94 protein-coding genes and 1 pseudogene (2 of these 95 running past the window's edge) are annotated in these 115,343 nt (G+C 70.5%); 21 read left to right on the top strand and 74 right to left on the bottom strand.

Features of this window, described 5'->3' with window-relative positions; translation table 11 throughout:
• From CRP39_RS02465 to CRP39_RS02455, 3 genes are all read left to right on the top strand, one after another.
• Nucleotides 1-466, top strand: partial view of an alpha/beta fold hydrolase gene (locus CRP39_RS02465; RefSeq protein ID WP_097204039.1) — the 3' portion only. It extends 338 nt beyond the left edge of the window; 466 of the gene's 804 nt are visible here — the last part of the coding sequence; its start codon lies beyond the left edge, outside the window; the stop codon is at nt 464-466.
• 95 nt (nt 467-561) lie between these two features.
• Complete coding sequence (locus tag CRP39_RS02460; protein WP_097204038.1) at nt 562-2,058, top strand: MFS transporter; 1,497 nt, start codon at nt 562-564, stop codon at nt 2,056-2,058.
• A 49-nt stretch (nt 2,059-2,107) separates the two neighbouring features.
• The gene (locus CRP39_RS02455) at nt 2,108-3,679 is read left to right on the top strand and encodes an AMP-binding protein (protein ID WP_245853512.1); all 1,572 of its coding nucleotides are present in this window, start codon (nt 2,108-2,110) and stop codon (nt 3,677-3,679) included.
• A gap of 60 nt (nt 3,680-3,739) precedes the next feature.
• Here CRP39_RS02455 and CRP39_RS02450 read toward each other — a convergent pair whose 3' ends face one another.
• Both CRP39_RS02450 and CRP39_RS02445 read right to left on the bottom strand, forming a co-directional pair.
• Nucleotides 3,740-5,659 carry a helix-turn-helix domain-containing protein gene (locus CRP39_RS02450; RefSeq protein WP_097204036.1) on the bottom strand — a complete coding sequence of 640 codons (1,920 nt, stop codon included), beginning with the start codon at nt 5,657-5,659 and terminating at the stop codon, nt 3,740-3,742.
• Nucleotides 5,656-7,704, bottom strand: a complete 2,049-nt coding sequence (locus CRP39_RS02445; protein ID WP_143426531.1) for a helix-turn-helix domain-containing protein — start codon at nt 7,702-7,704, stop codon at nt 5,656-5,658. The genes CRP39_RS02450 and CRP39_RS02445 overlap by 4 nt, the downstream gene beginning before the upstream one ends.
• 354 nt (nt 7,705-8,058) lie before the next feature.
• Between CRP39_RS02445 and CRP39_RS02440 the strand changes: the two genes are divergently transcribed.
• The 3 genes from CRP39_RS02440 to CRP39_RS02430 are packed head-to-tail and all read left to right on the top strand — an operon-like array spanning nt 8,059 to nt 11,049.
• Nucleotides 8,059-9,309, top strand: coding sequence for an LLM class flavin-dependent oxidoreductase (locus CRP39_RS02440; protein WP_097204033.1), 1,251 nt, complete (start codon nt 8,059-8,061; stop codon nt 9,307-9,309).
• Nucleotide 9,310: 1 nt separating this feature from the next.
• Entirely contained in the window at nt 9,311-9,964 is a 654-nt protein-coding gene (locus tag CRP39_RS02435) for an NADPH-dependent FMN reductase (protein WP_216359581.1), read from the top strand.
• Nucleotides 9,961-11,049: a 3,4-dihydroxy-2-butanone-4-phosphate synthase gene (locus CRP39_RS02430; RefSeq protein ID WP_143426530.1), complete on the top strand. Its 1,089-nt coding sequence runs from the start codon at nt 9,961-9,963 to the stop codon at nt 11,047-11,049. The genes CRP39_RS02435 and CRP39_RS02430 overlap by 4 nt, the downstream gene beginning before the upstream one ends.
• Here CRP39_RS02430 and CRP39_RS02425 read toward each other — a convergent pair.
• Complete coding sequence (locus CRP39_RS02425) at nt 11,036-11,905, bottom strand: ABC transporter substrate-binding protein (protein ID WP_097204029.1); 870 nt, start codon at nt 11,903-11,905, stop codon at nt 11,036-11,038. The two genes, CRP39_RS02430 and CRP39_RS02425, sit on opposite strands and share 14 nt — an antisense overlap.
• Before the next feature lie 81 nt (nt 11,906-11,986).
• Here CRP39_RS02425 and CRP39_RS02420 point away from each other — a divergent pair, with 81 nt between their 5' ends.
• Nucleotides 11,987-13,336: an amidase family protein gene (locus CRP39_RS02420; RefSeq protein ID WP_097204028.1), complete on the top strand. Its 1,350-nt coding sequence runs from the start codon at nt 11,987-11,989 to the stop codon at nt 13,334-13,336.
• On the opposite strand, the gene CRP39_RS02415 is transcribed toward CRP39_RS02420, so the two are convergent.
• The 4 genes from CRP39_RS02415 to CRP39_RS02400 form a co-directional block, all read right to left on the bottom strand.
• On the bottom strand, nt 13,256-14,479 hold the full coding sequence (locus CRP39_RS02415) for an MFS transporter (RefSeq protein WP_097204020.1): 1,224 nt from the start codon (nt 14,477-14,479) through the stop codon (nt 13,256-13,258). The genes CRP39_RS02420 and CRP39_RS02415 overlap by 81 nt on opposite strands.
• Nucleotides 14,476-15,126 (bottom strand): GntR family transcriptional regulator, encoded by a 651-nt coding sequence (locus CRP39_RS02410; protein WP_097204018.1) that lies wholly within the window; start codon nt 15,124-15,126, stop codon nt 14,476-14,478. Before CRP39_RS02410 ends, CRP39_RS02415 begins: the two co-directional genes overlap by 4 nt.
• A gap of 36 nt (nt 15,127-15,162) precedes the next feature.
• Complete coding sequence (locus CRP39_RS02405; protein WP_097204016.1) at nt 15,163-15,348, bottom strand: RGCVC family protein; 186 nt, start codon at nt 15,346-15,348, stop codon at nt 15,163-15,165.
• Between the two features lie 78 nt (nt 15,349-15,426).
• The gene (locus CRP39_RS02400) at nt 15,427-15,606 is read right to left on the bottom strand and encodes a hypothetical protein (protein WP_097204015.1); all 180 of its coding nucleotides are present in this window, start codon (nt 15,604-15,606) and stop codon (nt 15,427-15,429) included.
• 357 nt (nt 15,607-15,963) lie between these two features.
• On the opposite strand from CRP39_RS02400, the gene CRP39_RS02395 reads away from it, so the two are divergent.
• The gene (locus CRP39_RS02395; protein WP_097204013.1) at nt 15,964-16,461 is read left to right on the top strand and encodes a MarR family winged helix-turn-helix transcriptional regulator; all 498 of its coding nucleotides are present in this window, start codon (nt 15,964-15,966) and stop codon (nt 16,459-16,461) included.
• On the opposite strand, the gene CRP39_RS02390 is transcribed toward CRP39_RS02395, so the two are convergent.
• Together CRP39_RS02390 and CRP39_RS02385 are read right to left on the bottom strand one after the other, a co-directional pair.
• On the bottom strand, nt 16,418-17,359 hold the full coding sequence (locus CRP39_RS02390) for a universal stress protein (RefSeq protein WP_097204011.1): 942 nt from the start codon (nt 17,357-17,359) through the stop codon (nt 16,418-16,420). The genes CRP39_RS02395 and CRP39_RS02390 overlap by 44 nt on opposite strands.
• Nucleotides 17,356-18,222: a slipin family protein gene (locus CRP39_RS02385; RefSeq protein ID WP_097204010.1), complete on the bottom strand. Its 867-nt coding sequence runs from the start codon at nt 18,220-18,222 to the stop codon at nt 17,356-17,358. Before CRP39_RS02385 ends, CRP39_RS02390 begins: the two co-directional genes overlap by 4 nt.
• A gap of 262 nt (nt 18,223-18,484) precedes the next feature.
• Here CRP39_RS02385 and CRP39_RS02380 point away from each other — a divergent pair, with 262 nt between their 5' ends.
• On the top strand, nt 18,485-19,126 hold the full coding sequence (locus CRP39_RS02380) for a trimeric intracellular cation channel family protein (protein WP_097204008.1): 642 nt from the start codon (nt 18,485-18,487) through the stop codon (nt 19,124-19,126).
• A 22-nt stretch (nt 19,127-19,148) separates the two neighbouring features.
• Here the strand turns inward: CRP39_RS02380 and CRP39_RS02375 are convergent, their stop codons facing one another.
• Genes CRP39_RS02375 through CRP39_RS02365 form a run of 3 tightly spaced genes read right to left on the bottom strand, consistent with a single transcriptional unit; the run spans nt 19,149 to nt 21,060 of the window.
• A complete protein-coding gene (locus CRP39_RS02375) occupies nt 19,149-19,451 on the bottom strand; it encodes a zinc-binding metallopeptidase family protein (RefSeq protein WP_216359580.1) in 303 nt (100 codons plus the stop codon).
• A gap of 37 nt (nt 19,452-19,488) precedes the next feature.
• Complete coding sequence (locus CRP39_RS02370) at nt 19,489-20,646, bottom strand: RNA polymerase sigma factor (protein ID WP_245853510.1); 1,158 nt, start codon at nt 20,644-20,646, stop codon at nt 19,489-19,491.
• A gap of 6 nt (nt 20,647-20,652) precedes the next feature.
• A complete protein-coding gene (locus CRP39_RS02365; RefSeq protein WP_097204006.1) occupies nt 20,653-21,060 on the bottom strand; it encodes a YciI family protein in 408 nt (135 codons plus the stop codon).
• Between the two features lie 231 nt (nt 21,061-21,291).
• Between CRP39_RS02365 and CRP39_RS02360 the strand changes: the two genes are divergently transcribed.
• Nucleotides 21,292-23,049: a DEAD/DEAH box helicase gene (locus CRP39_RS02360; RefSeq protein ID WP_097204004.1), complete on the top strand. Its 1,758-nt coding sequence runs from the start codon at nt 21,292-21,294 to the stop codon at nt 23,047-23,049.
• A gap of 296 nt (nt 23,050-23,345) precedes the next feature.
• Entirely contained in the window at nt 23,346-23,531 is a 186-nt protein-coding gene (locus CRP39_RS26610) for a hypothetical protein (RefSeq protein ID WP_097204002.1), read from the top strand.
• Between the two features lie 64 nt (nt 23,532-23,595).
• Here the strand turns inward: CRP39_RS26610 and CRP39_RS02350 are convergent, their stop codons facing one another.
• The 3 genes from CRP39_RS02350 to CRP39_RS02340 all read right to left on the bottom strand — a co-directional run bounded on the left by CRP39_RS02350 (nt 23,596) and on the right by CRP39_RS02340 (nt 26,284).
• On the bottom strand, nt 23,596-24,516 hold the full coding sequence (locus tag CRP39_RS02350) for a class I SAM-dependent methyltransferase (protein WP_097204000.1): 921 nt from the start codon (nt 24,514-24,516) through the stop codon (nt 23,596-23,598).
• 198 nt (nt 24,517-24,714) lie between these two features.
• On the bottom strand, nt 24,715-24,948 hold the full coding sequence (locus CRP39_RS02345) for a ketohydroxyglutarate aldolase (RefSeq protein ID WP_097203998.1): 234 nt from the start codon (nt 24,946-24,948) through the stop codon (nt 24,715-24,717).
• Nucleotides 24,949-24,970: 22 nt separating this feature from the next.
• Nucleotides 24,971-26,284, bottom strand: coding sequence for a S8 family serine peptidase (locus CRP39_RS02340; RefSeq protein ID WP_245853508.1), 1,314 nt, complete (start codon nt 26,282-26,284; stop codon nt 24,971-24,973).
• Between the two features lie 322 nt (nt 26,285-26,606).
• Here CRP39_RS02340 and CRP39_RS02335 point away from each other — a divergent pair.
• Nucleotides 26,607-27,304: pseudogene (locus tag CRP39_RS02335) on the top strand (IS5 family transposase); the annotation flags it as partial.
• 247 nt (nt 27,305-27,551) lie between these two features.
• On the opposite strand, the gene CRP39_RS02330 reads toward CRP39_RS02335, so the two are convergent.
• On the bottom strand, nt 27,552-28,499 hold the full coding sequence (locus CRP39_RS02330) for a hypothetical protein (RefSeq protein WP_097203997.1): 948 nt from the start codon (nt 28,497-28,499) through the stop codon (nt 27,552-27,554).
• 309 nt (nt 28,500-28,808) lie between these two features.
• Here CRP39_RS02330 and CRP39_RS26605 point away from each other — a divergent pair, with 309 nt between their 5' ends.
• Nucleotides 28,809-29,084: a hypothetical protein gene (locus tag CRP39_RS26605; RefSeq protein WP_172442260.1), complete on the top strand. Its 276-nt coding sequence runs from the start codon at nt 28,809-28,811 to the stop codon at nt 29,082-29,084.
• Nucleotides 29,085-29,360: 276 nt separating this feature from the next.
• Here CRP39_RS26605 and CRP39_RS02320 read toward each other — a convergent pair whose 3' ends face one another.
• The 13 genes from CRP39_RS02320 to CRP39_RS02250 all read right to left on the bottom strand — a co-directional run bounded on the left by CRP39_RS02320 (nt 29,361) and on the right by CRP39_RS02250 (nt 45,122).
• The gene (locus CRP39_RS02320; RefSeq protein WP_097203994.1) at nt 29,361-29,606 is read right to left on the bottom strand and encodes a hypothetical protein; all 246 of its coding nucleotides are present in this window, start codon (nt 29,604-29,606) and stop codon (nt 29,361-29,363) included.
• 20 nt (nt 29,607-29,626) lie between these two features.
• Entirely contained in the window at nt 29,627-30,577 is a 951-nt protein-coding gene (locus tag CRP39_RS02315) for a trypsin-like serine peptidase (protein WP_216359579.1), read from the bottom strand.
• A gap of 892 nt (nt 30,578-31,469) precedes the next feature.
• Nucleotides 31,470-32,888: a Re/Si-specific NAD(P)(+) transhydrogenase subunit beta gene (pntB, locus tag CRP39_RS02305; protein WP_097203992.1), complete on the bottom strand. Its 1,419-nt coding sequence runs from the start codon at nt 32,886-32,888 to the stop codon at nt 31,470-31,472.
• An 11-nt stretch (nt 32,889-32,899) separates the two neighbouring features.
• Nucleotides 32,900-34,435, bottom strand: a complete 1,536-nt coding sequence (locus CRP39_RS02300; RefSeq protein ID WP_097203990.1) for a Re/Si-specific NAD(P)(+) transhydrogenase subunit alpha — start codon at nt 34,433-34,435, stop codon at nt 32,900-32,902.
• Nucleotides 34,436-34,519: 84 nt separating this feature from the next.
• Nucleotides 34,520-35,311: an NAD(P)-dependent oxidoreductase gene (locus CRP39_RS26600; protein WP_172442259.1), complete on the bottom strand. Its 792-nt coding sequence runs from the start codon at nt 35,309-35,311 to the stop codon at nt 34,520-34,522.
• 80 nt (nt 35,312-35,391) lie between these two features.
• Nucleotides 35,392-35,817 carry a carboxymuconolactone decarboxylase family protein gene (locus tag CRP39_RS02285; RefSeq protein ID WP_097203986.1) on the bottom strand — a complete coding sequence of 142 codons (426 nt, stop codon included), beginning with the start codon at nt 35,815-35,817 and terminating at the stop codon, nt 35,392-35,394.
• 79 nt (nt 35,818-35,896) lie between these two features.
• Complete coding sequence (locus tag CRP39_RS02280; RefSeq protein ID WP_097203984.1) at nt 35,897-37,279, bottom strand: NAD-dependent succinate-semialdehyde dehydrogenase; 1,383 nt, start codon at nt 37,277-37,279, stop codon at nt 35,897-35,899.
• A gap of 71 nt (nt 37,280-37,350) precedes the next feature.
• Nucleotides 37,351-39,003: a flavin-containing monooxygenase gene (locus CRP39_RS02275; RefSeq protein WP_097203983.1), complete on the bottom strand. Its 1,653-nt coding sequence runs from the start codon at nt 39,001-39,003 to the stop codon at nt 37,351-37,353.
• Nucleotides 39,004-39,090: 87 nt separating this feature from the next.
• Entirely contained in the window at nt 39,091-40,032 is a 942-nt protein-coding gene (locus CRP39_RS02270; protein WP_097203981.1) for an alpha/beta hydrolase, read from the bottom strand.
• 279 nt (nt 40,033-40,311) lie between these two features.
• Nucleotides 40,312-40,749 (bottom strand): universal stress protein, encoded by a 438-nt coding sequence (locus tag CRP39_RS02265; RefSeq protein WP_097203979.1) that lies wholly within the window; start codon nt 40,747-40,749, stop codon nt 40,312-40,314.
• A 59-nt stretch (nt 40,750-40,808) separates the two neighbouring features.
• Entirely contained in the window at nt 40,809-42,170 is a 1,362-nt protein-coding gene (locus CRP39_RS02260) for an MFS transporter (protein ID WP_097203977.1), read from the bottom strand.
• A 161-nt stretch (nt 42,171-42,331) separates the two neighbouring features.
• A complete protein-coding gene (locus tag CRP39_RS02255; RefSeq protein WP_097203975.1) occupies nt 42,332-43,393 on the bottom strand; it encodes an alcohol dehydrogenase in 1,062 nt (353 codons plus the stop codon).
• Nucleotides 43,394-43,469: 76 nt separating this feature from the next.
• Nucleotides 43,470-45,122, bottom strand: a complete 1,653-nt coding sequence (locus CRP39_RS02250; RefSeq protein WP_097203973.1) for a flavin-containing monooxygenase — start codon at nt 45,120-45,122, stop codon at nt 43,470-43,472.
• Nucleotides 45,123-45,444: 322 nt separating this feature from the next.
• Here CRP39_RS02250 and CRP39_RS27935 point away from each other — a divergent pair, with 322 nt between their 5' ends.
• Complete coding sequence (locus tag CRP39_RS27935; protein ID WP_097203971.1) at nt 45,445-47,307, top strand: sigma-54-dependent Fis family transcriptional regulator; 1,863 nt, start codon at nt 45,445-45,447, stop codon at nt 47,305-47,307.
• Between the two features lie 57 nt (nt 47,308-47,364).
• Here CRP39_RS27935 and CRP39_RS02240 read toward each other — a convergent pair whose 3' ends face one another.
• From CRP39_RS02240 to CRP39_RS02225, 4 genes are all read right to left on the bottom strand, one after another.
• Entirely contained in the window at nt 47,365-48,624 is a 1,260-nt protein-coding gene (locus tag CRP39_RS02240; RefSeq protein WP_097203969.1) for an acyl-CoA dehydrogenase family protein, read from the bottom strand.
• Between the two features lie 112 nt (nt 48,625-48,736).
• Nucleotides 48,737-49,465: a 3-oxoacyl-ACP reductase FabG gene (gene fabG / locus CRP39_RS02235; RefSeq protein ID WP_097203967.1), complete on the bottom strand. Its 729-nt coding sequence runs from the start codon at nt 49,463-49,465 to the stop codon at nt 48,737-48,739.
• A 27-nt stretch (nt 49,466-49,492) separates the two neighbouring features.
• Nucleotides 49,493-50,707: a CaiB/BaiF CoA transferase family protein gene (locus tag CRP39_RS02230; protein WP_097203965.1), complete on the bottom strand. Its 1,215-nt coding sequence runs from the start codon at nt 50,705-50,707 to the stop codon at nt 49,493-49,495.
• A complete protein-coding gene (locus CRP39_RS02225) occupies nt 50,704-51,882 on the bottom strand; it encodes an acyl-CoA dehydrogenase family protein (protein WP_097203963.1) in 1,179 nt (392 codons plus the stop codon). Before CRP39_RS02225 ends, CRP39_RS02230 begins: the two co-directional genes overlap by 4 nt.
• A 95-nt stretch (nt 51,883-51,977) precedes the next feature.
• Between CRP39_RS02225 and CRP39_RS02220 the strand changes: the two genes are divergently transcribed.
• A complete protein-coding gene (locus CRP39_RS02220) occupies nt 51,978-52,919 on the top strand; it encodes a LysR substrate-binding domain-containing protein (RefSeq protein ID WP_097203961.1) in 942 nt (313 codons plus the stop codon).
• Between the two features lie 288 nt (nt 52,920-53,207).
• Here the strand turns inward: CRP39_RS02220 and CRP39_RS02215 are convergent, their stop codons facing one another.
• Complete coding sequence (locus CRP39_RS02215) at nt 53,208-54,128, bottom strand: alpha/beta fold hydrolase (RefSeq protein ID WP_172442258.1); 921 nt, start codon at nt 54,126-54,128, stop codon at nt 53,208-53,210.
• Between the two features lie 597 nt (nt 54,129-54,725).
• On the opposite strand from CRP39_RS02215, the gene CRP39_RS02210 reads away from it, so the two are divergent.
• Entirely contained in the window at nt 54,726-57,230 is a 2,505-nt protein-coding gene (locus CRP39_RS02210; RefSeq protein WP_172442257.1) for a 3-keto-alpha-glucoside-1,2-lyase-like domain-containing protein, read from the top strand.
• Nucleotides 57,231-57,625: 395 nt separating this feature from the next.
• Here the strand turns inward: CRP39_RS02210 and CRP39_RS02205 are convergent, their stop codons facing one another.
• The 4 genes from CRP39_RS02205 to CRP39_RS02190 form a co-directional block, all read right to left on the bottom strand.
• A complete protein-coding gene (locus tag CRP39_RS02205; RefSeq protein ID WP_097203955.1) occupies nt 57,626-58,999 on the bottom strand; it encodes an MFS transporter in 1,374 nt (457 codons plus the stop codon).
• Nucleotides 58,992-59,597 (bottom strand): PEP/pyruvate-binding domain-containing protein, encoded by a 606-nt coding sequence (locus tag CRP39_RS02200; RefSeq protein WP_483866708.1) that lies wholly within the window; start codon nt 59,595-59,597, stop codon nt 58,992-58,994. The genes CRP39_RS02205 and CRP39_RS02200 overlap by 8 nt, the downstream gene beginning before the upstream one ends.
• 221 nt (nt 59,598-59,818) lie before the next feature.
• Nucleotides 59,819-61,513 carry a PEP-utilizing enzyme gene (locus CRP39_RS02195; protein ID WP_143426524.1) on the bottom strand — a complete coding sequence of 565 codons (1,695 nt, stop codon included), beginning with the start codon at nt 61,511-61,513 and terminating at the stop codon, nt 59,819-59,821.
• A gap of 568 nt (nt 61,514-62,081) precedes the next feature.
• Nucleotides 62,082-63,017 carry a patatin-like phospholipase family protein gene (locus CRP39_RS02190; protein WP_097203949.1) on the bottom strand — a complete coding sequence of 312 codons (936 nt, stop codon included), beginning with the start codon at nt 63,015-63,017 and terminating at the stop codon, nt 62,082-62,084.
• Nucleotides 63,018-63,747: 730 nt separating this feature from the next.
• Here CRP39_RS02190 and thrS point away from each other — a divergent pair.
• Both thrS and CRP39_RS02180 read left to right on the top strand, forming a co-directional pair.
• Nucleotides 63,748-65,049, top strand: a complete 1,302-nt coding sequence (gene thrS / locus CRP39_RS02185; protein ID WP_097203944.1) for a threonine--tRNA ligase — start codon at nt 63,748-63,750, stop codon at nt 65,047-65,049.
• A gap of 698 nt (nt 65,050-65,747) precedes the next feature.
• Nucleotides 65,748-66,149, top strand: coding sequence for a tyrosine-type recombinase/integrase (locus tag CRP39_RS02180; RefSeq protein ID WP_172442255.1), 402 nt, complete (start codon nt 65,748-65,750; stop codon nt 66,147-66,149).
• A gap of 158 nt (nt 66,150-66,307) precedes the next feature.
• On the opposite strand, the gene CRP39_RS02175 is transcribed toward CRP39_RS02180, so the two are convergent.
• From CRP39_RS02175 to CRP39_RS02100, 16 genes are all read right to left on the bottom strand, one after another.
• Nucleotides 66,308-67,099, bottom strand: coding sequence for an NADPH-dependent F420 reductase (locus tag CRP39_RS02175; protein WP_097203941.1), 792 nt, complete (start codon nt 67,097-67,099; stop codon nt 66,308-66,310).
• A 302-nt stretch (nt 67,100-67,401) separates the two neighbouring features.
• Complete coding sequence (locus tag CRP39_RS02170) at nt 67,402-68,337, bottom strand: SDR family NAD(P)-dependent oxidoreductase (RefSeq protein ID WP_097203940.1); 936 nt, start codon at nt 68,335-68,337, stop codon at nt 67,402-67,404.
• A 446-nt stretch (nt 68,338-68,783) separates the two neighbouring features.
• A complete protein-coding gene (locus tag CRP39_RS02165) occupies nt 68,784-69,617 on the bottom strand; it encodes a mycofactocin-coupled SDR family oxidoreductase (RefSeq protein ID WP_097203938.1) in 834 nt (277 codons plus the stop codon).
• A gap of 343 nt (nt 69,618-69,960) precedes the next feature.
• Nucleotides 69,961-71,409: a Re/Si-specific NAD(P)(+) transhydrogenase subunit beta gene (pntB, locus tag CRP39_RS02160; protein ID WP_097203936.1), complete on the bottom strand. Its 1,449-nt coding sequence runs from the start codon at nt 71,407-71,409 to the stop codon at nt 69,961-69,963.
• Entirely contained in the window at nt 71,406-72,944 is a 1,539-nt protein-coding gene (locus CRP39_RS02155; RefSeq protein ID WP_245853601.1) for a Re/Si-specific NAD(P)(+) transhydrogenase subunit alpha, read from the bottom strand. Before CRP39_RS02155 ends, pntB (CRP39_RS02160) begins: the two co-directional genes overlap by 4 nt.
• Before the next feature lie 151 nt (nt 72,945-73,095).
• Nucleotides 73,096-74,115, bottom strand: a complete 1,020-nt coding sequence (locus CRP39_RS02150) for a phosphotransferase family protein (protein WP_097203932.1) — start codon at nt 74,113-74,115, stop codon at nt 73,096-73,098.
• A complete protein-coding gene (locus CRP39_RS02145; protein ID WP_216359577.1) occupies nt 74,112-75,332 on the bottom strand; it encodes an acyl-CoA dehydrogenase family protein in 1,221 nt (406 codons plus the stop codon). The genes CRP39_RS02150 and CRP39_RS02145 overlap by 4 nt, the downstream gene beginning before the upstream one ends.
• Nucleotides 75,333-75,613: 281 nt before the next feature.
• Nucleotides 75,614-76,411 carry an enoyl-CoA hydratase-related protein gene (locus tag CRP39_RS02140; RefSeq protein WP_097203930.1) on the bottom strand — a complete coding sequence of 266 codons (798 nt, stop codon included), beginning with the start codon at nt 76,409-76,411 and terminating at the stop codon, nt 75,614-75,616.
• Nucleotides 76,408-77,169 (bottom strand): SDR family NAD(P)-dependent oxidoreductase, encoded by a 762-nt coding sequence (locus CRP39_RS02135; protein WP_097203929.1) that lies wholly within the window; start codon nt 77,167-77,169, stop codon nt 76,408-76,410. The genes CRP39_RS02140 and CRP39_RS02135 overlap by 4 nt, the downstream gene beginning before the upstream one ends.
• A gap of 39 nt (nt 77,170-77,208) precedes the next feature.
• Nucleotides 77,209-78,384, bottom strand: a complete 1,176-nt coding sequence (locus tag CRP39_RS02130; protein ID WP_097203927.1) for a thiolase family protein — start codon at nt 78,382-78,384, stop codon at nt 77,209-77,211.
• A gap of 153 nt (nt 78,385-78,537) precedes the next feature.
• Nucleotides 78,538-79,902, bottom strand: a complete 1,365-nt coding sequence (locus CRP39_RS02125; protein WP_097203925.1) for an MFS transporter — start codon at nt 79,900-79,902, stop codon at nt 78,538-78,540.
• Between the two features lie 858 nt (nt 79,903-80,760).
• Entirely contained in the window at nt 80,761-81,207 is a 447-nt protein-coding gene (locus tag CRP39_RS02120) for a Zn-ribbon domain-containing OB-fold protein (RefSeq protein ID WP_216359576.1), read from the bottom strand.
• A gap of 35 nt (nt 81,208-81,242) precedes the next feature.
• A complete protein-coding gene (locus CRP39_RS02115) occupies nt 81,243-82,364 on the bottom strand; it encodes a thiolase family protein (protein ID WP_216359575.1) in 1,122 nt (373 codons plus the stop codon).
• A 47-nt stretch (nt 82,365-82,411) separates the two neighbouring features.
• Nucleotides 82,412-83,227, bottom strand: a complete 816-nt coding sequence (locus CRP39_RS02110; protein ID WP_097203919.1) for a crotonase/enoyl-CoA hydratase family protein — start codon at nt 83,225-83,227, stop codon at nt 82,412-82,414.
• Between the two features lie 319 nt (nt 83,228-83,546).
• Entirely contained in the window at nt 83,547-84,416 is an 870-nt protein-coding gene (locus CRP39_RS02105; protein ID WP_143426521.1) for an enoyl-CoA hydratase-related protein, read from the bottom strand.
• Between the two features lie 179 nt (nt 84,417-84,595).
• Nucleotides 84,596-85,396: an enoyl-CoA hydratase/isomerase family protein gene (locus tag CRP39_RS02100; protein WP_097203917.1), complete on the bottom strand. Its 801-nt coding sequence runs from the start codon at nt 85,394-85,396 to the stop codon at nt 84,596-84,598.
• Between the two features lie 175 nt (nt 85,397-85,571).
• Here CRP39_RS02100 and CRP39_RS26290 point away from each other — a divergent pair, with 175 nt between their 5' ends.
• Nucleotides 85,572-86,300 carry a TetR/AcrR family transcriptional regulator gene (locus CRP39_RS26290; protein ID WP_172442254.1) on the top strand — a complete coding sequence of 243 codons (729 nt, stop codon included), beginning with the start codon at nt 85,572-85,574 and terminating at the stop codon, nt 86,298-86,300.
• Nucleotides 86,301-86,651: 351 nt separating this feature from the next.
• Here CRP39_RS26290 and CRP39_RS02085 read toward each other — a convergent pair whose 3' ends face one another.
• From CRP39_RS02085 to CRP39_RS02060, 6 genes are all read right to left on the bottom strand, one after another.
• Nucleotides 86,652-87,404 carry an SDR family NAD(P)-dependent oxidoreductase gene (locus CRP39_RS02085; protein WP_097203915.1) on the bottom strand — a complete coding sequence of 251 codons (753 nt, stop codon included), beginning with the start codon at nt 87,402-87,404 and terminating at the stop codon, nt 86,652-86,654.
• Between the two features lie 683 nt (nt 87,405-88,087).
• Complete coding sequence (locus tag CRP39_RS02080; RefSeq protein WP_097205070.1) at nt 88,088-89,434, bottom strand: bifunctional 3,4-dihydroxy-2-butanone-4-phosphate synthase/GTP cyclohydrolase II; 1,347 nt, start codon at nt 89,432-89,434, stop codon at nt 88,088-88,090.
• A 257-nt stretch (nt 89,435-89,691) separates the two neighbouring features.
• Complete coding sequence (locus tag CRP39_RS02075) at nt 89,692-90,216, bottom strand: flavin reductase family protein (RefSeq protein ID WP_216359574.1); 525 nt, start codon at nt 90,214-90,216, stop codon at nt 89,692-89,694.
• A gap of 156 nt (nt 90,217-90,372) precedes the next feature.
• On the bottom strand, nt 90,373-91,323 hold the full coding sequence (locus CRP39_RS02070) for an isocitrate lyase/PEP mutase family protein (RefSeq protein WP_245853600.1): 951 nt from the start codon (nt 91,321-91,323) through the stop codon (nt 90,373-90,375).
• Nucleotides 91,324-91,418: 95 nt separating this feature from the next.
• Nucleotides 91,419-91,940, bottom strand: coding sequence for a cupin domain-containing protein (locus CRP39_RS02065; RefSeq protein WP_097203911.1), 522 nt, complete (start codon nt 91,938-91,940; stop codon nt 91,419-91,421).
• Between the two features lie 104 nt (nt 91,941-92,044).
• On the bottom strand, nt 92,045-93,253 hold the full coding sequence (locus CRP39_RS02060) for an LLM class flavin-dependent oxidoreductase (protein ID WP_172442253.1): 1,209 nt from the start codon (nt 93,251-93,253) through the stop codon (nt 92,045-92,047).
• A gap of 642 nt (nt 93,254-93,895) precedes the next feature.
• Between CRP39_RS02060 and CRP39_RS02055 the strand changes: the two genes are divergently transcribed.
• Both CRP39_RS02055 and CRP39_RS02050 read left to right on the top strand, forming a co-directional pair.
• Nucleotides 93,896-94,951, top strand: a complete 1,056-nt coding sequence (locus CRP39_RS02055) for an AraC family transcriptional regulator (protein WP_097203908.1) — start codon at nt 93,896-93,898, stop codon at nt 94,949-94,951.
• Between the two features lie 381 nt (nt 94,952-95,332).
• Nucleotides 95,333-96,166, top strand: a complete 834-nt coding sequence (locus CRP39_RS02050; protein ID WP_097203906.1) for a mycofactocin-coupled SDR family oxidoreductase — start codon at nt 95,333-95,335, stop codon at nt 96,164-96,166.
• A gap of 960 nt (nt 96,167-97,126) precedes the next feature.
• Here CRP39_RS02050 and CRP39_RS02040 read toward each other — a convergent pair.
• From CRP39_RS02040 to CRP39_RS01980, 14 genes are all read right to left on the bottom strand, one after another.
• Nucleotides 97,127-97,915 carry an SDR family NAD(P)-dependent oxidoreductase gene (locus CRP39_RS02040; protein ID WP_097203902.1) on the bottom strand — a complete coding sequence of 263 codons (789 nt, stop codon included), beginning with the start codon at nt 97,913-97,915 and terminating at the stop codon, nt 97,127-97,129.
• 320 nt (nt 97,916-98,235) lie between these two features.
• A complete protein-coding gene (locus CRP39_RS02035; protein ID WP_172442252.1) occupies nt 98,236-99,021 on the bottom strand; it encodes an enoyl-CoA hydratase/isomerase family protein in 786 nt (261 codons plus the stop codon).
• A gap of 138 nt (nt 99,022-99,159) precedes the next feature.
• A complete protein-coding gene (locus tag CRP39_RS02030; protein WP_097205067.1) occupies nt 99,160-100,761 on the bottom strand; it encodes a long-chain fatty acid--CoA ligase in 1,602 nt (533 codons plus the stop codon).
• Between the two features lie 32 nt (nt 100,762-100,793).
• On the bottom strand, nt 100,794-101,663 hold the full coding sequence (locus CRP39_RS02025; RefSeq protein ID WP_143426521.1) for an enoyl-CoA hydratase-related protein: 870 nt from the start codon (nt 101,661-101,663) through the stop codon (nt 100,794-100,796).
• Between the two features lie 725 nt (nt 101,664-102,388).
• Nucleotides 102,389-102,535 carry a hypothetical protein gene (locus tag CRP39_RS26595; RefSeq protein WP_172442251.1) on the bottom strand — a complete coding sequence of 49 codons (147 nt, stop codon included), beginning with the start codon at nt 102,533-102,535 and terminating at the stop codon, nt 102,389-102,391.
• A gap of 32 nt (nt 102,536-102,567) precedes the next feature.
• Complete coding sequence (locus CRP39_RS02020) at nt 102,568-103,443, bottom strand: TIGR03619 family F420-dependent LLM class oxidoreductase (protein ID WP_143426519.1); 876 nt, start codon at nt 103,441-103,443, stop codon at nt 102,568-102,570.
• Between the two features lie 446 nt (nt 103,444-103,889).
• Nucleotides 103,890-104,897, bottom strand: a complete 1,008-nt coding sequence (locus CRP39_RS02015) for an ABC transporter permease (RefSeq protein ID WP_097203889.1) — start codon at nt 104,895-104,897, stop codon at nt 103,890-103,892.
• The gene (locus CRP39_RS02010) at nt 104,875-106,446 is read right to left on the bottom strand and encodes a sugar ABC transporter ATP-binding protein (RefSeq protein ID WP_097203887.1); all 1,572 of its coding nucleotides are present in this window, start codon (nt 106,444-106,446) and stop codon (nt 104,875-104,877) included. Before CRP39_RS02010 ends, CRP39_RS02015 begins: the two co-directional genes overlap by 23 nt.
• 4 nt (nt 106,447-106,450) lie before the next feature.
• Nucleotides 106,451-107,545 carry a sugar ABC transporter substrate-binding protein gene (locus CRP39_RS02005; RefSeq protein WP_172442250.1) on the bottom strand — a complete coding sequence of 365 codons (1,095 nt, stop codon included), beginning with the start codon at nt 107,543-107,545 and terminating at the stop codon, nt 106,451-106,453.
• A 916-nt stretch (nt 107,546-108,461) separates the two neighbouring features.
• Nucleotides 108,462-110,090 carry an AMP-binding protein gene (locus CRP39_RS02000; protein WP_097203883.1) on the bottom strand — a complete coding sequence of 543 codons (1,629 nt, stop codon included), beginning with the start codon at nt 110,088-110,090 and terminating at the stop codon, nt 108,462-108,464.
• Nucleotides 110,091-110,300: 210 nt separating this feature from the next.
• Nucleotides 110,301-111,893: a flavin-containing monooxygenase gene (locus tag CRP39_RS01995; RefSeq protein ID WP_172442249.1), complete on the bottom strand. Its 1,593-nt coding sequence runs from the start codon at nt 111,891-111,893 to the stop codon at nt 110,301-110,303.
• Between the two features lie 247 nt (nt 111,894-112,140).
• Nucleotides 112,141-113,871 (bottom strand): CocE/NonD family hydrolase, encoded by a 1,731-nt coding sequence (locus tag CRP39_RS01990; protein ID WP_216359573.1) that lies wholly within the window; start codon nt 113,869-113,871, stop codon nt 112,141-112,143.
• A gap of 276 nt (nt 113,872-114,147) precedes the next feature.
• Nucleotides 114,148-115,059 carry an NADPH-dependent F420 reductase gene (locus tag CRP39_RS01985; protein ID WP_097203878.1) on the bottom strand — a complete coding sequence of 304 codons (912 nt, stop codon included), beginning with the start codon at nt 115,057-115,059 and terminating at the stop codon, nt 114,148-114,150.
• 200 nt (nt 115,060-115,259) lie between these two features.
• Nucleotides 115,260-115,343, bottom strand: partial view of an NADPH-dependent F420 reductase gene (locus CRP39_RS01980; protein WP_097203876.1) — the 3' end only. It continues 663 nt past the right edge of the window; only the last 84 of its 747 coding nucleotides appear in the window; its start codon lies off the right edge, out of view — the gene reads right to left on this strand; the stop codon is at nt 115,260-115,262.

Below are 115,343 nucleotides of genomic sequence, written 5' to 3'. Positions count from 1 at the left end.
AGTGCTGCTCAACGCGTTCCCGTCCTACACCGCCGTCCAGCACGCCTGGCTCGACACGGGGCTGGTGCTGCGGCGCAGCGGCGTGGACCCGGTGTCGATCGGCATCACCGGCATGCCGTGGGTCTTCACACCGCGGCTGCTCAGCGACCACGCCACGGCGACCGCGCAGGCCGAGCTGTCCCGGCTGGACCCGCACCCGACGACCCTCGAGGGCTTCGAGGCCCAGGCGGCCGGGCTGCGCGTCTACGACTCCCGGGCCCAGTTGCCCACGGTGTCGACCCCCACGCTGGTGCTCGCCGGCGCCGAGGACGTGCTGACGCCGGTGTCGCAGTCGGTCGAGATGGCCGAGCTCATCCCCACCGCGATTCTGCAGGTGCTGCCCCGCGGCGGCCACGCGATGCTGCTGGAGTACCCCGACGACACCCTCGCCGCGATCACCGCGTACCTGTCCGGGAAGACCGCGTGACCCCGGTCCGGGGCTCCGCTCCCCGGACCGGGCCGACCGCGCGCACCACGGTGAGCGCCTCGCCGCCGGCCGCCGCGCCCCGGGAGGCGTGAGTCGTGGCGCGGCCGGTGACCGTGGCGGCCGAGCAGTCCACACCGGCCGTGCCGGAGGTCAGGCACCGGGGCGCGTTCCTCGCCCTGATGTGCAGCGTCCAGTTCATCCTGCTGGTCGGTGGCACGGTCGTGGTCGTCTCGCTCCCGGCGATCCGGGCGGACCTGGACCTGGCGCCGGCCCAGCTCCAGTGGGTGCTGACGGCGTTCAGCCTGACCTTCGGCTGCCTGCTCCTCCTCGGAGGCCGTAGCGCCGACGTCTTCGGCCGGCGGCGGCTGTTCCTCGCGGGCCTGTTCGTCTTCACCCTCGGCTCGCTCCTGTGCGCCGTCGCCTCCGACGCCGGCCTGCTGATCGCCGCCCGGGCCTTCGCCGGCATCGGCGCGGCCATGGCGTCGCCGGCGGCGATGTCCCTGCTCACCACCGTCTTCGTCACCCCGCGCGAGCGCAGCTCCGCGCTGGGCGCGTGGGCGGCGATCGGGGCGTTCGGCGCCACGCTGGGCAACGTGATCGGGGGCGTCCTCACCGACATGGGTGGGTGGCGCTGGATCTTCCTGGTCAACGTGCCGGTGTGCCTGGTGGCGTTCGTCGTCGCGTTCTCCGTCGTCCCGGCGATCCGGCCGGAGCACCGGCAGCGCCTGGACGCGCGCGGCGGGCTGCTCATCACCCTGGGCGTGGCGGCGCTCATCGTCGGGCTGGCGGAGCTGCAGGTGCACGGGCCCGCACCGCGGACCTGGGCCAGCCTGGCGGCCGCCGCGGTGCTGGTCGGCCTGTTCGTCGTCGCCCAGGCCCGGGGCGCCGACCCGCTGCTCCCCCTGGGCATCTTCCGGCACCGCACCTCGTTCGGGTTCCTGTTCGTCCTGCTGACCGCGGGCGTCGGGATCGGCGCGTACTTCACCGCCTCGCTGTTCATGCAGGAGACGCTCGGCTGGTCGGCGCTGCGTGCGGGCTTCGCCTTCGTGCCGTGGGCGGCCACGGTGGCGATCACCGCGCGGGTCGTCTCCCGCACCACGCACCGGGTCGGCCCACGCCTGGTCGTCCCGCTCGGCCTGGTCCTGTGCGCCACGGGTGCCGCCCTGCTGGCGCTCGGGCTCGACAGCTCCACCGGCTACGCCGGCGGGCTGCTGGCCCCCTTCCTGCTCCTCGGCCTGGGCAGCGGGGCGATCAACGTGACCTGCACGGTGACGGCCCTGTCCGGCATCCCCGGGCACCGGCACGGCGTCGGCGCCGGCGCCCTCAACAGCACCCAGGCTCTGGGCAGCACCCTGTCGATCGCGGTCGTCGCCGTGCTGACGACGCTCGCCACCCAGCGGGCCCTCGACGGCGGTGGCAGCCTCGTGGGGAGCACGCTCGCGGGCCAGCGGTTCGCGATGCTCGTCGTGGCCGGCGTCGCCCTCACCGGCGCCGTGCTGGCCGCGATCGTGCTGCCGCGCCGGCTGCCGCGACCGGCGGCCGCCGACGAGGACGTGCTCCTGGCCCGGCCGCCCGCCGCGCCCCTGCCGTGACTGCCGGCCGCACCGCCCGGCGGCACGGCCGAACCGAGGAAGGGACCTGATGACCATGACGGCGGACCTCGACGCCCTCTCCTTCGAGCCGCTGACGCCCGTCTCCTACCTGGACCGGGCCGCCGCCTCCCACGGGGACCGGCTCGCGGTGGTCGACGGCGACCAGCGCTGGACCTACACCGAGCTGCACGACCGGTCGCAGCGGCTGGCCGGCGCTCTGGCCCCGCTGGCGCAGGGGCGGCCCGTCGCCGTCCTCGCGCCCAACACCCACGTCCTGCTCGAGGCGAGCTTCGGTGTGCCGTGGGCCGGGGTCCCCCTCGTCGCGATCAACACCCGCCTGTCGGCCGGGGAGATCGCCTACATCCTGGAGCACTCCGAGTCCGCCGTCCTGGTGCACGACCCCGCGTTCGACGCGGTGGTCGACGCGGCGCTGGCGCAGGTCGCCTACCCGCCGCGCCGGATCCGGGCCGGCGCGGAGTACGAGGAGCTGCTCGCCGCCGCCACCCCGCTGGCCCTGCGGCCGGACGACGAGCGGTCGCTGCTGTCGGTCAACTACACCTCGGGGACCACCGGCCGGCCCAAGGGCGTCATGTACCACCACCGGGGCGCCTACCTGCAGGCCCTGGCGATGGTCGGGCACACGCAGCTGTCGCCGTCCGCGGTGCACCTGTGGACCCTGCCGATGTTCCACTGCAACGGCTGGTGCTTCCCGTGGGCGGTCACCGCGGCCGCCGCCACGCACGTCTGCCTGCCGAAGGTGGACCCGGCCGAGGTGTGGCGGCTCATCCGCGCCGAGAGGGTCACCCACCTCGAGGGCGCCCCCACGGTCCTGTCGATGCTCGCCTACGCCGAGGAGGCGGCGCCGGTCGCGATTCCGGTGCGGGTGGCGACCGGGGGCGCACCGCCCAGCCCGGCGATCCTCCGCCGCATGGAGGAGCTGGGCTTCGAGGTGACCCACCTCTACGGGCTGACCGAGACGTTCGGCCCGGCGATGATCTGCGACTGGCGCCCGGAGTGGAACGGCCTGGACAACCAGACCAAGGCGCGGCTCCGCGCCCGCCAGGGCGTGGGCAACATGATCTCCTGCACCGCCCGCGTGATCGGTTCCGACGGCCAGGACGTCCCCGCCGACGGCGTCGCGGTCGGGGAGATCGCCCTGCGCGGCAACAACGTGATGCTCGGCTACCTCAAGGACGAGGAGGCGACGCGGCGGGCCGTGCCGGACGGCTGGTTCCGCACCGGCGACCTCGGCGTCGTGCACCCGGACGGCTACGTCGAGCTCCGGGACCGCAGCAAGGACGTGATCATCTCCGGCGGGGAGAACATCGCCAGCGTCGAGGTGGAGCAGGCGATCGCCGAGCACCCCGCCGTCCTCGAGGTCGCGGTCATCGCCGCGCCGGACGAGCGGTGGGGTGAGGTGCCGGTCGCCCACGTGACCCTCCACGCGGGCGCCTCGGCCACCGAGGCGGAGATCATCGAGCACGTCCGCGAGCGGCTGGCCCGGTTCAAGGCGCCCAAGGCCGTGGTGTTCGGGCCCCTCCCGAAGACCTCCACCGGGAAGATCCAGAAGTTCCGGCTCCGCGACCAGACCGGGGAGGGCGGACACCTGCCGGTCCGGTGACCGCCACCGTCCGGTCCGACCGGTCACCGGTCACCGGTCACCGGTCACCGGTCCGACCGGTCAGCGGTCGGACCGGACGGTGGCGCGGTACAGCTGCAGCGCCATCTGCACCTCCAGCGCCCCCTGCGGCTCGCGCCAGCCGGTGCCACCGAGGACCCGGTCGACGCGCTCGAGGCGCTGGTAGACGGTGTTGACGTGCACCCGCAGGCGGCGCGCGGCCTCCGGGGGGCTCTGCCCGGAGGCGAAGTAGGCCTCCACGGTGCCGAACAGGGCCGCGGAGTTCTCGGCGTCGTAGGCGAGCAACGGCCCGAGGACGCGGTCGACGACCCCCTGCACCTGCCCGGGGTTCGCCCCCTCGAGCAGCTGACCGACGATGCCCAGCTCCTGCAGGGTCGCGCCGTCGCCCTCCCGCCCGAGGGCGAGCAGCAGCCGGTGGCTGCGCGCGGCCTCCCGGTGCAACGGGTGCAGGTCCGTCCCGGTCTCCGCGGACCCCGAGGCGCCCGCGGTCACCGCCACGCCCACGGCCCGGCCCAGCTCGGCGGCGACGGTCCGGGCGGTGCTCCCGCCGTCGGTGCCGGGCAGGAGCAGGACGACCGACCCGCCGTGCTCGCTGGCCAGGCCGCGGGACCGGCCGGCGAGGCCGGCGGCGGCCGCCAGCACGGAGGACAGCGGTACCTCCGTCCCCGCGGAGCAGACGACGAGCACCTGCGGCTCACCGGGACGCAGCACGCCCAGCCGCTCCGCCCGGCGGTGCACCACGTCCGGGTCCGGCGTCCCGTCGGCCAGCAGGTCGTCGAGCAGCTCGGCGCGCAGCTCCTCCTCCAGGAGCGCGGTCTGGCGCTCCATCAGCACCAGGAGCGCCGCGGTCTGCGCCGCCCGCTCCAGCGTCCGCGTCTCCGCCTCGCTGATCGGGGTGGCGCGGGTCAGGCGCAGGCTGCCGAAGGTCTCCTTGCCCGCCCGGACGCGGACGACGGCCGACCGCGGCGCGGGGCCGCCGTCCTCCCCGTCGGCGGGCCCGGGAACCGGCCGGGGCCCGGCCGCCGCGGCCAGCACGCGCGCGTCGGTGTCCAGCAGCTCGACGGAGCCGCCCAGGAGCCGGCTGACCGTCTCGGCGAACTGGACGAGGTCGGCGCGGGTGAGCACGAGGGGCATCAGCTGTTCGTGCGCGGCGCTGGCCCGCTCCAGCACGTGCCGCTGCTCGGACAGCCGGCTGTTGACCTCGCGCAGCTCGCGGGTGGAGGCCCGCATCCCGGCGAACAGGCGGGCGTTCTCCATGACCACGGACGCGTGGTCGGCGAGGGAGGACAGCAGCGCGATCTCGGCCTGGTCGAAGGTGCGCCGGCGCCGGTCGGCCGCGAACAGTGCGCCGATGACCCGGGAGCCGAGCCTCATCGGGACGCCGACGATGCCGACGATGCCCTCCTCGCGGACGGCGGCCGCGACCGCGGGCGAGAGCGTGAGGCGCGGGTCGGCCAGGTAGTCCGCCGTGGCGACGGCCTGCCCGGTCTCGATGACCCGGCCACCGATGCCCATCCCCGGGCGCTGGCGCACCGTCTCGATCGGCGCCGTCCTGGCCCCCGAGGTGACCCGCATGTACGCGTCGCCGGTCTCCTCGTCGACCAGCGCGATGTAGGTGAGGTCTGCCCTCAGCAGCCGGCGCACCCGGTCCACGATCGCGTGCAGCGTGCCGTCGACGTCGCGCAGCGAGGTGAGGTCGCGCGCGGTCTCGTACAGCGCCTGCATCTCCGCCTCGCGCCGCTCGCGCTGCGCCAGCAGGTGCCGGATGCGGCGGGCGTCCTCGGCGGCGGTCAGCAGCACGTGCCGGTCGGGGACGTCCGGGGCATTGCGCACCCGGGTGGCGAGGGCGTCGATCTCCGCGACCGGCCGCTCGTCGGCGAGCACGTCGAGCAGCCGGGTCAGCACGTCGGCGGGGGTGCCCGGCCGGCCGGTCCGGTCGGGGCGCGCTGCGGAGCCCGTCACGAGCCGACCAGCACCTCGATCGGGACCTGCTCGACGACCCGGTGCAGCTGCAGGGCCATCTGCATGGTCAGCGCCCCCTGCGGCTCGCGCCACGTCCGGTGCCCGAGCACGGCGTCGACCCGCTCGAGGCGCTGGTAGACGGTGTTGGGGTGCACCTGGAGGGAACGGGCCGCGGCGCGCGGGTTCTGCCCGGCCGCGAAGAACACCCACAGCGTCTCGACCAGCGGCGTCCCGTGCTGCTCGTCGTAGCGGACGATCGGGCCCAGGGTCTCGGCGAGCACCTGCTCCAGCTGCTCGCGTGAGGTGCCGCTGAGCACCAGCCCGATGACCCCGAGGTCCTCGACGCCGGCGGCCTGGCCCGCGCGCCCCAGGGCGAGCAACAGGCGGTGGCAGCGGTCCGCGCTCCGGTGCAACCGCCGCACCGCGGCCGCCGAGGCGGCCGGCCCGGCGACACCGCAGGTGACCGTCCCCCCGGTCATGCGGTCCAGCTGCGGCTTGACCGCCCGGACCGCGGTGGCCCCGTCGACCTCGGGCAGCAGCAGGACCACCTTCCCGGCGTGCTCGCTGGCCAGCCCGCGGCGCGTGGCGGCGTAGTCGGCGGCGGCGCGGAGGAGGCGCCGCCGGGACACCCCGGCGGCGGTGAGCACCAGCACCGAGTGCGGCACGTCGAAGTCGATGCCGCTGACGCGCCTGGCCCTGCGGGAGAAGGAGTCCCAGCGGGGCTCCCGCTCGGCGAGCAGGTCGGCGATGACCTCTCCGCGCACGTGCTGCTCGGCCACGGCCGCCTGGCGTTCCATCAGGAGCAGGAGCGCCGCGGTCTGCGCCGAGCGCTCGAGGATGCGCACGTCGGCCTCCAGCAGCGGCGTGCCGGCGGCGAACACGAGGTGCCCGAAGGAGTCCGGGCCCGCCTGGACGGGCACCGCCCACCGCTCGGTCGCGTCGTCGGCCGCCCCGTCGAGCCGGTGCGCCGCGCCCGGGCGGGCGGTGGTCGCCGGTGACTCCCAGCCGGTGCCCACGGCGGGCAGGCCGGCGCCGGGGCCGGCCGCGGTGCTGGCCACCACCTGGCCGTTCGGGTCGACGAGCGCGACGGCCCCCTCGAGGATGCCGCCGATCGCGTCGATCAACTCGGCGAGGTCCCCCCGCCGCAGCACCGTCCGCATCAACTGGCCGTGCGCCGACGTGCCCCGTTCCAGGGCCTGCCCCTGCACGCGCAGCTGGGCGTTGGCCGCCCGCAGCTCCGCCGCCGTGCGCTCGGCGCGCTCGAACAGCCGCACGTTCTCGATGACGATCGCCGCGTGGTCGGCCAGCGAGCACAGCAGCGCGACCTCCGACGGCTCGAACGCGCGCTCGTACCGGTTGGCGCCGAACAGGGCACCGACCACGTCCCGACCGAGCCGCAGCGGCGCGCCGATGATGCCGACGATCCCGTCCTCGGCCACGGCGTCGGTGACGGAGGGATCCCGGTCCAGGCTCCGGTCCTGCTGGTAGTTGGCCGTCGCGTAGGGCCGGCCGGTCCGGATGATGCGGCCGCCGATGCCCTGGCCCGGCCGCTGACGGACCGACTGGATCGGCGTGGTCACCGTGCCGAGGGTCAGCCGCATGTAGGCCTCGCCGGTGTCGGGGTCGACCAGGGCCAGGTAGGCGGCGTCGGTCCCGAGGAGCTGACGGGTCCGCTGCAGGATGGCCTCCAGGACCTGCTCGCCGTCGCGCAGCGAGGCGAGGTCGCGGGCGCTCTCGTACAGCGCCTGCGTCTCCTTCTCCCGGTGCTTGCGGTGGGCCAGCAGCTCCCGGACCCGCCCGGCCCGCGCCAGCGCGGTCAGCGCGAGGTCCCGGTCGGTGGAGACCGCGGGGTCCAGCATGCAGCGGGACAGCCGGTCGAACGCCTCGGTGGGCGCCTCCTCGGCGAGCAGGTGCAGCAGGTGGGCGATGGCCCGGTGCGCCGCGCTCTCCGCGGCTCCGCTGCGCGGGGGGACGCCGCTGCGGGCGGCGGGGATGTCGCCCCCCGGCAGGCGGCGACTCGACATCGCGACTGGTGCGCTCGTCATGTGGCCCGGATCACCTCCGTCTCGGCCACCGTACGGCAGCTCGCCGAGGGCCCGGGGGCCTCCACCTGGACGGATGCCCCCTGTGACCGATCTCACTGGACCCGAGTGTGCGAGGGGTACGCCGCTTTCCGACAGGGGTGCCGGCACACACCGGACCCCTCCGGGGTGGACATCCCTCCACACCGGACGCCGTCACCACAGGTGGCGCCGGGACCACCCGCCCGGTGTGAGGCTGCCCACCGGTCCCCTGGCACGAGTGGGCGGACGTCTGTTGTCCGCGTCACCGACGGCGGCCGAGAGTGGCGGTGTCCGAGGCGGGCGGCGAGAACGCCGGGAATCCGAGATGAGGCTGCGATGAAGTTCCACTGGTTCGCGGAAGTGACCTACGACGACCTCCCCGACCGGTTCCCGGCGCCCGGCCAGGGCGGGTGGGTGGACAGCCCCATCGACATGGCCGACTCCGGCCGGGTGGGCGAGAACTACCGGATGTTCATCCGCCTCATGCAGCAGGCGGACCGGGACGGCTTCGACGGCCTCGCGGTCAACGAGCACCACCAGACGCCGTTCGCGATGACGCCGTCGCCCAACCTGCTGGCCGCGAGCCTCGCGAGCAGCACGCAGAACGCGGCGATCCTGGTGATCGGCGACTCGCTGGCGCTGTACAACCCGCCGACCCGCGTCGCGGAGGAGATGGCCTACCTCGACTGCCTGTCCGAGGGCCGCCTCATCGCCGGCTTCGTCTTCGGGACGCCGATGGACTCGGCCTTCGCCTACGCCCGGACGCCGGTGGAGCTGCGCGACCGCTTCCACGAGGCGCGCCGGCTGGTCCTGCGGGCCTGGGAGGAGCGGGAGCCGTTCGCGTTCAACGGCAAGTACACCCAGCTGCGCTACGTCAACCTGTGGCCGCGACCGATCCAGCAGCGGCCCCCCATCTGGATCCCGGGCTCCAGCAGCGTCGAGACCTGGGAGCTGGTGACGCGGGAGAACTACTGCTACGGCCACCTGTCCTTCTCCGGGCTGCAGGCCGCCAAGCCCCTGGTGGACGGCTACTGGGACTACGTCGCCGCCCACGACGGGGACATGAACCCGCACCGGATGGCGTTCACCCAGCTGGTCTGCGTGGCCGACACCGACGCCGAGGCCGAGGCGAAGTACTACGAGGCGGTCAAGTACTTCCAGCGGGTCCGCAACCCCTCCATGCGATTCGCCACCCCGCCCGGCTACAACTCGACGCGCTCCCTCGCCGAGACGCTCAAGAACACCAGCGACCCGGCGGCGGCCGCGGACCGCGAGCGCGCGGTCAAGGGCGAGATGAGCTTCTGGGAGTACGACGAGAAGGGCTACATCGTCGCCGGCACCCCTGACCGGGTGGCCCAGCGGCTGCGCGAGCTGGCGACCGAGCTGCGCGTCGGCCAGCTCATCGCGTCGCTGCACATGGGCAACCTCCCCGAGGAGACCGCGGCGGAGAACACCCACCTGTTCGGCACCCAGGTCATCCCGCAGCTGCGCGACCTGTGGGCCGACCAGCCCGACCACTGGACGCCGCAGGTCAGCCAGCAGCGGGTGGCCGCGGCGAGCCGGCCGGCCGTGCCGGCGGGGGCCTGACGTGGACGCGGCGGCGACCGCCGCCCCACCGGACCGGGCAGAGGGCGTGGTACGGCCACTGCACGTCGTGGGCATCGGCGGGACCGTGCGGCCGGGCTCGTCCAGCGAGCAGGCGCTGCGCACCGCGATGCGTCGTGCCGAGGCGCTGGGCGCCACCACCCGCGTCTTCACCGGCGCGGAGCTGGCCCAGCTGCCGATGTACGCCCCGGAGTCCGGGAGCGGTGGCCCGGTGGCCGAGGAGCTCGTCGCCGAGCTGCGCCGGGCCGACGGGGTGATCGTCGCCTCGCCGGGCTACCACGGCTCGCTCTCGGGCCTGGTGAAGAACGCCCTCGACTACACCGAGGACATGCGCGCGGACCGGCTGCCCTACCTCGCCGACCGGTCCGTCGGGCTGATCGTCACGGCCTACGGCTGGCAGGCCTCGGTGACGACGCTGACCGCGCTGCGGGCGATCGTCCACGCACTGCGCGGGTGGGTCACGCCCTACGGAGCCGCCATCAACTCGGCGCAGTGCAGCTTCGCGGATGGGGCGTGCAGCGACCAGCGGGTCCTGGAACAGCTGCACACGGTCGCCGACGAGGTCGTCCGGTTCGCCGAACTGGTGTCGGCACGGCGAGCGCCCGCGCTCCTCGGTCCGCAGGGCGGCCCGAGGTGACCGCGGTGCTGGCCGAGCGGCCGGAGCGGGTCGACGACGTGCCCGGCGCCCTGGCTGCGCTGCGCCGCGGCGAGCCGGTGGTCCTGACCTCCGCCGGCGAGCGGCACCTGGTGATCGCCGCCGAGCGGGTGACCGGCCGGACCATGGCGCTCCTGGTGCGCTACAGCAGTGGCTTCGCCTGCGTCGCCCTCGAGGGGGAACGGCTCGCCGCGCTCGACATCCCCCTGATGGAGGCCGACGACGCCGGCCGCGAGGCCTTCGCCGTGTCGGTCGACGCCTGCGCCGGGCTGACGACGGGGATCTCCGCCCTCGAGCGAGCCCGCACCGCCCGTGCGCTGGCGCACCCGTCGACGACGCCGGGGGACCTCGTCCGCCCGGGCCACGTCGTGCCGGTGCGGGTGCGTCCGGGTGGCGTGCTGGAGCGCCCCGCGCCGCCCGAGGCCGCGGCCGACCTGTGCCGGCTGGCGGGACTGGTCCCCGCGGCGGTGTTCGCGGCCGTCCCGGAGCCGGCGTCGGAGCCGCTGCCCCCCGCGCTGGACGTCCTGGCTGCGTTGAGCGTGGCGGACGTCGTCCGGCACCGGGAGCGGGTCGAGTCACCGGTGCGCCCGGTCGGGACCGCCTCCGTGACCAACCGGCACGGGCGGTTCCGGAGCCACGCCTACGTCGACGACGTCGACGGCACGGAACACCTCGCGGTGGTCGCCGGGGACGTCGCCGGCGGGGAGGCGGTGCCCGTCCGCGTCCACGTCGAGTGCCTCGCCGGCGACCTGCTGGGCTCCGTGCAGTGCCGCTGCGCCGGCGACCTGGACGCCGCGCTCGCCGCCGTGCGGGCGTCCGGGCAGGGCGTCGTCGTCTACCTGCGCGGGAGACGGTCGCCGTGCGAGCGCCACGCGGGTGCGCCGTCCGGCGGTCGCGGGTCGCGGTCCACCCACCGGGTGGCCGCGCACGTCCTGCTGGACCTGGGCGTCCGCTCGGCGGTCGTGCTCGCCGACGACCCCGGGGACGCCATCGGCCTCGGACGGTTCGGGGTCCCGGTGGTCGGCTGCGCGTCACCGGCCGCCGACGGAGGGCTCAGCGCCGTCTGACGCGACCGGGCGGTGGCTCGGGGACGGCATCGGGGTGCAGGGCCCAGGCCAGGGCCTCGACGCCGTCGACGAGCGCGGGCCCGGCCTGCACCACGTAGCGGGCCGAGTCGATCGCCAGCAGCGGGACGCCGGGCAGGCGCTCGGCGACGACCGCGCACTGCCCGACCGCTGCCGCCAGGTCCAGACCGCACGGCGCGACGACGACGAGGTCCGCGGCCGGCAGCTCCGCCCAGTCCACGGCCACGCTCCGGCTCCCCTCGGCCGCGCCGACGGGCTCGCCGCCCGCGCGGCGCACGAGCTCGGGCACCCAGTGGCCGGGAAGGAACGGCGGGTCGGTCCACTCCAGGAGGAGCACCCGGGGGCGCGGCCGGCCGGCGACCGCGCGCTCGACGGCGGCCAGTCGCGCCCGGAGCCCCGCGACGAGCGCCGCGGCGGCGTCCGGGACACCGGCCGCGCGCCCCACCGTCGCGAGGGCGTCGAGCACCTCGTCCAGGGTGTGCGGGTCGATCGACACCACCTGCGCGTCGGTGCCGATGGCGTGGCGGGCCTCCTCCACCGTGCCCGCCGGCAGCGCGCACACCCGGCAGAGGTCCTGGGTGAGGATGAGTTCGGGGCCGGCCGCGGCCAGTGCCCCGCGGTCGAGCTCGTACAGGGGCAGCCCCGCGCCCACCCGGTCCCGCACCCAGGCGTCGATCTGCCCCGGCGAGAGATCCGGCGGGATGGCGGTGTCCACCACGACCGGGCAGCGCTCCCGCGCCTCGGCGGCGCACTCGAAGGTGACCGCGACCAGCCGGTCGGCCAGCCCCAGCGCCGTCACCATCTCCGTCGCGGCCGGCAGCAGGGAGGCGATCCGCACGGCGCCACGGTAGTTCCGTCACCGGCAGGATGACGCCGCACCCCGGGGCGCTCCGGCCCGGGTCCGGCGGGAGGCGGCGACATGCACACGCTCGAGCAGGTCCGGCAGCGCATCGCGGCGTCGTCCGCGGCGGAGGTGGTGGCCGGGAGCCTCGCCCGGGCGCACGAGATCGCGGCCCTGGGCGCGTTCGTCACGGTGGCCGAGGCCCCGGTGGGCGGGTCGGGGTCGTTGGCCGGCGTCCCCGTCGCGGTGAAGGACAACCTGGACACGCGCGACCTGCCGACCACCGGCGGCACCCCCGCGCTGCGGGACTCCCGGCCCGGCCGCGACCAGCACGCGGTCGAGCGGCTGCGCGCCGCCGGGGCCGCGGTGGTCGGCAAGACCAACCTGCACGAGCTGGCGCTCGGCGTCACGAGCAACAACGCGGCGTTCGGGCCGGTCCGCAACCCGCACGACCCCAGCCGCTCGGCCGGCGGCTCGTCCGGCGGGTCCGCGGTCGCCGTCGCCACCGGCGTGGTGCCGGTCGCCCTGGGCACCGACACCGGCGGGTCGGTGCGGGTGCCGGCCGCGCACTGCGGTCTGGTCGGCTGGCGTCCCACGGTCGGCCGCTGGGGCACCGGCCGCACCGTGCCGATCTCCCGCACCCGGGACACCGCCGGCGTCCTGGCCACCACCGTCGCCGACGCCGCCACCGTCGACGAGCTGGTCACCGGGCAGCCCGCCCCCACCGCTGGGGAGGGCCCGCTGCGGCTCGGCGTCCCCCGGACCGGCTTCTACGACGACCTGCATCCCGACGTCGCGGCCACCGCGCGGCACGCGCTGGACCTGCTGGCCGACGCCGGCGTCGAGCTGGTCGAGGTGGACGTCGCCGACGCGCACGAGCTCGATGCCGAGTGCGGCTTCCCGATCGTCTTCTTCGAGGTCGCCCTGGAGCTGCCGGCCTACCTCGCCGGCCTCCCGGGGCCCGAGGGCCGGCTGACGTTCGCCGACGTCCTGGAGCAGGTCGCCTCCCCCGACGTCCGCGGCGCGCTGGAGTTCGCCGCGAGCGGCTCGGTCACCGAGGCGGTCTACCGGGCAAACCTCGTCGTCCGGGAGCGGCTGCGCGCCGCCTACACCGCCGCGCTGCGCCCTGCGGACGGCGGGCGGCTCGACGCGCTCGTCTACCCGACGGTGCCGCTGCCGGCGCCCCCGGTCGGGGACGACGACACGACCGAGCTCAACGGGCGGCAGGTCCCCGTCTTCCTGACCACGATCCGCAACACCGGCCCGGGCTCCACCGCCGGCATGCCGGCGATCTCGCTGCCGGCCGGCGCGACCGCGGCCGGGCTGCCGATCGGCGTCTCGCTGGAGTCACTGCCCGGCGACGACGGCCGGCTGCTCGCGGCGGCGGCTCGCGTCGAGGCCGTGCTCGCCGGGGAGGTCCGAGCGTGAGTGGCGGAGGACGACGGCGGTCCCGGCGAGGGCCACCAGCGCGAGGCCGGCCAGCAGCACCGGGTAGGGGGCGGCCCGGCTGAGCAGCGCCAGCAGGGTGGGCAGCAGGAAGCCGATGTAGGCCAGGACGTAGTAGACGCCGGTGAGCGCCGCCAGCTCCTCCGGCCGCGCCAGCCGCTGCAGCTCCAGCAACCCGGACACCACGGCGATGCCGTACGCCGCCCCCAGCGCGACGGCGGCGACGAGGGCCACCACGGGCGAGCGGACGACGGCCGCGACCGTGCTGAGCGCCAGCCCGGCCGACATCACGACCATCGACACCGCCACCGCGCGGGCGCTGGTGGTCGAGTCCAGCCGCTTCGCCACCGGCTGGACGAGAGCACCCGCGCCGAGGGTGGCGACGGTGAGCAGGGTGGAGTAGGCCAGCCCCCAGGAGCCGAGCCGGTCGCCCACGAGCTGCGGCATGATCGCGTACGCGACGCCGGCCGACCCGAAGATCCACGGCGCCATCGGCACCACGACCCGCAGGAAGCGCGGGTGCCGGACTCCCGCGAACCGTGCCCCTCTCCCCCGCGTCCCGATGCGGCCGGTCTCGGGGACGCCCGGCAGGAACGGGAGGACGGCGAGCGCGAGCACCGCGTGCACGAGGTACGGCAGGACCATCGGCAGCGGTCCCCACTGCGCCAGCAGCCCGGCGACCCCGGGGCCGGCCGCGAAGCCCAGTGTCAGCCACATCGCCCCGCGGCGCGCCCCGGTGCCGGGATCGGTCCCCGCGGCCCGGGACAGCTCCAGCACCCACGTCGTCCCGACGGCCATCGCCACCGCCACGGCGGTGCCGGTGACGAACCGGCCGGCGGCGATCCACGCGACGCCCAGCGGGCCGGCCGCCAGCAGCAGGCTGGCTCCCAGCGACGCCAGCACCCCGGCGGTCACCACCCGCCGCCGTCCCCAGCGCTCGGCCAGAGTCGCGGCGACCAGCAGGCCCGGCACGAGGCCGACCACGTAGGCACCCAGCAGCGCGTTCACCGTCAGCGCCGACCAGCCGGCCTCGCGGTACATGACCAGCAGGGGCGTGAACTGGTTGCCGCCCCACCCGCAGGCGAAGACGGCCGCGGCCGCCGCCCGCCACGAACCCGCGCTCACCGCCGGTGGGTCCCGTCGAGGTGGGCCCGCAGCGCGGCGGCGAACCCCGCCTCGTCGCGGGCCTCGATGGTGGCGAGGAGCTCCTCGTGCTGTCCGAGGACGACCGGCAGCTGTTCCGGGACCGGGCCGAGCGCGTGCATGCTCATCCGCCGCTGGCGGTCGGCCAGCCCGGTGTAGAAGCGGGTCAGGAGCGCGTTGCCCGCGGCCGCCACGACCGCCCGGTGGAAGCCCTCGTCGGCCTGCGCGAAGGCGCCGAGGTCACCCCGGTCCGCAGCGCGCCGCTGCACCTCCAGGGCCGCGCGCAGGGATCCCAGCGCTGCCGGCAGCCGCGCGGGCTCGCGCAGCAGCCGCCGGACGGCCGCGCCCTCCACCGCCTCCCGGGCGTCGAGGACGTCCTCGGCCTCTCCGGGCGGCACCGGCACCACGATCGCCCCGCGCCTGGGGACGAGCGTCAGGAGCTGCTCGGCCTCCAGCCGGAGGAACGCCTCCCGCACCGGGGTGCGGCTCACGCCGAGGCGGGCCGCGATGTCGCCCTCGCTGAACAGGTGGCCCCCGGGCAGCTGCCCGGAGAGGACCAGCTCCTTGGTCAGCGCGTAGGCACGCTCGGCTGCGGGACGGTCCGGGGCTGCCGGTGAGGTGTCGGCCACCGGCGCACCCTAGCGACTGAGATGCAAGCTCGTGTCTCAGGTGTTCCGACAGACGCAACCGCGCTGGGCGGCGGTGTCCTGGGTGGCCCGGCAGTACCGCAGCGCGATGGGGTCGTGACCGGCGATCGGGTGCGGGCACACGGCACAGCCGGCGTCGGCTCCGGACTCCAGCGGATGCTCGTCCTGGTCGGGGCGGGCGACGGTCGTCGTCGGGGTGGGCACGGGAACTCCTTCGCGAGAGAGGAGGCGGCGGGTCCGGTCGCGCCGGTCAGCGCCGCCGGGACACGGTGGCGGGGGAGATCACCAGTTGGCCGGCGGGTCGCTGGCCGGGAACGAGGCCCTCCCCCACTCCTCGACGACGTCGAGGGGCAGGAACTCCCCGACGTCGGCGATCCGCCGGGGCGGCGCGACCGAGCCGACCGCCGGGGTCGCGTCGGTGGGGAGATCGAGGTCGATGTCGCGGATGAGGGTGAGGGTCACGTCGTTCCTCCGTACGTCTCGGGGTCATCCCGAGCATGCGGCCGGAGCGCCGTCCGGCCCAGGGTCGCGGCCGGTCAACTCGGCCGACCACCGGCTGCCGACGCCCGGCAAGCCCGGGGAGCGGGCCCGGGGACACCGCGGGCCCATGAGCAGCGGAGTGTCCCCTCTCGCCCCGCTGGTCCGATCGCGGTCGTCGCCGACCCCCGGCAGGCACGTGGTGCCGGCGACCGCAGAGCCGCTCCGGGGCCGCTCGTCGCGAGGGCCGGCGCGGAGCGACGTATCCTCCGGGCGCACGTCCGTTGGTCGAACGCGGGTCCCGGCCCACCGGGTCGTCGTCGGAGAGGGTGGCCGATCGGCATGGCCGAGGAGAGCACCGACCCCGGCGCGACGACACCGCCTCCCTCCTCCACCCGGCGCCGGGGGGACGACACCGCCACGGAGCCTCTGACCAAGGCGGACTTCGAGGCGCTGGCCCGGTTCCGCTTCGCCATCCGGCGGTACCTCCGGTTCAGCGAGGAGGTCGTCCGCGGTCACGACGTCACGCCCCAGCAGTACCAGCTGCTCCTGGCCCTCAAGGGGTTCCCCGGCCGCGAGTGGGCCACCATCCGTGAGCTGGCCGAGCGGTTGCAGTTGCGGCACCACAGCGTCGTGGAGCTGGTCTCCCGGGCACAGGGCCAGGACCTCGTCCGGCGCGCCGCCGACCCGGACGACGGGCGCGCCGTGCGGGTGACCCTCACCGACGAGGGCGACGAGCTCCTGGCCCGGCTGGCCGCACTGCACCGCGACGAGCTCCGCCGGATGGACTCCGCCTTCACCCTCCCGGCGTGGCACGACGCCCCGGGAGCCGCGCCGTAGAGCTCCCGGGCGGAACGGTGCAGTCCGCACCGACGACGGCCACCGGACAGGACGCGGACCGCGCGACCGCCCGGCTGACCGAGCCGGACAACCAGGTCCGCAGCGGGCCGTGCCCGCGGCACCCGACGACGACGAGCGCCGCGCCCCGGGAGGCCGCGAGCAGGGCAGCCGCCGGGGTGCCGTGGACCGTCCGGCGGTGGACGGGCACGGCCGGGGAGCGCGGACACCAGCGGTCGAGGACCGCGTCCAGGGTCTTCCGGGCCTCGGCCTCGACCACCGCGGGAGCGGCGCAGACGCCCTCGAGGTCGGCGGGCGCGTCCTCGGCCCAGGCGTGCACGACCACCAGCGGGACCCCCCGCTGCGCCGCCGCCCCGAGGGCGAAGCCGAGCGCCGCGACACAGGACCGGCCGGCGTCGACCCCGACCACGACGCGGGGCGCGGTGGGTGCCTCGGGCACTGGCGGGCGCGTCCGGACCACGACGACGGGACAGGCGGACCGGGTGGCCAGCCGGGCGCGCAGCACGCCGGCCGGCCACCCGCCTCCACTGCCGGCCTCCCGGCCGTCGCCGAGGACGAGGAGCGCGGCCGCGCGGCTCTGCTGCGCCAGGACCGCCGCCGGGCCACCCAGGAGCACGTGCCCGGACACCTCGACGTCCGGCGCGACGGTCCGAGCCCGCCGGAGCGCCGCCTCGACCAGCGGGCCGGCCGACCGGGGACCGTCGCCCGGGGGCGCCAGCCCCCACGGGTCGACGACGAGCCGGGTGGGGACCGCGTGCACCAGGCGCAGCGGCGAGCCCCGGGCGGCGGCCTCGGCCGCACCCCAGTCCAGGGCGTCGCCGCCCGGTCCGCCGGCCCCGATCCCGACCACGACCGGCGACCGGGCGGCGTCCACGGTCACGCCCCGACCGCGGCGGCCCGACCGTCCGGGGCGGGTGCCACCCCCGGGCCCGGCACTGCGGGCGGGGTCGTCGCCGCGTCGGCGCCGCCCGCGGTGGAGCCGGCCTGCTCGGACGGGGTGGCCCGTTCCAGGAAGCGGAGCAGTTCGACCGGGAAGGGCAGGACGAGCGTCGAGTTCTTCTCCGCCGCCACCTCGACGACCGTCTGCAGGAGCCGCAACTGCAGCGCGGCGGGGTGGGCGGCCATGACCTCGGCGGCCTGCGCGAGCTTCTCCGACGCCTGCAGCTCCCCCTCGGCCGTGATGACACGGGACCTGCGTTCGCGTTCGGCCTCGGCCTGGCGCGACATCGACCGCTTCATCGACTCCGGCAGCGCGACGTCCTTGATCTCGACGCGGTCGATGTGCACGCCCCAGTCGACGGCCGGGCTGTCGAGCATGAGCTCCAGGCCCTGGTTGAGCCGCTCCCGGTTGGACAGCAGGTCGTCGAGCTCGCTCTTGCCGATGATCGACCGGAGCGACGCCTGGGCGACCTGGCCGATCGCCGCCTCGTAGTTCTGCACGTCGACGGCCACCCGCATCGCGTCGAACACCCGGAAGTAGACGACGGCGTCCACGCGGACGGTCACGTTGTCCCGCGTGATGCCCTCCTGGGCGGGCACCGGCATGGTGATGATCTGCATGTTCACCGTGCGCAGCCGGTCCGCGACGGGCACCAGCAGGGTGAGACCGGGACCGCGCGGCTCGGGGAGCACCCGGCCGAACCGGAAGACGACGCCCCGCTCGAACTGCGTGACCACCCGGACGCTGGCGCAGGCCAGCACCACGGCCAGCACGGCGAGGGCCACGAGCACGTAGCCGGCCATCACGCACCGCCCGCGGCGGCCTCGGCCGCCGCCACCCGGGAGCACCCGGACTCCCGCCACACCTGGTCGCGATCCCTGAGCACGATCGACCTCCTCGCGGTGGCCTCGCCCCGGCGCCTGTGCGCAGCTGAGGTGGAACGTCAATGTCGTAACACGATACTCCCGGAGGGGCCGGCGTCACGACATCGTGCGCGGGCACGGCCGATCCGCTCCTGCGAAGGTGACGACGTCTCATCGCCCGCAGGAGGAGCGACCCACCCCCATGGCCACCACGGTGCTGTTGATCCTCGACCTCGCGGGCACCTTCGCCTTCGCCGTCAACGGGGCGCTCACCGCGGTGCGCGCCACGCGACTGGACATCGTCGGTGTCGTCACCCTCGGCATGATCACCGCGCTGGGAGGCGGGACGATCCGCGACCTCTTCCTGGACAGCCTGCCGCCGGCCACCTTCCTCGACTGGCGGTACCTGGCCGTGGCCGCCGTCGGTGGGCTGGTCGCCTTCTTCGGCGCTCGCCACCTGGAACGGATCAACGGGACGATCAACGTCCTGGACGCCGCTGGGCTGAGCCTCTTCGCCATCACCGGCGCCCTCAAGGCGGTCGCACTGGGCTTCGGCCCCGCGCAGGCGGTCATCGTCGGCACGATCACCGGGGTCGGGGGCGGCACGCTGCGCGACGTGCTGGTCCGCCAGGTGCCGTCGGTGCTCACCGGCGGGCTCTACGCCATCCCCGCGCTCATCGGCGCCACCGCGGTCGTCGTCGCCGGGCTGCTCGACGCCTCCGGGCCGGTCACCGCGGTCGGCGCCGCCGTCCTGTGCTTCGTCATCCGCATGCTCGGGGTCCACTTCGACGTGAACGCGCCCTTCCCACCGGGCAGCGCCGAGCCCCGGCCGCCGGACGACTGAGCGGCGCCGTCGGCCCCCGGGCTCACCCGGCCCGTTCGTCCGGAGCCAGCCACGCCAGGGCCGCGACCACGAGTGCCCGGGTGCCCGTGTCCAGCGTCGGCTGGAGGACCGGGGCGAAGGCGGCGGAGTGGTTGACCGGGACGTCCTGGTCGACCCGGCCGGCCTCGGCGGCGGTGCGGTAGGTGTCCGGGTCGACCCCTCCGATGCCCCAGTAGGTGTACGGGACGCCGAGGTGGGCGGGGACGTCGCTGAAGTCCTCGCTGGCCGACTGCCGCGGCAGCGGCCCGGCCCGGTCGCCGAAGTGCGCGACGAAGGCGTCGGCCACCCGGGCGGTGGCGGCGGCGTCGTTGTCGGTGAGCCGCTCAACCGCGCAGTCCCGCGTTGAGCCGCGCCGCCTGCCGCGTGAGGTGGTCGCGCTCGGGGAGGGTGGCCGCCGCTCGGGCGGCCTCGGCGTAGAGCCGGGCCGCGGTCGCCGGGTCCCCGTCCCGCTCGTGCAGGTACGCCGCGACGGCGGCGTACCGGGGCAGGGCGGGGTCGAGCCCCGCCAGGGCGGCCAGGCCGGCGCGCGGACCGTCGGCCTCGCCGACCGCGACGGCCCGGTTGAGGCGGACGACCGGGCTGTCGGTGAGCCGCACCAGCTCGTCGTACCACTCGACGATCTGCACCCAGTCGGTCTCCGCGGCCGTGCGGGCGTCGGCGTGCAGGGCGGCGATGGCGGCCTGGGCCTGGAACTCCCCCAGCCGGTCGCGGGCCAGGGCGGCCTGGAGCACGTCGACGCCCTCGGCGATCAGCCGGGTGTCCCACCGGCTGCGGTCCTGCTCGGCGAGGGGCACGAGGCTGCCGTCGGGGCGGGTCCGAGCGGGGCGCCGCGCGTGGTGGAGCAGCATGAGCGCGAGCAGGCCCGCGACCTCCTCGTGCTCGGTCCGGGCCGCCAGCTGGCGGGTGAGCCGGATCGCCTCGGCGGCGAGGTCGACGTCGCCGGAGTAGCCCTCGTTGAAGACCAGGTAGAGGACACGCAGCACCGTGCCGACGTCGCCGGGCTGGTTGAACCGGACGCCGGAGACGGTCCGCTTGGCCCGGCTGATCCGCTGGCCCATCGTCGCCTCGGGCACCAGGTATGCCTGCGCGATCTGGCGGGTGGTCAGGCCGCCGACCGCGCGGAGCGTGAGCGCGACCGCCGAGGCCGGGGTCAGGGACGGGTGCGCGCACAGGAAGTACAGCTGCAGCGTGTCGTCCACCTCGGTGCCCGGCCCGGGCGCCGGCTCGTCGTCGACGCGCACCTCGCGCCGCCGTCGGGAGGTGTCGGCGCGGACGGCGTCGAGGAACCTGCGCCACGCCACCGCCACCAGCCACCCCTTGGGGTCCCGCGGCGGCTCGTCCGGCCACACCCGCACGGCCTCGACCAGGGCTTCCTGGACGGCGTCCTCGGCCGCCGCGAAGTCGGCTCCGCGGCGGCCCAGGACCCCGATCACGGTGGGGATGAGCGCCCGCAACTGGGCCTCGTCCACCACGCGGTCCACCGTGCGTCACTCCGTGATGGTCGGCGGCGCGCCCAGGAACGGGCGCACCTCGAGCCACTCGTGGATCGGCTGCCCGCCGGCACCCGGAGCGGCGGACAGCTCGCCGGCCAGTTCCAGCGCCCGCTCGTAGGTCTCGACGTCGATCACCATCCAGCCGGCGATCAGGTCCTTCGTCTCCGCGAACGGGCCGTCGGTGACCGGCGGCCGACCCTCGCCGTCGTAGCGGACCCACGTGCCCTCCGGGGAGAGTCCCTGAGCGTCGACGAACTCGCCGGTGCCCTCGAGCCGAGCGGCGAAGTCGTGCATGTACTGCACGTGGTCGGAGACCTCCTCCGGCGTCCACTGGTCCATCGGCACGCAGTTGACCGCTGCGGGCGCGCCCCGGTAGTGCTTGAGCAGCAGGTACTTGGCCATCGTGTTCTCCTCGGTGCGGGACGGCCCATTGTGGCCGTGTGCACTGCGGGGACGGAGCCGCGCGCGAGTTCTCGACATCCCCCGGCGACCACGTCCAGGCCGATCCCGCGCTCCGCGACGACGAGACACCGGGGGGGCCCGGTTCCGGCCGAGATCCCGAGGGGTAGGGCTGGGTCCGGGAGCCACGCGCCGGCCGGTGGCGGGGACACGGAGGACGGAGGAGCGACGCGGGTGAGCAGCGAGGCAGGGCAGGGCGGCGCGGAGGCCCCCGGCTCCCCCACGACGGAGGCGGCGCCCGGCGCGGCCCAGGACGAGGGCGGGAACACCTTCGCCGACCTCCGGCTGCGGCCGGAGCTGCTGGCCGCGCTCACCGGCCTCGGCTACGAGGAACCCACCCCGATCCAGCGCGAGGCGATCCCGCCGCTCATCGAGGGCCGTGACCTGCAGGGGCAGGCGGCCACGGGCACCGGGAAGACCGCGGCCTACGCGCTGCCGCTGCTGGAGCGGCTGCCGGCGGACCGCAGGGGCACCGAGCCCCTCGCGCTGGTCCTCGTCCCGACCCGAGAGCTGGCCATCCAGGTCTCCGAGGCCCTGTACCGCTACGGCCGGGCACTCGGCGCCCGCGTCGTGCCGGTCTACGGCGGCCAGCCGATCGGCCGGCAGCTGCGCGCCCTCGACGACGGGGTCGACGTGGTCGTCGCCACGCCGGGTCGAGCGCTGGACCACGTCCAGCGCTCGACGCTGCGGCTGGGTGCGGTGGCCACCGTCGTCCTGGACGAGGCCGACGAGATGCTGGACATGGGATTCGCCGAGGACCTCGAGGCCATCCTGGACGAGACGCCGGAGAGCCGGCAGACCGTGTTGTTCTCCGCCACCATGCCGCGGCGCCTGGACGCCCTCGCCCGCCGGTACCTGCGAGACCCGATGCGCATCCAGGTCGCCCGGGAGCGGCCGGCCTCCGGACAGGCGCCCCGGGTGCGCCAGACCGCCTACGTCGTCCCCCGCGCAAGCAAGCCGGCCGCACTGGGGCGGGTCCTCGACGTGGAGGCACCGACCGCCGCGATCGTCTTCTGCCGGACCCGGGACGAGGTGGACCAGCTCACCGAGACCCTCAACGGCCGCGGCTACCGGGCCGAGCCGCTGCACGGCGGGATGAGCCAGGAGCAGCGCGACCGCGTGATGGGCCGGTTGCGCGCGGGGACCGCCGACCTCCTCGTGGCCACCGACGTCGCCGCCCGCGGGCTCGACATCGGCCAGCTCACGCACGTCGTGAACTACGACGTCCCCTCGGCACCGGAGACCTACGTCCACCGCATCGGGCGGGTGGGCCGGGCCGGCCGGGAGGGCGTGGCGATCACGCTCGTCGAGCCGCGCGGGCACCGGATGCTCAAGACCATCGAGCGGACGGCCGGCGCCCCGATCCGGGTGGAGAAGCTGCCCACCGTCGCAGACCTGCGCGCCCGGCGGCTGGAACTGACCCGCGCAGCACTGCGCGAGAGCCTCCTGGAGGACGACCTCGAGCACTTCCGGGTGGTCGTCGAGACGCTCACCGACGAGTTCGACGTCATGGAGGTCGCCCTCGCCGCGGTCAAGCTGGCCCACGAGGCCGGCGGCGGGACCGACGACGACGAGGACATCCCCGACGTCGCGCTGCGCCCGGACCCGCGCGATCCCGGGCGGCCCGGCGGCGGACGCGACGACCGGCGCGGACGCGGCGACGACCGGGGCCGCGGTGGCGCCGGCGGCCCGGTCACCCGGCTGTTCGTCGGGCTCGGACGCGAGGCGGGGATCCGGCCGGGCGACCTGGTGGGTGCCATCACCGGGGAGGCCGGGCTGCGCGGCCGGGAGATCGGGGCGATCGAGATCGCGCAGCGGTTCTCCGTGGTGGAGGTCCCCGCGCCCGCGGCCGACCAGGTGATCGCCGCCCTGCGTCAGGCCACGATCAAGGGGCGCAGGGCGGTCGTCCGGCGGGACCGCGCCGGCGGGTGAACCGTGGCCCGCCCGTCGCCGTACGGGCGGGCTGGTGATGACGGAGACGACGTCCCGCACCGACGACGAAGGCCCTCGACCTGCGCCTCCGGTGGTCAGGGACCTCGTGTGGCTCCTCCGACTGGACTCGCACCAGTGACCCTGCGGTTGGCCGGTCGCACTTGACTGGTGTCACCCGCTGCTGGCTGGAACTGGCCAGTGATCAGCTGTCTCACGGGCACGAAGGCACCGCCGTAGCTCCCTCCTCCCCTTCGTCCGCCCCTGGTTGATGAGCAGAGGTCGGGCAGAGGTGGGGCATGGGACGCCCGTCCAACACCCTCCGCAAGACCGTGGCGACGCTGATGGATGACGCGGACCTGTCCTCCCGCGCCGCCGCCGACCAACTCGGCCACGCCGACACCTCCATGACCCCCGACGTCCACTTCGGCCGCGAACTCGCCACCACCGGCGCTGCCACCGCGCTCGAAGCGCTGGACACCTGAGCGCCCACATGGGCAACGGCCCAGGTGAGCGTTCACTGGATCAGGCCCACTCGGGCCATTCCGATCACTGCGCTTGGAGCTGTACTGATCCGCTCGATGACGTATGGCCGATCGCCAGGAGGTGACTGCTGGCGCCCACGGTCATCGGGTCGGCGTCAGCAAGGTCGGCAAGGTCTGCGACGGTCGTGACGATCGGATCGCTCGAGCCGGCGTGGTCGGGCACGAGTGCCCACGCCGGTCCTTCCAGGCCATGCACCCGGACATCGAGCAGATCGGCGGCCAGTAGTTCCGCGCCGAGCTCGTCTGGCGTGTGGAAGTAGAAGGCGGGCGCCAGGCGGGTCCAGCCCGTGTTCAGGACGTCATGCACGGCGGACCGGACGGCCGGTTCGGCCAGCAGGTCTCGACGGACGGCGTCCACGGCACCGCCGCCGACGCGGCTGATCGCGGCAACAGCGACCAGACCTCCGGGGCGCGCGCTCCGAACGGCCTCGCGCAGCGCCGTGGCACGGTCGGCGGGATCGGGAAGGTGGTAGAGGGGACCGAGCAGCAGAACTGCGTCGACGGTGCCGGGTGCTCGGTCGAGGGACCGGGCGTCGCCGGTGCGGGCGGTGAATCGACCGGCGGCGAGCGCGGTCGCCCGCGCGACATGCTGCTCCACGGGATCGAGCAGGAGCACGTCGTATCCGTCGTCGGCCAGCCAGGTGGCGTGCACACCGGGTCCGCCGCCGACGTCGAGGACACGTGCCGGCGGAGGTGGCAGGTGGCGGCGCAGCAGCGCTTGCGTCCGCCGGAACTCGACGAGGCCGTGGCCGTGCGTGAGCCGGCCGCTCTCGTCGAAGTCACGATAGAAGGTGGTCAGCGACTCTGGTGCCCCAGGCACCTGGTCATGCTGCACCTTGACCGGGTGGTCGTCCACGAGCCGTTTCCCCTCGCTCTTTGCCGGTGGAATCCGGGCGCGGTTCTGGTTGGCCGCCTGAGAAGTCATCTCAGAACGACGGTCAGGTGCCGATGACGGATCAGGGCGCAGACGAGCCGGAGTAGGCCGAGGTGGATGTCGCCGCGGTGCTCGTAGCAGGTGCACAGCCGCGCGAGGATGTTGCGAACCGCGGAGAATGAGCCTCCGGTCGAACCTGGGTGCCGCTGCCCTCGGGATCGGATGATCGTGCCGGACCCGAGGACCAGGTCACTGGGTCGGTGAGTCAGGCGGCGGGAGTTGGAAGTTCAGGGAGCGGTCCACTGACTGCACGCCGTCGACCGCACGCACCGACTGTTCGGCGCCGTCATCGATGCTGCCGAGGACCATGCCGACGTCGCCGAGCACCTGTTCCACCTGCATCCCGGTGGCTCGGAGTGCTTCGGCGACGTCGGCGATGGCGGCCACGTGCTGGTCGTCGACGGTCACCGTGACCTTGACCATGCGCCGACTCTAACGCCGCCGCCTACTGGGGAGCGAGGACCAGACCACCACCGACGTCCACAGCGGGTTCGTAGAGGCGGTCGCTCTCCTGGGCCAACACCGACCAGAGGGCGGCACCGCGCAGGCCCGTCTTCTGTGCCCACAGGGCGGCGATCCCGGAAGCGTGCGGCGTCGCCATGCTGGTCCCGCTGATCGTGTGGTACTTCTGCGGCAGGATCCACGACGAGTACACCTGCCAACCAGGCCCGGCGTTGTCGACCTGTCCCCCGCGCTGTCCGCCCGTACCGCTGGTGCTGCTGCGGGCCGAGAAGTAGGCCACGGACAGGTCCTGTTCCAGCGCGGCGATGGCCATGATGTACGGGCTGTTGGCCGGTGCGCCCACGAAGCCCCAGCTCCGTTCGTGCCGCCGGGCGTTGTTGCCGGCTGCAGCGACAACGAGTGTCCCCTTGTCGAGGGCGCGCCTCCCGACCTCGGTGTAGGGCGGATGCGGTGGCTGGACGTTGGCGCCCAGGGACATCGAGACGACGTGACATCCCTGTGCGATGGCCCAGTTCATGCCACCGAGGACGCTCGTGTCGCTGCCGGACCCGGAGTTGCTCAACACCTTGCCGATGAAGATGTCGGACTCGTAGGCGATCCCGTACCGGCGAGAGCCCGACGGGTTCTTGGGTCCGCACGCGGTGCCCGTGCAGTGTGTTCCGTGGCCGTGGCCGTCCTTCGGGGTCTCACCGGGGATGAAGGACGCCAAGGTGATGTTGCGCCCGACGAAGTCCGGATGCGCGGTCTCGAAGCCCGTGTCCAGGATGGCGACCTTGATCCCCTTGCCCGACTGGGGGGACGAGAGGACCCGCGTGGCCTGCAGACCCCAGCTGGCGGTGGCGGTGTCCGGGAACTGGGCGACGCCCACCTGACCGCCGATCGTGGCGGCAGAGCTGCCGTTGGAGCCGGCACCGAGGCGACCGGCGAGGTCGGCGACGGCGTCCCGGTACCCCTCCAGATAGCCGGTGGACTGCAGAGGGTGGTAGATGCGCTCGGGCGCGATCGACAGGATTGCACCCTGGGCATCGGGGGAGGTCTGCAGGGCGGACAACTGGTCCGGGTCCGCCGCCACGACCGCGACGCCGAGCTCGGCGAAGACCGTGGCGGGCGCCTGGGTGGCGTCGGCCTCCTGGTCCGCGAAGTCCCGGGAGTTCGCGACGCTGGAAGCCCCCAGCACCGATTCCAGCATCCGAGCGGGATTGGCGTCGACGTCGGCGAACACGACGACGTACTTCCCTGTGGTCTCCGCCGTCTGGCCGGCCCCATCGGCTCCCATCGGCAGTGTCTGATCGATCACGGCTCCCCCTCGACATCGCTCGGCATGTACTCGTGCGGCCGGACTCGGCTCCTTGGCATGGATGTCCGCGGGATCCCCGTCAGAGCGCGGTCACCATCCAGGACGCGAGCCGCCGATCTCACTCGTGCACGGGTTGGCGGCCTCGTACATCCGACGGTCACGACTCCAGCGGAGCCCAGCCAGCGACTCCTCGAAGTCCGAGCAGTCACATCCCTCCGAGCCACGCGGAGAGACGCGAGGACCATGCCCGGACGACCGTCACGAGCTCGTCACCGACGCGTCATCGGCAGGCCGCGATCGGGCGGTCCGGCGCCGGGGACAGTTGCGGGGAGTCCTCGAGGGCATCGCCTTCGTGCCCTCCACCGGCATCGGCTGGACCCGTAGCCGATCGAGCTCGGGTACGGGTGGGGCTGGACCTGCTGGCGTCGGATGCACGAATGACAGCAGGTCGGGGGTCTTCGACCGGCTCCGCCAGGCCGTCGTCGACCGGCTGAGCGAACAGGGACAGCTCGACTGGTCCCGGGGCAGCCTCGACAGTGTCAGCGTCCGGGCGCGAAGGGGTGCACTGACCGGCCCGCACCCCACCGACCGGGGCAAGCGCGGCAGCCAGCACCACCTGCTCGTCGTCGCGCACGGACCACCGCTGATCGTGCTGGTCTCGGCCGCGAACCGGCACGACAGCCTGTTCGTCGAGCCGATCCTCGACACGATGCCGGCGATCAAGCGCGGCGGCCGTGGCCATCCCCGGCGCCGGCCGCTCGAGCCGCATACGGACACGGGCTATGACACCCCGGGGGTCCGCCGCTACCTGCGCCGCTGTGGGATCACCGCCGGATCGTCTGCATCGGCCGCAACTCCAGCGCCCACCTCGGCAGCACCGCTGGGTCGTCGAACGCGCTCTCAGCTGGCTGCTGTCCTGCAAATGCCTCGCCCTGCGCTACGCGCCGCACCGCCACGACCATCACCGCGCTGGTCCGACCAGCCGTCACCCTCATCTGCGCCCGACGGCTCACCGCGCACAAATGCAACGACTTCCCAGGTGACCCGCGACTTCGGAATCTCGGAGTCCTGTCTGCAGCGCCGATTGAAGATGCCGACTACGGGGACAGACCGATCCCGCCGGCCAGCGGTGATCGCGGCGGCGGAATGGCGGGCGAGTCGGCGGAGCGGCGGGAGCTGCGCCGGCGCAACGCGTCGCTGGAGCAGCGAGAACGCGATCCTGCGGCGTGCGACGCCTGCTCGACCGGCAACGTACCGAGAAATCACGTCACGGTGGTGGCAGGACCTTGGTGGTCCCGGACTCGATCTTGAAGTTCCTGGATTTCACGTTGGCGCCGACCAGGAGGCCACCGACAATAATGGTATTTGCGGCTCTCGCGGAGACCTGAATCGTCAGCGGATCGGTCTGCCCTGGCGCCGCGACCCCCTGATTGATGTCCCACACCTTGACCGAGTCGAATTCGTTCAACTCCCCTGTCACGTTGCGTATGCCCATCTGCGTGCGGGCATGCGACTGGCAGTTGAGTTGCAGATCGGCGAAACGATTAGCGAATATCGGATTGCCGGTCGTGTACGGAAGGTCCGCCATCTCGAAGCTGACGAACGTCGTACAGTTCAGCATGCGCAGGAACTCGAAGGTGTTGGAGTTGACGTAGCCCTTGAGCTGGTCCACAACAATCTCGAGGCCGATCTTCGCGAACTGCACCTCGGTGTTGGCGATCTTGTTGAACTGCATCCCCGCGGTGGAGGAAGGATCACCCAGGACGGCACCAGTCGAACTCCCCTTGAGGCGGAACGCTGTCCACTGTGGGTTTGCCGGCCTTCCCAGCTCCGTGATCCGCCCACCGTCGATCATCGAGTTGACGACGCCGAAGCGGAACTCATCGTCGTCACTCAAGAGGTTGAAGACTGCTGCGGCGTAGCCTTGACGGACGATGATTCTCGCCTTCGTGTTGAGCTTCAGTGTCGTATACGAGTGCAGATTGAAACCCGAGAACTGAGCGGCGGGGAGTGTCAGCTGGTAGTCACCTGCTGCGACGTATACGTCGCCGACGCCTCCCGAGGCCGGGTCCGCTGGGTCAACCAGGTCGAGCGCCTTCTGCAGCGCGGCCTCGGGCGTCGTACCGACTCCGGCGAGGTCGCTGTTCGTTGCCGTGTTCCATACACGGCATGCATTACCGACCTTGTAGACGATGTAGGTGGCTGTCCCCGGCATTGCACACCTCCTTTCGCACGAACGGTTCGAGTCCGGAGCACAGTTGAAGCGTCGATGGTGCGTCCTCACCTGCTGTTGTCCCTCGTCGCTGGCCCAGTCGTTGTGGGCGCCGGCTCGAGTCGGGCGTGGGGTTGAGCGCGATGGCCGCTTCATGGAGCTATGCGGCGCCGTCACGGCCCCGTTTCGCGACGTCACCGGCGGCGCGGTCCCAGACCTTGACGGCCAGGTCGGGCGTCCTTGTCCAGCAGCCGGAGCGCCTTGGCAATGTCCGACAGGTCGATCCAAGAGGTGAGGACGTTCTGCTCCCTGGTGGACTCGACGGTCCTGTTCGATGACGCCGTCACTCCTGCTGTGATGGGGTCGAACTCATCGAGGGCATGTGCACGCTGGGCCGCCCGCCATGACGCGCTCACCCAGAACCCGGTCCGCGCCCTCGGCGCCGTCAACGGCCGAGCCAAGACCGCGCCCCGCGCACTGACCGTGCTCCAGCTGCGCCAACTGCGCGCCACCCTGTCGGACCCGATCATGTCCATCTGGAAGACCGCCACGACCGGCGTGTTCAGGAACTCCTGGTCACGGGCGTAGGCACGGCTGCCCACCAGGCCGTGACGAACCCGCGCGCGGCGGAACGGGCCCAGGGCTGCGTCCGTCGCGCCCTCGACGGGGGGAGCCGACTGCGACGGCGGACTGGTGGGCGGGGCGCTCACCGCAGCCCCCCGACAGCCGGCTCCCGCGGCATCAACCGACGGGTTCCACATCATCCGGTGCGTCGCAGAGCACGGCTTCCCTCGCCGCGGGCGGGGTCGCGCCGGGGGGTCACACGACGGCAGGGACGCTCCTCCCGGCACGTCAACGGCAGCCTCACGACAGGATGTCGACGCGCGAGGCCACCATCGCGTGTGGCGCCGACAGGCGACCGACGACGCGTACGACCGCCCCGACCTCGAGGGCCCCGCTCCCCACCGGAGTGCCGGCGCGAGTCAGTGCCGTGTCCTCGGACAGCGCGACGTCATGGCGACCGCCCGGAGCCTCCACGACCAGTTGAAGCGGCCACGTCTCTCTGATCGCGATGATCGCACCGTCGATCTCCGACGTCCCACCGTCCACCGCATGTGCTCCAGCCGGGGTCAGACATTCCGCCACGCCAGCAGGTTGTTGAAGACCTCGCCGGTGACGCGCACCGCCTTGTTCGGACAACCGCCGTAACCGTGGATGCCGACGACGTGCCGCTGGTTGTTGAGCAAACGCCACACCGCACTTCCGCTCTGGCCACCGAATGTGTCGATCATGTACGACAGCCGCCGCTGCGTGGCCTGGGTCACGGTCCCTGCGTTGAACCACTGCGTACCGAATGGCTTGTCCCCGGGGTAACCGGAGGTGTTGACGAACAGATTCTGGTACGAGGCGTCCGAGAGGGCCGCGAAGCCGAAGAACCCGACGGTGTTCCCCAGGTCGGCAGTGGGCAGCACGATCGCACCGTAATCGTATTCCGGATCGGTGTTGTTCACCCAGCCATTCGTGCTGCGGAAGGAGTTCCCGACCTGGGAGCCGAACGGGCGACTTGCGCCGTCCATACCAGGGATCACCTCGATCTGACGCGCCCAGCCGCCATTGGCCCTGCTGAACACGACGTGCCCGGCAGTACCGACGGTGCGCGGCCCGAGAAACCAACCCGTACCCCTCGCTCCAGCGCCGTCCGGATACGTGACGAGGAGCTCACAGATCCAGCGCCAGGGGATGCTCGTACACGGCGAGATCCGTACACGGTCATCGTTCCCGCATACCGTCTCGGGCTCCTCGAAAGCCAGCGACTCGGCGGGAGGCAGAGAGCTCAGGGCAGGGCTGATCTGTACCTGCTCCGACAGTGTCGACTCTGCACTGACGTCCCTGCTGAAACCCGAAGCCAGTTCCAGCAGCCCACTCTGACCCTCGAAGCTGTCCGCCACCATGGCGGCAGCCGATTCAGCAGCTCCTGCGCCACCGGACACCGACTCGTGCCCGCTGACGGGCATGGGGCCGGGAGCCTGACCCGATGTGCCGCCGTCGTCGGGACCTGATACTGACTGATGGTCGCTCATGTCCGTCTCCTGGGAATGGCTGGACCGTCAGACCGTGAGCAGAGTGCACCCTCACGTCTTCCGGTGTGCTCGACTTCTCTGTCCGACCATGCAACCGCGGCGCCCGTCACGGCGCCGTCACCGGTGCGTCAAGACGACGCAACTCTGTGTTCGGCCCAGTCGACGTCGCCCCGTTCCGCACAGATCAACGGGGATCCGGCGCTCCCTTGCTCTCGATCTGGAGCGACCGCTTCGCGACTCCTCAGTGAAATTCAGCGGACCGTCGGCCGGCCACTGGTGAGGGTGTATCCCACCCGAGATCGTGGAGGGTTCCCTGTGCCGCTGCTCGGGTGAGGGGCAGTTCCACAGTTGGTCGGGGACGGGTCCCGGCCGCGCCGTGTCGGCGCTGGTGCTTGAAGAACCCGTAGCACCAGTCGATCACTACCGCGCGAGCCTTCGCGGTGCTGTCGAACTCACGCCGGGACAACCCCTAGCGGGCCGGGTCGTTCTTCCCGTCGCTGCTGTCATCCCGACGTGTGGACGTGCACGGCGTCGGCCAGACGTCGTGTTCCTCGTGCGCCCGGCGAGGGAGGGCCATGGGCTTCTCCTCCGGCACCTTCGGCAGCTCGGCCCCCGTGGACTCTCCCCGGGGTGGCCCGCAGACCGTGGGTGACGCCGTCCCGGTGTCCGAGGAGGCGAGTCGTCGTTGAGTTCCTCAGCGATGTGGCGGGAGGCCTACGACGTCGCCGAGCGCGCCCTGCCTCCACGGTCGGAGCACCTCGTCCGCACGCCGACGGGGCAGGGCTCGTGCGGCTGACGCAAGCCCGCGATCTGCCGGCCCGGGCGTGGCACCTGGTGGACCTCCCCGCGGGCAGTGACGCCAGCTCCAGTGCTCGACCGGTACACCTACGTGCTAGAGAGCATGGAGGATGTCCTCCACGCGTTCCTTGGCGTCGCCGAAGAGCATGGCGGCGTTCTCGCGGAAGAAGAGCGGGTTCTGCACGCCGGCATAGCCCGAGGCCATGGAGCGTTTGAACACGATCACGTTGTCGGCGTTCCAGACGGTGAGGACCGGCATGCCGGCGATGGGTGAACTCGGGTCTTCGGTCGCCGCCGGGTTGACGGTGTCGTTGGCGCCGATGACGAGCACGACAGCGGTGTCGTCGAAGTCGTCGTTGATCTCGTCCATCTCGAGCACGATGTCGTACGGCACCTTCGCCTCGGCCAGCAGCACGTTCATGTGTCCGGGGAGGCGGCCCGCCACCGGGTGGATGCCGAAGCGGACGTTGACGCCTCGTTCCCGTAGCTTCCGGGTCAGCTCGGCCACGCCGTACTGCGCCTGCGCGACGGCCATGCCGTAACCGGGGGTGATGATCACCGAATCGGCGGCGGCCAGGAGGTCGACCACACCGTCGGCGGTGATCTCCCGGTGTTCGCCGTAGTCCTCGTCCGAGGCGGGGCCGGCTTCGACACCGAAGCCGCCGGCGATGACGGAGATGAACGACCGGTTCATCGCCTTGCACATGATGTAGGACAGGTAGGCACCGGAGGAGCCGACCAGTGCGCCGGTGACGATCAGCAGGTCGTTCTCCAGCAGGAACCCAGATGCCGCAGCTGCCCAGCCGGAGTAGCTGTTCAGCATCGACACCACGACCGGCATGTCGCCGCCACCGATCGAGGCCACCAGGTGCCACCCGAGGAGCAGCGCGATCACGGTGACCACGACCAGCAACCACAGTGCGGGATCGATCACGAACCACGTGGTGAGGACGGCGAACGCGACGAGTGCGCCGAGATTGAGCAGGTTCTTGCCGGGCAGCATCAGCGGGCTGGACTTGATCCGCGCCGAGAGTTTGAGGAACGCCACGATCGAGCCGGTGAAGGTGACTGCGCCGATGAAGACGCCGATGACCACCTCGGCGTGGTGGATCCCCAGCGTCTCGATGTCCTGGAGGCGCGACGCCTCGGCGCCGTCGGGATCAGCTTCGACGTGGAGGTAGCCGTTCCAACCCACCAGCACCGCGGCCAGCCCCACGAAGGAGTGCAGAACGGCGATCAGCTCGGGCATGCCGGTCATCTCCACGACACGAGCACGCCACAGCCCGATCGCCGCGCCGACCGCCGTCGCGCCGACCAGGAACCCCAGCCCAGCGCCGTCGATCCCGTGGTCCACCGCCAGCGCGACGGTCGCGACCAGTGCGAGGACCATGCCCGCGATGCCGAAGGTGTTGCCGGCCTTGGCGGTCTCGTGCTTCGACAGGCCGGCGAGCGCGAGGATGAAGAGCAGGGCGGCAACGACGTACGCCGCCTGCGCGGCGAGCTCCACGGTCATGAGTGGGCCTCTCAGCTTCTCGAGAACATCGCGAGCATGCGACGGGTGACCGCGAAGCCACCGAAGACGTTGATGCTGGCGACGAGGACTGCGACCGTGGCCAGACCGGTGATCAGCGCGCTGTTGGACCCGCCCTGACCGATCTGGAGGAGCGCTCCCACCACGATGATCCCGGAGATCGCGTTCGTCACGGACATCAGTGGCGTGTGCAGGGCATGGTGCACGTGCCCGATGACGTAGTAGCCGATGACGATCGCGAGCACGAAGACCGTCAGGTGGCCCAGCAGCGCCTGCGGCGACAGGGCCGCCAGCACGAACAGCACTGCGGCAGCCACGCCCACGACCGCGTACCGGCGCTGGGGCGACACCGGCTGCTTCGCATGCGACGTCACCGGCGGGGCAGCGGCCGCCGCGGCAGGAGGCGCTGCCGACACCTGGACCGGTGGCGGGGGCCACGTCAGCTCGCCGTTGCGCACCACGGTCATCGACCGCTGGACGACGTCGTCGAAGTCCAGCACCAGGCGGCCGTCCTTCTCCGGCGTCATCAGCTTCATCAGGTTCACGAGGTTCGTGCCGTAGAGCTGCGAGGCCTGCGCCGGGAGCCGGCCGGCCAGGTCGGTGTAGCCGATGATCGTGACCCCGTTGGCGGTGCGCACCGCCTGGTCCTTGACGGTGCCCTCCACGTTGCCGCCGTTCTGCGCGGCCATGTCGACGATCACGCTGCCCGACTTCATCGACGCCACCATGTCGGCGGTGACGAGCCGCGGTGCGGGGCGCCCGGGGATCAGCGCGGTGGTGATCACGATGTCGACGTCCGCACACTGTGCGGCGTACAGCTGCACCTCGCGGGCCTTGTAGTCCTCGCCCATCTCCTTGGCGTAGCCCGTCGCCGAGACCTCGACCTCGGGCGATTCGATCGACAGGTACTCACCGCCCAGGGACCTCACCTGGTCGGCGACCTCCGGCCGGGGATCGGTGGCTCGCACGACGGCGCCCAGGCTCCCGGCAGCCCCGATGGCGGACAGGCCGGCGACCCCCGCCCCTGCGACCAGCACCTTGGCCGGGGGAACCTTGCCGGCTGCCGTCACCTGACCGGTGAAGAAGCGACCGAAGACGTGCGCCGCTTCCACCACGGCCCGGTACCCGGCGATGTTGGCCATCGAGGACAGCACGTCCAACGACTGGGCCCGCGAGATCCGCGGGACCGCGTCCATCGCCATCGCGGTGATCGGCCTCCGCGCCAGGTCCGCCACCAGGTCGGGGGTCAGACCAGGCGCCAGCAGGCTCACCAGGGTCGCCCCCGGCTTGAGCCGGTCCAGCTGCTCGGCCGAGGGAGCGTTCACGCCGAACACGACATCCCCGTCGGACCAGTCCGCGACCTTGGCGCCGGCCGCGACGTAGGCCTCGTCCGAGAAGCTCGACGCCTCACCGGCCGCGGGCTCGACGACGACCTCGTAGCCGAGTTTCAGCAGCTGCGCCACCGTCGTAGGCGTCGCGGCGACCCGGGTCTCGCCCGGGCGCGCCTCCTTGAGCACTGCGATGAGCATGGGACCTCCAGAGCGGGGACGACGCCGGAGATGGGTCGACCCGCCGATCGGCTGTGGTGTCGGGGGGGCACCGCCCCTGCGGGATCAGGCCGGGTCGGGGCCTGTGCCGAGCAGCTCCCGGGCCCGGAGGACCGCCTGCTCGACGTCGTCGTCCAGGTCTCCGGTGGGCAGCGATGGGATCTCACCCCGGAGCAGACCGACGTCCTTGAGCAGCAGGTCGTACTGGACGTCGATCAAGTTGTCGCTCATCCAGCTCTGTCCGGTGGACACGCCGATCACCTCGAAGAAGTCCTTGGCAGGCACTCCGAGCTCCGCCGCCAGGTTGAGCATCCGGGCGGTGGCGGTCAGGTTGTATGTGGCCAGGGCGTTGTTGAGGAGTTTCACCAGAGCCGGCTGACCGTAGGACTGCATGCGGAACACGCGACCCGAGGTGTCGGCGAGGAGGCTCTCCTCCGTATCCGTCGGAGCCGGTCCGGCGAGGAAGATGGTCATCGTCCCCTGACGTGCGCCCTGGGGGCCGCCGGACACCGGCGCCTCGAACACGCGCCAGGAGTCGGGAGCGGAGGAGAGGACCCTCCGGGCATCTCCCGGTGCCAGCGTGGTGTGGACGAAGACGGTCAATGGTTGCGCTGCGTGGTGCTGGAGCGACCCGAATGCGGAGGAGACCTGATCCGCCGTCCGCACGGCGACGTGGACGCTCTCCACGGCCGGCCAGTCGACGGCTGCCAGGTCGTCGCCGGCCGGCGAGTCGGTCTCCGCTGACCACTCGCGGACGCGATCCGCGTTGAGGTCGTAGCCATGAACGCGCCTCCCGAGCTCGGCGAGGTGCGCACCGATGTTCCCGCCGATGGGACCGAGTCCTATTGCCAGATGCACTTGGGGTTCCTCCCCGGATCGAGAAGCTCGAGAAGCAGGTGTGGCCGCGCGTGCCCATCGGGCAGCAGGCAGGCAGTGGCTCAGTCCGCGCCGGCGTCCGCGTTCCTCTCTGCCATGACCTCCTTGAGGAGACTCAGGGCGTTGAGGACACGGGGGAAGCCGACGTAGGGGATGCAGTGGATCAGGGTGCCGATGATCTTCTCCCTGGTCAGCCCCACGTTGAAACCGACGTTGATGTGCAGTTTCAGCTGCGGTTCGATACCCAGGCCCGTCAGGGTGGCGATGGTCACCATCGTCTGTTCCTGCTGGGTCAGGCTCGTGCGGGAGTAGATGTCGCCGAAGGCGAACGACACGATGTAGTCCGACAGCTCCGGGTCCAGGTCCCTGTAGGACTCGACGAGCTTCGCGTGGTCGAAGGTGCCGGACTGCTCGGTGGAGACCAGTTCCATCATGCGGTCCATGCCGCGCTGGAAACGATCGATGTTCTGGGCGTCGTCCTGGGTCATGCTGTCCTTCTTCCACCGATGAGGGCCGGATCCCGGTCAGGCGGCGAGGACGGCGCGATCGCGTCCTCCACAGGGCGAGTCATGACCCCGCCCGAGCGTTTCTGACGAGCTTCTTGTTGGCGAACTCGTTGAAGCCGAACCGGGCCAGCTCCCGGCCGAAGCCCGAGCGCTTGACGCCGCCGAAGGGCAGGTCCGGGGCACTCCTGCTGGTGCTGTTGATCCACACCATGCCGGTCTCCAGGGACTCGGCGATCTGCTGCGCCTTCTCGTCGTCGCTGGTGAACACGCTGGAGGACAGCCCGTAGGGCGAGTCGTTGGCCAGCTCGATCGCGTCCTCGATGGAGTCGAAGCGGTACACGACGCCGGCCGGGCCGAACAGCTCCTCGCTGTAGGCGCGCATCCGGGAGGTCACGCCGCCCAGGAGGGTGGGCCGGTAGAAGGCACTCTCCTCGCCCGTCCGTCCGCCGCCCAGCAGCAGCTCCGCGCCCTGGGAGACGGCGTCCTCCACCAGCTCGTCCAGCTCGCCTGCCGCGGATGCCGACGAGAGCGGCCCCATCTTCGTGTCCGTGCTCGTCGGATCGTCGGGGGTCCAGCCGGCCATCTGGTCAACCAGCCGGCGGACGAACTCGTCGTACACCCCGGCCTGGACCAGGAAGCGCTTCGACGCGGTGCAGGCCTGGCCCCCGTTGGCGAGCCGGCCGGTGGCGGCGGCCGCCGCGGCGGCGTCGATGTCGGCGTCGTCCAGCACGATCACGGGATCCGATCCGCCGAGCTCCAACACGCACTTCTTCAGGTTCCGCCCGGCCACCTCTGCGACCGCGGCACCGGCCTTCTCCGAGCCGGTCAGGGAGACACCCTGGACCCGCGGGTCGGCGATGGCGTCGGCCACCTGGGCGGAGGAGATGAACGCGTTGAGATACACCCCGTCCGGGAGCCCGGCCTCGGTCAGCACCCGCTCGACGACCAGAGCCGACTGGGGGCAGTTGCGGGCGTGCTTGAGGATGACGGTGTTGCCCAGGGCGATGTTGGGGGCGGCGAAGCGGGCCACCTGGTAGTAGGGGTAGTTCCACGGCATGACGCCCACGAGCGGGCCGATCGGCTCGGTGCGGACCACGGCCGTGCCGGGGCCCGAGATCTCCAGGGGCTCGTCGGCCAGGAACTCCTCGACGTGGTCGGCGTAGTACTGGTAGATCGAGGCGACCAGCGCCACCTCACCCTGGGCCTGGGCGGCCGGCTTGCCCATCTCCAGGGTCAGCAGGGCGGCGAGCTCCTCGGAGCGCTCCCGGTGGATCTCCGCGGCTCGGCTCAGCACCGCACGCCGCTCGTCCGGTGAGGTGGTGCGCCAGGACCGGTAGGCGGCGTCGCTGCGGGCGATCAGGTCCTGCAGCTCGGCGTCCGAGATCTCCTCGTACGTCGCGAGCGTCTCGCCGGTGGCGGGGTTGGTGGTGGTGTAGAGACCCATGAACGTCCTTCTGCAGGAGATGAGGGGCGCCACCGGTCTGATGGCGCCCCTTGCGACAGCGCGGCGGGCGGTCAGGCCGAGACCGGCTCCTTGGCCGTGGTCAGCTCGAAGCCGCGATAGCCGCTCTTCGCGACGTCGTCGAGGATCGTGCGGTAGTTGCCCAGCCCGCCCAGGTAGAACAGGACGGACGGCTTCTTGCCCGGGATGTTCGCGCCGAAGATCCACGAGTCGATCTTGGTGAAGAGGGTCATGTTGGCGATCTCCGTGCAGGTGTCGGTCCAGTCGGACACGGTCTGCTCGGCGGGCTCGATCGCCTGAACGCCGTTGTCCTCGCAGTACTTGACCGCATCGCTGATCCACTCCACCTGGGTCTCGATGCTCGGCGGCAGGTTGGTGAAGGGGCCGTTGGGGCCCAGCACCATGAACCAGTTGGGGAACTTGGCGGTGGCCATGCCCAGGTAGCTGTTCGGCTGGCCGCCCCAGTGGTCGTTGAGGTACAGACCGTCGCGGCCCCGGATGTCCATGCGCCGGTAGTTGCCGTCCACGGCGTCGAACCCGGTGGCGAAGATCAGCGCGTCCAGCTCGTGCAGCTGGTCGTCCTCGGTCACCACGCCCGACTCGGTGATCACCCGGATCGGGTTCTCCTTGATGGCGACGACGTCCACGTTCGGCTGGTTGAAGGCCTCGTAGAAGCCGTTGTCGCAAAGCGGGCGGCGGGCGTAGAGCCCCGTCGGCATCAGCTTGCGAGCCTTCTCCGGGTCCTTGATGATCTCGCTGACCTTGGCGCGGATGAAGGCGGCGGCGGTCTCGTTGGCCGCCTCGTCCGTGGCGATGTCCCCGAAGGTGGCGAACATGAACCGGAAGCCGCCGCCCTTCTGCCAGGCCTCCTCGTAGACGCGGTTGCGCTCCTCCTCGGAGACGCTCATGGCGGGGACGGTGCTCTCCTCGAAGCCGAAGGCCACGGCGGAGTTCTTGACCTGCTCCCAGATCTGGTCGTAGTCGGCCTTGATCGCGTCGATCTCCTCCTGCGTCACCGGCCGCTTGCCCACCGGCACGGAGTACTGCGGGGTGCGCACGAAGACCGTCAGGTGCTCGACCTTCGGCGCCAGCTCGGTGACGACCTGCTCACCGGTGGAGCCGGTGCCGATGACGCCCACGCGCTTGCCGGTCATGTCCTTGCCCTCGGGCCAGGCGCCGGTGTGGAGGACGTCGCCCTCGAACGTGTGCAGGCCGGGCAGCTTCGGGAAGTTGATGGCCGAGAGCAGGCCCACCGCGTTGACCACGTACTTGGCACGGAACACGTCGCCGGCCTCCGTGGTCACCTCCCACAGGCCCTCCCGGTCGAGGTAGACGGCGGTGGTGACCTCGTTCTTGGCGCCGAACCGGAAGTGACGGCGCAGGTCGAAGCGGTCAACGACGCCCTCGAGGTACTCGAGGATCTCGGGTTGGGTGATGTAGGTGTGCTTCCAGGTGCCGTCCTGCAACAGGTCCCTGTCGAAGGAGTACCGGTACAGGTGGCTCTCCGTGTCGGAGAGGGCACCGGGATAGCGGTTCCAGGTCCACGTGCCGCCCGGACCGTCGGCCTTGTCGAAGCCGATCACGGACAGGCCGAGCTCGTTGGCGAACTTGTGGACGGCGTAGATGCCACCGAAGCCGGCACCGATCACGATGGCGTCCACGGTCTGCGGGTGGAGCTGGCTCTGGGGGTGCAGCGGTGCGGTCATCTGGACTCCTTGGTCATGGGAGGACGACGTGCTGGTCGAGAAGGCGGGGCCGCGCGATCGAGTGATCCGCCGCGCGGCACCGGACGGTCAGCGGCCCTGGCGGTACCAGTCGCTGATGCGGGACAGCTCCTGGTCCACGACCGTCGACCGGCCGGCCAGGAACGGGAAGACGTGCTGCTGGCCCTCGCCGATGGACAGGGTGACGTCCACACCGGCGGCCTTGGCGCGCTCTTCAATGCGGTGGGCGTTGTCCATCAGGGCCTCCGCGCTGCCGGCGTTCATGTACAGCCGGGGGAAGCCGGTGAAGTCGGCGTAGAGGGGGTTGGCCAGCGGAGTCGTGGGGGCCACGCGCTCACCGAGCACCCCGGCGATCATGCCCTCGAGCAGCTCGCGGGTGATCAGGGCGTCGGTGTCGTTGTTGCTGGTGAGGGTCTCCCCCTTGTTCTCCATGTCGACCCACGGGGAGAAGGCGATGACCTGGCCGGGGGTCGGCTTCCCCTGCTGCTGGAGGGCCAGCGGGATGGCGATGGCCAGGTTGCCGCCCGCCGAGTCGCCGATCGTGGTGATGTTCCTCGGCTCGATGCCCGACGCGACCAGCGCGTCGAACACGGCCACGCCGTCCTCGACCTGCGCCGGGTGCGGGTGCTCGGGGGCGCGGCGGTAGTCCAGCACGAAGCTGACGGCGCCCAGGGTCTTGGCCACGTGGGCGGCCAGCTTGCGGTGGCTGGCGGCCGAGCCGACCGCGAAGCCACCGCCGTGGCTGTACAGCAGGACCTGGGACTCGTCCGCACCCACCGGCAGGCACCAGATGCCCGGCACGCCGCCGACGGTGTCCTCGCGGTAGGTCACGCCCTCCGGCTCGACGGTCGGCTGGTGCCACTCATCGAAGATGGCGCGGAACAGGCGCATGGACAGGTCCGGCGTGGTCGCGATGATCTGGGACCAGTCGGCGTACAGGTCGCGGAGCCTGTCCTGGCCCTCGGCACCGGTCGGGTCAGTGGTGGCGCCTGCGGAGGTGTCGGTGGTCATGGGGTCGCCCTTCGGTGTGGTCCCGGACCGGTTCTGGACCGGGATGGTGGCGGCGCGGCCGCGATCGGCTGCCCTGCGGGGACCGCTCCCTGTGATGGCGGCCACGTGTCATCAACGTAGGAGGAGGTCCGAGTGCCGAGGTGTTCCGATGTGGAACAGTCCGGGACTCCCCGGCATCGATGCCGCAGTTCCCCGTCCGGGTCCTCCCGGGAGCGCCTGGTGACACGATGTGGAGCGCTGCGGCACGGCTGTCGTCCACCGCGCCGGAGACGTCCACGGTCAGGGCACCAGCAGGACGGAGCGGGCCGGATGCCCCCGGATCACCTGCTCGGCCACCGTCGACCCACGGTGGTGCGGGTGACCGAGGACGATCAGATCGGCGTCCAGCTCCTCCGCTCGCTGGAGGATGACGGCCGCGATGTCGTGCTCGGTGGCGTTGACGAACTCCCCGTGCACGGCGACCCCCGCTGCGGCGAGCCGGTCGACGGCGCCCTGCACCATCGTGTGCTCTCCGGTGGCCACGTCGTCATCGCCCTCGAGGACGCCGAGCCCCGACCCGGCGGTGATGTCCTGGACGACCACGTGGCCGCGCGCGACGTGGAGGAGGTGGACCGTCCCACCGGTCATCTTCGCGAACCGGCTCGTCCGGTCCAGGAAGTCGTCGGGCGAGCCCGGCGACACATCGATGGCTGCGAGTATCCGGTCGTACACGGTCATCACCACGCTCTCGACGGTTGTCGACCCGGGTCGTCGCCGTCGCGGTCCCGGGACCGGTCCTAGGTGGCCTTCGAGACTCCGGTGGCGACCGGGACCGCGGGCTCGACGGGGACGGGGTGGAGGTCGGCCGCACGGTGGGCGCGCGGGACCATCAGCGTCAGGACGGCGCCCAGGAGCGCCAGGCCGCCCAGCACGTAGAACGATCCGTTCACCGAGAGACCGGCGGCCAGGAGCAGACCGCCCAGCAGGGGGCCGCTGGTACCGCCCAGCCGGCCGAACCCCGCAGCCCAGGCCACCGAGGCGCCCCGCATCTTCGTGGGGAAGTGGTTGGCCACCAACCCGTAGATCATGATCGACGTCCCGGTGGTGCCGAGGCCGACGACGGCGACGAAGGCCAGGCGCACGGCCAACGGCAGGTCGAACGTCAGCAGGACGATGGAGACGGCCCCGATCAGGAAGGAGGCCGCGATGACGAGCTTCGGCCCGAACCGGTCGGCGAACCGGGACCCGGTCAGCGCCCCCACGATCGCGCCGCCGCTCAACACGAGCAGGAAGGCCAGCGAGCCCTTGGCGTTGAACCCCGACCGTTCCATCAGGGCCGGCAACCACGTGTTGAGGTAGTAGTTGAGGAACTGCGCGAGAGCGCTGAGGATCCCCGTCAGCACGGTCGCGAACCAGAACGTGCGACTGAACAAGCCGGCGAAACCGGCCCGTTCCGCGGACGCCGCCGCGGGGACGCTGACCGGCATCGGCATGCCGGTCCGCTCGGAGACCTCCCGGGCCTCCTCGACCCGCCCCCGGGCGACCAGCCACGACACGGACTCGGGCATCTTCAGGAACGCCAACGGCAGCAGGGTGAGGATCGGCAGCGCGCCGATCATGAACATCCCGCGCCAGCCGATGAGATCCAGCAAGAGGATGGCGATGAAGGCACCCAGCAGACTCCCCAGCGGGACGCCCGAGTAGGTGATGGCGTTGCAGAGGTTCTTCTTGCCGGGAGGGGCGAACTCGGCGACCAGGGCGCCGGTGGTGGCGATCAGCGCGCCGATGCCGAGGCCGGTGAGGAATCGCCACAGGCCGAACATCGCGGTGCTGCTCGTCAGCGCGGTGACCAGCATGCCGATGGAGAACCACGCGTAGGCGGTGAGCATGACCCTGCGGCGGCCGACGATGTCGCCGACGGCTCCGGCGATCAGGGCGCCGACCAACATCCCCAGCAGGGCATAGCTGCCCAGGGTCCCCCCCAGAGCGGGCGTCACCTGCCCGATCTGATCGGGGTCGTCCAGGAAGATCGGCAGCACCACGCCGTACACGACCAGGTCGTAGCCGTCGAAGATCAGGCCGACGGTGGCGAGGGAGACGACCCACACCACCGTTCGCCTGCGTCGTGCGTCGTGCTCGGTGGCTGTGGTTGCAGTCATCGCGGATTTCTCCTTCGAGCTGCGCCGTGCGAAGAGCATGGCGCTCGGTGGGGGTGCAGGGAAGTCAGTCGGCGCTTGCGCCGGAGCCGGCGTGGTGGCGTCGAGGCCGTGGAGCCCGGCTGGTGCGATCAGCTGCCGGCGGCCGGGGGTGGCGGCTGGGCTCACGCGCTGCTCAGCACGATGCGGCCGGCCACTCCCCCGGCCGCCAGCCGGTCGAGGGAATCGGTGACGCCCTCGAGATCCAGCTCCCCGGCGATGACCGGGATGCGCGGGATGCGGCCCTGCTCGGCCAGCTCCAGCACCTCGTGCAGCTCAGACAGCGTGCCGACGAAGCTGCCCTGGACCGTGACCATCTTCAGCGCGAGGAGCGCCGTCGGGATCGTCAGCTCGCCGCCGAAGAGGCCGACCTGGACCATGGTCCCGCCCTTGGCGAGCACCTCGAAGGCGGCTGAGGCCGTCTGCTCGTTGTTGACGAAGTCAATGACGGCAACCACAGGCGCCCCGACCGCCTTGCGCACGTCACCGGCCAGGTCGTCGCCCGTGACGGCCACGGACGTCGAGGCGCCCAGCCCCCGGGCCACCGCCAGGTTGCCCTCCTCGCGGTCCACGGCGCAGACCGCGCGGTGGCCCAGCGCGTGCAGCGTGGCGACCGCCGTCAGGCCGACGCCCCCGACGCCGATGACCACGACCGGGGAGTCGGGCGGGAGCGGCAGGACCTTCGAGACGGCGCCGTAGGCGGTGAGGCCCGAACAGGCCATTGTGGCGGCCCAGTCGGGGTCGAGGTCCCCGATGTCGAGCAGGTACCGGGGGTGCGGGACCAGGATGCGGTCGGCGTACCCGCCAGGGCGCGCGACTCCGAGGTTGCGCCCGGCCGGGCACGCGTTCTCGCGCCCGGCGAGACAGGCGGCGCACTCGCCGCACCCGATCCAGGGGTAGACCAGCCGGGTGCTGCCGAGCGCCACGCCCTCGACGTCCGGACCTGCCGCCTCGACGACCCCGACCACCTCGTGGCCCATGGTCAGCGGATAGGGCACACCCCGGTCGGTCAGCCGGAGCTTCCCGCGCCGTCCGAGGTCGTAGTAGCCGGCCCGGAGGTGGGTGTCGGTGTGACAGACCCCAGAGCGGGAGACGCGCAGCAGCACCTCCGTGCCCTGGGGTGTCGGGGTGGGGAACTCCATCTCGGACAGGGCCGTGCTGCCCTCGGGGACTGCGAATGCGCGCATGGGATACCTCATTCGGGACGGTGCGGTGGTCGACGTGTTGGGGAGGGCGTACGGCGCGGGCTGCGCCGCGGCCGGGTCAGGCCGCTGCCTCGACGGGCACCTCGGTGAACTCGAACCCGCGGAAACCGTCGTCCGCGACCTCGGCGAGCTGGGCGCGGTAGTTGGCGAGCCCGCCCATGTAGAACATGACCGTCTGGGTCTTGCCGGGGATGTTGGCTCCGAAGATCCAGGAGTCGACCCTCGGGAAGAGGGTCATGTCGGCGATGGTGCGGCAGGTCTCGGTCCACGCCCGCTCGGCCTCGGTGGACGCCTCGACGGCGGTCCCCCGCTCCTGTGCCTCCGCGACGAGCGTGCCGATCCACTCCACCTGGGTCTCGATGCTCGGCGGCAGGTTGGTGAAGGGGCCGTTGGGACCCAGGATCATGAACAGGTTCGGGAAGCCGGCGGTGCTGGTCCCGAGGTAGCTCGCGGGGCCCTCCGCCCACGCCTCGTTGATCGACCGTCCCCCGCGGCCGCGCAGGTCCATGGCGAGGTAGTTGCCGTCCACGGCGTCGAAGCCGGTGGCCAGGACGAGCACGTCCAGCTCGTGGGTCCGGCCGTCGGCGGTCCGCAGTCCGTCAGGGGTGATCTCGACGATGGGGTGCGCCTTGATGTCCGCCACCGAGACGTTGTCGCGGTTGAACGTCTCGTAGTAGTGGTTCGCGCACAGGGGACGGCGGGCGTAGAGGTCGGTCGGCGTCAGGATGCGGGCCTTCTCCGGGTCCTCGACGATCTCCGAGATCTTGGACCGGATGAAGGAGGCGGCGGCCTCGTTGGCGGCCGGGTCGGTGGCGATGTCGCAGAACGTGCCGAACATGAAGCGGAACCCCCCGCCGATGTCCCAGTTCTCCTGGAACACGCGCTGCCGCTCCTCCTCGGAGACGCTCATCGCGGGGACGGTGCTCTCCTCGAACCCGAAGGCCACCACCGAGTTGCGCACCTGGTCCCAGATGGAGTCGTAGTCCCGCTTGATCGCGGACACCTCCTCCGGGCTCATCGCCCGGTCACCGGCGGGCACGCTGTACTGCGGGGTGCGCATGAAGACGGTCAGGTGCTCGGCCTCGGGGGCGATGGCCGAGATGACCTGCTGGCCGGTCGAGCCGTTCCCGATCACCCCGACCCTCTTGCCACGGAGGTCGTGCTCCTCCGGCCAGGCACCGGTGTGGATGATCTCGCCGGCGAAGGTGTCGATGCCGGGGATGTCCGGCATGTTGATCTTGGAGAGCAGGCCGAGCGCGGTGACGACGTAGGTCGCGGTGACGGTCTCGCCGCGGTCGGTGGTGACGGTCCAGGAGTTGGTGTCCTCGTCGAAGACCGCTGCGGTGATGCCCGTGTCGAGCTGGATGTCCCGGGCCAGGTCGAAGCGGTCCACGACGTGCTCGAGGTAGGCCAGGATGTCGGTCTGCTTGAGGTAGCGGGTCGACCAGTCGTAGTCCTGCAGCAGCTCCCGGTCGAAGGAGTAGCGGTAGACGAACCCCTCGGTGTCCGAGAGGGCCCCGGGGTAGCGGTTCCAGTGCCACGTGCCGCCGACGCCGCTCGCGCGGTCGTAGGCCCGGACGGTGAGGCCGAGCTCGTTGCGCAGCTTGTGCAGCATGTAGATGCCGCCGAAGCCGGCGCCGATGACGATGGCGTCGTAGTCCACGTGGGAGCCGCGGGGGATGGTGGCGCCGGGGGTGCTCAGGGGGGTCATGGTTCCTCCGGGGATCGGTCGGGCGGATGGCGTTCAGGCATCGGGGGATCGCCCTCAGGCGATGGACCGCTTGGCGATGCGGGGCTGGAGCGCTGTCCCGGCGGCTCCGGTGGCCTGCCGCGTCTCCCGTGCTGCTGTGATGAGCGACACTAGGTCTGCGCTGGGCAGCCGACGTGTTCCGTTTTGGAACAGGGCCTGGAGCGCGGACGACAGCGGCGCGGGGTCCAGCGCGACGATCCATACGGCGCGGGTATCGATCCGAGACCGACTAGGTCTCGGCTGTCATCTATGAGTCGCGTGACGGCCGTTACATACTGGACAGATGCCGAGCGACCCGTCCGAGGCGGCGTCGAGCGTTCCGCGCCGCAGGCTCGCGGAAGCCGACGCGGTCCGGTCCGCGAAGGAGACGCTGATCTCGCACGGCCTCGTGCTGAGCGGGGAGCCGCACCTCGACTGGCTGCCCGGGGAGATCGACCGCAGCTGGCGGCGCTCCATCAGCGCCGGAGCGACCCGTGAGCCGGGCTCGTTCCACTACGTCAACGAGTTCGACGCCGACAGTGAGGTGAGCCGGGCCGCGCGGCCGGTGCTCGACCGCCTGGCGGCGATGCTGCAGGACATGGGTACCGCGATCTTCCTGGCCGACAGGACGGGCCAGATCGTCGGCCGCCGGGTCACCGGCCGCAGTGAACAGGTGCGGTTCGACAACGCGTGCGCCGCCGAGGGCTTCGACTTCTCCGAGGAGAGCATCGGCACGAACGGGCTCGGTACCGCCATCCGGGAGGCGGGCGCGGTCTTCGTGCGCGGCCCGGAGCACTACAACCAGGCACTGGAGGACCTCGCCTGTGCGGGTGCAGGCATCCGGCACCCCGTCACGGGTCGCCTCGTGGGCTCGCTGTCCCTGGCCGCACCGGCGGATGCAGCGGAGACGATGATGCTGGCGATGGCCCGCGAGGGCGCCCGGCAGATCGTGGACAACCTGAGCGCGACCGTCGGGCGGCGCGAGGTCGCCCTCGGGCGCAGCTACCGACGGCACCGCGACAAGGGCCCGGTGATCGTGCTCAACAGCGACACCGTGATGACCAACGTCACCGGGCTGTCGTTCCTCAACGTCGAGAGCCATGCACGCCTCTGGGACTCGCTGGTCTCCCAGGACTGGTCCCGAGGGCCGTGCGTCCTGGATCTGGACCTCCAGACGTTGCAGGCGCAGGTCCTTGCCCACCGGCTCGACGACCTCGGCGACGAGACGGCCTTCGCCGTCGAGATCCTGCACCGCCGGCGTCCCACCGTGACCCGGCCACGCCTGGCCGCGCTCCCCCTCAGCGACGACCCGTTCGTCGTCCAACTGCAGCGCGCAGCCGCCCGGAGCACGGCCGCGCTGTCGGTCACCGGCCCGAGCGGTTCGGGCAAGCGGCACGTCGCCCTGGCGTGGCTGCGCTCGACCGGCCATCCCGAGCCCCTGGTGCTGGACGCGGGTGACCTCGAGACCCACCCGTCGTGGCGACGCGAGGCGAAGGAGGCCCTGGACTCGAACCGCGCAGTCCTGCTCCGGCGGCTCGAGGACCTGCCCGTGAGCCAGGTCAATACCGTCAAGGCCCTCAGCGAGGCGGTTCCCCGTGCCGCCGCTCCCGACGACTCGAGCGCCTCGACCGCGAACCGCCGGCCGCAGGCGCGACTGGTGGTCACCGCCGACATGAGCCGGTGTTCCGCCGCGACGCTGGGCGCGCTCTCGCACGTCGCCCCCGGCGCCGAACTCCCCCCGCTGGCGAGCCGGGGGCGGGAGATCCCGGGGCTGGTCGACGCGCTCCTGAAGCGGATGGACACCGCGCGCCGCCCGGTCCTGTCCGCGGCGACCATGCAGGTCCTGCTGAGGTGGGACTGGCCCGGCAACGTGACGGAGCTCCGGAGCCTGCTCGAGGACCTCGCCCGGGAGTTCCCCGGCCGGCCCGTCAGCCCCTACCACCTTCCCGAGCGCATGTGGGACGCGGCGAACCGGCGGACGTTGACGCGGATCGAGTCGGCCGAGCGGACCGAGATCGTCGCGGCACTCCGTCAGGCCGACGGCAACCGGTCGGCAGCGGCGGGCCTCCTCGGCATCGGTCGCACCACCCTGTACCGCAAGCTGCGGGCCCTGGGCATCGACGAGGACGCGCTGCTGCCCGCGGCAGCGCAGCCCACCGCCGGCTGACCCTTCGTCGTCACCCCCCGTCGGTCCTCGCGGGACGGAAGGGGGGTGACGGGGCGGTCACGAGAAGGCCGGGATGCCGGTGATGGAGCGGCCCAGGATCAGCGACTGCATGAAGTCGGTGCCCTCGTAGGTGTGCACCACCTCCATGTCCGTCAGGTGGCGGGCGACGTGGCGCTCCAGCAGCAGTCCGTTGCCGCCGAGCAGGTCGCGGGAGTCGCGGCAGATCGCGCGCCCCCGGTCCGCGCAGAACATCTTCGCCAGCGACGCCTGCTCGCCGGTCAGCCGGCCGCGGTCGTGCAGGACGGCGGTGCGCAGGCAGATCAGCCGCATCGCGGTGAGGTCGGCGAGCATCGTGGCCAGCCTGTTCTGCACCAGCTGGTAGGAGGCCACGGGCCGGCCGAACGAGTGTCGCTCCTGGGTGTAGGCGACCGCTGCCTCGTACGCCGCCGCGGCATGCCCGAGCGCCTCCCAGGCCACGGTGGTCCGGGTGGAGGCGAGGACCTGCGAGGCGTCGCGGAACGACCGCGACGCGGCCAGCCTGTTCGCTACCGGCACGCGCACCGCATCGAGGGTGATGTGGGCCTGGTCGATCGCCCGCTTGCCGATCTTGTGCTTGATCGGCTCGGCCGTGTAGCCGGTCGGGTGGTTGCCCTCGCCGTCCTTCTCGACGACGAACGCCTTGACGTGGCCGTCGGCCTCGTCGCGCGCCCAGATGATGACCACGTCGGCGAGGTGACCCAGGCCGATCCAGCGCTTGGCTCCGTCGAGGACGTAGTCGTCGCCGTCGCGGCGGGCCCTGGTCTCCAGCTTGACCGAGTCGGAGCCGTGGTCGGGTTCGGTGAGGCCGAACGCGCCCAACGCGTCGAGCGTGGCGAGGCGGGGCAGCCAGCGCTCCTTCTGCTCCTCGTCGCCCAGGCGGTCGATCGTGCCGATGACCAACCCCGACTGGACGGCGTTGAGGGTGTTGATGCTGCCGTCGCCCCGGGAGAGCTCGTAGGCCACGAGCCCGGTCTGCAGCCGCGTGAGGCCGGGGCAGCCGTATCCCTCCGCCGAGGTGCCGACGATCCCGGTCCGGGCCAGCGGAGCGAGAACGTGCTCGGGGAACTCGGCCTTCTCCCAGTGGTCGTTGATGCAGGGCAGGACCTCGGTCTCGACGAACCCGCGCACCCGCGCGGCAATGGCGCGGTCGTCGTCGGACAGGTCGCCCTCGAGCTCGTACGGATCGCCGGCCGCGGCCGGCGGGAGCGACGCGGCTTCCGGGCGTCCCTCCCGGAGTGCTACCGGGGTGTGGGCCGGGATGGTGTCGCTGGCGCTCATTGGTCGTCGTCCTCTCGGGAGATCGGCGCACGAGCGCCGACGGGTGGTGCAGGTGGACGGGTGCCGTCGTCGACGGCAGGCGCCGGTGGGCGGCGGACCCGGCGAGCGGCGCTCACATGTACCGGCCCCCGGTCACCTCGGCGACCGTGCCGGTCATGTAGGACGACAGGTCCGAGGCGTAGAAGAGGGCGACCGAGGCGACCTCCTCGGGCTCACCGGCCCGCTGCATCGGGATCTCCGCCATCTTCTGGTCCCATGCCTTCTGCGGCATCGCCTCGGTCATGGCCGTCCGGATGAGCCCGGGCTGGATGACGTTGACCCGGACGCCGAGGTGCGCCACCTCCTTGGCGGCCGCCTTGGAGAGGCCGACGATTCCGGCCTTGGCCGCGGAGTAGTTGGTCTGCCCGACGAAGCCGACCTTCCCCGAGATCGAGGACAGGTTGATGATCGAGCCGCCGCCGGACTCGCGCATGACCCCGGCGGCCAACCGCGTCCCGTTCCAGCAGCCGCGCAGGTGCACGTCGATCACCTGGTCGAACTGCTCCTCGGTCATCTTCCGCATGGTGGCGTCGCGGGTGATGCCGGCGTTGTTGACCATGACGTCGAGCGATCCGAACGAGTCCGTGGCCGCGGCGAGGAGCCGCGCCACGTCGTCGGAGGCGGTGACGTCGCAGCGGACGCCGATCGCATCGCCGTCCAGCGCTGCCGCGGCTTCCTTGGCCCTGGCCTCGTCGAGGTCGCCGATGACGATCCGGGCCCCGTTGGCGGCGAAGGTGCGGGCGATCGCCAGCCCGATGCCCTGGGCGGCTCCGGTGATCACAGCGGTGCGTCCGGTCAGCATGGTGGTCCTCTCGGTGGTGGTAGGCGGTCAGAGCGCCGGGGCGGTTCGGCAGTGCTCGGCCTGCAGGGCGACGCCGCGGCTGATGGCGTCGTCGGCGGTGGCGGGGTCCATGCCGGACTCCACGAGGAGGGCGTGGGTGTGCTGCCCGAGGGCGGGGACGTCGCCCATCCGTGCCTCGACGTCGGTGAACGTCGCGGGGGGCAGGAGTGCCTCGACCGGCGCGTGCTCGGTGCCGACCGGCCGCCATCGGTCGCGGGCTCGCAGCTGTGGGTGCTGCACGACCTGGTCGAGCTCCTTGACCTGGGCGGCGGGGATGCCGGCCGCGGCCAGCCGGACGTCCAGGTCCGCGGTGGTCCACTGGGCCGTGCGGGCCGCCACGAGCGCGTCGCACTCGGCGCGGTGCCGCACCCGCTGCACGTTGGTGGCGAAGCGCGGGTCGTCGGCGAGCTCGGGGATGCCGAGCACCTCGGTGACCAGCGTGCGCCAGCCGCTGTCGTTCTGGACGCCGATCAGCACCTGGCCGTCCCGCGTGGGGAACGCGTCGTACGGCGCGATCGAGCTGTGGCTCAGCCCCATCCGCGGAGGCTGGCTGCCGGTGTGCATCTGCGTGTACAGGGCATGGCCCATCCACTCGACCGTGGCCTCGAGCATGGACACCTCGACGGTGGCCCCCTCCCCCGTGCGCCAGCGGCGCAGCAGCGCGGCGAGGACCGCCTGGGCGGCGTACATGCCGGAGGCGATGTCCGCCGTGGGGATGCCGGTCTTGACCGGGGCCTCGGGCGTGCCCGTGATCGAGATGAGTCCGGCCTCGGCCTGGACGAGCATGTCGTAGGCCTTGCGTTGCTCCATCGGTCCGCCGGTGCCGTACCCGGAGAGGTTCACCACCACCAGCTCGGGCCGGGCCGATCGGAGCTCGCCGGCGCCGAGACCCAGCCGCTCCGCCGCGCCGGGGGCGAGGTTCTGCACGAAGACGTCGGCACGTTCCACCAGGCGCCGGACGACCGCGCGCCCCTCGGCGCTCTTGAGGTCGACGGCGATCGACTCCTTGCCGCGGTTGAGCCAGACGAAGTGCGCTCCCGTGCCGTGGACGACGTGGTCGTAGCCGCGGGCGAAGTCGCCGCCGTCCACGCGCTCCACCTTGATCACCCGGGCGCCGAGGTCGGCGAGGTTCCGCGTGGCCAGCGGGGCGGCCACGGCCTGTTCGAGGGCGACGACGGTGACGCCGTCCAGCGGGTGGGTCACGCCGCCTGCTTCCGGGCCGCGCGCACCAGGCCGCCGCCGATGACGAGGCGCTGGATCTCGCTCGTGCCCTCGTACAGGCGCAGCAGGCGGACGTCCCGGTAGAGGCGCTCGACGGGCACCTCACGCATGTAGCCGTTGCCGCCGTGCACCTGGACCGCCAGGTCGGCCGCCTTGCCGGCCATCTCGGTGCAGTACAGCTTGGCGGCCGAGGGGGCGATCCGCCGGTCCTCGCCGGTGACGTAGAGCCGAGCCGCTTCGCGGGCGAGGGCGCGACCTGCGAGGACGCCGGTCTGCTGGTCGGCGAGCATCGCCTGCACCAGCTGGAAGTCACCGATCGGCGTGCCGCCCTGCGTCGCCGACGCGGCGTAGGCGACCGACTCGTCCAGCGCCCGTTGCGCACACCCCACCGCGAGGCCGGCGATGTGGATGCGCCCGCGGGCCAGCGAGGTCATCGCCGCGCGGTACCTGACCTCGCCGTCGCCGCCGACCAGCGCCTCAGGACCGACCCGCACCCCGGCGAACGTGACGTCAGCGGTGCGCGAGCCCTCCTGGCCCATCTTGGCGTCCTTCACCCCCACCTCGACGCCGGGCGTCGTGGCCGAAACGAGGAAGACCGCGATGCCGCTGCCGGCATCGGGGGCGGGCCGGAGGCGGGCGAAGACCACGAACAGGTCCGCGTCGGTCGCATTGGTGATGAACCGCTTGCTGCCGTCGATGATCCAGCCGTCGCCGTCCGCCGTCGCCGTGGTCCGGAGGCCGGCGGGGTTGGAGCCGGCGCCGGGCTCGGTGAGCGCGAAGGAGGCGACGACGTCCCCGGCGGCGAGCCCGGGCAGCCACCGCGCCTTCTGCTGCTCGGTCCCGAAGCCGACGAGCACCTGGCCGGCGATCCCGTTGTTGGTCCCGAACATGGAACGGAACGACAGGGACGTGTAGCCGAGCTCCATGGCGATCTCGACGTCCTGGACCAGGTCGAGGCCGAGTCCACCCCACTCCTGCGGGATCGCGTACCCGAACAGGCCCATCTCGGCCGCGCTGGACCGCAGGTCGTCGGGGATGGCGTCGGTGGTCATGATCTCGAACTCGCGGGGCACGACACGGGTGCGGACGAAGTCCCTGATCTGCTTGAGGACGTCCGCGAACACGTCCTCGGGGACGTCGGGGTTACCGCTGTACATGGCGTCCACTGTGGCGGCACGATTCAGATCAGTCCAATACTCAGTCGGTCGCCGTGTGATACTCCCAGCGCAAGAGTGCCGACGAGTGGGATCGCATGGACATCGGGCAACTGAGGGCGTTCCTGGCTGTAGCCGAGGAGCTGCACTTCGGGCGGGCTGCCCAGCGGCTCCACGTCGCTCAACCACCGTTGAGCCGCACGATCAAGCAGCTGGAACGCGAGCTCGGGACGTCCCTGTTCGATCGGAACACCCGATCGGTTCGGCTCACCTCGAGCGGGCAGGCGCTCATCGACCCGGCCAGGGAGGTGCTCGAGGCGCTGCGCCGGGCCGAGGCGGCGGTGCGGTCCGCCGACGATGGCGAGGTCGGCCTCGTCCGGATCGCGTTCGCCGGGTTGTCCACCCATCCCCTTGTCGCCCGGCTCGCCCGGGTGGTGCGGTCGAAACGCCCCGGGATCCAGCTGGAGCTGTCCAGCCAGAACTTCGCTCAGCCGGCGATGAAGAGGCTCGTCCAGGGCCACACCGACATCGCCCTGGGGCGCTGGGACGTCATCCCCGCCGAGGTGTCGGCACGGGTGGTGATGCGCGACTCCCTCGTCGTGGCTCTGCCCGACACCCACGAGCTGGCGAGGGCGTGCCGGCTGTCGATCGCACGGCTCGCCGACGAGGGTTTCGTGTCGCTCCCGCCGCACGAGGGCGCCGTCCTCCCCGACCGCCTGCGGCGGCTGGCGCACGAGAACGGCTTCGTACCCGGGATCGTTCAAGTGGCACCGGACACCCAGACGGCGCTGGCGCTGGTCAGCGCGGAGGTCGGCTGTCACCTGACGTTGGCCTCGGTGGCGGACAACGCCACGAATCCCCACGTCGTCTTCGTCCCGCTCGACGAGTCGGCCCCCGACGTGGACCTGAGAGCGGCGTGGCGCCGCGACGACCGGAACCCGGCACTCAGAGCGGTGCTGGACGAGCTGCTCACGCTGGACGACGCGGCTCCCCGACCGAGCCCCCCGGATCAGGTCGTCGATCGACTCGTTGGCCGGTGACGGTTGGACCAGTCGACGTAGTCGAGGGTCTCCCGCTCGACGTGCTGAGCCCGCGCCGAGGGCTCAGGAACCACATCAGCTCAGACTCGTGAAGACCGATCTGCGATTCCGCCAGGTAGTTGTCGTAGGCGCTCGTCCGGCGTCGCTGACGGCCTCATCTGTCCCACCCTGCTCCGACCGGGAGACGGTTCGGGAGCGTCCCTGACGCCACCCGAGCGAGGTCGCTGTTCGGTCGCCCGTTCGGCGTACCGGTCGCTCGGCCGGCCTGCGGCAGGGCTGCGCGTCGATCTACCCGCTCAGGATCCGCCGGACGAGGACGTGCATCGCACCTCCGGGCTGCGCAGCTCTGAGATCGGCGGACCGCAAGGCCCGCTTGGCCTCTGCCATGGTCACGGCGCGTCCGGTGCGCCACGGCTCACTTGTCCGGTGTTCGCGAGCCATGAGGAAGTCGTTGATCGCCACGACCGCGCGCCCAGCCTCGTGATGGAGCAGCAGATGCCCCTCCCGCTCGGTGACGAGCAGGCGTGCCTCGGGTATGCGACTTGCGAGAAGACAGCTGTTCGCTGCGGGGATGATCGGGTCGTCACTCCCGTGCACGACCAGAGTCGGCTGGGTGATCGCGGGAAGGCGCCGAAGACTCGATGACGTGTTGGCCGCTATCAGCTGACCGTAATACGCCAGCACATCCGGGCGGTGTGCCTGCCTGAGCTGAGCACTGTGCCGAACGAACTCCGGCTCTCGCTCCGTGGGCCCGCTCGTGAAGCGACTGGTCACCGCGAGATACGACTTCGAGTAGTACCGCAGAGGCGTCGACAACGCAGCCATCGCCAGCGGACGTCCGAAGGCGGCACCGCCCCCGGTGCTCGTTGCCACCAGCACCAGTCTCCTGACCAGGTCCGGGCGGGCGGCGGCCAGATGCTGAGCCACGATCCCGCCGAACGAGTATCCGACGACATCGACCTCGGCGTGCTGGAGTTCCTCCAACAACTCCTCGACGATGCGGACGAACGCGTCGATCGTGTGACTCCTCAGAGGAGGTGCCGGCGACTTTCCCAGGCCGGGCCAGTCGAACACGATCGTGGCGCCCTCCAGCTCCCTCAGCAGCGGCGCCCACATCATGTGATGGGCGCCGAGACCGTTGAGGAGCAACACCGGTCTTCCTTGCCCTCGCTGCTGCACGAACAACGTGCTGTCGGTCGCTGCGGCCATACCTAGGCTCCCGCTCTGCACCGAGGAGGAGCGCCTGCTGCCCGGTTCGATGCTCCGGCGGGCAACGCACATCGAGGACGAGGTTGCTCTCCAGCGTCGAGCGCCCGTCGCCACGGGGACCGCTGTCTCAGATCCACTCCTCCGGTCGCGGGATCGAGCGCCTGTCGGCTCGCCACGATTCTCCCCGCACACGCGAGAGCCGAGTATCTCGCCGAGATCGGGGCGCCGACGCCAGCCATCTCAACGGCGGGCGAAGCCCAGGTGCCGGGCCTGACTCATGCTGCCGGCTCCGAGTGAGTACCCGCACCCGCACCCCCAGATGAAGGACGTCATCTAAGGGTCTGCCCCCCGCGGCGAGCGTGTTCATTGGCGGGCGGCCTGCCTGCATCGCTTCGAACCGTCAGCACAGTGGTCAAGGCGCCGAGTCGCCGAGGCGCCGGCGCCGTCATGACGCGCGTGTCGGTCGAGGACACGCCGAGTGGTGGTTGCGGCCGGCCGTAAGTCCCTCCCGATCAACAGGTCATGGCTGTAAGCAATGGGCCCATCGCCAGGGTGTCGCTGCCCCCATACGGCATGCGCTCGGCGGAGGGGGATCCCGTGGTCACAGATGTCACCAAGTTCAGCCTCGACGTGCTGGGGCGCTACGTGTGCAACGACATGGCCGAGGTCAACGGTGCCGTCGCAGGCACCGACTCTCGGCCATTCGACGTGATCGTCGTGGGGGGAGGCAGCTTCGCCAGCATCTTCGCCCAGCACCTGATGACTGCCGACAAGGGAAGACGGCACCGGATCTTGGTACTCGAGGCTGGCCCAATGGTCGTGGGCGAGCACGTGCAGAACCTGCCGATGATCGGCTTGGAAGTGCCCCCCGCTCCTGATCCACCGCGCCGCCCGCCCGCTGGCATTGCCACTGACCCCGAGCGCGAGGTCTGGGGTCAGGCGTGGCACTCCGACATCGCGTTTGTCGGGCTGGCCTACTGCCTCGGGGGCAGATCCCTCTACTGGGGCGGATGGTCGCCAGAGCTCTTGGCGGACGAGCTGCAGGACTGGCCACCGCAGGTCGTGACGGACCTAACGCCAGCCGGTAGCGACTACTTCGGCGCCGCCGCCGAGCAGCTAGGGACTGACGCCACCAACGACTTCATCTACGGACCACTCCAGACTGCCCTGCGCCGAGTCCTTGCAGACGAAGCCGTCGCCGGAAACCTCGGCACGGCCGTTCCTCTCAATCAAATGCCCAACACGCGCGCTGCGTCGGCGCTCGGTGCCAACCCCAGCGCTCAGGCGCTTGCCACACTCCTCGGCCTTCCAGGACCAGGAGGCCGCACCGCGGCACAACTGCTGGATGAGGCAAAGCTCGAGGCCCCTCTTGCCGTGCAAACACGCGCTCGATCCGGGTTCTTCGCCAACAACAAGTTCAGCGGCACCCCACTGTGGGTGTCGGCCGCACGGACCGCCTGGGGTGAGTGGCCTCGCGAAGACAACCTGCGCCGACGGCTCATGATCGTGCCCAACTGCCACGTCACCCGTCTGGTGACCAGCGGTGGCAATGTCACGACAGTCCAGACCAACAAGGGTGACGTAGCGGTGGTGGACGGCGCCGTAGTGGTGATTGCCGCCAGCACGATTGAAAGCACCCGTCTGGCGCTCAACGCCTTCCAGGGTCAGGCCGGCGCCCAAGCCATTGGCCGTGGCCTCATGGCCCATTTGCGTTCCAACCTCACCATCCGCATTCCCCGCACTTCACTGCCGAACAACCCTCCGCAGTCCGAGCTCTCCGAAGCGGCCCTGTTCCTCAAGGGCAAGGTCAATGTCGACAACAAGGACCGCTTCTTCCATCTGCAGATCACCGCAGCCGGACTCGGCCCGCAGGGCAACAACAGTGAAGCGGAGTTGTGGCGCAAGGTCGTCGACATCGACACCCTGCACCGGTTCACCACCGCCAGCGACAGCCACATCGTGATAACGATCCGGGGCATCGGCGAGATGGACCCCGACAACCCCAACAGTTCCATCACCCAGCACGCCGAGCCGGATGAGTACCAGGTGCCCCGCGCCTCCGTCCGGCTTCAACCCTCCGCCAGAGACGACAAGCTCTGGAAGGAGATGGACCTCTGCAGCGACCTCGTCGCACTGGCCTTCGCCAACGGCAATCCCTATGAGGTCTTGGTCAACCCGCGCAACAACACGTGGAAGACCGTCGGTGCCGGGAAGCCCGCCGTCGATGTCCTGCCTCTCGGGCCTCCGCGCCGCGATGGCTTGGGGACCACGCATCACGAGGCCGGTCCGCTCCGACTCGGCACCAACGCCAACAACTCGGCAGTAGACCTCAACGGCCGCTTCCACGCCGCAGCGAACCTCTACGCCCTCGGCCCGGCCGTCTTCCCTCGGCTCGGCAGTCCGAACCCGATGCTGACTGGGACAGCGCTTGCACGCCGGCTCGCGGACCACATCGCCGCCCAGCCCGCACCTCAGCCCAGTGGCCAGGCAGCGGGCCCCCTGCCGTTCGCCGCTGGCGACGGGTACTCCGTCTTGTTTGATGGGATCGACAACAGCCAATGGCGCCTCGCCGGCGACTGCGCGTTTCCGTTGGTCGACGGGGCATTGGTCAGTGAGCCCGGCAACGACCTGGGCATGTCGTGGTGCGTCACTCCGACGCCAGCAGACTTCAGCCTTCGCCTGCAGTTCCGGCTCTCGCGTCCCGACGACAACTCGGGGGTTTTCCTCCGCTTCCCCGACCCCAACAGCAAGGGCTACCAGAACACCGCGTACGTTCCCGTCGACTTCGGAGTCGAGGTCCAAATCGATGACCTCGCCCGCTGGGATGGGGCAGACAACCACCGCACAGGAGCTGTCTATGGGTTGAACAACCCCAACTACCAGCAGGCCACCTGCAACCCTCCGGGACAGTGGAACGATCTACAGGTCGACGTCCAAGGACAGACCTATACCGTGACCCTCAACGGCGTGCAAAGCACGGTCGTCAACAACGTCGACGGCAATCGTGGGTTGCCGAGCCAGCCCGGATCTCCCGCCTTCATCGGACTGCAGTCTCACAGTGGTCGAGTCGCCTTCCGACACATTCGCATCAAAGCACTCTGACCGGAACGAGTCAGCCAAGTGATGGAGTGACTCAGACGTGAGCGTGTTGCAGCACTCACTTCCATAGAGGCCATGGCTCGGCCGTCGCCTATGCGTGCTGGGGCTGCACATGGAGGGCGTGGGTGCAGAGCCGCGCTGGCGTCCTCCGCGCAGAAGCAGGTTGCCAGTGACATTTGTACGGGTAGGCATAGGTCGGCCTGCTTGCGCAGCCAACTTCGGCCGTGGCAGCCGTGCCCCCAGCCGGCGGATTAAAAGTCAGGTGGAGGACGTGCCGCGCCGTGATCGGCCATGACGGTTGCGGTCGTTCCTGCAGGTGGGCGACCGGTTCCGGTGGCGCCTACTACAGGGGCGGTTCGGGCTGGTGATCGCACGTTCGCGACCACACCGCGATCGCTTCAGCCGCTCTTCTCGTCCAGGACCGCCATCGCCTCTCGTCGCGGGAGGACGGCGGCGCAGACGAGGCTCCCGACCAGCGTCACGGCGAAGACGGCCAGCACCGCCCGGTGCTCGGCGAGGACCTGCGCGCGGCTGCCGTCCAGGTCGAGCAACCGCCCCAGCAGGGCGATCCCGATGACCGCACCCAGGTAGCGCATCGTCGACGCCACACCGGCAGCCATCCCGCTCTGCCCGGGGGCGACGGCGGACAGCGACGCGCTCTGAGCTGCAGGGGACGACAGCCCGAGCCCCGCACCGAGCAGTACGAGGGGGATCCGGACGTCGCCAGGAGTCGAGAGGCCCGAGCGGTCCAGGGCCAGCAGTCCCCCCAGGCAGAGAAGTGCTCCGGCGAGGGCCACGGGGCGCGGACCCAGCCGGTCGGTGAGCCGTCCGGCGAGCAGGGACATCGCGACCATCGCCGCCGTGAGGAAGGTCAGCAGCTGCCCGATCGCCTGGGCGTTCAGCTCGAAGAGGTCGTGCAGCACCAGCGGCAGCTCGAAGAGGAGTGCGTACATGACGAGGTTCTGCAGCGCGATCAGCAATGATCCGGCGGCGAAGGGCACCGACCGGAACAGCCGGAAGTCGACGACAGGGTCCCGGGTGCGGCTCTCCCACCAGCCGAACGGGATGAGGGCTGCCACCCCCAGGGCGAGAACGAGGAGGGAGGAGGCGCGCCCTCCCTGTGTTCCCACGACCACGAGGACGAGTCCGACGGTGAGCAGGGCGGACCCGAACCAGTCGAAGTGGGTGGCCGGCGACGGTCTGACGGCGAGGGGCACGTTCGCCGCGACGAGGGCCGACACGGCGAGGACGGGCACGTTGGCGAGGAAAACGGCCTCCCACGAGAATGCCTCGACCAGCACGCCGCCGAGGATCGGGCCGATGGCCGCTGCGAGGGCCATGATCGCCCCGAAGGTGCCGAACGCCCGACCACGGCGCTCGGGCGGCAGTTCGAGGCGCATGAGCGCGATCGTGGCCGGAACGACCAGGGCCCCGCCGCAGGCCATCAGCACGCGAGCGACGGTGAGAACGGCGAGGTTGGGCGCCACCAGGCCCAGCACGGCTCCGGCCGCGATCGCCAGCTGGCCCAAGGAGACGACCCGCCACTGGCCGAACCGGTCCGCCAGCTTTCCGCCCGGGCTCTGCAGGGCGATCGCGGTGATGAGGTACGTCGCCACGAGGGCCTGCGTGACCGTGGTGACGGAGTACCCGAACTCTACTGCGACGGCGGGCACCGCGACGGCGATCATGGTGGAGTTCAGCGGCATCAGGCTCGCCGTCAGCCGCGCGGCGAACAGCCTCCGCGCCACCCCGTGACCGGGGTGGTCAGCCATGCGTGATCGGCCGCCGCTGCAGCAGGTACAGGCTGTCGCCCACGAAAGCGAACTCGATGTCGTGCGCGGTGTCGGCGTAGACCTCGTTGCAGGCGCGCACGAGCCCGTGGAGCTGCTGCACCTGCTCGTCCCGGAGGCAGGGCATCCCCGCGAGGTCCGGCGGCACTGCCGTCTCCCGCGCGAGGCCGTCGCAGGTCAGCCGGATCGCGACGTCCTTCTCGCCGATGACGCTCTCCAGGATCCTCCCGTCGGGGCTCGCTCGGATGTGGTCGGGAGTGACCAGGCCGGACACGACGGCCTCGCCCAGGCCCCAGCTGGCCTCGATGACCAGCTCGTCGGCTCCGGTGAGCGGGTTGCGGGTGAAGAGGACGCCCGCCACGTCGGCGTCGACCATCTCCTGCACCACGACCCCCATGCGGATGGCCCCGTCGACCGCGAGCCTGTCCCGGTAGGCGAGAGCGCCCGGATGCACGGCCGAGGCGTGGACCTCGCGGACACCGTGGACGACCGCGTCCCCACCGACCAGTCCCAGGACCGTGAGGTGGGCGCCGGCGAAGGAGGCGTCGTGCGAGTCCTCGCCGACCGCGCTCGAGCGCACCGCGACAGGGCCGCAGCCGGCGACCGCCGCGCGAAGCGCAGCCTCCACCTCCGGTCCGTGTCTGTCCCGACGGACGAGCGCCTCCACCTCGTCCCACCCCAGGGCCCACCCGTCCGGCACGGGCAGTCCGGCTCCGCGCGCCGCGGCCAGCTGGGCGGCCTTGCCTCCGAAGCGTCCGCCATCGCCGGCCGCCGAGAGCGGGCTCACGCAGGAGGGGACGCTCACCCCAGGAGCCGGACTTCGCCCGTCGTGCCGTCCACCCGTACCCGTGCGCCATCGGGAATCCTCGCGGTCGCCTCCCGCGTGCCGACGATCCCGGGAATGCCGTACTCCCGGGCGACGATCGCCGCATGGCTCAACTGCCCACCCCGGTCGGTCACGATCGCGCCCAGCAGGGGCAGCACGACGTTGAAGTACGGCGAGGTCATCCGCGTGACGAGCACGTCGCCCGGCTGGACCCGGTCGAAGTCGGCCGGGGAACTCACGAGACGAGCCGGGCCCTCGTAGATGCCGGTGTTCACCGCCAGGCCGCTGAGGACGGTCTCGGTGTTGGCGGTGTCCGGCACCGTGAACAAGTTGTCCACGAAGATGTTCATGGCACGGGCGCTGCGGTGCGCCCGCTTCGGCAGCCACTCCACCGGCGGGGGCGGGGAAGGCATGGCGCGGAGGAACGGCGGTGCGTCGTCGATGGTGTGCGACTCCCATCGCTGATGCCGCTCAACCACCTCTTCGGGACGGGGGCCGGGCTGAGCACGGAGCAGGGCGACCCCCTCATCCGCGGTCAACTGCACACCGTGCTCTGGATGGTGCAGCCGACCCGAGGCCGTGAGCCTGCGGCCGGCCTCCAGCAGGGCCCGACGGGCCAGCCCGGTCGCCCAGCCGTCGGAGTAGGCAGCGCGCTCGTCACGCAGGCGATAGATGAGGCGGACCTCGCCGAGCCGGTCGTCGAAGTCCTCCCGGTGCTCCTCGGCCACCAGTTCGCGGATGGTCGCCAGGCCGGTGTCCTCGTCCGGGGAGCTGCTGAGGCCACCCACGGCGGCTCCGAGGGCCGCGACGAGCATGTCGGGCATCTCCCCGGCCGTCTTGTCCGCGACGTCGTACCCGACACTGCGCCAGCGGACGGCGTCCAGGTACACCGACACGGCGGGCCCGGCAACGGGATCGGCGGCGAGGGCCGCCAGCTTCTCGCGGCTCGCGGACGGACCGGCCACGATCGCGCGGGCAGGGTCCGAGGAGGCGATCGCCTTGCCGGCGTCCTCCAGCTCGAGGGCCGCGAACCCCCTCGAGATCGCCGAACGCCCGCGGAGCAGGCCGAGCAGCTCTCCGCTGGTCAGGCCGGTCCAGGCCGTGGCGCCCGCCAGGAAGTCGCCCACCGGGAAGGCGGCGGGCACCGTGTACTTGTGGTGCAGGTAGACGCTCGCGGTCATGTGCCTCGCGCACACGACCAGGTGCTGCCCCAGGTCCTCGTCGGACAGCGCCGCCACGTCGACGGCCTGAATGGCCCGGTGCTCGGTGACCGCGGCTGGCTTGTCCACCTCGTCCCACCGCGTGAGGTCCTGCCGCCACAACTTGCTCTCGATCGCCTCCGCCGACCTGGCGATCCGCTTCCGCATCGCGGGGTGCAGCCGGGTCAGCAGCTGGAGCACCGGCTTGGGAGGTGGGCCCATGGCTCCTGCCGGCGCTCCGAACGCCACCGGCTGGATGTAGAGGAAGGCTCCGGCGTAGCCCGGCTCGAAGTGATCGAGCAGGAGGCCGTAGCGGGCGGTCCCTTCCCTGAAGCCCCTGACGAACCCCTCCGCGAACGCAGCCTGGGCGAAGGAGGTGACGGGCCGGGAGAAGTGAGTGCTCTCGAGCTCCCACGGCCCCTTCCCGGGGGCCTCGAAGTCGAGCTTTGCGGAGCTGCCGACGGACGACATGGCGCCCTCCCTGACCTGCACGCGAGGGCACGCGATGACGTCCCTCGAGGGGGTGCTCGTGGCGTGTCGCTCGCGAGTCGGCTCACTATGGCGTCGCGGAGCGGGCCGGTCCACCAGCCCGTGTGCGAGGTGTCATCCGGAATTCGACAACCGTTCGTGCGTCGTAGGTTGCGCAGGATCCTCGGCCGGAAGCGGCGGCCGCCGTCCACAATCCCTCCGGAACACTGAGGGTCGCTCACCCGTGCGGTTCACGGCTAGCCGGACCACGTCCCGACTTCCTCCGACAACTGCTGGACCAGCGTCGTCTTGCTGGCCTGCGTGCGGGGGCAGGACTCCTCCTCGTCCGCCGCAGGCCTGTCCGGCCGACCTCTGGCGCAAGCTGCTCAGCCTCGTTGGCCCGAGCACTGACCAGGACGCGTGGAGGCTCGCATTCCCCATTTCTCACCGCAGAATGGCAGGGCGGGTGTCGTCAAGCGAGGCCACAGCACACTGAGGGCGAGCGGAGTGTGCACAGCCTCGCCGGCGAGAACGTCGAGATCGTCCTTCCGTGACCACGCGGTCGTGGTCGTCAGCCGGGCAGTCCGGCCAGGAACCCCTCCGCCTGCGTCCGCCCCGCGTCGAACAGCCGGCGGAGGAACGCAGGCCTGCGGTCCAGCTTGCTGGCCAGGTCGAGGTCGAGGTCGAGGGTGAGCTCCCGAATCTCGATGCGCCGGTACGGGTGGCCGAGACGGTCCGCCCACTGGTTGACCTTGCGGATGAAGTACAGCTCCTGCTCCAGCGAGAGATTGCCGGCCAGCTCGTTGCGCCGGTCCGCGATGTCGCCCACCGTCTTCGGCTCTGTGGCCCGACCGCGCGGGTTGATCCGAATCACCCAGATCTCCTCCGGGCCGGCGTCGGGCAGCTCACGCACCGGCGGGTTCTGGCTGAACAGCCCGTCCCAGTAGTACCGGCCCTTCTCCTCCACGGCACGGAAGAGCAGCGGAACGGCGGCCGAGGCGAGTACGGCGTTCACGGTGATCTCCCGGCGCCGGCTGGAGAAGGCCTGGAAGTCGCCGGTGAGGACGTCGGCGGCGCCGACGAGCAGCTGCGGCTGGTCCTCCCGCGGGGACTCCTGCAGCCGGGCCAGCCGATCGACGTCCACGTGGTGGGTCAGCAGGTCGGTGAAGGCGGCGCCGGCGATGTCCGGATAGACATAGGGGCTCACCATGGGAAGCGACAACCGCCCTTCCAGCCGGGCCAGACCCACGAGCCAGGCGTTCGCCACCTTTCCGCTCAGTGTGGTGGCCGCGTTGGCTTCCCAGAAGCGCTCCAGCAGCCGACCGGCCTCGGCCGCCCCACCGGTCAGCAAGCCGTACCAGGCCAGCAGGGCGCAGACCGCGCCCCCCGAGGTACCCGACAGCGCCACGACCCTGTGGCTCCTGTCCGCCAGCAGACGCTGCAGCGCACCGCCGGTGAACGCCGTGTGGCTCCCGCCGCCCTGACAGGCGATCGCGACCGTTCTCATCTGTGACGCCTCCCCCGGATGCAGGCACCCACCATCTCGCAGCCGGGCGGTCCCTGGGACATCAGTGGTCGTCGAGGAGGTCAAGCCCGAGCGGGGCCGTAGGCGATCGTGCCGGCGGGGCGGTCGCGCCCGGCACCCCTCGTCCGCCCGCGCGGCATGCACAGTGGACGGCGAACCCTGACCAGGCAGCGGGAACGGTCTCCGAGCCAGTTGCAGACGTCGGCGTCGGCGCCGTCAGCCCAGTCGTGGATCTACGACCACCCGTGGGTCATCACACCTGCGAGCCCAGCTCGAGAGCCCTGGTCGCGAGGGGCTCCAGCTCAAGAGAGCGCCGGCAGTAGACACCGACATTCCGTCGCGCCGGCCAGTCGAGGTCCAGGTGGCCGGCCGGCAGACCGGCCAGCAGGCAACATGCCGTTCCTGCCGTGGTCAGTTGTCGCCGCTGTCAGCGGAAAGCGGTGTCGGAGTGTTCGGACGCCGGGCCGGAAGACACTGCCGGGTCACCGAAACCTCGTTGCATCCACGGCGCCGCCGGGCACACTGACGGCATGGCAGCGCGCGGGTTGTGCACTACGACGCCGGAGCATCCCGGCGCCGTGAGCCCGCGGGCGCGCTGACGCGCCGCCCCGCTCTACCAATCATCTGGCCCCGGGAGCTTCCCGGGGCCTGCGTCGTCCGCGTGGCCGGTTCGCTGCCCGGAAGCTCCCCCGCTCACCACAGGGAGCACCTCATGAATGCCCAGCCGTCCCCCGGCCTGCCCGCATCCGCTGACGCACGCGGGCTCGGGCGGGTCGAGTCGCTACCGGCCGACGATCACCGCCGACTCGGGCGGGAACTGGACCTGTTCGCCTCTGATCCGTTGCTGCCCGCCGGCATGCCGATCTGGCTGCCGGCCGGGGCGATCGTCCGCGGAGAGCTCGAGCGCTACATCCTCCAGGCCGAACGCGCCGCCGGCTACGCCCACGTGTACTCCCCGCCGCTGGGCAAGAAATCCATGTACGAGATCTCCGGGCACTGGGAGCACTACGCCGACGCGATGTTCCCGCCGATCGAGGACGGCGGGAGTGGCCCGATCGTGTTGCGCCCGATGAACTGCCCGCATCACATCGTCGCCTACCGGTCCCGGCCGAGGTCGTGGCGGGAACTGCCGCTGCGGATCGCCGAGCTCGGCGCGATGTTCCGCAACGAGCCGTCCGGGTCACTGGCGGGGCTGTCGCGGGTGCGGGCGATGGTCCTCAACGACGCCCACCACTTCTGTGATCCCGCCGTCGTCGCCGAGGAGATCGCGCTGGTCGTGGGCATGATCGAGGACGCCTACGCCGCGCTGGGCCTGGCCGGCCACTCCTACCGGCTCTCGCTGCGCGGGGACGGGCCCAAGCACCTCGCCGACGAGGCGCTGTGGAACCGGGCCGAGACGGTACTGGCCGGCGCGCTGGAGGACCTGGGCGTGGACTACGAGCCGGTGCACGGTGAGGGGGCGTTCTACGGCCCGAAGATCGACGTGCAGCTGCCCGGCCGCGGCGGTCGGGAGGAGTCGTTCTCCTCGGTGCAGCTGGACTTCCTCCTCCCACAGCGGTTCGAGCTGCGCTACGCCGGCCCCGACGGTCCGCGCCGGCCGGTGATGCTGCACCGCACGGTGGTCTCCAGCATGGAACGCTGCCTGTCGTTCCTGCTCGAGCAGCACGCCGGCAACCTGCCGGTGTGGCTGGCGCCGGTGCAGGCCGTGGTACTGCCGGTCGACCCGTCCTCGCCTGCTCAGGCGCGGGCCGTGGTCGAGGTCGGGGACGCGGCTCGCGCTGCCGGCCTGCGGATCGACGTCGACGACGCGGCCGAGCCGCTCGGCGCGCGAATCCGCCGGGCCCGGCTGGCTCGGATTCCCTACCGGCTCGTGGTGGGCGAACGGGAGGCCGCAGCCGGGCAGGTGGCAGTGGGCCTGCGCGACGGCCGCGGGCTCGACCCGATGCCCCCACAGCGACTTGCCGCCCACGCCGCCGAGATCGCCGCGGCCCGCTCACAACAGCTGTGGCCGTGACCATCGATCCGGGGCCGGAGCGTCCTCGCCGGCCGACTTCTGCCGCATCGGACGGGACCGCCTCGAGGGCGGCTTCACGGGCATCAAGTAGAGCTGATCGGCCCCAGATCGGCCGGCGGATCAGCTCAGGACTCGACCAAGGGCACATCCACGCTGCAGGTCGTCGGTCCCATCACTACGGGAGTCTCCGGTAGCTGTCACACCCGAGAACTCGGGCGGCTCGAAGGTGAGGGACGAGACCAGGATCTGTGTCCAACCTCCCGCGCACCTCGGCTTCAGCGCCGCGAGCAACTGGCCCCCCCAGCAGACGCCACACCACCACGTCGTGCCGATCGGACCGAGGAGGTCGGCCTCCCCGACCGGACGGGCCCGTGGCTGGATCGGCAGGCCGCCGTCGACCGGCCGGGGAAGGGCCGCGTCGATGACGCGCCACGTGACACCCCACAGCAGGTCGTCTCCGAGAGGGATGACCGGGACGAGTCGCGGCTCGGGGCAAGTGGGGAAGGAGGGGATCCTCTGGTTCTGTCCGATGGCTGGGCTTCGTTCTGACCATGTCCACGAAGCGGCGGACGCCCGCTTTGCGCCACCCTCACCAGGCGCGGCAGCCTGAGACACGCTGCGTCGAGGGACAAGGCACCGCACTGGCAGAACGGCGGGAGCCCCGCCGACAGGCCGAGAGGACAGGCGCCCGATGGACCGTGCCGAGCACCGAGGCGCGGCCGCTGGCGGTGGTCCTCCACCGACGGGGTTTGTTGGTCGTTTGTTGGTCGTCGGAGCTGTGCGGGCTCGCGTTGACCGACGTCGACCTGGACCGGGAACTGGCCTACGTCACCGGCAAGGGATCCCGCCCCCGGGTGGTGCCGTTCGGCGCCAAGACCGCCCAGGCCGTCGACCGCCATCTGCGGGTGCGGGCGCTGCACCCCTACGCGCGCTCGCCGCGGCTGCTGCTCGGTCAGCGCGGCCCGATGACCCCCGACGGCGCCCGCGACGTGCTGCACATCCGGGCGGCGCAGGCCGGCGTCGCCGACGTCCACCCGCACCGGTTCCGGCACACCTTCGCCCACCGCTGGCTCGCCGGAGAGGGCAGGAGCGGGACCTGATGATGCTCGCCGGCTGGCGCAGCGACGACATGCTGTCCCGCTACGCGGCATCGACCGCGGTCGAGCACGCCCACGATGCGCACCGGTGTCTCGGTCTCGGAGATCGGCTGTGAGCCGTCACGGCGGATTGACGACGGAGCTCCAGCGCACTGGGCCGGTCAGCTGACCCCCGACGGGGAGAAGAGCAGCCGGTTCAGCCGCATGATGAAGTCCTCGCCCATCCTGTCCTCAGGGTCTGACATGACCTCGATGACGGCGGCGAACGCCAGGTCGCGTCGACGGGGTGAGCGGGCGGCGACTGCTGCAGCGAGGGCGGCCGGCAGCTGATCGCGGGTGAGATCAGTGCAGTAGGCAGGCGCGCCGGGCTGCTGGCGCCACGACTCCGCCAGGGTCCCGGCATCGAAGCCGTCGAAGCCGGTGTCCTCGACCAGGGACATGCCCAGCTCGCGGTCGGTCTGCGCATCGGCGGCGACCGGGATGGCGATGCGATCGCGACTGCCGGCAGGACTGCACTTCAACTCGAAGGACTGTGAGGTGATGGCATTCCACGCCTTGACGACAGGGCGACCGAGCTGTTCGGCGACCCACAGGCTCTCGACCTGCCCGTTGTCGAGGGCCTCGATGGCGCCGTCCCGCCCCGGGTAGTAGTTCGAGGTGTCCAGGACGACAGCGTCGGCAGGGACCTCGTCGATGAGCGACCGCACCCCCGGTACCGCGCTGAGCGGGATCGACACGATCACCGCGTCGACATCGGTGACGACGTCACGCGCATGAGCCGCACGACCGCCCGAGGCGAGCACCTCAGCCGGGATGGTCTCGGGGCCGCGCGAGTTGGCCACCTTGACCTCGTGCCCGGCCGCGCTCAGTCGCTGGGTCAGGGTGTGGCCGATGGCCCCGACGCCGAGGATGCCGATCTTCATCTGGTTGCTCCTTCTCGAGAGGTGGCGCATCGGCAGCCCGCGAAGGCTGCGCCGGCCACGCGGGGTCGGGCCGGTCCGGGCGGGCGCGCCCGCTCGTCGCGCTCGCAGCCGTTCTGTGCCTGGGCTGCGCTGTCCAGTCGCCGGAGGCAACATGTCTCGTCGTCCCCGCTCGTGGGTTGCGACGAGACGGGCGACCTCCGGCGCCTGAACACCGCCCCGGTGCGCGATGAGGCGCTTGCCCCGCCCACCACGCATCGCTCGACGCCACCATGCCCGACTACCGCTGCACCGCCGGCGTCCTCCTGATGTGGAACGCCCGTCCTGCCGGCTGCCTAGTTGCCGGACACGTTCGCCGCGTCTGCGGGCAGGTAGGCATCCATCTCCGGAGCCAGGTTGACCACCTGGGCACGGAACGAGTCGCTCGCCGCGGGAAGCGGGGTGAGCTCGCCGTCCTGCATCAGCGTCGAGGCGTTGGCCGCCCACTCCTCCGGAGTCGCCTCGGCCACCTGCACCCGGGGCAGCACGGAGAACACCGTCCGCGCCGCGGCCACCCCACCGATCTCGAAGGCCTGGCCGTGCACCGTGGTGTCCTGGTGCGCCAGCCAGGTCACGAACGCCGAGACCGCGCTGGCCGGGAAGTTCTCACGCAGCACCTGCTGGATCACCGGGTCGGCGAACGCATCCTCCAACATCGGGGTCCACGCCACCGGCAGGATCGTGGACACCTGCACACCGACCTCACGGCCCTCCCCGGCCAGGGAGTTCCCCAGCCCCCAGATCGCCGCCTTCGCCGCGGCGTACGAGGTGTCGTTCGGCAACCCCATCAACGCGTTGGACGAGACGTTGATCATGCGGCCGGTCCCGGACTCGATCAGGTGCGGCATGGCATGGCGCGCGACCTGCACGAGCCCCTGGAAGCTGGTGTTGAACACCCGCCACCACAGATCGGCATCCATCTCCCAGAACCGGCCGTAGGCGTTGATCCCGGCGTTGTTGACCACGATGTCCAGACGCCCGAAGGCATCGATCGCCGTCTGCACCAGCTCCGCCGACGCGGTGACGATGTCATGGCTGTCGACCACCGCCGTCCCGCCGGCTCCGGTGACCGCCTCCACCGTCTCCTTGGCCCGACCCTCGTTGATGTCGTTGACCACCACCCGCGCACCACGAGACGCCAGCATGACCGCGTGCTCGCGGCCCATCCCCTGCCCAGCTCCGGTCACGATCGCAACCCGACCCTCGAAGTCGAGCACGCTCTCTCCAGCCATCTCCTACACCCTCTTCTACTCGCGGATCATCGGACTGATCGGGGACGTCGCCGACTGCGACATGGGGGACGCGGCGCCACGTCGGCCTGCTCGGGCGCCGGTCGAACCGTCCGTCGACAGACCCTCTCGGGACCGCCCCGGCCCGCCAGGACGTGCGTCCCTCCACCGGGAAGCGGTCCTTGGTCGACGTGACCTCCGTCATACTGACATTTAGAGTCCAATTTAGGCAAGTAGTTGGCGGACCGTTCGACTCGAGTTCCGTCGGCCGACCCCTCGCTTCGCGGCAGGGCCGCCCTCCCCCGCGTGATGGCTCGGCCAACCCGGCGGCAGCGCACCACGGCGACGCGCGGCAAAGGGGCTCGACGTGTCGCGCGCGGCTCCGATGCCCGAGCGTGGACAGCCGGCCCCCAGCTGCTGGGGTGCCGCCCGCTGCACGAGCGAGTCGCTCAGAGCAGGTTGCAGCCCGCGTCCACCGGCAGTGCAGCGCCCGTGATGAACCGGGCGTCGTCGGAGACGAGGAACAGCAAGGCGTTCGACACATCGCTCGCCTCGACCCAGGGAACAGGCATCGCGTTGGTGGCGCGGGATGCGGCCTCGAAGTCGGTCCTGGTCGGGTTGGCGATGTCGGGACAGAACAAGCCGTACAGGACCGAGTGGTGGATCATCGGAGTGTCGACCTGGGTGGGATGCAGGCTGTTCACTCGGATGGAGTGAGGGGCGAGTTCGAGTGCCAGAGCCTTCGTCAGACCCGTCACCCCGTGCTTCGCAGCGACATAGTCGGCGGCGTTCAGGTAGGGCTTGAGGCCCGCGGTGGAACTGGTGAGCACGATCGAACCGCCGCGCCCGCCGGCCTTGATGTGCGGGATGGCCGCTCGAGCAGCGTTGTAGACGCCGGTCAGGTTGATGTCAATGGTGGTGCACCACCCCGCGCCGGTGAGGTCCTCGGCGGCAGCCATCGAACCCAGGATGCCTGCGTTGCCGGACAGGATGTCCAGCCGGCCCAGCTCGGCGACGGCGTCGTCGACGACCGACGTCAGTCCGTCCAGGTCGCGCACATCGACCTGGGCGCTCACGATCCGGCGGTCCAGTTCCTCGACCGCGCGCTGGGTCTCCTCGAGGTCCTCCACCGTCGCGCCGTCGTAGGGAACTCCCTCGATGGGCTTGCAGACGTCGACGGCGATGATGTCAGCGCCTTCCTGCGCCATCCGGACCGCGTGGCTGCGGCCCTGGCCCCGCGCTGCGCCCGTGACGAAGGCGACCTTGCCCTCCAACTTGCCCATGACTTCGCTCCTCTGGTGGGTTCGACAGACTTCATACTGACACTGATCGTCCAGATTTGACAGGGTGGGGACTTGGAGGCGCGGGCCGACAGCGCCGTCGCCTGGGTGCGCAGCAGCGGTCAGGGCAGGACGTCCCCCGCGGGACAGCGCCGCCACTGCCGAGCCACTCGTCGACTGCCGGAGGCGGTGGCCGGAAAGCAGGCCCCCGGAACACCCTTGGGGCGCCAGCCCTCATTGCTCAGCAGAGTTCGCGGTGCAGGCAGCCGTGAGCATGTCGTCAGTCCTGCTCCGCCACAGCCGCGACCGGCATCCGGCGGGTCGCTGACTCCCCCGCGTCCCGCCCTCAGTGCTGGAGAGCGGGTTCAGCGGTCTTCCGGTCCGGCTTCGGGAGCGCTGTCACGATGTCCTCGACGCGGTCGCGGGCGTCGCCGAAGAGCATCCGGCTGTTGTCCCGGAAGAACAGCGGGTTCTGCACCCCGGCGTAGCCGGTGTTCATGGACCGCTTGAAGACGACGACCTGGTCGGCTTCCCACACCTTCAGCACGGGCATGCCGGCGATCGGGCTCGACGGGTCCTCGGTGGCGGCCGGGTTGACCGTGTCGTTGGCGCCGATGACGAGGACGACGTCGGTGCCGGCGAGGTCGTCGTTGACCTCGTCCATCTCCAGCACGATGTCGTAGGGCACCTTGGCCTCCGCCAGCAGCACGTTCATGTGGCCCGGGAGCCGTCCGGCGACCGGATGGATGCCGAACCGCACGTCCACGCCCCGGTCCTGGAGGTGCCGGGTCAGTTCGGCGACCGCACCCTGCGCCTGGGCCACGGCCATGCCGTAGCCGGGGGTGATGACCACCGACCTGGCGTCGGTGAGCAGTTCGGCGACGCCCTCGGCGCTGATCTCGGTGTGCTCGCCGTAGTCGCGGTCGGCGGCGGCGGCGCCCTCGTTGCCGAAGCCGCCGGCGATCACCGACAGGAACGACCGGTTCATCGCGGTGCACATGATGTAGGACAGGTAGGCACCCGAGGACCCAACCAGTGCGCCGGTGATGATCAGCAGGTCGTTGCCCAGCAGGAACCCCGACGCCGCCGCCGCCCAGCCGGAGTAGCTGTTGAGCATCGAGACCACCACCGGCATGTCCCCGCCGCCGATCGAGGCGACCAGGTGCCAGCCCAGGCCCAGCGCCAGCACCGTGACGGCGATGAGCAGCGGCAGGCTGGGGTCGATCACGAAGAGCACCGTGAGGACGGCGAAGGCGACCAGCGCACCCAGGTTCAGCGCGTTGTGCGCCGGCAGCATCAGCGGGTTGGACCGGATCCGACCCGACAGCTTGAGGAAGGCGACGATGGAGCCGGTGAAGGTGACCGCGCCGATGAACACGCCGATCACCACCTCGGCGGAGTGGATGCCGAGCAGGTTCTCGGCCACCTCGGTCTGTTCGCCGGCGTCGGCCTCCACCGACAGGTAGCCGTTCCAGCCGACCAGCACCGCGGCCAGCCCGACGAAGCTGTGCAGCACCGCGATCAGCTCGGGCATGCCGGTCATCTCCACCCGGCGCGCCCGCCACAACCCGATGGCCGCGCCCACGACCACGGCGACGGCCAGCAGGACGGCACCGACACCGGAGATGCTGCGCGCCGCGAGCCCGATCGTGGCCACCAGGGCGATGACCATGCCGGCGATGCCGAAGACATTGCCCGCCTTCGCGGTCTCGTGCTTCGACAGCCCGGCCAGACTCAGGATGAACAGCAGGCCGGCGACGATGTAGGCCGCCGACGCGGCGGTGCCGGCGCTCATCGGGCCGGTCCCCGCGTGAACATCGCCAGCATGCGGCGGGTGACGGCGAAGCCACCGAACACGTTGATGCTGGCCAGCAGGATCGCGACCGTGGCCAGCGATGTCACCACCGGGTCGTCGTGACCGATCTGCAGCAGGGCACCGACCACGATGATCCCCGAGATCGCGTTGGTCACCGACATCAGCGGCGTGTGCAGCGCGTGGTGCACGTGCCCGATCACGTAGTAGCCGACGACGACGGCGAGGGCGAAGACGGTGAAGTGCTGGATCAGCTCGTTCGGGGAGAACGCGGTGATGCCGAACAGCAGCGCGGCGGCGATCCCGACGACGGCGAACCTCCGCGACGGCGGTGGTGGCGCCTTGGGCTGGCGGACCTCCACCGTCTCGGCGGCGACCGCGACCGGTGCCGCCGAGACCTGCACCGGCGGCGGCGGCCAGGTCTTCTCGCCCTCCCGCACCACCGTCATCGCCCGCTGGACGACGTCGTCGAAGTCCAGCACGAGCCGGCCGTCCTCCTCCGGCGTGAGCAGCGTCAGCAGGCTGACCAGGTTGGTGCCGTAGAGCTGGGAGGCCTGGGCCGGCAGCCGGCCGGGCAGGTCGGTGTAGCCGATGATCGACACGCCGTTCTCGGTCACCACGATCTCGTCGGGGACCGAGCCGGCCACGTTGCCACCCTGGGCTGCGGCCATGTCGACGATGACGCTGCCCGACTTCATGCTGGCCACCATCTCCTTGGTGATCAGCAGCGGCGCCGGGCGACCGGGGATGAGCGCGGTGGTGATGATGATGTCGACGTCGGTGGCCTGCTCGGCATACATCTGCGCGGCCCGGCGGTTGAAGTCCTCGCCCATCTCCCGCGCGTAGCCGTCGGTGCTGACCTGCTGCTCGCCGGCCGGCACGGCCACGTACTCCCCACCGAGTGAGCGCACCTGCTCGGCCACCTCCGGCCGCACGTCAGTGGCCCGCACGACCGCGCCCAGGCTGCTCGCCGCGCCGATCGCGGCCAGCCCGGCCACCCCCGCGCCGGCCACCAGCACCTTGGCGGGGGGCACCTTGCCCGCCGCGGTCACCTGCCCGGTGAAGAAGCGGCCGAAGACGTGCGCCGCCTCGATCACCGCCCGGTACCCGGCGATGTTGGCCATGGAGCTCAGCACGTCCAGCGACTGGGCCCGCGAGATCCGCGGTACCGCGTCCATCGCCAGTGCGGTGATCGGGCGGGCCGCCAGCGCGTCGACCCGATCCGGGTTGAACGCCGGAGCCAGCTGACTGATCAGCGTCGCGCCCTCCCGCAACCGGCCCATCTCGTGGACCGACGGCGCGCCGACCCGCAGCACGACGTCTGCTCCCCACGCCTCCGTCGCCGTCCCGATGCGCGCCCCGGCCCCGGCGTACGCCTCGTCGAGGAAGCTGCTGGCCTGCCCGGCCCCGGCCTCGACGAGCACGTCGTACCCCAGGGCCAGCAGCTTGGTCACCGTGGCAGGCGTCGCCGCCACCCGCGTCTCGCGTGACCCCGACTCCGCGGGAACTCCGATCATCATGCTGACCCCCTCCAAGGCGGGCTGTGGTGCGGTGGTCTCTGGCGAGCGGGGTGGATCGGAGCGCGTCACCGGGCTGCCCCTCCCCGGGCGCCACCGTGCGCGCGGTCTCCGCTGGCTGCTCCCGCAGCACACAGCGGTCGAGTGCTGCTCACCGCGGTCGAAGTGCGTCGAGCCCGGCCGCGACCAGCTCGGGAACGGCCTCGGAGGCCCGCGCCGCGCCCCGACCGGCATCCGCGCCGGCCCCCGCCCGGTGCGTGATGCCCTCAGCGATGACCGCCAACTTCAGATGAGCCAGCGCCACGTAGAACGCCCAGTTGCCGAGATCGCGTCCGGAGGCCCGGGCGTAGTCCTCGGCCAGGTCATCGGCGGACGGTAGGCGGTCACTGGCCCACGCAGCCGGGATGCCGAGGATGACGTCCAGCGCCGGATGGCGGTAGACGCACATCAGGGCCACGTCGGTCAGCGGGTCACCGATCGTCGACAGCTCCCAGTCGACCACGGCGAGCACGCTGCCCTGGTCGGCCCGATCGAGGATGGCGTTGTCGATGCGGTAGTCCCCGTGCACGACAGTGACCGCGGAACAGTTCGGCACCATCTCGGTGAGCCGGGCGTGCAGTCGCTCGAGCTCGGGCAGGTCACGGGTCCTGACCTGTTCCCACTGCCGGCGCCACAGAGCCACTTGGCGGGTGAGGAAGCCCTGCGGGCGACCGAAGCCCGTCAGCCCCACCGCATCGACATCGACTGCGTGCAGCGCAACGAGGACCTCGACCAGCGCGGCGGTCGTCCGGCGCACCTGGTCGTCGCTGAGGACCGCCAGATCGTCCCGGTCCCGGACGACGACGCCGTCAACCCACTCCACCACGGTGAACGGAGCCCCCAGCACCCCGGCGTCCTCGCACACGCTGACCGGCCGGGCGACCGGCACCGGCGTCGGCTGCAGCGCGCTGGTCACCCGCCACTCCCGGACCATGTCGTGCGCGGACGCGGTGAGACCGGCCAGCGGCGGGCGGCGCACCACCCACCGGGTGGCGTCATCGGCCACCGCATAGGTCAGGTTCGACCGCCCCCCGGCGATCAGCTCGGCGCGCAGCGGCCCGGTGACTGCGATGCCCCGGTCCACCAGGTGGACGCGCAGCGCAGCCAGGTCCAGACCCGGCGTCCCGGTCACGACCCGACTCGCGCCCGGGCGGCCTTGGCCGCCCTCTTGGCGATCGCGAAGCGATGCACCTCGGAGGGTCCGTCGTAGATCCGGAAGGGGCGGACCTCCCGGGCGATCCGCGCGATCGGGAGGTCGGCGGACACCCCCATCCCCCCACAGAGCTGCATGGCCCGGTCCACCACCCGGCCGATCGCCTCGGCGCCGAAGGTCTTCGCGATCGAGGTCTCCTGAGCCGCCGACGAGCCGGCGTCCAGCGCCGCACAGGCCACGTCCAGCAGCGACCGGGCGGCCGCCAGGTCGATCTCGTTGTCCGCGATCAACTGCTGGGCCAGTCCCGAGTCGGCGATGGCGGCACCGAAGGCCCGGCGGGTGACGGCGTACTCCACCGCCACCTCGTGGGCCCGCAGCGCGGCTCCCAGCCAGCGCATCACATGGGTCATGCGAGCTGGTCCCAGCCGCACCTGGGCGTAGCGGAACCCCTCGTCGACTTCCCCCAGCACCGCCTCGTCGGGCACCACGAGCCCGTCGAACGCCACCTCGCAGTGCCCGCCCACCATCGAGCGGTCCATCGTGGGCACATGCCGGCCGATCCGCAGTCCCGACGTCCCGGCCGGAGCGAGGAACATGGTGCCGCCGCCGCGGTCTCCGGCGTCGCCACTCGTGCGAGCCATGATGATGAAGAACCCCGCGCCGTCCGCACCGGTGATGAAGATCTTGCCGCCGTCGATCCGCCAGCCGCCGGACACCCGGGTCGCCCTCGTCGCCAGTGCGCTGGGATCTGAGCCGGCACCCGGCGCCGGCTCGGTCATCGCGAACGCCGACCGCACCTCCCCGCGCACCAACGGTGCGGCGAACTGCTCCCGCTGCGCCGGGGTGGCGACGTGGGCAAGCAGGTGCGTGTTGCCCTCGTCCGGGGCTGCGGCGTTGATCGCCATCGCCCCGAACAGCGAGTACCCGGCCTCCTCGAAGACCCGGGCACGCTGTGTCATGGACAGGCCCAGACCGCCCAGTTCCACCGGCGCGTGCGGCGCCAGCAGCCCGCGCCGACGTGCGCCCTCCTGCAGCTCTCGGCGCAGGTCGTCGCCACCGGCACGTGTCACGTCACCGTCGAAGCGGTCGTCCACCGGCAGGACCTCACTCCGGATGAACTCCCGCGTGCGGTGCACGAGGTCGGTCGCTTCCGCCTCGCCCCCGGCTTTGACGGGGGTCTCGATCATGCTGCTCATCGGGCTTGTCTCCTCACGTGCTCGATCAGCTGGGACGGCGCGCGGCAGCCTGGCGACCTCTGCGTGGACAGCGACGAGGCGGCTCTTCGTGGCACGGGTCAACGGGGCGAACGGTGAGGCCACCGGCGGCTGCGAGAACCGGCTCGAGGACGCGGACGCGTCGTCGCTCAGGTCGACGTCGATCAGTCGCTCGCGCTCTCGATGGCACGGCGCTGACCGGCAGGGGGTGGTGGGTGATGGCGGTCGCGACCCTGCCGTCAGTCACCGGACCAGGACACGGCTCACGCGTCGGCCCACTGAGGCTGGCGCTTCTCGGCGAAGGCCCGGGCCCCCTCGAGCGCGTCGGCACTCGCCATCGTCCTCACGGTCTCCTCGGCCTGCAGGGTGCGGACGTCGCCGTCCCATGCGGCCCCGCGGCCGAGGGCGGCGCGGATGATCCTCTTGGAGGTGCGCATCGCCCCGGGTGCGTTCGAGGCGGCCTTCTCGGCGAGCTCGAGCGCAGTGGCGAGCAGTTGGTCGGCAGGCACCACCCGGTTGACCAGGCCCCAGCGCAGGGCCTCGTCGGCCGGGACGAGCTCGCCCAGCAGCGCCACCTCCATGGCGATCTTGGTTGGCACCTGGCGGGGCAGGTTGATCAGCCCAGCTGCCGCTGCGAAGAGGCCGCGCTTGACCTCCGGCAGCCCGAGCGAGGCGGTCTCGCTGAGAACGGCGAGGTCGGAAGCCAGCACGATCTCGGCGCCCCCGCCGAGGGCGTACCCGTTCACCGCGGCGATCAGCGGTTTGGCGAACTCGTGCTCGACGAGGCCGGCGAACCCCCACTCCGGGTGCCCGGGTGCACCGACGTCCCGGCCCGCCGCGACGTCCTTGAGGTCTGCGCCGGCGCAGAACGCGCGGCCGGCGCCGGTGACGACGGCGACGCGGAGACCCGGATCGCCGTCGATCTCCTCGAGGAACCCGCCCACCGCGCCCGCGAGGTCGGAGTTGACCGCGTTCATCGCGTGCGGGCGGTTGAACGTGATGAGGCCAACGCGTCCCCGGCGCTCGAGGGTCGCGGCCGGCTCCGACGTGCCGGCCGTCATCGCGGCGCCATCCGGATCGCGCCGTCGAGCCGGATGGTCTCACCGTTGATCATCGGGTTGGCGATGAGGTGACTGACGAGCGCGGCGTACTCCGGAGGATTGCCGAGCCTGGCCGGGTGCGGCACCTGTGCGCCGAGCGAGTCCCGCACCTCTTGCGGCAGGGTGGCCAGCAGCGGGGTGAGGAACATCCCGGGGGCGATCGTGTTGACCCGGATGCGGTACTCCGCGAGGTCGCGGGCGACCGGCAGGGTCATGCCGACGATGCCGCCCTTCGACGCGGAGTACGCCGCCTGCCCGATCTGGCCGTCGTATGCGGCGACCGAAGCGGTGTTCACGATCACGCCGCGCTCCTCGGCGTCCACGTCCCGGTCCACCATGGCTGCTGCGGCAAGACGCAGGACGTTGAAGGTGCCGATCAGGTTGACCTCGATCACCTTGCGGAAGTCGGCGAGCGGAAATGCCCCCTTCTTGCTCACCGTCTTGATGGCACCGCCGATGCCGGCACAGTTGACCGCCACCGCGAGGTCGCCGAGTCCCTGCGCCGCGGCGACGGCCTCGGCGACCTGGGCCTCGTCAGTGACGTCGGCGCCGACGAAGACGGCGGCGTCACCGAGCTCCTCGGCCACCGCCTTGCCGTCGGAGGAGGGGAGGTCGACGATGACCACCTTGGCGCCCTCCGAAGAGAGCTGCCGCACGGTGGCGAGGCCGAGCCCGGAAGCCCCGCCGGTGACGAGAGCCACCTTGCCTGCGATGTCCATGGGTGTGCGCCTTTCTCTGGGGCTGGGGTGCGGAGGCGGTCAGAGCACTTCGATGACGGTGGCATTGGCCATGCCGCCGCCCTCGCACATCGTCTGCAGCCCGTAGCGGCCCCCGGTCGCTTCCAGGTGGCCGAGCAGGGTGGTCATCAGCCGGGTGCCGGAGGCGCCGAGGGGGTGGCCGAGGGCGATCGCGCCGCCGCGCGGGTTGAGTTTCGTCATGTCGACGCCGAGTTCCTTGGCCCAGGCCAGGGGCACGGGGGCGAAGGCCTCGTTGACCTCGAAGGCGTCGATGTCGTCGATGCTCAGCCCGGACCGCTTGAGCGCCTTCTCCGTGGCCGGGATGACGCCGGTGAGCATCAGCATCGGGTCGCTGCCGGTGACCGAGGAGCTGTGGAAGCGGGCCCGGGGCCTGAGCCCGAGCTGCCGCGCCCTCTCGTCGCTCATGATCAGCGCCGCCGACGCGCCGTCGGTCAGCGGTGAGGAGTTGCCCGGCGTGATGCTCCACTCGATCTCCGGGAACCGCTGACCGAGCTCCTCGTCGTAGAACGACGGCTTGAGCCCGGCGAGCCCCTCGACGGTGGTCGATGCGCGGATCGTCTCGTCGCCGGTGTGCTGTCCGCCCTCGACGTCGATCGGGACGATCTCGGATGCGAAGGCGCCGCTCCCGGCGTTCGTGGTGGCGAGTGCGTGGGACCGGGCGGCGTACTCGTCGAGCTGCTGCCGGCTCAGCCCCCAGCGCGCGGCGATGATCTCAGCGCCGATGCCCTGGCCGACCAGGCCCTCGGGGTAGCGCGCCGACAGCGGGCCGAACGGGTCGCCGCCCGCGGCGTTGGAGAACATCGGGACGCGGCTCATGCTCTCGACGCCACCGGCCACCACGATGTCGTAGGCGCCTGACATCACGCCCTGTGCGGCGAAGTGCATCGCCTGCTGACTGGACCCGCACTGGCGGTCGATGGTCGTCGCCGGGACGTGCTCGGGGAAGCCGGCGACCAGGGTGGCCGTTCGTCCGATGTTGAGGCCCTGGTCGCCGACCTGGCTGACACAGCCGGTGATCACGTCGTCGACGAGCCCGGGGTCCAGCCCGTGGCGATCGACGAGCGATCTGAGAACTGTGGCGTACAGGTCTGCGGGGTGGACGTCCGAGAGTGCGCCACCCTGCTTCCCCCTACCGGAGGCAGTGCGGAGCACGTCGACGATCACGGCATCAGTCACGGTGGCCTTCTCTTTCCGTCACGTTGCTGAGGTGCCGAAGGAGGTCGGCCCCTTGGGTGCGGTCGCGGGCGAGCGCGATCCGGGGATCGACTCGAGACCGACGTTTCCGCGGTCGCTCTGATGTGGACGTCGTGGAATGCGGGCGAATCGCTCTCATGCCGATTCGAGCGGGCGGCTCGCGGTCTCCCGGACCCGCAGCGTCGTCAGCAGCACCACCACCGCCACCGCCATCAGGTAGAAGGCAGGCGCATGGGTGGTTCCCGTCTTCGCGACGAGGAATGTCGAGACGTATGCCGCCGTCCCACCGATCAGCCCGAAGACGTTGTAACTGATGCCGAATGCCGTGTACCTGATGGTCGTAGGAAAGCGCTCCAGTGCGGCGGTCACGTAGACCGCCTGTCCCGCCGAGACCGGCAGCGCCAGCAGCAGGAGTGCTGACACGGCCGCGAAGAAGTTGCCGGTGTTGAGAAGGAGGAAGCTCGGATAGGTGAACAGGATCAGGCCCAGTGCTGCGAAGACGAGAAGCGGCCGCCGACCATATTTGTCCGACAGGGCGCCCATCAGCGGTCCCAGGACGGCAATGGCTGCGCCACCAGCGCAGATCGCGAGGAGGCCGTCCCCCGAGTCGAAGCCGAGCTCGCTGGTCAGCAGCGTCGGCATGTAGATCATCATGATGTAGTAGCCGAGGAAGGCGCCGGCCCCCAGCAGTCCGGTCACCGCCATCCGGCGGTACATGGACGCCTTTCCGAGCACCTCAGGAAGCGGGCTCTGAAAGGTGGCCTCGGCTTGGCGCGCGAGTTCGAAGGCAGGGGACTCGTCGAGCTTCAGCCGGATGTAGAGCCCGACGAGCCCCAGCGGCAGCGCGAGCAGGAACGGGATGCGCCATCCCCAACTGTTCAGCGATTCGGTGGAGAGGACGTTGGCGAGCAGCGCAGCGGTGAGGAGACCTGCCAGCGTTGCGCACGTGATCGACACCCCGATCCAACTCACGAAGTAGCCCCGCCTGTGGTTCGGAGAGGACTCGGCGACGAAGATCGTCGCTCCCGGGAGCTCGCCTCCCGCCGAGAGACCCTGCAGAAGACGCAGAACCACGAGCAGCAGTGGAGCGAGAACGCCGATCGTCTGGTAGCCCGGGAGCAAGCCGATGGCGGCCGTGCTGAGCGACATGAGCAGGATGACCGCGACCAGGGTCGTCTTCCGCCCGATCTTGTCACCGAAGAGACCCCAGACGACACCACCGAGCGGCCGGGCCACGAACGCGAGGGCGAAGATGCCGAGCGTGCTCAGCAGTCCGGTCACACGGTCCGACGCCGAGAAGAAGACGCTCGCGAGAGCCGGGGTCAGGGCGGCATACACGGCGAAGTCGTAGTACTCGACGAAGGTGCCCGCGCAGCTCGCCACGACGGCGCGCCGGAGCATCGAAGGACTGACGTGGGCTCCGGCACCGTCTTCGCTCGGAGCCGCCAGAACTCCCGCTGGGGGCGCGCCCGGGTCGTTGCTCGTCTGCTCGGTCTTCATGTCCAACCTCCCACGGGCGGGTCTGAGCTGATCACGGCCTCACCGGCGCACGACGCATGCCGAGTGGATGCTGAGCATCACATTACTGACGATAATCGTCAAGATGCATCGGAGCGCACCGGCTGCGGCTCCTGGGGAGCCAGCACGACCCCGGTGCCGAGCCCGTCCGGACCACCCGGGGCTTCCCCCGGTGCCCTCGCCCGGCAGCAGGCAGCGCACGGACCGGCCGAGGAAGGCGCGCCGTGCCCAACCCGGGTCCTTTCGCCGGTGCTGGCGATCGAGCCCACGCGGACCGGGTCCTGCTGCACTGGACGACCCCGCGACACCGGCTCAGGGCGCCTGGCAGCGCCGTCGTGGGCCGGCAACGGCTGCCGCAACCCTGCCCGTGGACCGCCCGGACCACCGGGAGCGGGCCGGCGGCGCCCAGATGGGCGCGAGCACACCCAGTCGGTCGACCCGGCACCCGTCGTGGAGCAGGCCTGCCAGCACCTGGGCGTCGGCACCTCCGACCACTCCCCCAGTCTCGGGCTGCGGATCGCGATGGCCCCAGACGTCCACGTCGCTACGACAGGACTCCCCTGCGCACGAGGGCTGCCCGTCGCCTCTGACGCCAGCCGTCAAGAAGGCTACGAAGATGTGGCGCGCCACCCCTGCGCGAGCAAGGCCAACGGATTCCCGCCGGCGTCGCACAGGCGAGCGTGGGTGCAGCATTCATGCACCGGTGGTGCCGCTGACGATCGGTGCGTGGCGATGCCCGGAGCCCAGCCAGCAGCGTCGTACCGGTGACGTGATCTCAGCGGGCGCGGCGCACACCTGACGGTGCCCGCAGGACCGTCGCCATGCCGGAATCGATGATGACTACGACGCGACTGACACCGTGTTCGAGGCGGCCGCGGACAGGGGCTCATCGGGCGCGAAGACCGGGACGTACTCGTCGGTCTCTGCCGGTCCGGACTTGGTGAACACCGCTCGGACTCGAAGCCCCTCCACGATGTTGTCCCGATCGACGTCGATGAGCTGAGTCCACCACCACGGTCCCTCATCCAGTTCGACCACGCCGATCGTGAGCTCGAGTGGGGTGTCCGAATCCGCGGCCCGCTGAGGGACGAAGGCCCACGACACGACCCTGCCACGACCCGATGCCTCCACCCAGTCCAGATCGGTGTTGCCCACGCTGTCCTGCACTGCTGAGGGGGGCACGATCTCGCCGGATCGCGCGGACCTGCGTAGCAGGAACACCCCACGCGCGGTTCCGGCGAAGAACGCCGCCGTGGCGGTGTCACGGGCGACAGGTTGCACGTTCACGGGTGTGGATCTCCCTGCGACCGGTTCCCTCATGGTCAGGAACCCAAGATCAAGGTCGAGTGGTGGTCCAGGATCCCCCCGTTGCCCGAGACGAGGACGAGCTCGTGTCGGTCCTGCTGCCGGGCACCGGCCTGGCCGCGCGCCTGGAGGACGGCCTCGGACAGGGGGGTCATGCCCCACATGTAGTAGGAGGACAGTTGTCCCCCACCGGTGTTCATCTTCAGCTTGCCGGCCGGGCCGATGTTCCCCGGCGTCGACACGAACTCGCCTCCGGCGCCCTTGGCGCAGAATCCGTAGTCCTCGAGTGTGACGAGAGCGGTATAGGTGTAGCAGTCGTAGATCTCGACGAGATCGATGTCGTCGACCGTGACCCCCGCCATCGACATGGCCGCCGGGCCCGATCGTGCCGCACCGGTCACCAAACCGAAGTTGTCGTCGCGGCGCGATCTCGCACCCGGATGACTCTGCGCCCACCCGAGAACGTCGACCGCAGGTTGCTGCAGATCGCGCGCACGTTCGGCGGTGCTCACGACCACGGCGACGCCACCGTTCGACACCAGGCAGCAGTCGAACAGATGGAACGGATCGCTGATGATGCGCGACTGCTGGTGGTCGGCGATGGTGATGGGGGTCCGCATCTGCGCCAGGGGATTGAGTGCAGCCCAGTCGCGCTGGGCGACGGCGATTGCGCCGAGCTGCTCGGAGGTCGTCCCGTACCTGAGCATGTGGCGCCGGGCGGCCAGCGAGTACAGCACGTTCGGGGTGACGACGCCCGTCGATCGCTGGAGCCCCGTCCATCCGGAGTGCGCCCGGTGGCCGGCCCCGTACGCATCACCCGCCCCGGCTCCCTCCTTGAGCGGAGCGTCCCCGAAGACGCACACGACGACTTCCGCCATCCCGGCTTCCACGGCCATCGACGCGAACTGCACCATCGCTCCGGCTGTCGACCCGAACGCCTGCATCTGGGTGAGGAGCTTCAGATCGCGCAGCTCGAGGTCGACCTGCAATTCGAGTCCGACATCGTTGGCCACGCCCGCCGAGATGAGCAACCCGTCGACGTCCGACAGGAGCAGTCCGGCGTCGGCCACGGCGAGTCGAGTGGCCTCGGCGGCGAACTGACTGCTGGTCTTGCCGTACACCTTCCCCAGCTCGGTCATCCCGAGACCGACGATGACCGGCGATCGCGCACTACGACGTCTCCGCCTCATCGACCTGTCCAATTCGGTGTCCGCTTCTCGGCGAAGGCCCGAACACCTTCCTGGTAGTCCTGCGAGCGCCGCACGTGTCCCGCCTCGGCCCAGTTGAGAGCCCAGTCGGCGTGATCACGCTCGACGGCACCGTCGGTGATCCCGCCGGCGATGCGCTTGGTGGCCTGCACCGCCAGCGGCGCGTTCGCGGCGATGACCTCGGCCAGTTCGAGTGCCGCCGAGAGGACCTGACACTGCGGAACGACGCGACTCACCAACCCCAGGGCGAGGGCCCGGGAGGCCGAGATGGCTGCACCGGTGAACACCATCTCCAAGGCGACTTTCCGCGGGATCTGCTGCGCCAGTCGGAACGCACCACCGCCGGCCGCCACCAGACCGCGCCGCACCTCGGGCAGACCGAACTCGGCCGTGTCCGCTGCGACGACCAGGTCACTGGCCAGCGCCAGTTCCGTGCCGCCACCGAGCGCGAACCCGTTGACCGCGGCGATGGTGGGCTTGCTGACCGGGTGGTTGACGTACCCGGCAAAACCCCAGTGCGCGCGGGGGCCCTCGGGGTTGACGTCTTCCCCATTGGCCAGCGCCTTCAGATCCGCTCCGGCGCAGAACGCCCTGTCGCCGGCACCGGTCAAGACGATCACCCGCACGGTTGGATCGGTCTCGGCGGTCTCGAGTGCCTCGCCGATGGCCTCGGCGACGACCCGGTTGACGCAGTTGCGGGCTCGTGGCCGGTTGATGGTGATCAGCAGGACATTGCCGCGCTGCTGGGTCAGCACTGCCTGGGTGTGCAAGTCGGTGCCCTCTCCGGTTGTCATGGTTGCCTCACTGCTGTCGGACTCAGGACGGACGTTCGGAGACGGTCGGGCGCTTCCTCATGGGAGGCCTCGTTCTGCGTCGCGCAGGCAGCACCGGTTTCCGGTTCTCGCTGGCGCGGGTCCGGAGATCGACTGGGTTCAAGTCACTCAGAAGAGAGGGCAGCTGCTCATCGCGACCCAGTTGCTGCGCTCGATCTCTCCCCACGACGGGAGTACTCGCCATCGACAGCGATGACCTCGACGGCGGTGTCCAAGCGCGGGAGGTCGTTCAGGTCGACGTCCATCATGAGTCCGGGTGTGGACGTGGCCTGGAGCGGGTTCACTGCGGGACCGCCGCCGACGCGCGCCGGCGGGCCCGGGCCTCCCGCGCCTCGGCGAGCAGGCGCTGGTGGTCCTCCGACACCGCCGACAGCCGCTCGGCCTGGAACCCGAGATCCAACGTCAGGCTGGAGAGCATGTGCAAGATGGCGTTCAGCGCCTTCTTCGTGCCCTGCACCGCCACCTGCGGGGACGCCGCCATCCGCTCGGCCAGCGCCAACGCCCGCGGCAGCACCTCACCGGCCGGACACGCCTCGGTGACCAGACCCCACTCCGCGGCCACGCTGCCCACCACCGGATCCCCGGTGAGCAGATGCCGCTTGGCCCGCGCCATCCCCACCAGGATCGGCCACATCATCGCTCCGCCGTCGCCGGCCACCAGGCCGATCACGACATGCGGATCGGACAACCGGGCGTCCTCGGCCACGATGCTGAAATCACTCATCAACGCCATCGTGAAGCCATAACCGGCCGCGGCACCGTTGACCGCGGCGATCACCGGCTGCGGCACGTTCAGCAGATCATCGACGATCTTCTTGGCCTCGAAGAACGTGGTCTCCCGGGTCACCGGCGTCTCCCCGGCGATCCACTCCAGATCACCCCCGGCACAGAACGCCCGCCCCGCACCGGTCAGCACCACCGCCCGCACCCGACGATCCATCCCGATGTCGGCGAACACCGTCGACAACTCACGATGGAACTCCGCGTCGATCGCATTCAGCTTGTCCGCCCGCAGAAACGTCACCGTCAGCACACCACTGCCGGACAGCTCGAACCCCATCGTCTGATACCGCTCATACATCGCCAGCAGCTCCTTCGAGGTCATCGCGACCGCCACCACAAGACCAGCCACCACGTCGGGCCCCGACACGACGGCACACCCGCGCCGCAGCACCCGCCCCCGGCGACCGCCCCCCGCGGGGAATGCCTCAGCTCACCGGGGCCCGGCCCGCCACAACGTGACGCCCACCATACTGACACACATCGTCCAGATTAGGAACCCGGCGAGAACCCGGGCTCGACGGTCGGACCGAACAGCCACCCCGGGACCTACTCGAAACGCCAACGACCCGTGAACGACGGCGCCGTCCTGGCCTTGAACGCCTCCAGACCGATCCGGATGTCCTCACTGGCGAAGTTCACCGCCTGCGCCACCGCCTCCGCCTCGAGGCTGCTGGCGAAGTCGGTGGTGGCCGCCCGGTGCAGGAGCGACTTCGTCAAGGACAGGGCGGTCGGCGGACCGGCTGCCAGACGCTCGGCGAGCGACTCGACAACGGAATCGAGGTCCTCCGGCTCCACCACCCGGGTGGCCAGTCCCAGCTGTTCCACCTCCGCCGCGCTCAGGACATCGCCGGTCATCGTCAGCAGCTTTGCCTTCTGCATCCCGATCAGGCGAGGGAGGAGCCACGACCCGCCGACATCGAGGGACAGCCCCCGCCGGGGGAAGACCTGCGCGAAGGTGGCATTGCTCGAGCAGATGACGAAGTCACAGCACAACGCGAGGTTCCAACCACCGCCGATCGCCGGGCCCGGCACCTTGGCGATCGTCGGCTTCGGGAAGTCGTGGAGGGTCACCGCCGCCTCCGAGATGATCCGCATACGGTCCAACGGATGGGCGGGACCGTCGGCCCCCAGCTGACCCCCGGAGGAGAACACGCCGTTGGCACCCGTGAGGACCACCGCACGCACGCTGGTGTCGTACGCCGCGTCGCCGAGTGCCGAAGCAAGGCGACGCCACTGAGTGGCATCCAGGGCGTTCTTCACCGCCGGCCTGTTCATGGTCAGGGTGAGGACTCCGTCGACCTGCCGGACCTCGAGAGGGCTGGGCTCGGGATCGTTCGGGTTCGCCATGGGACTTCCTCTCGCCAGGTGGATTCCGCGTGGGTCACTCAGGTCGGCTGAGCGTGCCAGCATGAGCGCGATTTTGGACGATGTCCATCAGAAATCTACCCCACGCACCTGGGGCTGCGCACACAACCGGGCAGACGGCCTCGGTCCCACTGCGAGTCGCGTTATGGTAAGCGCCATGACCTCATCGCCGCGGGCGGTCGGACGACCACGGGAGCCTGACCTCGACGAGCGAGTTCTGGACGCCGCCAGGCAGGTGTACGGCGATCGTGGATGGAGCGGCTTCACGGTTGACGAGGTCGCACGACGAGCGGGTGTCGGCAAGGGCTCGCTCTACCTGCGCTGGCCCAACAAGGCAGCACTGCTGGTCGACGCCGTTCGCTCAGCCGCACCATCCGTGGGGAACATCAACCTCGGCAACCTCGAGCTCGACCTCCGGGAGTTCGCCAGACAGTGGATGGCGTTCGTACAGAGCGTCGAAGGTTCGATGATCAGTCGGCTGGTGATGGACCGGCGATCCAACGAGGAGTTGGCTGCGGTCATCGGCGAGCTCGACTATCCGGACTACATCCGCTCCACGCGAGCCCTCGTCCGGCGAGCGGTCGAGCGAGGGGAGATCGACCCCGGGATCACACCGACCCTCATCGCCGATCTCGTCGCAGGCGCCATCACCACCCACGTCCGGAGCACCCCTCCGGGACTGGCCGAGAAGGCCTACACCGAGAGCTACCTGAAGCAACTCGTGGACACGGTGCTACGCGGCGTGGGGTATCGGGATGTCGACTCCTCCGGCGTGCACGTGGGTCAAGCGACTGCTCGTTCGACTGGACGGCGTGGTCCGGCGAGTCGGTCGCGGAGCATCACCAGTGTTGATGCCGAAGCTGATGCTGGAGACGAGAAGGCATAGGCACACGGGCCACGAGCAAGGAGGGGTGGTCTTCGCCTTCTGCGCCGGCATTGCTGGGCCGCCGCACAGGAACGGTCCAGCCAACGGTCGTTACTCCTCGCCACCGAGCCCGGCGAAGAGGATGCTCGCCGTACACGGCGACGTGGACAACCGCAGCCATTCCGCGACGTAGCCCGACCCTGACTGGGCCACGGACGTCATCTACGTGTCGACCGGATCCGGCTGCCGTCTACGTCGCACTCTCCTGCGGCCTGCACCCCTCGGCGGAGACTCGGTTTCCGACCGTGACCCTGGCATCGAGGACGTCCACTCTTCCGCTGGCTTCAGCGACGAAGTGTGTCGGGCCGGATGTCAGTCGACCATGCTCAGGCCGCCGCTGACGCTGAGGACTTGACCGGTGATGTAGCTGGCCTCTTCAGAGGCCAGGAAGGTGACGGCATAGGCGATGTCTGCGGGTTGGCCGACTCGTTTGAGCGGGACGGCCGCCAGCAAGAGAGACTTGATCCGCTCGGAGGTCTCGCCCCACAGCGGCGTGTCGGTGATCCCAGGAGAGACGCAGTTCGCGGTGACACCGTGCTTGGCCCACTCTCGGGCCAGTGACTTGGTGAGGGCGATGACTGCACCCTTTGTGGCGGCATAGACCGCCTGCCCCCCACTACCGACCCGCCCGGCATCACTGGCGATGTTGATGATCCGCCCGGCGCGACGTTCGATCATGGTGGCGCCGACGTCGCGGCACACGAACATCGTCGACATGAGGTTGACGTCCACGAGGCGCCGGATCTGCTCGTCACTCAGTGAGACGAACGGGTCGTCGCCCGCCCAGCCCACGTTGTTCACCACGATGTCGATAGGACCGACGGCAGCTGTGACGGTGCGCGTCAGGGACGCCACCGCCTCTGGTGAGGTGACGTCGCAGGTGAATGCTCGGGCGCGAAGACCCTGCGCCGACAGATCCCGCGCCACGCCATCTGCTCGGTCGGGCTGCAGGTCACAGACGGCCACGTGAGCTCCCGCGTGTGCCAGTTGAGCGGCGATTGCGGCTCCGATGCCCTGGCCGGACCCGGTCACCAGGGCAACTCTCCCCTCGAGGGACAACTGCATGTTCCAACCTCCGTGCTCGTGGGATGAGGCCCTACGGGGCAGGTCCGGCCCTGAGTTGACTGGAGCCGCCTAGATCTGGACGGTAATTGTCACTATTGCGCCCGTCATCTGTTTCCGCAAGAGCGGGGGCGGAACCGGGAACTTCCCGGCACGGCGCTCGGTGCTCCACAGCAGCGTGGCGGTCGGGAGACGGTAGTGCCCGTGCGCCGAGCAGTGCGTTGTCGACAGCTTCTCGTGCCCAGGCCACTGAGAGTTCCCCAGAGCCTGACCAGGCCCGGGAGCAGGCACTCCCGGCGTGGATGTGCTCACGGCTGCAGACCCGTGACGTCGCGGTTCACCGGGGTCCGCACCTTCCGTCCGGCGGTCGGCCGGCACCCCGCTGCCCCAAACCACCGTCTTCGACGAGCGTCTACCCGTCAGGTACGACCACGTGTGCCGCGGGCGAGACGTCGGCGTCCCTCGACCGCCGCTGGCGGCCAGGTAGGCCGCGAGCCCGGTCCGCCTGGTGCTGTGACACACCGTCGAAGGGGCTGCGGTCGCCGCCACTGATCCATCGGATCGCATGGTCGCGCCCACGCCTCTCCTGCCTCCGCTGAACGTCGGTGCTCGTGCCTCGGGGACCGGGTCGTTCGCTGCAGTCGTCGAGGACTACACGCCCGTACGAGTTCGATTGGTCCGCACGTCTATCTTGACCCCGCCAGGACAGTTCGACCGTGCTGGCCGACTCGGCGCACTGGATCGACGAGTTCGATCGGCGGTTCACCCGAGGAACGCGAAGGGGCCAGGTGTCCTGAGGGGTCTTCGTCGAGGCCGCTCAGGTCGTGGCCCATACGATCGCGTTTGGTGCGCAGATAGACGTAGTTCTCGGCGTTGACGCGCAACGGCATCGGTACCCGTTCCGTGACGCGCAGTCCGTACTTGTCGAGCCCGGTGCGTTTGGCGGGGTTGTTCGTCAGCAGTCGGATCGTGGAGATCCCCAGGTCGACCAGGATCTGCGCCCCGATTCCGTAGTCGCGTGCGTCCGCGGGCAAGCCGAGGTGCAGATTGGCGTCGACGGTGTCGGACCCTGCGTCCTGCAACTGGTATGCCTGCAGCTTGTTCAGGAGGCCGATGCCGCGACCCTCGTGACCGCGCATGTACAGGAGAACTCCCCGGCCTTCCTGCGCGATCATCTCGAGGGCGGCGTCGAGTTGGGGCCCGCAGTCGCAGCGGAGCGATCCGAACACGTCACCGGTGAGGCATTCGGAGTGCACGCGGACGAGGACGTCGCTGCCGTTGCCATCCGGTCCGGCGATGTCTCCGTACACGAGGGCGACATGCTCGCCCTCGTCATACAGGCTCCGGTAACCGACTGCTCGGAACGTGCCGTGGGCGGTCGGAATCCGCGCATCGGCAACAGGCACGACGTGCTTCTCGTGCGTGCGGCGCCACGTGATGAGATCGGCGATCGCGATCATGGCCAGGCCGTGGACGTCAGCGAAGACCCGGAGCTCATCGGTCCGGGCCATCGCGCTCACGTCCTCCTGGCTGACGATCTCGCAGATGACGCCCGCCGGACGGAGGCCTGCCATCCGGGCGAGATCGACGGCAGCTTCCGTGTGACCCGCCCGGCGCAGTACGCCTCCCTCCCTCGCGCGCAGGGGTACCACGTGGCCGGGCCGAGTGAAGTCGTCGACAGCGGAGTCGGGATCGGCGAGCAGTCGCATCGTCACGGCTCGGTCAGATGCGGAGATCCCTGTTCCGATGCCTTCACGAGCATCGACGGTCACCGTGTACGCGGTACCGCGCGCGTCCTCGTTGGAGGCGACCATCGGAGGCAGACCGAGGCGGTCACAGTCGTCGCCAGCCAGCGGCACGCACAGATAGCCGGACGTGTAGCGAACCACGAATGCCACGAGTTCGGGGGTCGCCTTCTCGGCGGCGAAGATCAGATCGCCCTCGTTCTCGCGATCCTCGTCGTCGACCACCACCACGGCCTTGCCGGCAGCGATGTCGGCGACCGCCCGCTCGATACTGTCGAACCTCGTCACGTCCCACACTCCCTGTTGTCGTTACGCGCCCTGACGAAGATGCGGCGGCAGCGCGACCCAGGACCGCCGCCGAGGCAGTCAGGACCTGCAGCACCGACTCGCGCAGCGAAGACTCATCGCGCGGAAAGCCGCGGCCCAGGTAGCACCGGCCAGCACGGACGGTGCAGATCGCGTTGCGGTCGACCCCGCGCCCGTTGACGTCCCGGCGCCAGGTCCTGCACGCCCACAGAGCGCGCCTTCACATCCGACTCGGTCGACTACTCGACATCGATCGACTGAGCGTCGACGAGTTCGCGGAACTTCGCACCGTGCCAGATGAGCGGCTCGTTCTCGCCGACGCCGAGCTTCTTGACCTCGAGCAGGACCATCCAGTGGTCGCCGGCCTCAGAGACCTCGTAGATCGAGCAGTCGAGCCACAGTGCTGCGTCATCGATGAAGACGGCGCCTTGGCCACCGACCTCGATCGCGACCTGCTCGAAACGTGCAGCGCGGTTCTTGCTCGCGAGTTTGCGGGTCAGATCGCTCTGTCCCCTGGCCAGTATCGACACGCCGAGCGAGTCGGCATCCTTGATGAGTTCCCATGTCTCGGAGGTCTTCTGCACCGCGACCGCGCTGAGACACGGATCGAGCGACACGCCCACCATGAACGACGACGCGACGAGCGCGTGCTTTCCGCCGTCGATGTCCACCGCGAGCACCGCGACACCTGACGGGAACTGTGCGAACGCGTGGCGCACGACCATCGGGTCGTCCCCGAGACCGGTCACCTTGATCTGCGTCACGGATGCTCATCCTCTCGCGGGGGCGAACGGACGGACCCCGCCGTCCGGACCGTCGCTTGCGCCTCTCGCCCACGCACCGGAAGAACCTCGTCGGCCGATTCGGAGCACTGCTCACGCGTCCCGGTCCTCGCGGCACGCGCCACAGGGCGCAGGGCATCAGGCATTCGGTGTGTTCACGTAGTCGCGTCGCGACTCAGCAGGGAGGTACTTCTCCTCCGTCTCGCGCACGTAATCTGCCGACGGCCGCCCGAGCTGAGAACCCCAACCCAAGTCGTAGGCCGTGCCCTTCGCCTCGTTCATGTGCTGGATGTACGCCCCCAACGGAGTGCCGTCCCCCGCTTCCTTGATGTCCAGGAGCAAGCGCCAGACCTCATGGACGCCGGGTAGCACGAACGGCACTGCGTCGATGGCCTGACCCGCCGCGGTCAGCTCGGCGAGCGACCGGTTCCCGATGAGGTTGTACGCCATCACGTAGCTCGGCCCAGGCGTCTCTTTCAGCGCGAGATCGGCCTGCTCCCAGGTGTGGAACCCCTCGAAGAAGATCGCATCGACTCCCGTCTCGGCGCGGTAGAGCTGCGCGCGGCGGATCGCCTCGTCGACACTTCCCCCGGCAGCACCGAAACCGTCGGTCCGCGCGACGATCACGAAGTCAGCGTCCTCGCGATCACGAGCTTCGACGGCTGCATTGAGTCGCCCGATCGCCTCCGCGTCGGACACGAGCTCGATGCCCGTCGTCCCACCTGACTTCTTGGGCTCCCGCTGGTCCTCGATGTGGATTCCGGCGACGCCGGCATCGATGAACTCGGCGACTGTTCGCTGGACGTTGATCGGGGCGCCGAAACCCGTGTCGGCGTCGCAGTAGACGGGGATGTCGACGCTTCGCGCCACGCGCTTCGCGTGCGCCACCACCTCGGTCAAGGTCAGCCAGCCCGTGTCTGAGGCCCCTTCGGCCCACCACGCCGACATCCCACCCGAGAGCTCGAACGCCTCGAACCCCGCATGCTGGGCCATCTGGGCGTGGAGCGGCAACGAGCCGAACGGCATGACCACCGTCTCGGGCCGCTGGAAGATGTCGCGCAGCGCCGCACCGGGAGAGCTCACGCTCATGATGGACACCCCTTCGTCGTGCCGTGATCGGCGAACTCGTGCATGGGTCTTCCTCTGTCTCGTTGTGCCGAATGCGAGAAGTCCAGTCGTGGCGCCTAGGCGCCGGACTGTGCGTGGTTGAAGCCGATCGTCACGACGATGTAGACGCAGTCCTCGTCGTAGGGGTTCTTCCAGGCATGGGGAACGCCGGCCATGACGAGCAGGTCGCCCGGTCGCAGGGTCCGCTTCTTCCCGCCGGGGAGTTCGAGATCCACCTTGCCCGAGATGACCACCTCGTAGTCGATGGTGTCGCTCGCGTGCATCGCGGGATCGCCGTCATGCCCGGTGCTGGTCATGCTCTCGAACTGATCGACATCGCCGGTGTTCCCTGCCGAGCGGGCCGGGAAGCTGTTCACCCCGAATGTCGAACCGTTCGGGCCCGCCAGTTCCACCCGCGCGGGCGGTCGACCGAAGTTCTCCTTGCTGTGCCCACCCTCGACGGCCCAGTAGAACGCTCCGTCGGCTACGCCCGGCATGTCGATGATGGCGGGACCGTCGACCTCCAGGAAGTCGCTCTCACCTGAGTCGTTGGTCGCCGCGACCACCAGGCGGAATTCCTTGGGGTCCGGAAAAGACATCTGCCTCGTCTCCCTCGTCGAGAACCTGTGTGGCTTGAATCCCTGCGGCCGAGCACTGTGTGGGCTCCGGCCGGACACAGCCGCCGACCGCACGGCGTCCGGTGTCAGGCGCGGAGTCCGGCGCTGCGCATCAACGGGAAGATCTGCTCGTGCAGGCGGTCCAGGCCCTCGTCGTAGTCGACCAGCCCCGTGCAGACCCCCTGGATCCCCGAGTCGGACAGCTTCTGCAGCCCCTCGACGATCATCTCCGGTGTGCCCACCAGGGGAACGAGTGCAGCCCGCACAAGGGCCTTGACGAAGGGGTCGTCCTTGTAGCTGTCCGAGCTGTTCTTGCTCCACTCGGTCCAGTTGAAGCTGCGCGTGTCTCCGCTGGTGAGGATCTCCTTGTAGAGGACGGCGCTCTCCCAGTCCGCGTTCTCCTCGACGTACTTCACGTAGTCGAGGGCCTCCTTCTCGGTGTCCTTGCAGATGATGTGGACACCGGCCCAGAGGGCGAGATCCTCCCTGCCTGCCTCATCTGCGTTCGCTCGCAACTTGGGAGTGGTCGTCGCGCTGTTGGCCACGTCGGGGATGGCAGCGAAGAGGATGTTGGCGTGCTCGAACGCGAACTTCTGGCCCGCCGGGCTGGAGCCGGCACTCATCACCACGGGTGAGGGCGACTGGACGGGCTGGGGATACGCCTGCGCGCCCTCCAGGTTGTAGAAGTCGCCGTGGAAGTCGAACTCGTACTCGTCGCCCTGGTGCGTCCAGAGCTTCTCGACGATCGTCATCCACTCTTCGGCGACCCTGTAGCGCGCGTCGTGCTCGGGGAGGTCGAGCCCGAACATCCGGTACTCCGGCTCGTAGTAGCCGGCGACGGCGTTCAGGCCCATGCGCCCACCGCTGATGTGGTCGACCGTCGACGCCATCTTGGCCGCCATGAGCGGGTGCACGAACGGGACGTGGCACGTGGCGAAGATCTGGATGTTCTCCGTCGCTGCCGCCAGACCCGCCGCCCAGGTGAACGTCTCGTGCTGGCCGCCCCACGGCCGGTCGGGACCCGCGAGCGACCGCCAACGGGCGATCGGGATGAACCCCTCCACGCCATACCTGTCCGCCTTCTGCGCGAGGTTCCGGATCTCGGCCCAGTTGCCGAGCTTGATCGTGTTCTCGGCGAAGTTGAGGCCTCCCTGCCCGGTGGTCACGTTCGCGCCGAAGATGGCGAACTTGACCTTGTTCGGGCCGCCCACGATGGGGAGCTGGGCACGCTCGACGGTGTGATCCGCGACGAACTCACGGGGCGGGTCGTTCTTGGTCGCTTCCAGGGAGGTCATCAGATTGTCTCCAGGTCCTCGAGGTGGGGGGTGCCGCATGGCAGCTGGGTCAGGTCCGATCGCGCGGCTGTCCACTGGGGGCCGCGAGGGTGGCTGGTCGAGCCTGTCCCCCGCATCGGGCCTCGCCGCCTTCATGGCGAGGCGATCCGCCTACCGGTTGCGGCCGATCGCGGTGGCGATGTCGACGCGATCTCGTGCGTCGGGACACCTCACCGGATCTGCTGCGGCTCCACTGCGTCAGTGTTCTGGGTCACAGTCGCCCCGTCAGATTAGTGACGATTCCCGTCAGATAGATACGTGATCCGACGCCAACTGGGCGACAAAGTGCGACAGGGCGTCATCAGTGCTGCGCGTGGCGTAGGATGCCAAGCTGTTGGCGGGACTTCACAAGTCCGCAGCAACCGTGACTCGCCACGACCGAGGTAGCGGGGCACGTCACCTCAACAGGAGGAGAGGGATGCGTCCCGGCCTTGCGTTTCCCGGCGGTCGGCTGCACATGTCCCGCTGAGGCGCGAGGGCCGCGTCGAACTCACCAACACCCCACGGCCGGCCAACTCCTTCCCGAGGGCAGCCGACGCAACCTCGAGGGGTCGTTGAGCACTGCGGACCATCGCCGGACGTCGGCCGTGAGAGGACGCAGCAGTGAAGCTGAACTCGTACCAGAACCTGCGCGTGGCGAACTTCAGCGTTCACACGCTGTGCCGGCTGCTCGCGGAGGCGGGCCTCGACTGGCGGACCGCGCTCGCGAATGCGGACCTCGACCCCGACGCAGTGGATCGTCCGGGAGGCGCCATCCCGGCAGAGAAGGAACTGGCCTTCCAGCTCCAGTTCGCCGCTCTCACACGTGAGCGGCCCGATCTCTGGGTGAGAGCCGCGCGCGCCTACACCACGAGCACCATCGCTGTGCGCGGCATGGCGCTCGCGACTGCGCCGACCATTGCGGCGTGGGTCGAGGCTGCCAGCGCAGCTGACTACGCCCCTGGGCTCCTCGAGATCACGCCACTGCAGACAGCGGATGGCACGCTCACAGGGATCCAGTACACGTACCCCGACGCCCCGGAGGAGTTGATCCCGTTCAGCGTCTACCGGGAGCTCTTCGTCACGTCCCGATCCTTCGCGTGGCTGTACGGCGGCACCTTCCCCTTCACCCGTGTCGACTTCCCGCTCCCAGACGTCTCCCCCGAGGTCTCGGCCTACGTCTCATGCCCCATCAACTGCGGCTCCGAGACGCTGCAGCTGTGGTGGGACCCCGCGACATCGACGCACGAACTGCCCTTCGGCAATGCCTTCCAGCACGCGGCCTGGGTGAAGGCGGACACCGAGATCCTCGACTCCTTCAGAGCGACCGGCGACTGGCCGGACACCGTCGCGAGAGCGGTCCGGGCAGCGCCCGAGCACAACCGCAAGCTGGCAAATGTCGCTGCGACACTGCGGATCTCCCCCCGCACCCTGCAACGCAAACTCGGGCTCACAGGTCACGACTTCGGCCAGTTGCGGGACCAGGTCCTGTGTGACCTCGCCTCCGGTCTGCTGTCGAACACGGACCACTCGGTCTCGCGGATCTCCCGCATGCTCGGCTACCAGGACTCAGCGAGCTTCACGGTCGCCTTCAAGCGATGGAGGGGCATGCCTCCGGGGGCGTATCGACAGGCCGCTCGCTACCGAGCCACCAGCAGCTCCGAGGCCCGGGTGTACTGACCCGAGACGTCCGTCGAGACGCTGTCCCAGCGAGCGCACGACGTCCGACGCAGCCTCGATCCGGCGCGTAGCCATTCACCGAACGTGCCGCCCTCGCGGACCTTGTCGATCTGGACGATCTATGTCAGTATCAACAGCGGGATCCTCGGGCGATAGGGCGTGACCCGCCCGTGCCCGACCTACCCATGACGAGGCGCGACCTGGACCAGCCCTGGGGTCCGGCGCCTCGTTGCGCGAACCGGGTCCGCGACGAGTGACCGGCCCCGCAGGTGAGATCGCCGCCCTGGCCCGCTCGGGTCCATGGCGACGACCGTGTACTGGGAGCGGCGGCCTGTTCGCCCTCCCGGTCAGGTCGGACGACGAGTTGAGTGGAGGAACGACATGGCTGGACGGGTCGAGGGGAAGGTCGCATTCATCACGGGGGCAGCTCGCGGTCAGGGCCGAAGTCACGCGATCCGTCTGGCCGAGGAAGGTGCCGACATCATCGCCGTCGACCTGTGCGCCTCGGTCGAATCCGCACCCTACGCGGGCGCGACTGCGGCCGATCTGGCCGAGACCGTCCGGGAGGTCGAGAAGCTGGATCGTCGTGTCTTCGCGACCACGGCTGATGTGCGGGACCCCGACGCGCTGACTGCCGCGCTGAGTGAGGGGGTTGCTCAGTTCGGCCGGCTCGACATCGTCGTCGCGAATGCGGGGATAACGTCGTTCGGCCCCTGCGAACAGCTGTCCGAGCAGAGTTGGCAAGACATGATCGACATCAACCTCACGGGTGTCTGGCGCACGTTGAAGTGCGCAATCCCCCACGTGCGGGAAGGGGGCAGAGGCGGCTCGATCATCATCACCAGCTCTGGGGCCGGCTTGAAGGCTTACCCCGGCCTGGCGCACTACGTCTCGTCCAAGCACGGAGTAGTGGGCCTGATGAGGGCCTGTGCCTTGGAGCTGGCCTCCGAAGGCATCAGGGTCAACAGCATCCACCCGACCAACGTCGACACCCCGATGCTGCAGCACGAAGCGATGTACCGCCTCTTCCAGCCGGATGTCGAGCACCCGACACGCGAACGATTCGCGGACATCGCGAAGGGGATGAACGCGTTGCCCATTCCCTGGGTGGATTCCATCGACATCAGCAACGCCGTTCTCTTCTTGGCCTCCGACGAAGGGCGCTACATCACCGGCGTCACCCTGCCTGTAGACGCCGGATTGGGCATCAAGTAGCAGGCACGGGCGACGATCCGCGCTGTCACCGGGCCACGTCGGTGGCCCGGTCGTGATGGAGAACGGTCGGCTTCGGACGTTCCACGGATCGAGCCGAGGGCAGGGCGCGAGGTGGACGTCTGGGCGCCGGCGCGTTCGGAACGCGGCGGCCGGCCAGGCACGAGGAGGGCTCGCGGTACTGCCGTTCGCGGGCGGGGATGGTGATCGCTGGGCACGGCCCCCAGAACGGCGTGTCCCAGTTTCCTCCCGGGTGGGAGGCACAGGGCTCACCGACGCTGGGGCTTGGGTCCTCCGCGAGCTCACGTGCATCGTTGTCGGTACGACGCTGCACGTGATCCATCAACGTGCCAGGGACGCCCTTCGGGACGTCCATCGCGTGGCCGACGGCGATGTCCGCGACCACGAGACTGCCGGCACTGCCCTTGCCGTGGTCCAGGCCGCAGTCCGTCGGTCGATCCGAGTCCGCTTGCGCCGAGCGCAGCGGATCCGTTCGGAGCAGGCCAGCAGCTGGAAGATGGCCGCCGCGGGGCGCCTTCGGTGGCGGGGCCACGACCAGCGGCTACATCGGCATGGGCGGACCTCGCAGGTGAAGTAGGGCGTCGCCGGTGCAGGACCGCGACATCTCCTGCGGCGCAGGTGGCGCCGGCGGAGCAGCCGCAGTTGCGCCGACCTCTGCCAGCGGCTCCACCGCCTCGATCCCTCGGGGTTGGTGGCGCGAGGTCATCGTCTCGGTCAGCGATCTCCGGTGACGGCGGCGGGCGTTTCGGGGATCTCCGAATCCCGGGCACTGTCAGATGCCGACGCCGGCGCGTGCCACCACGGCGATCACGTCCGCGGCAAGGCGGTGAGAGCAGCTCGGCACGATCCTGGTCCCCTGTCTGTGCGGCCGCGGCCGCACAGACAGGGAACAGCCAAACCGGGGCAGCCGCTGTCGGGGCATCATGTGCGCCGGGTCTGGCGTCACACTGAGGTCCAACCGCCGTCGATGACGAGCGTCTGCCCCGTCATGTACGACGACGCGTTGCTGGCGAGGAACACCAGGGCGCCGTTGAGTTCGTCTTCACGTCCTCCCCGCCGCATCGGCATGCGGCGGAACCGGCGCTCGCCGGCGCTGCTGGTGAACAGTTCCTCCGTGAGCTCGCTCCGGAAGTAGCCGGGTGCCAGCGCATTGACCCGGACGCCGCGATCAGCCCACTGAGCGGCGAGTTCGCGCGTCAGACTGATGACCGCACCCTTGCTGGCGCAGTAGCCGGCCTCGGGGATCGACCAACTGGCCACCAGTCCGTTGATGGAAGCGATGTTGATGATCGTTCCCTGGCCTTGTTCCAGCATGCGGCGACCAGCGAGATGGCACAGGCGGTAGAGCGCGACCAGGTTCACGTCCACCACCCTGCTGAAGGTCGCGGCGTCCTCGTCCTCGGCCGGCTGGATCGAGGTGATGCCGGCGTTGTTGACCACGATGTCGATGGCGCCGCGCCATTCCACAGCGCGGTCGACGACGTCCTGGACCTGGTCGTCCTTCGTCACGTCGGCCGACACCGCCAGGATGCGTCCGGGATGTTCGTCGGCCAGCGCCTTGAGCGGGTCACTGCGCCGCGCCACGGCCACGACGTAGGCCCCACGTCGGGCCAGCGCCGTGGCGAACTGTCGACCGAGACCAGAGCTCGCCCCGGTGACGATCGCGACCTTGTCAGAGATGTCGAAGAGGGGGTCGATGCTGGTCGGGGTAGATGCTGCGGAGTCGTTCATGCGGACATGCCTCCTGGCTGTCTCCGGTCTGCTGGAGCTCCCCTGCCGTCAGAGGAGGCTTCGATCGCCCCGTGCTGGACACGGGCGTGAGTGCCGCTCGCGACCCCGCTGGCCGTGCCGGGCCGGGTCGTGTGGCAGCTCCGGAGGAACTCCTCCGCGGACCGCCCGACGAGAGCGGCCCGGCGCACGGCAGCTGCACCGTGCGCCGGGCCGCCTCGTGGCACCGAGGCCTCCTCGACGTCCACGAGCCGATCGGACCCAGGTCCCGCAGGTCCCTCGGGGCTCGCGGCAGGTGGGACGTAGGTGGCCGGCGCCGGCTGTCAGGCCCGCTTGCCGAGGGCGCCGAACGCCTCGTAGGCCAGTCCGAGTCCCAGGAGTTCGAGCACCTGCTTCTTGAGGGGCTGGACCATCAGGGCACGGGTGAAACGAAGCGTCGTGTCTGACTTCTCGGCGATCTTCTCCGCGATCTCGCGAGCGCGCTCGAGCACCTGGTCCTGAGGGAGAACCTCCTTGACGAGGCCCCAGCGAAGAGCCTCCTCGGCGGAGATGACCTCGCCGGTGAGCATGTAGGCGCGCGCACGGTTGATCCCGAGCAGCATGGTCGTCCAGATGTGAGAACCGTCGCCCGGTGCCATGTCCTCGAACTGGAAGTGCCCCGAGTCCTCGAACGACGCAGTGTCCGAGGCGATGATGATGTCGGAGAACAGCGGGATCTCGCAGTGGCGCCGAGCAGGACCCTGCACTGCCGCCACCACCGGGACCTGGATGTCCAGCAGGGCGTTGACCAACTCGCGGTGATCCGTCCAGGCGTCCTGTTCCCAGACCGAGTACTCCTGGGCGAATTCAGGGATCACGGTCATGATCTGCCCACTGTCGGCCGTCGGCTGCGGACCGATGAACTCGTCGCCGGTCCCCGTGATCAGGACGACTCGGTTCTCGCGATCCAGGGCGATGTCACGGAAGGCGCGAGTCAATTCACGATGCTGCGGCACGAAGAGCTGGAGAGAGTCACCATCGGAATGGAGCCGCATCTCGAGGATGCCGTTCTTGTCGCGATTGAACACGAAGTGCTCGTACTTCTCGCGGTAGTCGTCCAGGACTGTCACTCGAACCATCTCCTTTGAGGTCAACGGAGCAGACGTCTGCTACGGATCCATCTCACGGCACCCTGGAAGTAGGTGTCGTAGTTCTTCGGTACTCCTTCTCGTCGATCTCCACGTGGACCGCGGTTGCTCACCGCCGCCCTAGGCGCGGATCTCGAGACTCTCTCTCAGAGCCTTCTTGTCGAATTTCCCGGTGCTGGTCCGCGGTATGTGCTCGAGCCGACGGAAGTCGTCCGGGATCCACCACTTCGCCACGCGTCCCGTCAGGTGGTCGCGTAGCTCGTCGGTGTCGACTGCTCGGTCGGTCACGACGAAGGCCGCAGGGCGCTCACCCCAACGGGCATCCGGACGCCCCACCACGGCCGCCTCGTGCACCGAGGGGTGGGCCATCAGTGCCGACTCCAGGTCCACGGAACTGATCCACTCGCCCCCGGACTTGATCGCGTCCTTCAGCCGATCGGTGATCCGCATCCACCCGTTCGCATCGATCGTCCCGACGTCCCCGGTCCGCAGCCAGCCGTCGCGGAAGCTGTTCTCGCTGACAGGGAGGTCGAGATAGGAGCCGGCGACCATGGGTCCGCGGATCTCCAGCTCACCCACGGTGACACCGTCTCTGGGCAGCTCGGTGCCGTCGGCGGTGACGACACGCATCTCGTAGAGGGGCGAGACCCGCCCAGCTGACGTGCGCAGCTGCCACCCGCCATCGGTGTCGGCCATGGCCGACGGCGTCACCATGGTGGCTCCCGGGAAGACCTCGGTCATGCCCCACCCCTGGACGAAGCCGACTCCGAGGTCACCGTAGGCGCGCATGAGTGCCTCCGGGACTGCGGTCCCTCCAGCGACCACGGTCTTCAGGCTGGACAGGTCGACCGGGGTGCCGGCCGAGGCCCTCACCTGGAGGAGCCGCAGCAGGTCCATCCACACCGTGGGAACGCCTCCGGCCCAGGTCACCCGGTGCTCGGAGATCAGCTCTGCCACCGCGTCAGGCTGGAGGTTGGGTCCGGGCAGGACCATGTCGGCACCGGTGAGCCCGCAGAGGAAGGGCAGCCCCCACCCGAGGGCATGGAAGAGCGGAACCAGCCCCAGGACGACGTCCTCCTCGCCGATCCGGAAGACGTCGCGACCTGCCATGGCCAGTGAGTGCAGGACGATCGACCGATGGGAGTACAGCACCCCCTTCGGGTCCCCCGTCGTGCCAGACGTGTAGCAGAGTGCCGCCGCAGCACGCTCGTCGACGTCGACCGGCGCGAGCGGCTGGGGGGCCTGCGCGATGAGGTCCTCGAAGCCGATCTCGCCATGAGCGAGGTCGCTGCCGGCGGCCTCGATGACCACGACGTGCTGGAGGTGCGGCAGTCGATGCCGTAGACCATCGATCTGGGCTCGGAACGAGGACTCCACGATCAGCACGCTGTCCCGCGCGTGGTTGACCGTGTACACCAGTTGGTCCTCGTGCAGCCGCGGGTTCGCCGTGTGCAGCACCGCGCCCATGCCCGTGACGGCGTAGTAGGTCTCGAGGTGCTCCTGGGTGTTCCACGCCAGACTGCCGACCCGGTCCCCCGGCTTCACGCCCAGCTGTGCCAGCCCCGCAGCGAGGCGCTCCGAACGGTCCAGGACCTCGGCGAACGTGGCCGAACGCGACGGCCCATCGGGGCGGCTCGCCGACCTCGAGATCACCCGCGACCGGTGGTGGACGGCACGCATCCTCCGCAGGATCAGCGCGACGTTCAGGTCGACGTCCATCATGAGTCCGGGTGTGGACGTGGCCTGGAGCGGGTTCACTGCGGGACCGCCGCCGACGCGCGCCGGCGGGCCCGGGCCTCCCGCGCCTCGGCGAGCAGGCGCTGGTGGTCCTCCGACACCGCCGACAGCCGCTCGGCCTGGAACCCGAGATCCAACGTCAGGCTGGAGAGCATGTGCAAGATGGCGTTCAGCGCCTTCTTCGTGCCCTGCACCGCCACCTGCGGGGACGCCGCCATCCGCTCGGCCAGCGCCAACGCCCGCGGCAGCACCTCACCGGCCGGACACGCCTCGGTGACCAGACCCCACTCCGCGGCCACGCTGCCCACCACCGGATCCCCGGTGAGCAGATGCCGCTTGGCCCGCGCCATCCCCACCAGGATCGGCCACATCATCGCTCCGCCGTCGCCGGCCACCAGGCCGATCACGACATGCGGATCGGACAACCGGGCGTCCTCGGCCACGATGCTGAAATCACTCATCAACGCCATCGTGAAGCCATAACCGGCCGCGGCACCGTTGACCGCGGCGATCACCGGCTGCGGCACGTTCAGCAGATCATCGACGATCTTCTTGGCCTCGAAGAACGTGGTCTCCCGGGTCACCGGCGTCTCCCCGGCGATCCACTCCAGATCACCCCCGGCACAGAACGCCCGCCCCGCACCGGTCAGCACCACCGCCCGCACCCGACGATCCATCCCGATGTCGGCGAACACCGTCGACAACTCACGATGGAACTCCGCGTCGATCGCATTCAGCTTGTCCGCCCGCAGAAACGTCACCGTCAGCACACCACTGCCGGACAGCTCGAACCCCATCGTCTGATACCGCTCATACATCGCCAGCAGCTCCTTCGAGGTCATCGCGACCGCCACCACAAGACCAGCCACCACGTCGGGCCCCGACACGACGGCACACCCGCGCCGCAGCACCCGCCCCCGGCGACCGCCCCCCGCGGGGAATGCCTCAGCTCACCGGGGCCCGGCCCGCCACAACGTGACGCCCACCATACTGACACACATCGTCCAGATTAGGAACCCGGCGAGAACCCGCGCTGCACGACCTGGGCGAAAGCCACCCCAGGACCTGTGGGTGGCCGCTCGGCGCCGGGAAGACTCGTCGAGAACGACGAGACCATGACCGCCGGGACCTCACGGGTCAACGTCACGGCGGTGTCCCTGGCCGAGGTCACGTCCGACCGCACCGAGATGGTCGTGCTCCGCGACGGGCTCGGGCTACCGCAAGCTCGATGTCGAGGCGGCGTCGACCGGCTGTCCGGCCACGGTGGTTCGCGACGCCGGAGGTGCACCGGGCTCCCTTCTCGGAGAACACACAGCGCCGTCCATCGTGGTGGCGACTCGGCAGCCGAGGGCCTCGTTCATGGGGGGTTTGCCGGCCGAGTCCCCACCGCCACCGCCCGATGGGCCCGCGCCAGTCCGGGAGCAAGGCGTCCGGGTCCTCGGCAACGGCGATTGCGCCGGGTCGACGCCGGGTCGTCCAGACTCTTCGCACGACGAGGGCGAGGGTCGTGAAGCCAGACGCCCCCGCCCAGCTCCGCTCGGGCCACCGCCACGAACCTGCGGTGCGGCGTCGCCTCCCGCCGACTGGCCCACCACATCCACCGCCGAAGCCGCTACGCCGCCGTCATCAACGCCCCGGGGCGTAGGCAGGCACCGTCGATTCCGACGATGACGTTGTCGAGGACGCCGAAGATCAAGATCGCCAGGCTGTTCTCCACACGGCCCGTCGCCGCCGTGGCGCCGGTGCCTCCGACGACCACAGTGCGAGGCAGCCCGCCGTTGAGCGCCCGCGTCAGCGCGACATCTGATCGGCGATGTGTTCCGTCATGCGCATCCCCTCGTCGACCGACGAGAACTTGGGCGCGAATACGATCTCCTTCACGCCCATTTCCTCCAGTTCGGCGATCGCAGCGGGATTTCCGAGTGCATGTGGGACATCCTCGGCGGTGCACATCATCGTGTTCCACAAGTCGTCCACGTCCCGGCCGGCCGCCGCCATCATCGACTTGAGCAGCTCCATGTCCTGCCGATACGCCTCAGGTGACTTGTAGGTGCCGTGCAGGCCATCGCCGTCCAGTTCGATCAGCCGTTTGAAGGCGGGCACCCCTTCCCCGCCCACAATCAACATGGGGTGGGGCTTCTGCACCGGCAACGGCTTCAGAAGTGCGCCGCCGTGGCTGTAGAACTCGCCCGCGAAAGGTCCGGTATCACCTGACCAGAGCTGTTTCATGATGCGGATGTACTCGTTGGTCCGCCGCCCCCGATTCTTGAAGGGCACGTTGAGGAGGTCGTACTCCGCCTCCATCCATCCCAGGCCGATGCCATAGACGAAACGCCCATTGGACATCACGTCGAGCGTTGCCACGGTCTGCGCCTGGGTCACCGGCGGACGGGCCGGGACGATGGCAACCGTGGTACCCAGTTTCACGTGCTTCGTGCACGTGGCGATAGCGGCCAGCCACGTGAACGGATCCACCCAGTTGGAGTTCTCCGGGAATCCGGAAGGGTAAGGATATTGCGACCGGTCGAACAGCGTCGGCACGGCCACATGATCCGCCATCCAGACGCCGTGATAACCCAGCGCTTCCATGTGCTGGGCCAGCGCGACATAGTCATCCGCGGTGGGGCTGTCACCCAGCGCCGCCCAGCAGTTCATCGAGTACTTCATGTCCTGCCCTTCCGGCCTCTCATCAGCTTTGTCGGCGTCCGTCGGGACAGTCGAGTACACAAGCGACACGAGCTCCGCAGAAAAGGGCCGAGCAGCCCGACTGCAAGCACCACGGGCGGTGTTCCGCGACGGAGGATTGCTGCACCCATTCAGGGCATGATCCAGGCAGAAGGCCCAGTCCTGGGTTCTGGCGCGCGTGGCCGGCGTAACCGCCGGTTGACAAGGAACACCCGCTGCATCGACCTGACAGGCTGTCTGATCGCGGCCGGCAGAGTCCGATTGGAACTGTGAGTGCTACGTCTGGGTCGGCCCGGCTCGACCGCGACCAACCGGCGGGGCGGCGCCGCCTCGCACGACCTGGCCGAGGGCACCTACCGCGGGTGCCACCTCGCCGAGCTCAAATGTCTGAGCGAGGCGGCCGCCCATCATGCGTGCCCTTCGTGGTGTCAGACTGATCGTTGTCGCGAGCGCAGATCGGTGATCACGGCAAAGAGCACGACGACACCCTTGACGATCTGTTCGGTTGCCGCGCTCGCATTGACACCGGCGATGACGTTGTCGAGGACGCCGAAGATCAAGAGCCCGATCGCTGTTCTCCACACCGCCCCCTCCCCGCCGTAGAGCGAGGTGCCACCCACGACCACGATGGCGATGGCGTCGAGCAGCAGCGGAGCGGAGTTCGTCAACTGCGTGGCTTGCATGCTGCCGAGTCGTGCCACGAAGACCACCCCGGCAAGGCAGGCGCAGATCCCGACGATGACGTAGGCGCTCACGCGCAGCCGTTCGACCCGCAGTCCAGCCAGGCGTGCGGCGTGCTCGCTGCCGCCCACGGTCTTGAGTCGTCGGCCGTACGCCGTGGAGCCCAACACGAGCTGGCCGATGAGGAAGACCGCCACCAGCAGCAAGATCGGGATCGGTATGCCCAGCACGGAACCGGTCCCGAGCAGTCGCGGGCTGGGCGTCGTCAGCGTCACCTGGTCGTTCCCCAACCCGCTCAGCACGATTCCTGCGAAGGCTGACGCCGTCGCGAGGGTGGCGATGAACGAGTTCACCCCGACCTTGGCCACGATGAAGCCGTTGATGACACCGGTGATCGATCCGGCCAAGAGGGCGGCCACCAGCGCCAACCCCCAGCCCATGTCGTCGGCCATCGCGGCATAGACCGCAGCTCCGAGCACGAACACCGGCACGACCGACAAGTCGAATGCGCCGGTGACCATGAGCAAAGTGACACCAACCGCAATGATCCCCAGCCCGGCATTCTGGACAAGGATGATCTTGAAGTTGTTCCATTCGAGGAAGTTGTCGTAGGTGAACGCGGCCGTGACCACGAGGACCGCCAACACCAGCAACATTGCGTTCTTGTAGAGCAACGTGACGGCGACGTCCCGGCGCGTCGTCCTCGGTGCGCTCGACTCCTCGACCGTGGGGTCAGACGTCAATGTGGCCATCATGCGCCTCCTGGGACTGGGTCGGCGCGAGGCCGAATGAAAGGCTGAGGATCTGCTCGACGGTGATCCGTCCGTTGTCCCGGTTGAGCTCGCCGACGGGACGGCCTTCGCGGAGCACGACGACCCGCGAGCACAGGTCGGTGACCTCTTCCATCTCGCTGGACGCAAGGATCACGCCCACTCCGCGCTCGCACCGTTCGACCAGCTTCTCGGCGATGATCGCCTTCGCCCCGATGTCGATACCCCTCGTCGGCTCGTCCGCCAGGAGGATCTTGACTGGGGCGTAGTCCCACCGTGCGAACAGCAGTTTCTGCTGGTTGCCCCCCGAGAGCGTTCCCGCCTTGCTCGGCAGTCTCGACGAGTCGAAGCCGGCGCCCTTGGCCGCTCCCACCGTGCTACTGGCGAGCCTGGCCTTGGTGAGAATCCGGCCGCGGGTGGCCCGGTCGAGATTGCCGATCGCGATGTTGACCGAGCTGGAGTCGCCGAGCAGGACCCCGTCCGTCTTGCGGTTCTCGGGGATCATCGCGATCCCGAGACGCAAGGCAGCGTGGGGAGAGGACGGCCACTTCACCTGCGTCCCGTCGATCCACAGCCGGCCCGACGTTCGGTGGCCCAATCCGACCAGTGCTCGTAGCACAGTGGTCCGGCCGGAGCCGACCAGCCCACCGAGACCCAGGAGCTCGCCCTCCATCAAGCTGAACGAGATGTCGGTGACCGCGCCCGGAATGGTCAGGTTCTCGACCCGCAGCACTTCTCGGGATCCGGGCGCGCGATGCGGCCTCGCATGGTCCTTGATCGCGACCTCACCCGGCTCGAGGCCCGACGGACCGAGCATCGCAGCCACCAACGCGTTCTTGTCCCGGACGTCCGCGGCGGCAGGCAGAGCGACCCTGCCATCGCGGAACACGGTGATGTCATCCGAGACTTCGAGGACGTCCTCGAGGTTGTGGCTGACCAGCACCATGGTCGTGCCTTGTGCGCGCAACTCCTTCATGGTCCCGAGCAGTGCGCGGCTCTCGGTCAGAGAGAGTGCTGCGGTCGGCTCGTCGAGCAGGATGACCCGCGCATCCGAGCAGAGCGCGCGCATGATCTCGAGCATCTGCTGGTCGGCCACCGACAACCGGCCGGCTGGGATGTCGGCCGGGATCGACACCCCGAGCCGGTCGTTCAGGTCCCGGAGGGTCGCCCGCATCTCCCGCTCCGACAACAGTCCGTAGCGCGTGACCTCCGACCCGAGGTACAGGTTGGCCTGTGTCGACAAGGTCGGCACGATCGTCAGCTCTTGGTAGATCGAGCGGATCCCCAGCCGTATGCCGTCTCGAGGTGAGTGGAACGCGACGGGCTCACCGAAGGCCTCGATCGTGCCGTCCGTCGGCACCTGCCGGCCGGCCAGGAGACCGAGACAGGTGGACTTGCCTGCCCCGTTCTGACCGACCAGGGCATGGATCGTCGCTTCGCGGACGTCCAGGTCGACGGCGTCCAGAGCGCGGAAGCGCCCGTACTCCTTGACCAGCCCCCGGCACCTGATTGCGCTGCGGTCCGCCGTCGACACGGCTCTACCTGGCCTGGGCGTTGTCGACGGAGTTCGGGACGTACCCGCCGCTCCGAGCGATGTCCGGCGTCACGAGGGTCAGGAACGGCGCCGTCTGGTCGGCGAAGGGGTCGAGAACGTGACCGTCGTTCGCGATCACCGTCGGCACGGGGTTACCGGCCACCGCCTCGTGGAGCATCAGCATCGCGCTCTGCACGGCTGAACCCATGTAGTACGGGTGGGTGCCGTGGACCTTGCCCGCCGCCATCAGGTCCATGATCGCGGGAGTGCCCCCGGACATGTACACCTTCACCTGGTCCGTCAGCCCTGCAGCCTCGACCGCCTCGACTGCCCCGGCACCGGTCTCATCGGCCAGGGAGAGGATGAACTCCGCGTCCGGGTTGTCCTTCAGGTACTGCTCGGTCACGGACTGCCCGCCGGCCTTGTCGGGCGACGCGGCCGCAGTCTGCGTGAGATCGACACCCGGGTACTCCTCCAGCGCAGCGTCGAGCGCGCTGGTGTAGATGCCGGCGCAGGTGCACATCGACGCTTCGAGGTTCAGCGACATGCCCTTCCCTTCGGGGTGGGCTGCCATCGCGCGCTCCACGAAGGCCTGGTAGATGGCGGGGTCCGTCCCCCCTCCGACCACTCCGAGAAGGCCAGGCACGTACCAGTTGTTGATCGGCTCGGCATCCTTGCCGCACATCGGGTTGTAGTAGTCGACGACGAGGATCCCGGCCTCTGCCGCCTGCTTGGTGAAGGAGTCACACGACCCCACGCCGTCCACCGGGATCACGATGATGGCGTCGTACTTCTTCGTGCTGATCGCCGTCTGGATCTGGTCGGCCTGCTTGGCGGGGTCGTAGGCGCCGTCGACCTGCTCCACCTCGTATCCATAGGCTTCCGCCTGGGCTTCGGCCCAGGCGAAGGCCGTCTGGAAGAACGGCGAGATGGCACCGTTCACGAAGAAGCCGACCTTGAGCTTCTTGTCCTTGTCGACGGTGACCTCCGTGCCGCCCACATCGATCGTCACCTGGTCCCCGTCAACGGTCGGTGTGATGGTGTTCGACCCGGTGACCAGCCCGCTGAACGGGCCGTCGTCCGCGACGCTGAGGGTCACGTGCTCCGCTGACGAATCCCCCGCTGCCGTGGTTACGTCGCTGGGGTCGTCGGCGCAGGCGGACAGCGCCAGACACCCGATCGTCGCGAGGACGACTCCGCGGGTCGACCACGACGCTGAGCGCCGTGCGGCGAGTGGGCGGATTCGACGCGTCATGAGGTTGCCTCTCCTTTGAGTTGCTGTGCTCGACAGGCGCGGCCCGTGCGCCGGATCGTCTGCTGGGGACGACCGCTCCCAGGAGGACCGAGTCACTCCGCCGGATCACGATCATCGACGTGATGTGGACCATACTGACTTGTTTCGTCCAATTTGGGAAGACCTTGGACCATCCTGGCTGCAGCAGGTCCGCCCTCCGCCAGCGCGCAGGACCTGCAGAGGCGTGCGGGCCAGCTTCGTCAGGCGCAGTCGTGGGGATGCCCCCGTGCCTCACTGCGCCGCATCGACCTCTGGAGCCCCGGTGGTGATCGCTCCCGATGCGGGAGGTCGTGCGCTCCTGGCGGTCCTGCGATCGGCGGTCAGGGGCCTGCGATGCGCGACACCGCATCGCGATCGAGGAGGCGCGAGGGGGCGAGGTTGCACGGGAGAAACCGGCGCACGCCGATGGGCACCTCGTCCGCTGGACCTCCGGCGGTCCGCTGACGCAGGCCACGGCGACCCACAGCGGCTGCCGCACCGAACCGCCGAACACGACCCTGGGGCCGGCGTGATCCGCAAGCCCATGACGGACTGCCGTACCGGCACCCGCTCCTGGCCACTCGCCATCCGTCCCGACGACGTGGCAGCACCGGCCGGCCCGCGGAACCGGGACCCCTGTCGGGAGGCCATCGACGCCCGTCCTAGCCGGACATCAGGATCAGTGCCGCGCGACCGGCGGTCCTCCGCACCAATGACCAGCGATACGGCGACGAGATCGGGGTCAGGACGCACCGCCCTCCGACGTCCGCTTGACAGCCGACCTGACGCGTTCAGGTCGCGCCCACGTGTTGGCCCCCCGGCCACGCTCACGGAGCGCACCCTTGCGGATCTTCTCCGTCGGCGTCTTCGGCAGCAGGTCGACGACCTCGATGAAACGTGGCCGCATGAACTCGGCCAGCCGGCTGGACAGGAACTCGTCCAGGGCGGCTTCGTCGAGGCGCCGCGACTGTTTCGGGACGACGAAGGCCATGACCTCCTGCTCGCCCCACTCCGAGTCGACGCCCACCACCGCGCACTCCATCACGTCGGGATGCTGCAGCACCGCCGCCTCGACCTCGGCGGAGGAGATGTTCTCCCCGCGGCGGCGCAGCGAGTCCTTGAGGCGGTCCACCATGTAGTAGTTGCCGTGCTGATCCCGTCGGAACTGGTCTCCCGTGTGGAACCACAGGTTGCGCCAGGCATCAGCCGTCGCCTCCGCGTTCCCCCAGTACCCGGACGCGAAGTGCCACGGCGCATGAGGACGCAGGACGAGCTCCCCCACCTCACCGTCTTCCACCTCGTAGTCGAACTCGTCGACGATCCGCGCGTCGAATCCGTCTCGCAGGCGACCGCAGCTCTGCCAGATGCTGACGTCGTAGTCGACCGCGACGATCGGAGCGCACACCTCGGTCATGCCCCACTGCGTGGTCACCAGCACGTCGTGCCGCTTCTTGAAGTCCTCCACCTCCGGGATGACCGGGATCATCTGCACACGCCGCAGAGGCGTCGACTCCGGATGGGCGTCCTGCCGGTAGACGAAGTTCGCCATCGCACCGAGCAGCAGCGTGGCGGTGCACTGGTGCTTCTCGATGTCCGCCCAGAAGGCGTCGGTGGAGAACCGCTCACGGAGAACGGCCCGCCCCCGCACCCGCGCCGCAGACATCAGATTGGCGCGATAGGTGATGTGGGATGGCGGAAAGGGGAGATAGATGGCGTCGTCCTGGCTGAGGACGGTCGGCGGGAAGACCCCGAAGGCCGCCTCCTTCAGCTGCGCGAAGGGCACGACGACCCCCTTCGACAAGCCCGTCGTGCCCGAGGTGTAGAGGATGCAGGCGGGCGCGTGCCCCGGTATCGCGGCGCCGGCCCACGTGTCCGCGGACTCCCCCACCGCCTCGAGGACGGCGTCTGCCCGGACGACGTCAGTGGAGCCCTCGGTGCGGAGTTCGCTGTCACCACCGATGACGACGACGCACTCGATGTTCGGCGCCTGGACCAGTGCTTCTCGAACGGAGGACAGGTACCGGTGGTCGACGACGGCGATCCGGGCCCGGGTGTCACTGATGATGTGATCGAGGAGTGCGCCCCGGTACGCGGGGTTGGCCGACGCCTCGATCGCGCCCACGTACGCGATCCCGCACCACAACTCGACGGAGGCCACCGACGACGCCACGAATGTCAGGACGGTCTCGCCGGCAGCCAGCCCGAGCCCGACCAGCGCCTGCCGCCACGCCCGGGCGTTCGCCTGGACCTCGCCATAGGTCCTGACCGGCCCGTCGACCTCTTCGAGGCAGATCGAGTCCGGCGACTGTGCTGCGATCTCGGCGACCATGTCGGGGTACGCCTCGGCCGTCTGCGCTGTTTCGGGGCTCACTAGCTCTCCTGACGATGTCGCCGTGGTGGTCTGCCACTCGTGACGTGGCCACGGCACTCAGCGAGGTGGTTGCAGGATCTGGAGTGGGACGACGCCACGTCGTCCTGATCAGCGGGCCGCGCCGGGATCACCGCGACATCCCGATCGGCCCGGTGCCGGCCCTTCCGCGGCCGGCACGAGTGCATTGGTCGGATCGACCCGTCACGCGACTCAGGAGAAGGAGAACCCGACGAAGTCGTCGGCCACGACCTTCTCGCAGTGCTCAACGTACTTGTCGAGTCCGCCCACGTACGGCATGAAGACCCTGGTGCCGTCCTCGCGGTTCACGTGCACCATGTAGTTCTCGACGTTGAGCCGGAGCAGGTTGGACGCGGCCTCGGCCACGTGCGCCGTCCACTCGTCCTGAGCCTTCTCCTCGGGTTCGACCCTGGTGTGGCCGCGCTCGCCCATGTGGCGCAGCATGTCGGCGACGAAGTCGACGTGTTGGACGTTGTCCAGGATCATGTTGGCCAGCACCGAGGGGCTTCCCGGTCCGGTGAGCACGAACAGATTCGGGAATCCTCGCGTCATCAGTCCGAGCAGCGTGCGCGGCCCGCGTGACCACCGGTCGGACGGTCGCTCACCGAGTTCGTTGCGGATGTTCGCCTCGTCGAGGGCGCCGGTGAAGGCGTTGAAGCCGAGCGCGAAGACGAGCAGGTCGAACTCGAGGTCGTGGTTCCGGGTTCGTATGCCCTTCTCCGTGATCCGCTCGATGGGGTCGTGGTTGATGTCGATCAGGTCCACGTTGCTCTGGTTGAAGGCCTCGTAGTAGCCGGTGTCCACGCACAGGCGTCGCGTGCCGATCGGATAGGCATGCGGCATCAGGATCTCGGCCTTCGCCGGGTCCTTCACCGTGTCCCGCACGTGCTGGCGGACGAAGTCGGCCACGAGCGTGTTCGCATGGATGTCGGTGCCCTGGTCAGAGAAGACCGCATTCATCGTGTGCCCGCCGCGGGCCCAGCGCTGCCGCAGTAGCGCCTGCTGCTCGTCCGGCGAGAAGGAGCTCGCCGGACCGGCACCGAGCGGGATGTCCGAGCCGACCGGATGGTGCAGGATCTTCTCGCGCATCTCGCTGACCCGGCTGGCGTAATCGGCGTACTTCTGCTGATCGAGCGGACCGTTCTGCGCGGGAACCGAATAGTTCGCAGTCCGATGGAAGACCGTGACGTTCTCGGCGTCACGCGCCAGCGCGGGCACCGCCTGGACGCCGGAGGAGCCGGTTCCGATGACGGCGATGCGCTTGCCCGCCGTTTCCACGTGGTCGGTCGGCCAGTGTGCGGTCTGGACCCAGCGACCGCGGAAGTCCTCGAGACCGGGGAAGGCCGGTGGGCGAGCCTTCGACAGCTGGCCGGACGCCATGACCAGATGGCGTGCGGTCACCGATTCGCCGCTGCTCGCGGTGACGCGATACCGGTGCGCAGACGACTCCCACTGCGCACCGGTGACCCATGTCGAGAAACGGATGTGCGGGCGGACTCCCCACGTGTCTGCGGCGAAGTTCAGATAGGCCAGGATCTCGGGCTGAGCCGGATAGCGCTCCTTCCAGGTCCAGCGTGGATAGAGATCCTCGTCCGGAAAGCAGTAGAAGTAGCTCTCGATGTCGACGCGCGCTCCGGGATAGCGGTTGTGGTACCACACTCCACCCACGTCGGGCGCACCCTCGAATGCGATGACCCGCAAGCCCGCCTGGGTCAGCTTGTGAACGGCGTAGATACCGCCAGCTCCGGCCCCTACCACAACAGCGTCATAGTCCACGGTGTTCATGACCGCTCCTCTCTCAGCTCGGGATGCATCGCTCAAGGGCTCGACGAGACTCATGACCAGTGCCGCGTGACGCCGGCCCGTGTCCCACACGGGAGTGCGCACGTGATGGCGGGCGTGGTACGGCGCGCGACCGCCTCTCGTGCCGGGCCGCACCGGACCTCCGGCGACGTCCGGTACGCCACCGCCGGCCGGGTCCACTGACGTGGGACGACCGGCGCACCCCTCGTCGTGTGCCTCACCGGGGCGATCACGCCGACCGCCGGACGACGGGGAGCACGACTCTCGACGGCCGGGTGCTGTCGTGCCACACGGTGTTGGTGGCGACCACCAGGTCGGAGGGGCGGGCGTCGGCGACCGGGACGGCGGCGTTGGGATTGCGGTCGAACTTCGGGAAGTTGCTGCTGGACACGTCCAGCCGCAGGCGATGCCCGGCGGCGAAGACGTAGGCGGTGGCGACGAGGTCGACCTCGATCTCGTAGACCGCACCGGGATCCAAGAACTCCGGCCGCGTCGTCGACGTCCGGTAGCGGCAGCGCACGATGCCGTCGCACACGAGCTCGGGCCGGCCGTCCGGATGGACGTCCACCAACGTCGCCGTGAAGTCGGTGTCGACTGCGCTCGACGAGACGTACAGTCTCGCCCGGACCGGGCCGGTGACCTCCATCGACCGGTCGAGCGGCTGGCTGGTGTAGCACAGGACGTCCGGACGAGCCTCGGTCCGCGTCTGGTCCCGAGGGCCCGCGTTGGCTCCGATGAAGAGGCCGGGCAGGAACGTCGCGCCGCCGCAGGTCATGACCGGGTCGGCAGGGTCGTAGACGAAGCTGTCGGACACCGCCTCCGACCCGGTTGCGGTGGACAGTGTGCCGTCGCCACTGCTGGTTCGTGCACCGCCCGTGCTGCCCAGGAAGTAGTCGACGTACTCGGCGTCAGGCAGGGGCCAGTCCGGCTCGTCGCGCCAGACGTCGGGTCCCATGACGAAGATCCGCACCGGGCTGGACGACGTCGCCGAAGGCGAGCCCGCCAGGTGCTCCTTGAACCAGGCCAGTTGCACGCCGGTCATGTCCGCCCCGTCGAAGCCGGCCTGGATCCCGAAGGCCCGCTCCGGGAACACCCCGCTGGCCGCTCCGTGGGCCCACGGACCGATGACCAGCCGCTGCCGCCGCGCGTCCGGTTCTGCCGTGCGAGCCCGCAGGGCGAGGTAGTTGTCGATCGTGCCGCCCAGGAAGAGGTCGTGCCATCCGCCGATGTTCAGCACCGGGATGTCCGTGACGGCATCTCCCCGGGCCGAGAGCCGCGCCCAGTAGTCGTCGCGCTCCGGGTGGTCCATCCACTGCGAGAGGTACGGCGCGATCGCGGTCAGCACCGGGTGGTCGCGCTCGGGCAGCCTGCGGAACACCGCGCCCATGTCGTCGAGCATTCGCTGCAGGTCGGCGAGGCGCTCCGCCTCGGCCGAGGCAGAGCGCAGCAGCTCACCGAGGGCGAGCGACGACGCAACCCACTGCAGGGCGAACCCCAGCCGGAAGGCGCCACCCTGGTACAGCCAGTTCTCGTAGTAGTCACTGCTGGTGATGGCCGCCGACATCGCAGCAAGGGCCGGCGGCCGCTCGGCGGCGGCCAGCCACTGGGTGGCGCCGGTGTAGGAGCTGCCGAACATCCCCACCGACCCGGTGGACCACTCCTGGCGGGCGGCCCAGGCGACGGTGTCCCCGCCGTCGGCCTTCTCGTCGGCGAACGGACGGAAGGTCCCGCCGCTCTGGTACCGGCCTCGCGTGTCCTGGACGACGACCGCGAACCCCTCTTGCGTTGCGCGCAGCACGTCCAACCAGCCGCTGATCATCCCGTAGAGCTCTTTGTTGTACGGGATGCGTTCGACCAGAGTGGGAAAGGGACCGCCGGCTGCCGGACGATAGACATCGGTGGCGAGTTCGACGCCGTCGCGCATCGCGACCCTGAGGTTCTTCTCGACGACTACGTCCAAGGCGCTGACGGCCCTCCCTTCCTTCTCGTTCGTCCCTGTCGCGCGGCTTCGGTCGGGGATCGGCGACATCGAGGCCGCAGAGTGCACGCCGCGGATCGGCTCGGGCCGAGCACCCACAGCGGCCCTGAGCGGTCATCCGGCAACGTGACGCCCACCATACTGACACGTCTCGTCCAAATTGGGAAGAGTGGGCGTACCCCTCGGTGAACCGCCTGCTGGACCTGGCGCAGCGGCCCTGCTCGGAGTGCGGTGGGACGTCTCCCTCGTCGGCTCCCATCACCCGGGGGTGACGCACGGCCGAGCCGGCGGTCGATCCTCAGCCGCTGGAGCCACCCAGCACCGAACAGTGACCAGGCCTGCCCCGCGCTTGCAGGGGCAGGCCTGGTCAGGTGGAACCTCCCGAGGAGCCGTCCCTCGTCGGCGGACCGGGCGTCGGTGGCCGCTCCTCCAGGCCGAGGGCCACTCACCCCCGGCCTTGCCGCGCACCGCGGCGGCGATCAGGTCCCGCACCCGGTCGGCCGGGACCGGCGCCCCGGGGCTGTTCGAGAAGAACTCCGCGATCTCCTCGCCGCCGGCATCCTCGGGCAGTGACCCGAGGTAGGGCATGACGTACACCGGGGTGTTGGGCTCGGAGCGCCAGCTGCCGGCTGTCCCGCCGGTGTCGACCGCGTCGAAGCCGAGGCGGTCCAGCAGCGCGGTGGCCTCTCGCTTCGCGCCATCGTCGTCCCCGGCGATCGGCAGGGCACTGCGGTCGGCGTCGCCGGCCGGCCGCGCTCGGGTCGTGAGCTGGTTGGCCCCGATGCTGTTGAAGGCCTTCACCAGGCGAGCACCGACGAGGTGGCGCTGGACGAGCTGGCTGGTGGTCAGCTCGTCGCTGTCGAGCTCGGGGATCCGGCCGTCCCGCCCGGGGTAGTAGTTCGAGGTGTCCAGCACCAGCTGGCCCGCGAGCAGATCTGGCGGCAGCGTCAGCACCGCCTTCAGCGGGATGGCGAGGAGTACGGCGTCAGCCGCTGCCGCGGCCTCCGCGACCGCGCCCGCGCGAGCCCGGTCCCCCAGGTCCGCCACCAGCTCGGTGAGGGTCTGCGGCCCGCGCGAGTTGCTCACCACCACGTCCATGCCGGCCGCGACCGCCAGCCGAGCGACCCCGCTGCCGATCGCACCGCTGCCGATGACTCCCAGAGTGGTCATCCACCTACCTCTTCCTGTCTGTTGATGGACTTCGGTGCCAGGTGTCCCGGGACGGCGATCCCGAGGTTGCTGCGCCCGCAGGGCCGTGCGGGGTGTACGGCCGAGGCGCCGTGGGCCCATGTCGCCTCGGCCGTACACCCCATCGACGTCGCCCACGGCTGGGCTGCGCCCAGTCGCAGTCACCCCGCTGAGCAGCGGGATCAGGGGTAGATCAACCGAGCGACCTGGAGGAGGAAGTCGTCGCCCCGGAAGGCGCTGGGGTCCGACATGAGCTCGCCGGCGAT

Source organism: Geodermatophilus sabuli (assembly GCF_900215145.1).
Lineage (GTDB): Bacteria > Actinomycetota > Actinomycetes > Mycobacteriales > Geodermatophilaceae > Geodermatophilus > Geodermatophilus sabuli.
The sequence above is the reverse complement of the archived record's forward strand: the minus strand, read 5'-3'. Positions and strand labels throughout refer to the sequence as shown.

Coding starts and splice junctions, on each gene's coding strand:
- CRP39_RS02190 (WP_097203949.1), bottom strand. CDS start 63,017: ATGAGAACGGTCGCGATCGCCTGTCAGGGCGGCGGGAGCCACACGGCG.
- CRP39_RS27935 (WP_097203971.1), top strand. CDS start 45,445: ATGCCGAGCGACCCGTCCGAGGCGGCGTCGAGCGTTCCGCGCCGCAGG.
- CRP39_RS02445 (WP_143426531.1), bottom strand. CDS start 7,704: ATGACGAGCGCACCAGTCGCGATGTCGAGTCGCCGCCTGCCGGGGGGC.
- CRP39_RS02315 (WP_216359579.1), bottom strand. CDS start 30,577: ATGAGCGACCATCAGTCAGTATCAGGTCCCGACGACGGCGGCACATCG.
- CRP39_RS02220 (WP_097203961.1), top strand. CDS start 51,978: ATGGACATCGGGCAACTGAGGGCGTTCCTGGCTGTAGCCGAGGAGCTG.
- fabG (WP_097203967.1), bottom strand. CDS start 49,465: ATGCTGACCGGACGCACCGCTGTGATCACCGGAGCCGCCCAGGGCATC.
- CRP39_RS02455 (WP_245853512.1), top strand. CDS start 2,108: ATGACCATGACGGCGGACCTCGACGCCCTCTCCTTCGAGCCGCTGACG.
- CRP39_RS02350 (WP_097204000.1), bottom strand. CDS start 24,516: ATGACTTCTCAGGCGGCCAACCAGAACCGCGCCCGGATTCCACCGGCA.
- CRP39_RS02300 (WP_097203990.1), bottom strand. CDS start 34,435: ATGCTCATCGCAGTGCTCAAGGAGGCGCGCCCGGGCGAGACCCGGGTC.
- CRP39_RS02115 (WP_216359575.1), bottom strand. CDS start 82,364: ATGACCGAGCTGGGGAAGGTGTACGGCAAGACCAGCAGTCAGTTCGCC.
- CRP39_RS26290 (WP_172442254.1), top strand. CDS start 85,572: ATGACCTCATCGCCGCGGGCGGTCGGACGACCACGGGAGCCTGACCTC.
- CRP39_RS02020 (WP_143426519.1), bottom strand. CDS start 103,443: ATGAAGTACTCGATGAACTGCTGGGCGGCGCTGGGTGACAGCCCCACC.
- CRP39_RS02165 (WP_097203938.1), bottom strand. CDS start 69,617: ATGGGCAAGTTGGAGGGCAAGGTCGCCTTCGTCACGGGCGCAGCGCGG.
- CRP39_RS02050 (WP_097203906.1), top strand. CDS start 95,333: ATGGCTGGACGGGTCGAGGGGAAGGTCGCATTCATCACGGGGGCAGCT.
- CRP39_RS02270 (WP_097203981.1), bottom strand. CDS start 40,032: ATGACCACCGACACCTCCGCAGGCGCCACCACTGACCCGACCGGTGCC.
- CRP39_RS02145 (WP_216359577.1), bottom strand. CDS start 75,332: ATGAGCAGCATGATCGAGACCCCCGTCAAAGCCGGGGGCGAGGCGGAA.
- CRP39_RS02195 (WP_143426524.1), bottom strand. CDS start 61,513: ATGTCGTCCGTCGGCAGCTCCGCAAAGCTCGACTTCGAGGCCCCCGGG.
- CRP39_RS02250 (WP_097203973.1), bottom strand. CDS start 45,122: ATGACCCCCCTGAGCACCCCCGGCGCCACCATCCCCCGCGGCTCCCAC.
- CRP39_RS02085 (WP_097203915.1), bottom strand. CDS start 87,404: ATGCAGTTGTCCCTCGAGGGGAGAGTTGCCCTGGTGACCGGGTCCGGC.
- CRP39_RS02285 (WP_097203986.1), bottom strand. CDS start 35,817: ATGACCCAGGACGACGCCCAGAACATCGATCGTTTCCAGCGCGGCATG.
- CRP39_RS01985 (WP_097203878.1), bottom strand. CDS start 115,059: ATGACCACTCTGGGAGTCATCGGCAGCGGTGCGATCGGCAGCGGGGTC.
- CRP39_RS02255 (WP_097203975.1), bottom strand. CDS start 43,393: ATGCGCGCATTCGCAGTCCCCGAGGGCAGCACGGCCCTGTCCGAGATG.
- CRP39_RS02260 (WP_097203977.1), bottom strand. CDS start 42,170: ATGACTGCAACCACAGCCACCGAGCACGACGCACGACGCAGGCGAACG.
- CRP39_RS02110 (WP_097203919.1), bottom strand. CDS start 83,227: ATGACAACCGGAGAGGGCACCGACTTGCACACCCAGGCAGTGCTGACC.
- CRP39_RS02330 (WP_097203997.1), bottom strand. CDS start 28,499: ATGCCGGGGACAGCCACCTACATCGTCTACAAGGTCGGTAATGCATGC.
- CRP39_RS02015 (WP_097203889.1), bottom strand. CDS start 104,897: ATGATGGCCACATTGACGTCTGACCCCACGGTCGAGGAGTCGAGCGCA.
- CRP39_RS02225 (WP_097203963.1), bottom strand. CDS start 51,882: ATGTACAGCGGTAACCCCGACGTCCCCGAGGACGTGTTCGCGGACGTC.
- CRP39_RS02100 (WP_097203917.1), bottom strand. CDS start 85,396: ATGGCGAACCCGAACGATCCCGAGCCCAGCCCTCTCGAGGTCCGGCAG.
- pntB (WP_097203936.1), bottom strand. CDS start 71,409: ATGAGCGCCGGCACCGCCGCGTCGGCGGCCTACATCGTCGCCGGCCTG.
- thrS (WP_097203944.1), top strand. CDS start 63,748: ATGAATGCCCAGCCGTCCCCCGGCCTGCCCGCATCCGCTGACGCACGC.
- CRP39_RS02275 (WP_097203983.1), bottom strand. CDS start 39,003: ATGACCGCACCGCTGCACCCCCAGAGCCAGCTCCACCCGCAGACCGTG.
- CRP39_RS02070 (WP_245853600.1), bottom strand. CDS start 91,323: ATGAGCGTGAGCTCTCCCGGTGCGGCGCTGCGCGACATCTTCCAGCGG.
- CRP39_RS02205 (WP_097203955.1), bottom strand. CDS start 58,999: ATGGCTGACCACCCCGGTCACGGGGTGGCGCGGAGGCTGTTCGCCGCG.
- CRP39_RS02060 (WP_172442253.1), bottom strand. CDS start 93,253: ATGACCTCCCTGGAAGCGACCAAGAACGACCCGCCCCGTGAGTTCGTC.
- CRP39_RS02065 (WP_097203911.1), bottom strand. CDS start 91,940: ATGTCTTTTCCGGACCCCAAGGAATTCCGCCTGGTGGTCGCGGCGACC.
- pntB (WP_097203992.1), bottom strand. CDS start 32,888: ATGACCGTGGAGCTCGCCGCGCAGGCGGCGTACGTCGTTGCCGCCCTG.
- CRP39_RS02345 (WP_097203998.1), bottom strand. CDS start 24,948: ATGGTCAAGGTCACGGTGACCGTCGACGACCAGCACGTGGCCGCCATC.
- CRP39_RS02240 (WP_097203969.1), bottom strand. CDS start 48,624: ATGAGCGCCAGCGACACCATCCCGGCCCACACCCCGGTAGCACTCCGG.
- CRP39_RS02420 (WP_097204028.1), top strand. CDS start 11,987: ATGCACACGCTCGAGCAGGTCCGGCAGCGCATCGCGGCGTCGTCCGCG.
- CRP39_RS02265 (WP_097203979.1), bottom strand. CDS start 40,749: ATGACCGTGTACGACCGGATACTCGCAGCCATCGATGTGTCGCCGGGC.
- CRP39_RS02040 (WP_097203902.1), bottom strand. CDS start 97,915: ATGAACGACTCCGCAGCATCTACCCCGACCAGCATCGACCCCCTCTTC.
- CRP39_RS02155 (WP_245853601.1), bottom strand. CDS start 72,944: ATGATCGGAGTTCCCGCGGAGTCGGGGTCACGCGAGACGCGGGTGGCG.
- CRP39_RS02280 (WP_097203984.1), bottom strand. CDS start 37,279: ATGGGTCTCTACACCACCACCAACCCCGCCACCGGCGAGACGCTCGCG.
- CRP39_RS02385 (WP_097204010.1), bottom strand. CDS start 18,222: ATGGCCGGCTACGTGCTCGTGGCCCTCGCCGTGCTGGCCGTGGTGCTG.
- CRP39_RS02395 (WP_097204013.1), top strand. CDS start 15,964: ATGGCCGAGGAGAGCACCGACCCCGGCGCGACGACACCGCCTCCCTCC.
- CRP39_RS02215 (WP_172442258.1), bottom strand. CDS start 54,128: ATGGCCGCAGCGACCGACAGCACGTTGTTCGTGCAGCAGCGAGGGCAA.
- CRP39_RS02135 (WP_097203929.1), bottom strand. CDS start 77,169: ATGGACATCGCAGGCAAGGTGGCTCTCGTCACCGGCGGGGCTTCCGGG.
- CRP39_RS02140 (WP_097203930.1), bottom strand. CDS start 76,411: ATGACGGCCGGCACGTCGGAGCCGGCCGCGACCCTCGAGCGCCGGGGA.
- CRP39_RS01995 (WP_172442249.1), bottom strand. CDS start 111,893: ATGAACACCGTGGACTATGACGCTGTTGTGGTAGGGGCCGGAGCTGGC.
- CRP39_RS02365 (WP_097204006.1), bottom strand. CDS start 21,060: ATGGCCAAGTACCTGCTGCTCAAGCACTACCGGGGCGCGCCCGCAGCG.
- CRP39_RS02380 (WP_097204008.1), top strand. CDS start 18,485: ATGGCCACCACGGTGCTGTTGATCCTCGACCTCGCGGGCACCTTCGCC.
- CRP39_RS02170 (WP_097203940.1), bottom strand. CDS start 68,337: ATGGCTGGAGAGAGCGTGCTCGACTTCGAGGGTCGGGTTGCGATCGTG.
- CRP39_RS02175 (WP_097203941.1), bottom strand. CDS start 67,099: ATGCGCCACCTCTCGAGAAGGAGCAACCAGATGAAGATCGGCATCCTC.
- CRP39_RS02125 (WP_097203925.1), bottom strand. CDS start 79,902: ATGAAGACCGAGCAGACGAGCAACGACCCGGGCGCGCCCCCAGCGGGA.
- CRP39_RS02030 (WP_097205067.1), bottom strand. CDS start 100,761: ATGATGGACGTCGACCTGAACGTCGCGCTGATCCTGCGGAGGATGCGT.
- CRP39_RS26610 (WP_097204002.1), top strand. CDS start 23,346: ATGGGACGCCCGTCCAACACCCTCCGCAAGACCGTGGCGACGCTGATG.
- CRP39_RS02440 (WP_097204033.1), top strand. CDS start 8,059: ATGAAGTTCCACTGGTTCGCGGAAGTGACCTACGACGACCTCCCCGAC.